Raw genomic sequence first — 96,459 nt, forward strand, 5'->3', positions numbered from 1 at the left:
GGTAAATTCAGTCTGAATGTTAAACCTGGAGCAACATTAATCATCAGTTTTGTAGGATACAAACAGCAAGAAGTAAAGGCTGGTAATGCTCCATTGAACATTGTACTTGAAGAAGACAGCAAGATGCTGAGTGAAGTGGTCGTAACAGCTTTAGGTATTAAGCGCGAGCGTAAGGCTCTGGGATATGGTGTGGCTGAAGTGCAGGGTGAAGCGTTGACCAAGGCCAAAGAAACGAATGTCATCAATTCAATGGCGGGCCGTGTTCCAGGTTTGGTAGTGACCCAGACTGCAGGTGGAGCTTCCGGTTCTTCCCGTGTGATATTACGTGGTAGTACAGAGATGACTGGTAATAATCAGCCTTTGTATGTGATAGACGGTGTACCTTTGGATAATACCAATTTTGGTAGTGCCGGTACTTACGGCGGTTTTGACCTTGGTGACGGTATTTCCAGTGTCAATCCTGATGACATTGAAAGCATGTCGGTACTGAAGGGACCTGCTGCTTCGGCTCTTTATGGTAGTCGTGCCAGCCACGGTGTGATTCTTATCACGACCAAAAAGGCCAATAAGGATAAGGTTAGCGTAGAATATAACGGAACGCTGACTTTTGATACTCAGTTGGCTAAATGGGATGATATTCAGCAGGTCTACGGTATGGGTGCCAACGGTACTTATCCCATTAACGCGGTGTCTAATACGAACATGAGCTGGGGTGCCAAAGCTGACGGTACCAATATGCTTAAGTATTTTGATGGTGTGGAACGTCCTTACCTGATAGTTCCTGACAATACTTCCCAGTTCTTCCGCACAGGCTTTACTGCAACTAACAGTGCTATCATCGGGGTGAATAATGGCAAGACCGGTATTCGTTTCACCTATACTGATATGCGCAATAAGGATATTGTGCCAAAGACTCACATGAGCAGGGACATCTTCAATTTGCGCGCCAATACCAGTGCCGGGAAGTTTGACTTGGATTTCAGTGTTAACTATACCCGTGAAGATGTGAAAAACCGTCCTGCATTGGGAGACAGCAAATCGAATATTGGTAAGAATCTAATGACTTTGGCCACCACTTATGACCAGGCATGGCTCAAGTCTTATCAGGATGCCAATGGTGAATATGCCAACTGGAATGGTATGGACCTTATAATGTGAATCCTTATTGGGATGTTTACAAGAACTCAAACAGCTCCAAGAAAGACCAATTCCGTTTCAATGGTAAGGTTGTCTGGAACATCACTCAACACCTGAAGGTACAAGGAACAGCAGGAGCCGAGCTTAATTGGTTTACTTTTGAAGACTACAAGGCTCCTACCACACCGGGATATGAATCCGGTTACTTGCAGAATAATAATTTCCGTAATCGCATGTATAACTTCGAGCTTCTGGCCCTCTATAATAACTCTTGGGGAGATTTCGACTTTAATGCGACATTGGGAGGTAACTTGTACAAAGTGAATAACCAGACTATAGTCACTACTGCCAAAGACATGAAGATTCGCGATGTGGTGGCTTTGATGAGCTTCAATGAAGTAAGTGTAGAGCCTTACAGTTATCGTAAGCAGATTAACTCTATTTATGGTGCCGTTAACTTGGGTTGGAAGCACATGCTTTACTTTGATGCAACCCTTCGTGGCGACCAGTCTTCCACATTGCCCATCAGTAATAACATGTACATCTATCCTTCTTTCTCCGGTAGCTTTGTATTCTCCGAGTTGCTGAAGTTGGGTGACAAGCTTCCTTATGGTAAAGTGCGTATGTCATGGGCGCAAGTTGGTAGTGATACCGATCCATATCAGCTCGGATTGGTGTATACCAAGTCTAAGTTTGCTTATCCCGGTTATACTATTGGTTATATCAGTAACGGTACTATCCCCAATAAGGATTTGAAACCTACCAAGACCAATTCATTCGAAATGGGTCTGGAACTGAAATTCCTGAAGAACCGTATCGGCTTGGACTTCACTTATTACAGCCAGCTTAGTAAGAATCAGATTATGGGTATGGCCAGCTCCTCGACTTCCGGTTACGGCTATCGTTTGATTAATGCAGGTGAAATTGAGAATAGAGGTGTGGAAATAGCTTTGAACACTCGCCCGATTCAAACGAAAGACTTCTCTTGGGATTTGAATTTCAACTTCTCGAAGAATAGTAACAAGGTGAAGAAACTGGTGGACGACATGGATATGTTTGAACTGGAAAAGGTACATGGCTTGACGTACAAGTGGCTGCCAAGGTCGGTGAGAATTTCGGCTCTATCGTAGGTCCCGACTTCCAGCGTAACGAAAATGGTGATATCCTTATCGACCCCTCAACCGGATTGCCTATGTACGACAAGAGCAACCATGTGCTGGGAAATGCATCTTGGGACTGGACCGGCGGTGTCTATACCAACTTCTCCTACAAGAATATTTCACTTTCTGCCGTGTTTGATGTGAAGGTAGGTGCTGACCTTTATTCTATGTCAGCTCGGGCCGCGCATGAAACAGGCAAGAGCATGGCCACTTTGGAAGGCCGCGAAGCATGGTATAAGTCCGAAGAGGCCCGTCAGGCAGCAGGCTATGCCAAGGATTCTCCTGACTGGATACCTACCGGTGGTTTCATTGCTCCGGGTGTGATTGACAATGGTGACGGCACCTATCGTGAAAACGACATTATAATTAATCCAGAAAAGTACTGGATGAATGTTTGCCGCAATGCGCCTTCTATGTTCATCTATGATAACTCTTATGTAAAGTGCCGCGAAATCACGCTGAGCTACACCTTACCTAAAACCTGGTTGAAGAATGTAGTAGACGGACTGACAGTATCGTTTGTAGCCCGTAATCCGTTCATTGTCTGGAAAAATATTCCGAACATTGACCCGGACTCCAACTACAACAATACCACCGGTATGGGTATGGAGTATGGTTCATTGCCTTCACGCAAGAGTTACGGCTTCAATATTAATGTAAAATTCTAAGAGACCCCATACAATTTATCCAATACATTATTAAAAAAGATATATACAATGAGACACTATAAATCATATATCACAATGGCGTTGGCTGCATGTACTTTGTCTTTTGCTTCTTGCAGCGATGAGTACATGGAGAACATGAATACCGATCCCTCAAAGGCTGCAACCATTGACCCCAACGCACAGCTCACGACTGCCCAACTCCATACGTATGGTGACCTGGAGGTGAGTGAAACTTACCGTAGCTACATTTATGCCTTTAATCAGCAACTGATGGGCTGCTGGAATACCACGAACTATGGTGGCCGTCATACACTTGACCTTAACGAGATGGGGCATATCTGGCAGAACTACTATTTGAAAAATATCAAGGACCTTACCGATGCGCAGGCACGCACTACGGATGATGACGAGAAGGTGAACATCAATGCGGCTGTCCGCATCTATCGTGTCTATCTCATGTCTCATCTTACTGATATTTATGGTGATGTACCTTACTTTGAAGCGGGAAAAGGCTTTATTGATGGTAAGTTCACGCCTAGATATGACACACAAGAAGAGATATACAATGACTTTTTTGCGGAGCTCGACGCTGCCGTAACAGCTTTTGATGGCACCAAGGACCGCATCACCGGAGATGTCATTTATAACGGTGATATAAACAAATGGAAGAAGTTTGCCAATTCACTTCGCCTGCGTTATGCTATGCGTATCTCGGATGCCAACCCACAGAAGGCCCAGGAAGAATTTGAAAAAGCTTTGGTGGCAGATGGTGGTATCATTGCCTCTGGTGCTGATGACGCACTGATTCCTTATTTGGATATTGCTTTTGACTTTGGTGGCGAAAGCTATTCCGACTATCGTCGCAACGCTTTGTCACAGCGTCTGTATGGTAACGACCCTCGTAATAACCCCAGTTTTATCTGTTCTACTTTTTATAATCAGCTGTTCAATACTGGTGACCCTCGTTTCCTTGCTATCATACGGTTCTACTTTGACCAGATAATGAGCACAACCAGTACCGAAGGCCGCATTGACATCACTGAAGAGGTATTGGCGAAAAATATGGCGCATCCACGCGATCCGGGTGCATTCTTCTATGAACCTTGGCCCGAAGCTTATGAGAGCGACCTTATAAAAGAACTGCAGGAAAGCAATCCTACCATTGAAAAGATTTCCATGGATACGGAAACAGAACCCAAGTTGGCAAGTAACTTTCTTGAGGGTGAAAATCCGGGTGTGGTTATAACCTCGGCCGAAGTGGACTTTCTGTTGGCAGAGGCTGCACTGAAAGGATGGAATGTGACAGGTTCCGTAGAAGAACATTATAGAAAAGGTGTACGTGCGGCTATGGACTTCCTGACGGACAATTACGGATGTGATAAAATAACTGATGAAGAGTTCGATAACTATATGGCCAATAACATCATTGGTTACACGACCGAGCAGAAAAAGGCATCTATCAATACGCAGGCATGGATTCTGCATTTCACCAATCCGTTGGAGTGTTGGGCTAATTTGCGCCGTTCCAACTACCCACAGCTAAAGTCTCCTGCAGAGTATGGTTTCAGCCAGGTTCTTACTGGGGGAGCAGCTATCCCGGTTCGTCTGTGCTATCCAGTGCTGGAATCTTCATACAACAAGAAAAACTATGAGGAAGCGCTGGAGCGTATGGGAGGTAATAATAGCTGGAATACTCCTGTGTGGTGGGATAAAAATAATGTTCAATAATTTCTGTTCAATATCAAATTAACTATCAATATGAAAAAGATATATGTTATGCTGTTTGCCATATTGGCATTCAACGCCTTCTTGACAAGCTGCAGCGACGAAGAGCCGTTCTCTACGGCTACGCTCAATGATGAGCCTCGTATACTCGACCTACCTTTCCGGATCGGGTTAATGGAAATCTGGCCACATTTGCCAATTTCAGTCGTGACGGCAAATTGTCGATGAAACTCACGGTGACTCCCGCAGACTATACTACCGTAACTTGGTTTGTGGATGGAGAAGAAGTGGCTACCGGTACTGAAATAGAAAAGGAATTTATGGCAGGAACTTATCACCTTAAAATAACAGCTACCACCACTGTTGGGAAATCCACTTACCGTGAGGGGCTTATCCAGGTAAATCCTTTCGCAGATGACCCCAGTGCTACTGAAGTGGCCTTCGAACGTATTGTGGCTCCCGGTAATAAAGCTTGTCTTTACGGCGATAACCTGGATAAAGTGGAAAGCATTCTTATTGGTGGGATGGCTGCCACGGATATTACTTATGTGGAGTCGGAAGATGGCAATTATGTGGAATATACTGTACCTGCCGGCTTGTCGGAGGGAGACTACCGGGCTATTTTTATCGATGCCGAAGGAAATGAATATGGCGCCAATAAAGTGAAAGTGACTAAAGGGGCTATGATTACAATGGGAGCCAACCGTGCTACCGTTGGTACGGCATGGATAATGACCGGTATTAATCTTGATGCTGTTGCCTCGGTTGCGGTAGCTGATGTGGAGGTAGTGGAATTTGCAGAGCAAACTGCCACTTCTCTCACGCTGATTTGCCCGGAACTGGCAGAAGGGGAATATACAGTGACCGGTAAGACCAAAACCGGTGAGAGTATACAGTTCTATACCAATGGCGAAGTTACTACAGAACAGAAAGTTACTATTTCTTCTGAAAAAGCCCTGTGGGAAGGACATCATTATGTGTCTTGGGACAAAGCGGACGGTGATCCTAACAAATCGTTCAACCTGATTCCTCAAGAAGTAATGACTGCCCTTAAGCCGGGAACTATTTTGCGGGTTTATTATTCGATAGAACCTACAGCAGAATATCATCAGATGCAACTTGCTACCGGTTGGTGGACAGGGCTGATGGATAAAATAGAATTCAATGAAGATGGTGTTTACGAACTGATTATCACCCAAGAGGTTATTGACAAGATAAATGCTGAGGCCGGATTCCTTTGTGTGGGACACGGTTACTATGTCGACTTGGTAACAGTTCAATAATTTCTAATAAAGAGCGAAAAAATGCATACTTACATTTTACGGTTTTTTCTGCTGTTTGCTGCATCTGCCACAAATCTTAGTGCACAGATACCCATATATCAAAATCCTGATATGCCTATCGAGGTGCGCGTTGAGGATGCGTTAAGCCGTATGACACTTGAAGAAAAGGTGGCACTTTGCCATGCGCAGAGCAAGTTTTCATCGGCAGGTGTGCCCCGTTTGGGTATTCCTGAGTTGTGGATGAGTGATGGACCTCATGGAGTTCGCCATGAGTTTGAATGGAATACTTGGAATTATGCGGGTTGGACCAACGACTCTATTACGGCTTTTCCTGCTCTTACGGCTCTTGCCGCCACTTGGAATCCGGATATGGCTGCACGCTATGGCAAGGCTATTGGCGAGGAGGCACGTTATCGTAAGAAAGACGTATTGTTAGGTCCCGGTGTCAATATCTATCGTACCCCCCTTAATGGGCGTAACTTTGAGTATATGGGTGAAGACCCTTATCTTGCCGGTGTGATGGCGGTTCCTTATGTCAAGGAACTGCAAAAGAACGGTGTTGCTGCTTGTGTGAAGCATTTTGCATTGAACAACCAGGAGCAGTGGCGTGGTACTGTTGATGTTGAAGTGAGTGACCGTGCTCTTTACGAAATCTATTTGCCTGCTTTTAAGCAGGCAATAGTGGAAGGGGGAGCATGGAGTGTCATGGGAGCTTATAACAAGTATCGTGGCCAGCATTGTTGCCATAATTCCCGTCTGCTCAATGATATTCTACGTGATGAATGGGGGTTTGACGGTTGTGTCATTACAGATTGGGGAGGAGCTCACGACACCAAAGAGGCTGCTCTTAATGGTCTTGACATTGAAATGGGGTCTTATACCAACGGTTTGACTTCGGATAATAGCTTGGGGTATAATCTCTATTATTTGGCAGATCCCTATCTGGAGATGTTGAAGAAGGGGGAATTGCCGATGGCGTCAGTGGATGCGAAAGCGAGGAATATACTGCGTCTGATTTTCCGGACTTCATTGAATCAGAATAAGCCGTATGGCTCACTCTGTACCAAAGAACATTATGATGTGGCTAAAGTAATAGGTGACGAGTCCATCGTACTGTTGCGGAACAATGGCATTCTTCCATTACAAGCTGATAAGTATAACCGGATATTGGTGGTTGGTGACAATGCTGTCCGTAGACTTACGGATGGTGGCGGTTCGTCGGAATTGAAACCAAAAGATATGATTTCTCCACTTGATGCACTGCGTGCCCTATATGGTGATAAGATAGAATACACCCAGGGTTATGCATGCGGCCGTCCCTTTTTTGGACATGAGGAGGAAATGCAACAGACGTTGATAGACTCTTTGCGTGCTGAGGCTGTGGCAAAGGCACGGCAGGCAGATGTTGTTATCTATGTGGGAGGTTTGAATAAAAATGCTTTTCAGGATTGTGAATCTACTGACCGTAAGTCGTATAACTTACCTTTTTCTCAAAATGAATTGATAGAAGAGCTTGTTGCTGTCAATCCAAATCTTGTGATAGCCAATATCAGTGGCAATGCTTATGCTATGCCATGGTTGAAGAAAGTGCCTGCAATTCTGCATATTTCTTATTTGGGGACTATGGGAGGAGCGTCGATTGCAGATGTTATCAGTGGTAAAGTGAATCCATCGGGTAAACTGCCTTATTCTTTTCCGGTGAAGTTAAGCGATTGTTCGGCGCACTCTTTTGGTGAAGGGGCTTATCCGGGTATCGATACCGGCAAGGAAGATGTGTCTTTGACGGATTATCAGCGCAATGTCGGTGTCAACCCTAAAGAAGAGTATAAAGATGATATTTTAGTAGGTTATCGTTGGCACGATACAAAGAAGATTCCGGCTCTTTTTAGTTTTGGCCATGGATTGAGTTATACTTCTTTCAAATACGGCAAGTCTCGGCTGTCATCGAAGACGATGGATGAAAAAGGAAGTATCAAGGTGACAGTGCCTTTGACTAATACGGGTACGAGGATTGGTAAAGAAGTGGTACAACTTTATCTTGGAGATCCGGTGTGTAGCGTTATCCGTCCATTGAAAGAGTTGAAGCACTTTACAAAAGTAGAGGTCGAACCTGATGAAACTGTTCAAGTGGAATTTGTTATCACTCCTGATGATTTGAAGTTTTTTGATGAGGCAAGCCATCAATGGGTAGCTGAGCCGGGAGTATTCAATGTGTATGTCGGGACTTCATCTGCAGATATTCGTTGCATGCACTCTTTTAAATATATATGTGATTGACGTAATAATTCGATGGCAATTAAACTATGATATGTGAAGAAAGCGTACTGCCTTTTAGGCAGTACGCTGCATAATGAATCATTCTTTTGAAGTTTGAAATTTAATCAATATCCATTATCTTTGTATATTTGGATAGATAATTGCCTAATATAAAACCATGATGAAACAGAAACTTCTTTACCTTTTGCCACTCTTCCTATTGTCGGGATGCGGGCAGGTTACTTACAAGAATGCATCTCTGCCGGCAGAAGAGCGTGCCGGACTTTTGCTGAAGGAACTGACGCTCGAAGAGAAGGTGTCCTTGATGATGGACAGCTCCAAACCAGTGGAACGCCTGGGCATCAAGCCCTATAACTGGTGGAATGAAGCGTTGCATGGAGTGGCGCGTGCCGGGCTGGCCACAGTGTTCCCTCAACCGATTGGTATGGCGGCATCTTTCTCGCCGGAGACGGTATACGAGGTATTTACTGCCGTATCTGATGAGGCCCGCGCCAAGAATGCCTACTATGCATCCCAGGAAAGCCATGAACGCTATCAAGGGTTGACAATGTGGACGCCTACAGTGAACATCTATCGCGACCCCCGCTGGGGAAGGGGTATAGAGACCTATGGGGAAGACCCTTATCTGACCAGCCGTATGGGGGTGATGGTTGTAAAGGGTTTGCAGGGTACGAACGATGGAAAATATGACAAGTTGCATGCTTGTGCCAAGCATTTTGCCGTACACTCCGGTCCGGAATGGAACCGCCATGAGTTTAATGCGGAAAATATCAAGCCCCGTGATTTGTATGAAACTTATCTTCCTCCTTTCGAAGCTTTGGTGAAAGAAGGAAAAGTGAAGGAGGTGATGTGTGCCTACAACCGTTTTGAGGGCGATCCTTGTTGCGGTAGCGACCGCCTGCTGATGCAGATTTTGCGCGATGAGTGGGGATTTGACGGTATTGTCCTTTCGGACTGTGGAGCTATTGCCGATTTTTACAGAGATTATGGTCATAAGACGCATCCTGATGCAGAGTCCGCTTCAGCGGCTGCGGTGCTGAGTGGGACTGACTTGGAATGCGGTTCGAGTTACGAGGCCCTGGTAGAAGCGGTGAAGCAGGGAAAGATTGATGAAAAAGCAGTGGATGTAGCAGTCAAGCGCCTTTTGACGGCCCGCTTTGCCTTGGGTGAAATGGACGAGCCGGAGAAGGTGTCCTGGACCGGCATTCCTTTTTCTGTGGTGGCTTCTGCCGGACACGATTCTCTGGCGCTCGACATGGCGCGCAAGTCAATGACACTGCTTATGAACAAGGATAATACCTTGCCGTTGAAGCGTGGAGGCTGACTGTAGCCGTGATGGGGCCGAACGCCAATGATTCTGTGATGCAGTGGGGAAATTATAACGGTATGCCTCCGCACACAGTCACCATTCTGGACGGAATTAGAAAAGCTTTGGGGACTGATGACCGGCTTATTTATGAACAAGGCTGCGGATGGGTGGAGAGAACTCAGATACAGAGCGTCTTCAACCGTTGCAAGACTGCTGACGGGAAGCCCGGATTTACTGCACGCTACTGGAATAACGTGACTCGTGACGGTGAGCCGGTCACTACTGACCAAGTGACCACTCCTTTCCATTTCAGTACATCCGGTGCCACGGTTTTTGCTCCGGGTGTAAACCTTACCGACTTCTCGGCAACCTACAACAGCGTATTCACTTCCGACCGGTCGGGAGAGGTGGTCTTTGACATCTATGCCTATGGCTCAGGGAGATTGCGGATAAATGGGGAGGAGGTGAGAGGATTTTCCAATCAGCACGGTGGCAGAAGAGTGCTTATACTTTGCAGGTACAAGCAGGAAAAACGTATGATGTTGAATTGGATTTTGAATATTTCCGTAGCGATGCACAGTTGGACTTCGACCTTGGATTTAAGAATGAAGTGGATGTGAGGAAATCTGTGGAGCGTGTGAAGGATGCTGATGTCGTGGTCTTTGTGGGAGGAGTCTCTCCGAACCTCGAAGGCGAGGAGATGGGCGTTGAACTTCCCGGATTTAGAGGAGGCGACCGTACGGATATCGAGTTGCCTGCTGTCCAACGGGAACTGATTGCCGCCTTGCACCGTGCCGGTAAAAAGGTGGTGTTGGTGAACTGTTCGGGTTCTCCCATCGGTCTGGAGCCGGAAACCGGGAGGTGTGGAGCCATCCTGCAGGCATGGTATCCCGGTCAGGCAGGCGGTACGGCTGTAGCCGAAGTCTTGTTCGGCGATTACAATCCGGCAGGACGCTTGCCGGTGACCTTTTACCGTAATGTGTCACAGCTTCCAGATTTTGAGGATTATAATATGACGGGCCGGACTTACCGTTACATGACCCAGGAACCGCTTTTCCCCTTCGGTCATGGATTGAGCTATACCTCTTTCAGCTATGGCGCTGTGGTGCTTGGCTCGGATAATATAAAGTCCGGTGAGAAATTGAGATTGAGTGTCCCCGTAACCAATACCGGCAAATGTGACGGTGAAGAGGTTGTGCAGGTCTATTTGAAGAAAAACGATGATGTAGAAGGACCGAGCAAGGCATTGCGTGCTTTCAAGCGGGTACATATCCCGGCAGGAAAGACGGTCGATGTAGAGTTTGATTTGGGTGATAAAGAGTTGGTGTGGTGGAATCCGCAAAGCAATACCATGTGCGTTTCCGAAGGCAGTTATGAACTGATGGTGGGCGGTAGCTCGCAAACTGCTGATTTGCTGCGCCGGTCTTTTGCTATTCAGCCTTGATACATTGCTGACAGAGTCGAAAAAAAAAGTTTTCCGCTTGAGGGTGAGTTATGACCTTCAAGCGGAATTTTTGTATACTGGGGATATATGTTCTTAATAATCCTTAATACTGCATCTTAAATCCCTTGTTTCTATGTACTTATTTAATTTTAATTGATATATTTGTGATATCATTATGATATTATTTAAATCTATAGAATATGGAAACAAAAGAGTGTAGTTTCAGTGGTTTCAAGATGAATGGCTTTCTGGCCTTGTTCCTTCATTTGGTAGTGCTTACGGCAGTGATAATCTTTGGGTTTCTCATTTCTGTGCCTACTTTGATCCTTTCGGTGTGTCTGTGTCTGGTATGGTTCATTATGTTTGCCGGCTATATGGAGCTGGAACCGAACGAAGCGCGTGCCATGGTGTTCTTTGGCAAGTACAAGGGAACGTTCAAAGAGACCGGCTTTTTCTGGGTAAACCCCTTCCTTAATAAGAAGAAGCTTTCGCTTCGTGCACGCAACCTGGATGTGGAGCCGATAAAGGTGAACGATAAGATTGGTAATCCTATTCTCATAGGACTGGTATTGGTGTGGAAGTTGAAAGATACTTATAAGGCCATGTTTGAGATTGACTCGCAGACGATGGCTGCATCCACTTCCACAGCAGGCAATGCCAATCAGGTGAGTCTTGGTAATGCGGTGGCCAACCGTATGAATGCGTTCGAGAACTTCGTGAAGATACAGAGTGATGCCGCTCTTCGCCAGGTTGCCGGTCAGTATGCCTATGATGATAATGAGGCTGATACGGAAGAGTTGACACTTCGTTCGGGCGGTGAGGAAATCAATGAACAGCTGGAGCAGAAACTGAATGAACGCCTGGCCATGGCAGGTATGGAAGTGGTGGAAGCCCGCATCAACTATCTGGCGTATGCGCCCGAAATTGCCGCTGTGATGCTGCGTCGCCAGCAAGCATCTGCCATCATTACGGCACGCGAGAAGATTGTGGAAGGGGCAGTCTCTATGGTAAAAATGGCGCTTCATAAACTTTCTGAAGAAGAAATTGTTGAACTGGACGAAGACAAGAAAGCGGCAATGGTCAGCAATCTGTTGGTAGTGCTTTGTGCGGATGAGGCTGCCCAACCGGTAGTCAATACGGGAACGTTGAACCATTGATAAAGGATACGGATGAAAGAGATGGGGATTATAGGACGATGGGCTCTTATACTGCTCTTGCTGGGCAATGTATATGGGGGCTTTGCACAAGATGCGAATACTGCGCGCGCGCAGCACATTTATGAATTGTTTGTGGCAGGGCAAGGTGACAGTATCCATGCGGCATTGAACCGGGAGCTGCAGGAGAAACTGGCTCCGGCACTCTTCAATGATTCTTTCCGGCAAGCAGAGAAAATGTTTGGTAAACCCATATCAAAAGGAGAATGGAAGACCGATTCTGCCCAAGGAATTACTATCTATTATTCCGATGTGGAATTTGAACGTTATAATCTCCGTTTTCTGGTGGCTTTTGATGCTGACGGGGCACTGAATACAATCCGGCTGGTCCCTGCACCTGCTGTTGGCACTGCCCAACCGATAACCTATGATAAGACAAAAATGGATGAAAGGGATATTACGCTGGGAGCCGACGGCTACAAGCTTCCCGGAACGTTGACTTTGCCCAAGCGGGCAGTCGGTCCGGATGCATGCAGGGTTCCTTGTGTTATTCTGGTACATGGTTCCGGTCCTCACGACCGTGACGAGACGATAGGTCCAACAAGCCTTTCCGTGACTTGGCTTGGGGATTGGCGGAACGTGGTATTGCTGTCGTCCGCTATGAAAAACGGACAAAGGTATATGGTGCGGCTTGTGTTCCTGCCGGTCGCGAACTCGATTATGATACTGAGGCCGTGGACGATGCCGTTGCCATAGTGGAGCAGGTAAGGGCTTTGCCCGAGCTGGCTCCTGACAGTGTGTATGTGTTGGGGCACAGCCTGGGAGGTACATTGGCTCCCCGTATTGCCGGGCGTTCGAAAGGTTTGGCAGGTATCATTATCCTTGCCGGGCTGGCAAGACCGCTTGAAGATGCTCTTGAGGAACAGTTTTATTATACCTCTTCTTTGACGGATTCTTCAGTCAATGTAAAGGCTCAACTTGATGAACTGAAACAACAGTTGGCTAATGTCAAAAAGCTTGGTACGGAAGAGTTTGATGAAACGATTTCCTTGCCATTGGGGCAGCCCCGTTCGTATTGGCTGTTTGCCAATGCTTACAAACCGGTGGAAGTTGCCGCTAAACTAAAGCTGCCTATATTTGTTCTTCAAGGGGAGAGAGATTATCAAGTGACTATGGAAGACTTCGGTTTATGGCGTTCCGGTTTGTTACGCTGTAAGAATGCATTTTTCCAATCTTATCCGAAATTGAATCACTTGTTGCAGGAAGGTAGCGGCAAGGCGACTCCGTTCGAGTATAGCCATGCTTCACCCGTTCCGGCATATGTTGTGGATGATATTGCTTCCTTCGTGCGGGGCAAGCAGAATACTCTTTGATTGGTACTTGGTTATATCAAAGTAACTTCAATCGTAAATCGTAAATTGTTAAATAGTAAATAAATAGTGGCTAAAAAAGAAACTTCAACCAAAAGCTTTGTCCTCCGTGTGGATGCTGCGACGATGGATGCTATTGAAAAATGGGCAGCCGATGAGTTTCGCAGTACCAATGGACAGCTTCAGTGGATTATCGCTGAGGCGTTGCGGAAGAGTGGGCGGATGAAGAAATCCAAGACTCCTCCTCCGACTGAAAAAAAGGTGGAGGAGGATTAGTAATAACAACTCTAAATCGCAGATAGTATGATTAATCTTGGTCCCTATTCCGGCAAGAATTGCCTAATGTCCGTTTTCAGCCAACTGTACTTGACCGTATTCTGGAAGGTATGGCCCTACTTGTTGTGCTTGTTACGTGGGGTGGTATTTACTGGCTATATACACAAAAAGGAGGCTCCTTGCCGTCAGATGTTTGGATGATGGGCGGTTTTTCTGTTTTCTGCTTCTTGCTCATGGGGATAGCCGGATATCTTCCCGTCCGCTTCATTAATTTTCCCGTTCGGGTCACTGGGCGCAATGTGGCTGTCCAATATCTGCTTGCCATACGCTTTACTCGGGTGATGAATGTTATTCTGACCCTGATGTTTTTAGCTGCTGCCTTTAGGGAGTACTGTGTTTTAGGTAGAATTCTTTTCTTTGCTCCGCTTGTTCTGCTGGGATTGTCATTTGTGGGATACTATATACTGGCGTTTAAATATAAGTAGCTTTACTGTCTATTTTATAGTTTTGCTTTCAGCTGATGCCTGATTTGTGGGGCTCTACCTATTTATAATGACTAGCTTGTTTTATTATACCTAATTTGAGCGATTGCGTACTATCTGGCGATGCCTTATCTTTGCAACATCAGATTTGAATGAATTAGTTAGTCATAATTACGTAACCACTTTTATGAAGATAAAAGGATCCCCGCTTCCCGATGTGATATCGTGAAGCGGGGATTTGCGCTTTAGGGTGGAAGTCTTACGGCTGAATGCTCATAACTCCATGACTGAACTTCCTTCATCCTATGAGTTAATACCCAAAACACCCGGATGTATTACCCTAAAACATCCCCATCTTTACCCCAAAACATCCGGATGTTTTAGGGTAATACATCCGGATGTTTTGGAATAAAAGATGAGGATGTTCTGCCCTTTCAGTATAGGACTTGACGGCATTGGGTCTTAGTGGGAAATGCCTTAGGAGTATATACCTTTCGGGGTTACAAAGAGTCTTTGATATCGCTCAATTCTACCAGCTTGTTGACAATAGCGTAGATGGTGAGCCCTGCCGGAGAATGTATCTGCAGTTTGCGTGCAATGTTACGGCGATGGGTAATGACGGTATGGATGGAGAGGTAGAGTTTGTCGGCGATGGCTTTGTTGGTCATGCCCTTCACAACGCAGGTGATGATTTCCTTTTCGCGCTGGCTCAGGGTTTCTTGTTCGCTGTCTTTTTCCTCTTCCTCCTCGGTGTGCAGCAAGTGGTTGATTTTGGAGGCGATGACATCTACGTCATCGCACATGGCGAAGTTCTCGTCATATTCCTTCAATATGTTGTTGTCGATGACGGAGCATACCATGCAATGTACTTGATGCCGGATTTCCCGTGTTCTGCCTTGAAGGCGGGCAGGTCGAACCAGCCACCGAAAGTGGGGTTGATGACGATAATGTCTGCCGGATGCATGTGAATGTAGTTCTGCAGCGATTCCGGCGAAGAAACTTCAATGGGGTGTGCATTCAAATTGGGAATACGCTTCAATACAGCCGTCAGGCCACTCCGGATGATGACCGAAGTTTCTGCAATGACAATCTTCAAAGAAGTATTATTGTTCATTTTCCAGTTTCCTTTCTATTTGCGCTACGGCGGGAACAAACATATAGTCTTCTACCTGGCAGTGGGTGGCAAGGTCTTGTTCGCAGTTGAATATATCGAACAAGACCGCATTCAGGAGATTGTTGTTCTCCTTTTCCGGATAGTATTTGATGATGATGTTCTTCAGCTCTTTCAGTTTGGTGTCTATCTGATTATGTTTGCTGGCAAAAGTGGCGATGTTGTATTCGTCCGATAGCCTGCCCCGGAGCAATTGCTCTACATAGGTGAATACGGCCTGGTTTTCATATTCCATGTGGCGGCGTACCTCCTTGGCATATTCATCGAAGAACTTCAGGATGAGGTAGGCTACATCGTTTGTACCGGAGCAATCGATGGCTTCGATGAGTTTGCGGCGGATGGCCGGCAGGTTGAAGTCGAGGAAATACGTGTGGGCACGCTTCAGATAATCCATAAGGGCGGGAATGGAAAAATCGCTTTCATTGCCGCTGTAAGAGTATTGTTCTTCGCTGATAAAGTTGGCTACGGCGAGGAATGTAGGGCAATCGACGCCTTGTGCTTCGCAGACGTCCTTCACGCTCTTGTCTCCGAATCCTAATGACAGTCCGAAGCGGCTCATCACCATTAATAAGGAGTAATTGTCACAGATGAGGTCGCTCATCTTGTCCGTGGAGCGGTACTTATGTTGCTCATTCATTGTATATTATTGTTTTTAATTCTCTAATTCGTGCGCAAAGTAACGGCTTTTATCCGAGAACTGCAATCACTATTAGTAGGTATTTTGCTTGTCGGGAGATGGTTGAAGAGTGGTGTTTGCCGGATAAACTAAAAGCTTTAGTTTTATTTAACGAGGAAAATTAGTTTTTGAACTAAATAATTTAGTTATTTGCGGAAAACAAAGAATGTTATGAAAGGATTGACTGCAAAAGAAGAAGAAATCATGGGCTTTTTCTGGGAAAAAGGACCCTTGTTTGTGAAGGAAATGCTGGCATTCTATGAAGAGCCGAAACCACATTTCAATACTTTGTCCACCATTGTGAGAGGATTGGAGGATAAGGGGTTCCTGAGCCATCATACGTACGGCAATACATATCAGTATTATGCGGTGGTCAGCGAGGAGGATTTCCGCAAGCGGACACTGAAGAACGTTATCAGTAAATATTTCAATAATTCCTATCTCAGTGCAGTGTCCTCTTTGGTGAAGGAAGAGGATATATCCCTGGAAGAACTGAAGCAGTTGATACAGGACGTGGAAAAGGGAAGGGACTGAGATTGTTGAAACTCTAATAACTCTAGCTTATGAAAAACATCGGATTGGTTTATTTGCTGCTGGTCAGTATTTGCTGCGGATTGCAGGCAAAGAAAATCGTAAAGGTACCCTATTTCATGGCATGCAATACGCGTAGCATTGAAGTGGAGCAAGTGACGCTTGGAAAAGATACGACCTGGCTGGCGGTGAGGCTTTATGGCATGCAGGGCGATAAGGTCAGGATTGATTCGACAGCTGTGCTGCGGGCATCCGGAAAAGATTACGGATATTTGGGAAATACCGGTTTTGCTAGGGATGAGTGGACGCATATTCCCGCTTCCGGTGAAATGACTGCTGTTTTGAAGTTTAGTCCGCTTCCGATGGATACTGAGAGCTTTGATTTCGTAGAGACACCGAGCAGTGATGAAGGATGGGTAATTTATGGTATACAGCTCAACGGAGAGAAACCTCGGGTGGATGTTCCCGAACGTTTGCGGAATAAGAAACCGGATGAGGTTTTGCCATTGCCCGGACCGGAACTGAATGTGGGAAAGACTGTCATAAAGGGGCGGATATTGGGGTATAAACCGGAGTATGGAGTGACGTTACGCTACTATGATTCGCCTTGGTTCTTCATGTATTTCACCGGTAAGGATTTGACGATAGCGGAGGATGGCACGTTCCGTTATGAGACGGAGGTGCTGTTGCCGAGTGGTGCTACGCTGTGGATATCCCGTTCGAAAATAGAATTGTTTCTCGTTCCGGGTGGAGAACTGGATGTCACAATCAATCTGCCTGAAATATTCTATTCGCAAAGCCGTCTTTTAAGCCGGAAAAGGGATGGTGTAACGGATAGCCGTGTTTGGTTTGAAGGAGACTATGCCGGTCTGAATACCGAGTTGCTGCGGTTCGGTGAAATGAAAAGCTTATCGGGAGCTGATGATTTTTATGCAGATATTTGTGGGATGACTCCGCAGGCATATAAAAAGTATCTGTTCAGGCATTATGAAGATATGCAAAAGAAACTTGTAAAAAACAAGGATATGAGTCAGGCTTGCCGTACTTATATCCGGGCAAATCTGGATATGAATCTGTTCAGCCTTATCTATAATTACAAGAGTAACCTTAGTTATGCCCCGATGCTTTCGGGCAGGAAGGGGGTGAAAAGGGCGGACATGACGGTGGATAGTACCTCATACTTCAAGGAAATACTGCAACTGGATATTCTGCATACCCCCGAACAGAAATATTACAATTATTATACGGACTTTGTGAAGACCGCTACCGGAAATCTCCGGGATAAGTTTGTGCAAGACCCTCTTTGGCCGGACATGCTTCTTGCCGGGCGTGCTTCCCGTAATCTGAGCAAGTACATGCCTTTGACTGAGGAAGAGCGTCGGACGGTGGACAGCATCGCTTCTCCCGACCTCAAGCAATTGTTCCTGATGAGAAACGGGAGGATTGAAGCCGAACTGAAATCAGAGTTGGAAGCTACTAAGGGAAAGACTGGATATAAGATTGTTGAGGTGGGAAAGGAGGTAGCGGCAGACAGTTTGTTGCAGGTCATTACTCGTCCTTATCGTGGCAAGATGGTACTGGTGGATATGTGGAACACCTGGTGTGGTCCTTGTATGCGGGCCATGAAAAGCTTGAAACCGTTGAAAGAGGAGATGAAAGAGGTGGTTTATCTATATATTGCCGACGAAACATCTCCTGAAGGAAAATGGAAAGTAACGATACCGGATATACCCGGTATTCACTGTCGCATTAGCAATGAGCAAAGTACGGCATTGGCAAAGCTGTACGAATATCCGGGTATCCCGACCTATTTCGTCGTGAACCGTGAAGGAGATATCTCCTACAAAGCAACCGGATTTCCCGGAGTGGAGATACTACGGAATGAACTGATCAAGTAACTGTAAATAGTAAATCGTAAATCCTTAAATAGTAAATAACTCCATGGGTCTGTTTTTTGTTTATATACTCAAATCATCCGTTTGTCTGGCGATATTCTATCTGTTTTATCGCTTGTTGCTGGCACGCGAGACGTTTCATCGTTTCAACCGTTTTTCATTGTTGGGCATTTTGCTGTTGTCCTGCCTATTGCCTTTGGTAGAGGTAAATGTGAAGCAGGAGACGGAAGTGCACCAGACCATGCTGACATTGGAGCAGTTGCTGATGATGGCAGATGCAGTGAATGCCACTGAGGCCGGAGCAAGGGCTGAAACGGCAACAGTCACCTGGATACAAGTGGCGCTACTTGTCTATCTGGCAGGAATCGTTTTCTTTGCCTTCCGCAACGTATGTTCGTTGGTACGGTTACTGATGTTGCTGAAATCGGGTAAAAAAGAGGATATCGGCAGCTACTTACCGGGCAGAAAGGAACGTGTCACTCTGATTGTGCACAATCGTGACATAGCTCCGTTCAGTTGGATGGGATATATTGTCATTTCACGGAAAGACTTGGAGGAGAACGGACGGGAAATCCTTATCCATGAGCTTGCCCATATCCATAACCGCCATTCCTGGGACTTGCTGGTGACCGATGTCTGCATTTTCTTTCAGTGGTTCAATCCGGCATCGTGGCTGCTGAAGCAGGAATTGCAGAATATCCATGAGTTTGAAGCCGATGAAACGGTGATAAAGGAAGGTGTGGACGCAAAACAGTATCAACTATTATTGATTAAAAAAGCTGTCGGCACAAGGCTCTACTCTATGGCCAACAGCTTTAATCACAGTAAACTTAAAAAACGTATCACTATGATGTTAAAAGAAAAATCAAGTCCGTGGGCACGTTTGAAGTATCTTTATGTACTTCCGGTAGCTGCTATTGCAGTAACAGCTTTTGCCCGTCCCGAAGTCTCCGATAAAGTGGAAGAGATTTCAAGCGTCAAAGTTAACGATTTGGCTGCAATTGTAGAAACAAAAGTGACGGAAAGTGTAGGAGACACAACGAAACCTGCTGATGTGAAGTATGTACCGACGGAAGTCCGCAAGCAGTTGAAGGGGACTCCGGTCTTTGAAGTGGTAGAGGAGATGCCGGAATTTCCCGGTGGTGGAATGAGTGCTTTCATGGACTATATCAAGACGAATATGCGTTATCCGGCATCTGCCAAAGAGAAAGGTACGCAGGGACGTGTGACAGTCCGGTTTGTGGTGGATAAGGATGGAAGTATCAAGGAACCGGAGCTTCTCCGTTCTGTAGATAAGGATATGGATGCCGAGGCGCTGCGTTTGATAAGCAGTATGCCGAAGTGGAAACCGGGGAAACAGAAGGGGCAGCCGGTGGCGGTGAAATATACGGCTCCGGTGATGTTCAGGCTGGATGACGATAAACTTGAAAAGACTTCTTCTGCCAATGCCATTACAGTTGAAGGATATGCAGGTAATGGGAAAGAACCATTGTGTATTGTGGATGGAAAGGAGATGACGCCCTCTATCATGAGTGCATTGAATCCTGATAAGATAGAACGTATAACGGTTCTGAAAGACAAATCTGCCACGGACTTATATGGAGAAAAGGGAAAGAATGGCGTTATGCTGATAAATTTAAAGAAAGGAGGCACTCCTTTTGTGGTAGGTGTGCCGACGGAAAAAGTGGAACTCCCGGAAATAGAAGGGGGGCATTTGAATGGTGAGAAGGCCGATTTGTCTGATGTGGATATTTATGTAGATCGTGTGAAGATTGATTTGGCAGGGAAAGGGCTGGAAGATGTTATATCGGCCGACCAGATAGCGAACATAAATGTGGATAAGATTCCAGGTAAAAAGGGGGTTATCTCTATTACTACCAAGAAGAATGCCGGAAAAACTTCCGCTAAGGGCAGTATGAAAGTGGAAGGTAAAGTGGTGGATGAGCAGGGTGAGCCGATTGTCGGTGCAGCTGTTTTGATAGAAGGTACTACTTCGGGAGCTATTACGGATGTGGATGGCAACTTTGTTCTCTCCGTACCCTCCAAGGATGCTATACTGTCTGTTTCGTACATAGGTGTAGCTACCAGCAAAGTGAAGGCTCAGCCTAAGCTTACAGTAACCTTAAAAAGTGAATAGTCTCTGATAACTATGACAAGTAAAATTCTTTCTTTGTTTCTAATTCTGATAGCTGTGGGGGCAGGGCTTTGCTCTGCCCAGACAGCCGGTAAGAAATATTATTTGATGGACGGGCTTTTCTTTGAAGGAATGCCGCCCTGCGTGAGTTCGGACAATGTCGTGGCTTTCATCGTCCACAAAGATAGTGAAGGGCACGAGGTTATGGAACTTCGTCTGCGCAAGAGTTTTGTACTGCCGGAGGATGTAAGCAGATACGCTACTCCTGCCGAAGACGTACCTGGCTCGGAAGCGTTCTTGATGAGCTATCGGGGCGGTATGGGACAGAAGCTCCCGATAGGCGGTGCCGTACGGACTCTGAAGACGGAGGAGTGGATGGGCAAAGCCTTTCCGGACTTCAAAGTAAAAGATACCGCAGGGAGGGAGTGGACTAATGCCGATGTAGTGGGGCGTCCTATGGTCTTGAACTTCTGGTATACCGGTTGCGGGCCCTGCATCCGCGAAATGCCGGAATTGAACAAATGGATGGAACTTTATCCCGATGTAGCCTATTTTGCCACGACGTTTGACAGTGCTGCCCAGATAAGGAAGATTGTAGAGAATCGTCCTTTCCTCTTTACCCAGATAGCCGATGAGTTGTTTTTCTTTACGACCTTTAATGTGAGCGGTATGCCCGTGACGATACTGGTGGATAAGAAAGGCGTTATCCGCCATATAGAACAAGGTACCGGGACTGCGAAACTCCGGTATATGCAGGACAAGTTGCAGGAACTTGTCAGCGAATAGTTCTTTCTTGATGAAGAGGGGATAAGGATTTCAGGGGATTTCTTTTGTCCTTTCACAGATTATCATACCTTTGTGAATATAAATCTAAGGAAGGCAAGGTTATGATAAAACATTTTTTTTTAATATTAGGACTGCTTGCGGCATTCACTGCCGGGCCGGTTCTGGCTTGTACATCTGCCGTCGTTTCCGGAAAGGTTACTCCTGACGGTCGTCCGTTGCTATGGAAAAACCGTGATACGGACTATCTGCGAAATCATGTTGCTTATATAAAAGGGGAGAAGTATAACTTCATTGCCGATGTGAATAGTGCTAACTTTCCTGCCTTGAAGGAGGCATGGATGGGCACAAACTCTGCCGGTTTTGCCTTGATGAATACCCAATCCTACAATCTGGTGGAAGTGAAAGACGGGGAAGAACGGGGAGCAGCCAATGGGAGGATTATCTACCGCGCTTTGGAAGTTTGTGCCACGGTGGAGGATTTCTGCCATTTCCTTGATACCATTTCCAAGCCCAGCCTGATAGAGGCCAATTTTGGCGTAATCGATGCTCAAGCGGTGCCGCCGTATTTGAGGTGGATTATTATAAATATACGATGTATGATGCCAATAATCCCAAAGATGCTCCTTACGGCTACATTGCCCGTACCAACTTCTCTTTTGCCGGTGAAGTGAATCGGGGGGCGGGTTATGTGCGCTATATGGAGGCAGACCGGGTACTGATGAGAGCTTCTGCAACGGGAGGAATCACGCCGCAGGGCATCTTCAATAATCTTTCACGTTCGTTTCGCAACGGCATGCTCGATATTGATTTGAAGAGCGGGAAGTTTAATCGCCCGCAAGGTTCCGGTTGGTTTGTCGACCAGGATTTTATTCCCCGTAACAGCACTTCCTGTTCCATTGTGGTGCAGGGCGTAAAACCGGGTGAGAAGGCGGAACTTACTACGATGTGGACAATGCTGGGATATCCTCCTACGGGCATTGCCGTGCCACTTTGGGCGAAGGATGCGGATAGACTTCTGCCTCCGATGGTGTGTTGGGACAAGGCGTGTGCCGCCGCTCCGCTCAGTGATTGGTCACTCCGGCTTTCCAACAATGTCTTCTGTTACAATCAGGGGATGGGAACCAATCGTTATCTGAATTGGGAAAAACTGTACAATATGGAGAATAACGGCTATATGCAACAGCTTGTTCCGGTGGAGGCGGAGGTGTTTCGCCGTACATGCCCATTGTTGGACAGTTGGAGACGGCAAGGAAGCATTGATTCTCAAGAAATGCAGAAGCTCTATCAAGATGTGGAAGCACTTGTCCGAAAGGCTTATACGCCTTTGATGGAACGATGACAGTATTCCAGTATTTCCCTTTCCTGCTCCGGGTGGAACCAGCGGATTTCCTCGTCCCGTTTGAACCAGGTCATTTGCTTACGGGAATAGATGCGTGAGTTTTGCTTTATCTTCTCAATGGCAAAGGGTAATGTCCATTCGCCGTCCAGGTACTTGAATATTTCTTTGTAGCCTACTGTGTTCAGGGAATTCAGACTTTTATGCGGATAGACCATGCGCGCTTCTTCCACCAAACCCTCTTCCACCATTTGGTCCACCCGGCAGTTGATGCGTTCATAAAGCTCTTCCCGGTCACGCGTTAGTCCTATTTTGATAATACGGAAGGGGCGTTCTTTCTTTTGTCGGGTGCGGAAGGAAGTGTAGGTCTTTCCCGTCATGTAGCAGATTTCCAAAGCATGGACTACGCGTTTGGGATTTTTCAAATCTACTGTTTTGTAGTATTCCGGATCCAGCAGCTTAAGTTCCGCACAAAGTCTTTCCAGACCTTCTGTTTCATATTTGTGCAGCATGAGCTGGCGTGTATCGGCATCTACGGTCGGAATGTCGTCAATCCCTTTACAGACTGCATCTACATACATCATTGAGCCTCCGGTCAGCAGTACGGTGTCATGCTCTGTAAACAAGCCTTCCAGCAGCTTCATCACTTCCGCTTCGTATTGGGCGGCACTGTAATAGTCTGTCAGCTTCAGGGTGCCGACGAAGTGATGCTGTACCCGTTGCAGTTGCTCCGGTGTAGGGGCAGCCGTGCCTATCTTTAAATCTGCATAGAGTTGTCTCGAATCGGCCGAGACGATACAAGTATGGAAATGTTCTGCCAATCGGAGGCTTAGCTCTGTTTTGCCTACTCCGGTAGGACCGATAAGTACGATTAGGGTGTGCATGCGGATAAAAAATTAGGCACGGATTACGCGGATTACACGGAATATTCAATAACAGCCGTGTGTTTCCGTGTAATCCGTGCCTAAAAGAAAATCTGTATGGTATGTCTGTTTAATATCTTTCTTCTTCAAATGAGTTTCCGGCTTCGTCCAAACCGCCGAAACCCTCTTTGTCGAAATCTTCCATATCGAAGTCCTGGTCGCCGTAAAAGTTTTCGTCCAAATCAAGGGAACCGCCGGCAGCTGCCATCTCTTCAAAATCAATGGTCTGCTTGGGAGCTTCACCCGCTTTCTTGGTGCATTTGGCGCCTTTCATATCCTTTCCGGTAATGATTTCAGAAAGCTCGATGAAGAAGCAGCGCTCAGTCATATAATCGAATACATAGAGAAGTTTCTGCTTCTCGTCTTCAACCAGTTCGCTCAGCTGGGTCTCTTTCATCACCCAACTGTCCATTTCCGGATTGTCGTCCATTTCTTCCAGCGTAATTTCTTTCTCTTTCTCCCAGTCATCATCGCAAATGAAGAAAGAAGTCATCTGGTCGTTAGTGTAGCCTGCCGACTTTAGAATCGCTTCATGGAAGTCATAAAAGGTAGCTTCCGGGTCTATCTGTATTTCTCTGACAAAATCGTCTACCTCATCAGAGATGATTGTAAATCTGTAGATCATGTGATTTATGATTTATGATTTATAATTTATAATTTATGGCGTCTGATTTGAGATTTATGGTTTCAAATGCGTATTGCGCTCATAAATCATAAATCTCAAATCATAAATCCTTTCATTTCCCTGCGGGGATAATGCCGCGGGCTGATTCACGTATAAAGTTTACGATATAGCTTATTTCCGGTGTCATTTCCATCTCATCCTCGATTTTCTTCAAGGCATCCGTATTGTTCAGGCCGCCTTGATAGATGATGCGATAGGCATCATGGATTTTCTCGATGGTCTCGTTGGAGAAGCCACGGCGGCGTAACCCTACAATGTTGATTCCCGCATAGCAGATAGGCTCGCGTCCGGCAATGATGTACGGCGGGATGTCCTTGCTGAAACGGCAGCCGCCTTGTATCATGCCGTATCCTCCTACGCGGCAAAATTGGTGCATCAGTACATTGGCGCTGATGATGGAATTGTCGTCAATGACAATTTCGCCTGCCATCTTTGTAGAGTTGCCAATGATACAGCCGTTGCCAATCAGAGCATCGTGGGCCACATGTACGCTTTCCATCAGGAGGTTATTGCTGCCTACAACGGTTTTGCCTTTGGCAGCCGTGCCGCGGTTGACTGTTACGTTTTCACGTATGATGTTGTTGTCTCCGATTTCAGCAGTGCTTTCCTCTCCTCTGAACTTTAAATCCTGGGGAATGGCACCGATAACGGCTCCCGGGAAAATAGTATTTCCATTGCCGATGCGTGCACCGTACAGAATGTTGGCGTTTGCCATAATCTTGTTGTTATCACCGATTACCACATTCTTGTCAATGAAAACAAAAGGAGCAATCTCTACGTTTTCCCCGATTTTGGCTTCGGGATGAATATACGCTAAGGGACTTATCATATTATTTACGATTTAGCTATTTACGATTTACGATTGAGGATACTTGCGATTTACAGTATATACGATTTTACCTGAAGGTGATAATTCTTATGGGTAATATGAATCGTAAATCGTAAATCGTCCAATCGTAAATCTTGTTATTTGTTCTTAACTATTTGCGCCATAAACTCTGCTTCGCAGACAACCTTTTCGCCTACAAACACATAGCCTTTCATGGTAGAGATGCCGCGGCGTATGGGGGCCATCAGCTCTACACGGAAGATGAGGGTATCTCCAGGTACCACTTTCTGGCGGAATTTCACACCGTCAATCTTCATGAAGTAGGTGGAGTAGCGTTCCGGTTCATCCACCGAATTCAGTACAAGCAAACCTCCCGTCTGTGCCATTGCCTCTATCTGCAACACACCGGGCATTACGGGTTCCTGCGGGAAGTGTCCCTGGAAGAAAGGTTCGTTGGAAGTTACGTTCTTGACACCTACAATGTAGTTGGCACCTATTTCTATGACTTTGTCCACCAATTGCATCGGGTAACGGTGAGGCAGAAGTTCGCGGATGCGGTTTACGTCCATAATCGGTTCGCGGTTGCAGTCGTAGGTAGGAGCTTGTATTTCGTGCAAGCGGATTTCCTTGCGCATCTGGCGGGCGAACTTATTGTTGATAGTGTGTCCCGGGCGGGTAGCGATGATACGGCCCTTGATGGGCTTGCCTATCAATGCCAGGTCACCGATGACGTCGAGCAACTTGTGGCGGGCGCATTCATTGGGCCACACCAAAGGTTTGTGGTTGATATATCCCAATTGTTTGGCGTCCATGTGGGGAACCCCCATTACGTCGGCCAGCTTGTCATAGTTCTCCTGTGACATTTCGCGTTCGTAAATAACAATCGCATTGTCAAGGTCGCCTCCCTTGATAAGACCGGCCTGCAGCAACGGCTCAATTTCGCGTACAAACACGAAAGTACGGCTTGCGGCGATTTCATCCTTGAACTTCGTCATGTCCTCCAGCGTTGCAAACTGGTTGGGGAGGATGTCGGAGTCGTATGATACCAATACATTCAAGCTGAAGTTCTCGTCCGGCAGCACGATGATGGAAGAGCCGGTTGTTTCGTCACGGAATTCAATTTTGGACTTGATGATATAGAAATCTTTTACGGCATTTTGTTCTACAGTGCCTACGCGCTCTATTTCGTTGACATAATATTGGGCGCTTCCGTCCAGAATGGGAAATTCCGGTCCGTTTACTTGTATCAGGCAGTTATCGATTCCCAATGCATAGAGGGCTGCCATGCCATGCTCCACTGTGCTCACCTTTACTCCGTTTTTGGAGATTACAGTTCCACGGGTAGTTTCGGATACGTTGTCTGCAACGGCATCGAAGGTAGGCTGTCCTTCCAAGTCGATACGTTGGATTTTGTATCCATGGTTATCCGGAGCAGGATTGAAAGTAACGGTTAGGTCAAGTCCCGTATGAAGACCTTTTCCACTAAGCGAAAAGCTGTCTTTTAGAGTCTTTTGTTTTAACATTGGTTACTTATTTAATTGTTGTTTAAGTTCATTCAATTCTTTGCGGAGTTGGCGCAGTTCCACTTGCATTTCCGGCAAACTTCTTTGTGCGATGGATGCCTTGAAATATTGTTTCAGCTCCATAGGAGGAGTACCGATAAGCTGGCTACCGTCCTTTATGCTACTGGGAACACCGGACTGTGCGCCAAGGTTCACTTTGTTGCCAATATGAATATGGCCTGCAATGCCTACCTGCCCGCCGAACATGCACCATTCTCCTATCTTGGTAGAACCTGCTATACCTACTTGCGCCGCCATTACGGTGTGGGAGCCTATTTCATCATTGTGTGCCACCTGAATCAAATTATCCAGTTTCACGCCGCTATGTACGATGGTGGCTCCCATTGTGGCACGGTCCACACACGTGTTGGCACCGATTTCCACATGGTCTTCCAGGATGGTGATACCTATTTGCGGAATCTTTTCATATCCTTCGGGCGTAGGGGCAAAGCCGAAACCGTCTGCACCGATGACACAGCCGGAGTGCAGGATGCAGTGGTTGCCTACCCGACAATCGTGATAGATGGTTGCATTGGCGTAAATAATACAGTCATTGCCTACTTTGGCACCGCTGCCAATCGTGACGTGCGGATGGATGACCGTATTGTCTCCCACCTCTGCGTGTTCGCCAATGCAGGCAAAAGGTGCAATGTAAACATCTTTGCCTATTTTGGCAGTCTCGGCAACAAAGGCCAGAGAGTCAATTCCCACCCGTTTTGGCTTGCTTTGCTCATAAAGATTAAGCAATTTAGCAAGACTTTCATACGCATTGTCCACTTTAATCAAGGTTGCTTTTACTTCTTGTTCCGGAACAAAATCCTTGTTTACCAGAACAATGCTTGATAGCGTTTCGTATATGTAAGGGGTGTATTTGGGATTGGATAGGAAGGAGATGGCTCCCGGTATTCCCTCTTCGATTTTCGCAAAGGTGTGAACGGTAGCATTCTCGTCTCCAACAATTTCTCCTTGGATAAATGTTGCAATTTGTTTAGCAGAGAACTCCATGTCTTATTCTTGTTAGATGGTTTCGAAACGCAAATAACGGACTTTTTTTTTATATTTCCTTGTCCTAGGGTGAATATTTTATACTTATCTATGCAAACGTTGGTAGCATAAGTAGTACTTTTTTACTTTCTTGGACAGAAGAGAGATATTGAGCATATCCGATGCTTCGGCAATGTTCTTGATGCTGCCGTCGTTGTAGAGGATGTCAATACTGTCATCTGCCTCGTCGTACATGTTCTTCTCGATGCTGGGGGTAGAGATGAAATATCTCGCTTCGGAGAGAGGGATGTCCAATTGTTCGCTGATTTGCAAAGTTAGTTCTTTTTTCCGTTCCTCGCTAATAGGTTCGGCAGAAATCTCGACTTTGAAGATATTTCGGTTAATCATGCCGGCACTCAGTGTGGACAAAACCTTGTCCGGGTGGCGGCTCCATACCTTGAGGGCAGTCCAGATGTCATTATCGTCCAACTGGATGAAATTTTCCAGACTGTCGGGATTGTTATAGAATGCTTCCCGGTTGATGTCGTTGTAGAGGAAGAATTTCAAGGCGGGTGAGGCAAAGAGGTCTATGCCGCAGCTTGCCAGTTCCTTAGCGCGGAGCAGGGCGCTAATCAGCATTTTCTCGTAGGCAACGGAGGTTTTGTGCAGATAGACCTGCCAGTACATCAGGCGGCGGGCGGTGAGGAAATTCTCGATGGAATAGATGCCTTTGGACTCTACTACCAGGTGGTCGTCCTTTACATCGAGCATCTTGATGATGCGGGCGGAGCCGATGTTACCCTCGGTTACTCCGGTGTAGAAGCTGTCGCGGCGCAGGTAGTCCAGGCGGTCCATGTCCAGCTGTCCGCTCACTAGTTGGTGCAGGAAGCGCTTGGGGTATTCGTCCTTGAAGATTTGGATGGCGAGGGTCAGCTGTCCGTTCATTTCCTTGTTGATACGTTCCATCAGCATCAAGGAGATGTCTTCGTGGGAGACGCCCTGCACGATGGTATTTTCCAGTACGTGGGAGAAGGGGCCGTGGCCGATGTCGTGCATCAGGATGGCTGCTTCCACAGCTTCGGCTTCGCTGTCGAAGATAAAGTTTCCTTTGGTGGCAAGTTGCTGGAGGGCTTCGCTCATCAGGTAGAAGGCACCCAGGGAGTGCTGGAACCGTGTGTGTTGTGCACCGGGATAGACAACGGAGGACAGACCCAGTTGCTTGATACGGTTCAGCCGTTGCAAGAGGGGATGCCGTACGACATCGTACAACAACCCCTTTGGTATGTTTATGAACCCGAAGACAGGGTCGTTGATGATTTTACGTTCGTGGGACATGGGTAAATTGTTGTTTTGTTATGGATAATAATCTTGCTTGGTCCATGAGGTAGATAATTAGTGCTCAGTAAGATTTTAGGCAAGCATACTGACGTGCAAATATCCGAATCAAATCCCGAACTTCAAAATTTAATGCGGATATTCGTTGTTGCAGTGTCTTGTTTGGTATTGATGAGGCTGCGTATTCAAGAAATGTATTTTGCGTAACTATCCTCCTTGATTCTTGTTTGTTATCCGATATTAATTGTAGTTTTGCAAATGAGAAGATAATTGATAACCACTAAAAAATAAAAAGATGATATTGACAGACGATATGCTTGCGGTGGCATTTCAATACCGCGATACGGAGTTATGGAAAATCTTGGCGGACAGTGATGTGTTTGCATTCCGCCTTTCCGATGGAGAGACCGGTTATTGTTGCGTGATGGGGAACGGGGGCGAGCATCTGGCCCTGGGGTTCTATCGGGGACGGAAAGGATTCTCTTCCTATCTGAAGAGTCTCATGATGGATGATATGCACCTTTCTAGCTTAGAGAGGTTTGAAATGGTGGCCACTTTAGACTGCATTAATTGCGACTTTATGCAAGCGGCTGACATGGATGCCGCTGCGAAGAAGTTGATTCGCAGCTATGCCGAAGCTCATGGGATGAAGATACCTCGTTTTAAAGGATGGCCTGACTTTACCCGGCATCAGCCTTTAAAAATGCCGGCCGGCCTCACCTGTGAGCAGGATGCGCGCGACATAGTAGAGGCACTTCGTGCAGCTGTTGCTGTGGCGGGAGAGCTGAAGCACCGGACACTGGTCAGTCTGGGCTTTGGGAAAGAGCCGGATTATCCTACCATGAAAGGTGGAAAGGAGGTTCCTTACCTTGTTCCCAATGCTGAAGGCGCATACGACTGGGCTACTGCCAAGCTTCCTGCTTTTCAGCCCGATGAGTATCCCGCACCGGAATTTAAGAACGATATACTTGCAAGGGCGCTGAAAAAACAGCCTGCATTCGGGGAATGTCAGGTGAAATTTGTTCACTTGCCGGTACCCTTGGATGGAGGAAAGGACGGGATGCCTTTTCTGCCTGGCATGTTGCTTTGCATGGAAGTCGAGAGAGGGGGGCTGTTTCCTATTTTCTCTATGGAGAGTGAAGGGGAGGAATCCGACCGGATACTTGTAGCACTTGCCAAGAACTTGTGTGACAGTGGCAGCAAGCCCGAGACGATTGAGGTGGGAGACGAGAGAACCGAATTCTTCTTGAAGGACTTCTGTGCCCGGGGGGGCATTCGTCTGCTGCGCAAGAAGGAGCTACCGGAACTGGAGAATGCTTGCGACTTTATGATGAGCAACTTTATGTAGCAAAACTGCGGTTGCTTCCCTTTGCTTCTTATAAAGTCTCGTTCTCTTGATATTAAAGCGGTACTTTGTCGCCAATAAAGCGTTGCTTTATCGCCGATAAAGTACCGCTTTACTGCCGATAAAGTATTGCTTTACTGCCGATAAAGTGACGCTTTATTGGTAGTAAAGAAAAATAAAGTTGTAATCTGCTGATTGATAGTGTAGCTACGCTCTTATCCTTCCCACGCCAGACAGTACTGAAATTCATCGAACTTAGGTTCGCCGGCTATACCTGCCGAGCGGAATACGTTGCGGATGGCTTCTTGTTCTTGGGGAGAGATGAGACGCTCTCCTTTGCGGCTTTGGTAGAAGTAGCTCTCGCATGAAAAGCATTGCATTACCCGTAGGCGGACTATGCGGGATTGCTTTAAGGGGAGGTCTTCGAAGAGTTGGGTCATGCCCTTGGCATAGCGCAGGGGTTTATTGTCGCGGTAATACCGGCAACTGTCGGTGGGCGAAAGGCGTTGCACGTAAACGGGGTTTACGCAGTATAGTATATTCTTCCCTTCTTCCTCGCTTTCCGCGAGGGTCTGCGCCGCGATGGCTCGCAGGCAGGTGGCTGCTTTGGGGCAAAGGTCTTTGCCCGCAAAGCAGTGTACATAATGTTGAGGTATGTCTTGCAGGAGCATAATGGAGCTGTTTACAGAATTGCTTTCAACTGTTCCGCCATCTGTGCCTGCACCTCTTGGGCGGCTTTTCGGCTGGCGGCGGCGAAGTTCTCCGTCTTGTCCACGTAGATGATACCACGGCTGGAGTTGACAATCAGGCCGCAAGTCTTGTTCATGCCATACTTGCACACCTCTTCCAGCGAACCGCCTTGTGCGCCTACGCCGGGAACCAACAGGAAGTGTTCGGGAACAATCTTGCGGATGTCTTCGAAGGCACGGCCTTGCGTGGCACCTACTACATACATCATCTGTTCGTCGTTTGCCCACTCCTGCGATTTGCGCAGAACTTTTTCGAAAAGGCGTTCGCCTTCTTTGTCTTCCGTCAGCTGGAAGTCGTGCGAGCCTTTGTTGCTGGTCAGTGCAAGCAGGATTACCCATTTGCCTTCGTACGTAAGGAACGGGGTCACACTGTCCTCACCCATATACGGGGCTACGGTTACGGAATCAATGTCCAGCTCTTCGAAGAAGGTGCGGGCATACATGGCAGAGGTGTTCCCGATGTCACCGCGTTTGGCGTCGGCAATGATGAATTGGTCGGGATAGTTCTGCTTGATGTAGTTTACGGTTTTCTCGAAAGCTATCCAGCCTTTCACGCCCATGCTCTCATAAAAAGCCAGGTTGGGCTTGTAGGCGATGCAGAGGTCGGCAGTGGCGTCGATGATGGCTTTGTTGAAAGCGAATATAGGGTCTTCCTCTTTCAGAAGATGTTCGGGTATTTTCTTGATGTCGGTGTCAAGACCTACGCAAAGAAATGACTTCTTGCGCTTGATGTTCTCGAATAATTGCTGTTTGTCCATATTGCTCTATAATTACGGGCTGCAAGCTACGGGCTACGGGGAGGTAGCGTGCAGGCTTGCAGCTTTTGGGTTATTTTTTAGTTATGAGTATTAAATACTTGTCACTTGTTTCTTGTCACTGCTTTACAACTCGCTCTCTTTCAGTCTTTCTGCATTTTCCGCCACAATCAGGTGGTCGATGCAGTCCTGGATGTCTCCGTCCATAAAGGCGGCGAGATTATAAATGGTGTAGTTGATGCGGTGGTCGGTGATGCGTCCCTGCGGATAGTTGTAGGTACGTATCTTGGCGGAGCGGTCGCCGGTGGAGACCATCGTCTTGCGCTTGGAGGCGATGTCGTCAATGTACTTCTGGTGTTCCTTGTCGTAGATGAAGGTACGCAGGCGCGCAAGGGCGCGTTCCTTGTTTTTGGGCTGGTCGCGCGTCTCGGTACATTCGATGAGGATTTCTTCGACTACGCCCGTGTTGGGGTTCTTCCAGTTGTAGCGCAGGCGCACGCCTGATTCCACCTTGTTCACGTTCTGACCGCCGGCGCCACCGCTTCGGAAGGTGTCCCACTTGATTTCGCCTTCGTTGATGACCACGTCGAACTCTTCGGCTTCGGGAAGCACGGCTACGCTGGCGGCCGAGGTGTGTACGCGTCCTTGCGTCTCGGTGGCCGGTACGCGTTGCACGCGGTGCACGCCCGATTCATACTTCAGTGTGCCATATACATTGTCGCCCGTCACGGAGCAGACGATTTCCTTGAAACCGCCGGCTGCACCTTCGTTGGCGCTGGATATCTCCATTCTCCATCCCTTGGATTCGCAGTACTTGGTGTACATGCGGAAGAGGTCTCCGGCAAAGATGGCCGCTTCGTCGCCACCCGTACCGCCACGTATCTCGAGGATGGCATTGCGACCGTCCTGCGGGTCGGCGGGGACGAGCAGCAGCTTTATCTGCTCTTCCAGTTCCGGTTGGCGGGTTTGGCAGGCATCCAGCTCTTCGCGTGCCATTTCGCGCATCTCCTGGTCTGTTTCGTTGGCAATGATTTCTTTGGCCTCTTCGATGCCGCTCAGTACCTGCATGTACTCCTTGCGGGCATTCATCAGGTCGCCCAGTTCTTTATATTCTTTGGTGAGCTTGACGTAACGCTTCTGGTCGGCAATCACTGCCGGGTCTGTAATCAAGGTCGATACTTCTTCGAAGCGGGCGACAAGCCCTTCCAGCTTCTCAAGTATGGTGTTATTTTCTGCCATTTGATTCTAAAAATACGGTAAGTAGAGCCGTCATTATTAATATTAGAATGAAGAAAACCACCCATTGCCATGCAGGTGTTTTCTTCTTTTTGATGTTGATGTAGTTACTTCCCACAAAAGAACCGACAAAACCTCCCATCATGATGCCAAGGTTTTTGATATACGGGCAATCAAGCCATGTCCCTATGCCAATGCCTAAAGCACACAACGAGATACCCGCTAATAAAAACAAGCATCCTTTGTCTGGGTTTTGCTTTGTTGCATTCATGTCTAATACTTGAACTCTCCGAATTCACTCTTGATAATCAGCTCTTTCTTGTCACTTTCTTCCACGCGGCCTACAATCTGTGCATCGATGTTGAAACTCTTTGAAATAGCAATCACCTCTTCTGCATGTTCGGGAGAAAGGTACACTTCCAGGCGATGTCCCATATTGAACACCTTGTACATTTCGCTCCAGTCCGTATCGCTCTGCTCCTTGATGGTCTTGAACAACGGTGGAACGGGGAAGAGATTGTCTTTGATGACACGGCAGTTGTCTCCCACAAAGTGCAGTACCTTGGTTTGTGCGCCGCCCGAGCAGTGTACCATACCGTGGATTTGGGGACGGAGCGCATCAAGCAGTTTCTTTACTACCGGTGCGTAGGTGCGGGTGGGGGAAAGTACCAGCTTTCCTGCATCCAGCGGACTGTCTTCGACGCTGTCTGTCAGTTTCAGCTTGCCACTGTATACCAGCTCTTCGGGTACAGCCTTGTCATAGCTTTCGGGATATTTCTCTGCCAGGTATTTGGAGAATACATCGTGGCGCGCCGAGGTCAGACCGTTGCTGCCCATACCGCCGTTGTATTCTTTCTCATAAGTTGCCTGGCCGTAGGATGCCAGACCTACAATCACATCGCTCGGACGGATATTGGCATTGTCTATAACATCTGAGCGCTTCATGCGGCAGGTCACTGTCGAGTCTACGATAATGGTACGTACAAGGTCGCCCACGTCGGCTGTTTCGCCGCCGGTGGCATAGACGCCTACTCCCATTTCGCGGAGTTCGGCAAGCAGTTCGTCCGTGCCGTTGATGATGGCCGAGATTACTTCGCCGGGGATGAGCAGTTTGTTACGTCCGATGGTGGAGGATACCAGAATGTTGTCTACCGCACCCACGCAAAGCAGGTCGTCGATGTTCATAATCAGTGCATCTTGTGCAATGCCTTTCCACACGCCCAGGTCGCCGGTCTCCTTCCAGTACATATAGGCAAGACTGGACTTGGTGCCTGCTCCATCGGCATGCATAATGTTGCAATACTCAGGGTCTCCGCCCAAAATGTCGGGAATAATTTTGCAGAATGCCTGCGGGAAAATACCTTTGTCGATATTCTTGATGGCGTTGTGCACATCTTCCTTTGATGCGCTGACGCCCCGCATCATGTATCGTTGATTACTCATGAGATAATAGGTTTGTTCAATTGAATGCGCAAAGATACATCTAATCTTCTACAACACAAAGCGAGGCACAAAGTTTCTCGCCTTTGTGCCTCGCTTGTATATATAGCCATCTTGTCATGGTAATGATTTCATTCGAATTCTTTATAAATCTTTTCTATGGCTGGTTTCAGTTCCGGTATGTCATATTCAATGGTGTCCCAAAGCTGCTTGGGCTTTATTTTGTAATAGCCGTGTACAAGAACATGGCGCATTCCTTCTATTACCTCCCAATCGACTTCCGGATGTGAAGCACGGAATTCTTTAGTTAGCATATAGACTGCTTCCCCAATGATTTCTACATGTTTCACAAAACCATAAAAAATGATGGAATCATTGTTTATCATTTCAAAAGTGTAGCGGTTCTTGTTTTCGAGCAAGATATCAATAGATGATAAGATATGTTCTATTCTTCCTTTGTCTTTAATTGTTTCTCTCATAGATAAGGATTTTATCTTGTTGTACGCTGTCTATGGCAAAAGGTAACAGTCCGTCTTCATCAACTAAATCGACACTCCGTTTCAGTATCTTTTTCAAGGAATTGATGATGCGGGAGATGGTGAATAAAGTGACCCGTTCGTTATCAGCATATTGTACCAATATGTCTATATCGCTTTCCGAAGTTTCCTCTCCTCTTGAGCATGAACCGAATAGCCACGCCTTGTTTATCGGTTGCCCGGCGAAGTATTGCTGTATCTTGGGAATAAGAAGCTGAATTTCTTTATTCATCATGGCTCTATCTGGTTATGGTTATTTAGTACTTCAATGTATTATACAAAATTACTTTATTCTTTTTATATATCAAAGCGAGGCACAAAGTTTCTTGACTTTGTGCCTCGCTTGTTGAGTTGTACATTTATCAGAATTGTACCTGGGGAGCTTGTTCCGCTCCTTCTGCCGCTTCGAAATAAGCTCGTTTCTCAAAACCGAAAAGACCGGCAAGGATATTCTTGGGGAAACGGCGAATGGCTGTATTGAAGTTCTTGGCTGCATTGTTGAAGTTGGTACGTGCTACGTTGATACGGTTTTCCGTACCTTCCAGCTGTGCTTGCAGTTCTAGGAAATTCTGGTTTGCCTTCAAATCCGGATAGTTTTCTGTGATGGCAAGCAATTTGCCGAGGGCGGAAGTCACCGCACCTTGTGCTTTCTGATATTCAGCCAGCTTTTCCGGAGTAAGGTCTGCAGCATCCACTTTGATTTGAGTGGCTTTGCTGCGGGCTTCTACTACACCTTCCAGTGTTTCCTTCTCGTGCGTGGCATATCCTTTCACGGTATTCACCAAGTTCGGAATCAGGTCGGCACGGCGTTGGTATTGGGTTTCTACGTTCGACCATTGTCCGCTGACATTTTCGTCCATGGTTACGAGTCCGTTATAGCCGGTTACACCCCAAATGGCGAGAAGAGCTATAACAACGATAATGATAATGGTTGATTTCTTCATACTTTTCATTTTTAAGCCTTACCTCCGATTCCTCTCCGATAGAGAGAGGGGAGGAGGGGAAGGCAGTTATTAATCATTTAATTATATTCTTAATGTAAACGTCTTATTTCTTTTCAGTATCCTCTGAGGTTGTGTCAAAATTCACCACAGATTACACGGATTAACACAGAATGAACTTAATTTACTGATAATCAAAGATGCTTATCTGTGCAAATCTGTGTAATCTGTGGTGGATACCAGTTTTGACACACCCTCTTGGGGGTGAGGCTTTAGAACCGGGAACCGGCTCCTCCACCACCTCCCATACCGCCTCCGAAGCTGCCGCCGCTGAAGCCTCCTCCGCCACCTCCGCCGAAGAGTCCTCCACCACCGAAGATGACCGGACCACCTCCGCCTCCTCCCCGGTAGTTTTCATCGTATGACTGCTGGCGGCGCACTACTTTATGTCCGCAATTGCGGCAGGTGTAGGTCACATCTTCTGTTTTTATGCCGTTGTGGCGTGCGATGAGTTGGCTGGTGCTACGTTGCAGTTTATGCTGTCCGCAGTTGGGGCATTTGTTGGCGGCTCGTAGCGCTATGATGCTAATAGCAATCCCTACCCCGATGATACCGAGGAACATCAGGATGACAATTCCCACGTCATCGCCTTCGTCATCGGGCGTATCATTCACCATAGTGCCGTCAAGACGTGAACAGACAGCCTTTATACCCGCTACCATTCCGGCATCCCAATTACCGTCTTTCAGATAGGGAATCATGTATTTGGTCTGTATGCGTTTGCAGATGGCATCAGGAAGGTCTCCTTCCAAACCGTATCCCGTATAAAACTGGATGCAGCGTTGGTCGGTTACCAGCAGAATGACCAAACCGTTGTTTTTCTCTTTTTTCCCTACTCCCCATTCATTGAGCAGCTGGTGTGAGAAATCAAAACAGTCTTCTTGTCCGATGGAGGGAACAACGGCAACTACCGTTTCAATGCCGGTCTGCTGCTCCAATGCATAGAGCATACGGTCTATATTGTCACATGCCTCCGTTGATAGAATTCCGGCTGGGTTGCACACATAGCGTGTCTTGTCCTGAAGGTGTACTTTAGGAATATTCTTAGTGGTGTAGACTTCTTGTGCCTGCAAGGATAAGAGCAGGCATAAGAAGAATGCTATGGAAATAAATCGTCTCATACTACCAGTATTTGTTGTAGCGAAGATAGGTAAAATCACATCAATGTATGTATTTTCCTACGAATTTCTTTACATGTTCGGTGTATTCCTGCGGATAATCCTTGTAAGACATGGCATGCGTGGCACCGGGCACAATCCATAATTCTTTGGGTTCGGGCTTGGCTTCGTAGAGGGGATAAACCATCCAAGTTGGCACAAAGGTGTCGGCGTCACCGTGGATGAAGAGCATCGGCAAAGTGCATTTTTTAACTTGCTCCAAAGCAGAGGCTTCCAGGAAGTCCCATCCGTACTCTTGCCGGCAGAGCCAGTTTGCTGTATGCAGAAGAGGGAAGGCGGGCAGGTTGAACTGTGCTTTCAGCTCTCCGCGAAACTCGTCCCATACGCTTGTGTAGCCGCAGTCTTCTACGAAACACTTGATGAAAGGCTGTTGGTATTGACCATGCTCCACTTCGCCGGATACCATCATGGTGGTGGCGGCTCCCATGGAGATGCCGTGTACTACCATCTCTGTGCTGCGGGATGCTATGCTGTCTGTATGGCTGCGCCCGAAGAGTTCGTCGGCGGTTTCGGTCCATTGCAGTACGTCAAGCCGGTCTTTCCAACCCATCTGTGCATGGTTTCCCTCGCTCATCCCGTGTCCGTAGAGGTCGGGCAGCAAGATGTTGAAGTCCATCTCCTTGCTGTACAGATAGCCTATCATCAGCATGCGCACGGCATTATCAGTATATCCGTGTACGATGACTGCTGTTTTTGGGGTGGGGCGGGCGGCGGCAACGTAGAGTGCGTGTAGCGTCTCTCCATGGTCGTTCTCAATGTAGAAGTCTTTCAATGCCCCTACGGTCACCAGACTGTCTACCCACGGTTGCAGTTCGGGATATTGCTCGAACATGAAGTTGTAGGATTCGGCAATGTTGCGACTGCGTGTGATAAGGTCTTCGGGTTTCAGAGCATGCCCCAGCATATAGTACCCTCCGCACAGTAGTACGGTGCAGAGGGCAGCCAGACCGAGAATCGAATATTTTATGGTTTTCTTCATTATTTATTCCAAATTTCCCATGCAGCAAAGGCTTGCAGCAGTAACATTTCCAGACCGTTCTTAGTGACGGCTCCTTGTGCCTGGCCTTTCTTCATGAAAAGGGTTTCGTTTGGATTATATAACAAATCATAGAGCAAATGGTTGGGAGTCAGTAGTTCGTAAGGGATATTGGGACAGAAATCCACTTTGGGATACATGCCTACTGGGGTACAGTTGACAATCACTGTGTACTCTTGCATGATTTCCGGTGTCAACTCCTCATAAGTGAGGAATTTATCCTCTTTCTTGCTACGTGATACGAAGGTGCTTTTTATACCCAGGTTCTCCAGCCCGCGATATACGGCTTTCGATGCACCGCCGGTACCCAAAATCAGGGCTTTCTTGTGTTGTGGTTGCAAAAGTGGTTCTATGGATTGTGTAAATCCTATGATGTCGGAGTTGTAGCCGACCAGTTTCACTTTGCCTTTGGGGAGGCGGATAATCTTAATGACATTGACGGCGCCTATCTTGGCCGTATCTTTGTCCAGTTCGTCCAGGTAGGGGATGACTTGCTCCTTGTAAGGGATAGTTACATTCAGTCCACAGAGGTTGGGATTTTCCTCGATAACTTCCATGAAATCCTCGATACGTGGAATTTCGAAGTTTACATATTCTGCATCAATATTTTCTGCTGTGAATTTCTCATTGAAATATCCTATTGAGAAGGAATGCTTCAACGGATAACCTATTAAACCGTATTTCTGCATAATGGGGGGTGTGTTAAAGGGAAATTAATGATTATTTTCTGGCTGTGTACAACGTGCATACTCCGAAAGTCAGCCGCTTGAAGTGCACTTCGCTGAAGCCTGCCTTGCGGATTACCTCCTGCATCACTTCTCCTTGCGGGAAGGCGCGAATACTTTCCGGTAGATAGGTGTAGGCGCTGTTGTCTTTCGAAATACATTTACCGAGCAGGGGGATGACAACTTTGGAGTAGATGGTGAACAACTGTTTCATCGGGAAGCGGTCCGGTGTAGAGAGTTCCAGTATGACGAGATGTCCGCCGGTCTTTAGTACGCGGCACATCTCGGACAGTCCCTTGTCCAGCCCTTCGAAGTTGCGGATACCGAACGCTACGGTCACGGCGTCGAAGCTTTCGTCGGCAAACGAGAGGGAGGTGCAGTCCTCCCGGGCAAATGAAATCTTGTCCGAGAGGTGCGTCTGCTTTACTTTTTCACGTCCCACGTTCATCATGCCTTCCGAGATGTCGGTGCCAATCAGGCTGTCGGGTTGCAGTTCGCGGCATGCAAGGATGGCGAAATCGCCGGTGCCGGTAGCTACGTCCATAATACGCCGGGGGCGGAAAGGACGGAGGTACTTGATTGCTTTCCTACGCCAGCTGCGGTCGATACCCATGGATAGGGTGTGATTCAGCTTGTCGTAGGCAGGAGCGATGTTGTCGAACATTTCTTCCACTTGTTCGCTCTTCTTGCCGTCATTGCCGTAGGGCTTGATGTGTTCTTGGGGATAGTCCATGTGATAAGGGATTAAGGATTAGGGATGAGGGATTAATGATTAAGGGGCTGCGCTAATCCTTAATCCTTAATCCCTCATCCTTATTTTAAGTATTCGGTTACATTCTTTTCAATGCGTTCGGCAATGTTGCTGGTATCTTCCTTTACAAACTTCTCACCGGTGATGTGTTCGTACAGTTCGATGTAACGTTCGCTGATTGAAGTAACGATTTCGTCGGTCATTTCCGGTACTTGCTGTCCTTCCTTGCCTTGGAAGCCGTTGTCCATCAGCCATTCGCGTACAAACTCCTTGGAGAGTTGCTTTTGCGGTTCGCCATTGGCAAAACGTTCTTCGTAGCCTTCGGAGTAGAAGTAGCGGCTGGAATCGGGCGTATGGATTTCGTCCATCAGATAGATTTTGCCGTCGTGCTTGCCAAATTCGTATTTGGTATCTACCAGAATCAATCCGCGTTCAGCAGCAATCTCGGTGCCGCGTTTGAAGAGGGCCATGGTGTATTGCTCCAATACGGCATATTCTTCGGGTGTGGCAAGACCTTGTGCCAGGATTTCTTCTTTGGAGATGTCGGCATCGTGTTCGCCAATCTCGGCCTTTGTGGTCGGGGTGATGATGGGTTCGGGGAATTTCTGGTTTTCCTTCATTCCTTCGGGCAGTTTCACGCCGCAGATTTCACGTACGCCGCTCTTGTAGGCACGCCATGCACTGCCACAGAGGTAACCGCGTACAATCATTTCTACGGGGAATCCTTCACACATCACACCTACCGTCACCATCGGGTCGGGTGTAGCCATTTTCCAGTTGGGGCAGATGTCGGTTGTGGCATCCAGGAATTTTGCTGCAATCTGGTTCAGCATTTGTCCTTTGAAGGGAATACCTTTCGGCAATACTACGTCGAAGGCTGAGATGCGGTCGGTAGCTACCATGACCAACTTTTCACCATTGATGTTGTACACATCACGAACTTTTCCGTGATAGACACTCTTCTGTCCGGGGAAATTGAATTCTGTTGCTGTTAATGCTTTCATATTCATTGTCATATTAAAGTTTAATCATATCGTTGTCATCGAAAGTCCAATAAGGATTATAGGCTACCTCCCAATAATAATTATCGGGGTCGGCAAAATAGGCATGAAAGCCACCCCAAAAAACTTTTTGTGGCTCCTTGACGATATTGGCGCCGGCATTCCGTGCCGTCTCTATTGTTTTTATAACTTCAGCTTCGCTCTTTACGTTGTAGGCTAAAGTAATACCACAGAAGCCGTTACCGATTTTGGGAGGATTGCTTTCACTGATGTCTTGTGCCAGGAGTTCTAAAGGATACAACTCAAATTTCGTTCCTGTTGTATTGAAGAATATCACCTTCGGGCAGTCTTCTTTTTCTTCTGTCTGAAAGCCCAGTTCATCTCTGTAGAACTTGACAGACCGTTGCATGTCTCTGACTCCGAGAGCTATTACATTAATTCTGTTCATTGTGGTGATTCTTTTGATTATTAAGTTTCTCCCGTTCTGCTTTCGCTTCCTTGTCGAACTTCTCGTAGGCTTCCACAATCTGGGTTACCAATTTGTGCCGTACGATGTCTTTCTTGTTCAGCTCCACGAAGCTGATGCCTTTTACGCCTTTCAGGATTTTCAGTGCCTGCACCAGACCGGAAGTCTGGGAAGAAGGCAAGTCAATCTGCGTCATGTCTCCCGTGACAATCATCTTGGTGTTCATGCCCATGCGGGTGAGGAACATCTTGATTTGCTGGGTGGTCGTGTTCTGCGCTTCATCCAGAATGACAACGGCATCGTTCAGTGTGCGTCCGCGCATAAAGGCGAGGGGGGCAATCTGGATGATGTTCAGCTCCATGTACTCTTTCAGCTTGGCGGCAGGTATCATGTCCTGCAGGGCGTCATAGAGTGGTTGCAGATACGGGTCTATCTTGTCCTTCATGTCGCCGGGCAGGAAACCGAGCTTTTCTCCGGCTTCTACGGCGGGGCGGCTGAGGATGATTTTCTTTATCTCCTTATTCTTTAGTGCCCGCACGGCAAGTGCGATGGCTGTATAGGTCTTTCCTGAACCGGCGGGACCGATGGCAAACAGCATGTCATTCTTGGCAAATGCCTCTACCAGCTTCAGCTGGTTCTCGCTGCGCGGGATAATCGGCTTTCCGGTTACGCTGAATACAATGACATTGCCCGATTTTTCCGCTTGCGGGGCATTGCCTTTGATGATGTCTATAATGACCTCTTCTTTCAAAGAGTTGTATTCGGCACAGTATTTCTCCAGCTTGGTGATGTTCTCCTCGAATGCACACATTTCCTCCTCATCACCCAATACTTTGATGACATTGCCGCGGGCAACGATGCGAAGCTTGGGATACAAGGCCTTTATCAGCTGCATGTTGGCGTTGTTTACGCCATAAAATATTACCGGGTCAATATCTTCAAGAACAATCAGTTTTTCTATCATTGATATGTTTTAAAGTTCAATTCGTTCTTTTAGTGAAACGTTCTGCAAATGTAGTGAAACGTTTGGATACTTAAACAGTTCCATTGGGTATTTTTTTTGCAGTGGCTTCGGGTAGATTGTCGGTAATTGTTGCACGACGATGCCGTTTCCTTTTTTTGAGCATCCGATACGTTGTCGGTTCAGCGTCTGTTCCTTCATGTTGAAGATAATATTGGGGTCGAAGTGCTGCCCGTTGACGCGTGTCTCGAAGTGCAGATGCTCAGTAGAGGCGCGTCCGGTGCGTCCGGTCAGTGCGATGGGCTGTCCGGCTTTGACTGTGTCGCCACAATGTACAAGGTTTTTGAAGTTGTGGCTGTATATCGTTTCCAGTCCGAAGTCATGGCGTACGACGACGACATTGCCGTAGGCGCTATAAGGCTTGGACATCCGTACTACGCCGTTGAAGGCACTCCGTATGGTGTCTTTGGCGTAGGTCTTGATGTCTATGCCACTGTGGCGTCCCCGCCCCCGTCCGTAAGGAGATGACTTTTCCTCCAGGCAGGGGAAAGGAGTATTCCGTGTCCGGAATGTCCTCCAAAGGTAGCTCTATCAGTTCTCTTTGCGAAAACAGTCCCGGAGTGGCAACGCGGATATGGTTGGTTTCCATGGTGGAAAAGACCGTTTTCTTCCCTTGTGCCGTGGCACCAAGGGCTATGAGCAGGAGAGGGACAAGAATACGGATTCTCATTTATTCAAAATATTGTATAGTCCCACTGGTAGAGGAAGCATATTTCTCCAACAGTTCCAATATCATTTCGGCTGCTTCTTTCAGACCTTCCTGCCCGTTGTAGCCGTTGACAATGGCAAGGATATGGCGGGTTTCAAGTTTCATCTTGGTGCGTTCGTGGTCGCTGGTCGGGGTACCGATACCGCCTATACGGTCGCGGTAGACGGGCAGCCCTTCTATGTTCAGCATGCCGCGGCCTATACCCTCGAACAATTCCTCGGCACGTCCTATGCCCAGCTCAAGGTCGCTTCCTTGTATCTCGTCGGCATCAAATCCGCCGATAGAGTGGCCCGTACGTAGGGAGACAAGGTTGATAAGGTCTACCAACGTATCTATCTGATAGAGTTCCAATCCGCGCAGCAGTCGTCGTCTCAGTGCTTCGGCCGAGGGACGGTAGCGGCTGGGGTCTTTGCCGCAACGTTTGTAGGCTTCGCGGGTGGCGGCAATGACGGGTTGGTACTTGATGCTGTCCGTGGTTTCACGGGCTCTTAGCTCTTGGGTGAAAGTTGCTATTTCCTGCCACAACCCTTCGCAATATGGGGTATTTGTCACTTCGGCAAATACGGCTGCACCGCGGAATTCGGGGCAATTCTGCTTGATTTCTTTAGAAAGTGTGATATGATACATTAATGCAATCCGTTTGAATGGGTTAACATGATTCCCGACAATATCCTTCCGGATTTGATACCCATCCGGCGTGCCGAGAAAAACTCTTCATATTGGGTAAAAGTACATATATTGGCTGTCTCCACTTGTGCGGAAGGTACTCCGAAGTCCAGCAGTTGCAGTCGGTTGGCAGCCCATAGGTCGATATGGTATTTGTGGGTGGCGGGTTTCCATTCGGAGATGTAATCCATCTGGAAACCGTTCTTGCGGAATGCTTCATAGACTTCGTCGCCTACCTCGAAGGCGGAAAGGGAGATGCCGGGGCCGATGCAGGCTATCACTTCTTTGCCCTCTGTGCCATAGTGGGCACGCATCTTGTCGAGTGTGTGGCCGAGGATGTAATTCACTGTGCCGCGCCATCCGGCATGAACGGCGGCTATCACGGCATTCTTCCGGTCGTAGAGCAGGATGGGAATGCAGTCTGCCGTAGAGATGCAGATGCAGCAGCCCGGTTCACGGGTTATCAGTGCATCAATGCCCTGCAACATGGAGTGGCGTTCTTCTGCTGTTGCTTGCAGATAAGTTCCGTCAATGACAAGTGCCTTTGTCCCGTGGGTCTGAAACGGGATGACCAGTTCTTGGGGACGTTGGGGCAGGGAAGAACATACTATTTCCTGGTTACGGCGCACAGCTTCGGCTTCGTCTCCCGTGTAGGGTGTGCAGTTGAGGGAGGCATAGTTGCCTTGGCTGCATCCACCGTGGCGGGTGGTTACAAAACAAGAAATGCCGGGATATGAGGCAAGCAGCTCATATCCCAACATTTTCCTATCTTCTGTAAGAGGAATCATTTTTTATCTTCCTCCCAATCTTCTTCGTATTCAAAGTCCTCAAGGTCCTCTATGTCCTCGTCGTCGTTGACGTATTCATAGCTGAGGTCCTCGTCCTCACCCTCTTCTTTCAATTCTTCCTGCAGGTGGCTGAGGTCTTTGGCGCGGTGGGCAATGCTGTTCACTTTACCTTCTATCTTATTGCTTTCCTTGTTCAGCTCTTCCCAAAGGATGTCTTTCAGCGTGGAGATGCCCATGCCTGCCACGGCAGAGATAAAGATATGAGGAATGCCTTCGGGCAGTGTCGGCTCTATCTCGTCCATCAGCTCTTGGTCCAGCATGTCGCATTTGGTGATGGCAAGCACGCGTTGCTTGTCCAGCATTTCGGGGTTGAAGGTACGGAGCTCGTTCAAGAGTATGTCGTACTCCTTGCGGATGTCGTCGCTGTCGGCAGGCACCATGAACAGCAACAGGGAGTTGCGCTCGATGTGTCGCAGGAAGCGCAATCCCAATCCTTTGCCCGCACTGGCTCCTTCGATGATGCCGGGAATGTCCGCCATCACAAACGATTTGCTGTCGCGATAGGACACGATGCCCAGATTGGGTTCCAGCGTTGTAAACGGATAATTGGCGATTTTGGGTTTCGCCGCAGAAACGGATGCCAGTAAAGTGGATTTTCCTGCATTGGGGAAACCTACCAGACCGACGTCTGCCAGCAGCTTCAGTTCCATGATTACCGTCAACTCCTGCATCGGTTCGCCCGGTTGTGCAAAGCGGGGAGCCTGGCGTGTGGCGGTTTTGAAGTGCCAGTTGCCCAGACCTCCGCGTCCGCCTTTCAGCAGGATGACTTCTTGTTCGTGCTCGGTGACGTCGCAGATGTATTCACCCGTTTCGGCGTTGTACACCACCGTGCCGCAGGGCACTTCAATCACCTTGTCCGCTCCGTCTTTTCCGAAGCTCCGGTTCTTGGAGCCGGATTCTCCGTGTCCTGCCAGGATGTGGCGGTCGTACTTCAGATGGAGTAGCGTCCAGTAGTTACGGTTACCCCGCAGGATGACATGGCCTCCTCGTCCTCCGTCACCTCCGTCGGGGCCTCCGTTGGGTATGTATTTCTCACGCCGCATATGCGTAGAACCTCGTCCGCCCTTTCCGGAGCGGCAATATATTTTTACGTAGTCAACAAAATTCGATTCAGCCATATTCTGTTTTATTGTTATTTCACTGCGTCAATAGCCTTGCAAACATCGGCAAAGATTTCTTCCAATACGCCGAAGCCCTGGATGTGTTGGTATTTGCCGTCCTGCTTGTACCAGTCAATCAGCGGAGCTGTCTGTGAGTGGTAAACCACCAGACGCTTCTTGATTGTCTCTTCATTGTCGTCTGCACGTCCTGATTCTTGTCCGCGCTTGATGAGGCGCTTCATCAGTTCTTCTTCGGGCACGTCGAGGTCGAGCATCACGCTGACTTCCTGTCCGCGTTCGGCGAGCATCTTCTTTAATGCTTCAGCCTGGGCGATTGTTCTGGGGAAGCCGTCGAAAATCACGCCTTTGCTATCCTTGAAGCTGTCGAATACGCTTGCCAGAATATCAATCATCAACTCATCGGGAATCAACTGGCCCTGGTCGATATAACCTTTAGCAGTCTTGCCCAGTTCTGTACCGTTTTTCATTTCAGCACGGAGCACGTCTCCGGTAGAGATATGGTTGATGCCATACTTTTCTACAATCTTTTCACTTTGTGTTCCCTTACCTGAACCGGGAGCACCAAAAATTACAATGTTCAACATTTGCTTAGTTATTATTTAATGATTTACTATATTATGTCTGTATCAGTCTACTACAGTATAAATGTCGGGATAGTTGCGCCCGAAGCCGTCATAATCCAACCCGTAGCCCACGATGAAGTCGTTCGGAATATTCATGGCCACATATTCTATGTTTAAATAAACTTTCAGCTTATCAGGTTTCACCAGTAGGGAGGCAATATGAATCTCCCTGGGACCGCGAGTGCCGAGGGTGTCCAGTAAGCGTTGCATGGTGAGTCCCGTATCTACTATGTCCTCTACAATGACTACAGTACGGTCTGTGAGGTCTTCATTGATGCCTATTACTTCCTTAATTACCCCGGTAGAGGATACTCCTTGATAAGATGCCAATTTGACAAACGAAATTTCGCAGGGAATCGTGATTCGTTTCAGCAAATCGGCGGTAAACATGAACGAACCGTTCAGTACGCTGAGGAATAGAGGATTCTTTCCTGCCAGGTCGCGGTTGATTTCGTTCGCTACACGGGTTACTTCTTTCAGTATGTCCTGCTCCTTGATGGAGACTGTGAACATCTTGTCTTTTATTTGTATGGTATCCATAGATGGGATGTTTTTAGAAAGTTGCCGCAAAAATACGATTTTTATTCCACTCCATGCATCATCTTCTGTAATTTCTTTGAGAGCAGGAAGAGGATAAGCGATGCCGTGGCAGACATGACGACGAACACCATGAAGAAATCATACATCGTCTCGATGCGATAGCCCAGTAGCGTCTTTACCTTTCCGGCTTCGGGGTAGAGCCCGCTTAGCGTACCTGCAAACTTATTGGCAGTGGCGGTGGAGAGGTACCATATCCCCATCATCAGCGAGGCGAAGCGGATGGGCGTGAGCTTGTTCACCATGGAGAGCCCGATGGGCGAGAGGCAGATTTCGCCCATGGTATGGATGAAGTAGAGCCCCGTCAGCCAGATGAGACTCACCTTGATGCCCGGCTGAACATCTTTCACCCCAAAGCAGATGACGAGATAGCCCAGTGAAAGCAGTAGCAGACCGATGGCTTGCTTGGTGGGCGAGGCGGGCTCCATGCCCCGTTTGCCCAGGGCGCCCCATACGCCCGGCATGATGGCGGCAAGTATCACCACAAAGAAGGGGTTGAAGGACTGAATCCAGGAGGCGGGCATTTCCCACCCCAGGATGACGCGGTCGGTCTGCTCGGAGGCGAAAAGCGTGAGCGAGGCGCCTGCCTGCTCGTAGGCCGCCCAGAAGAAAATGACGAAGAAGGCGATGATGTAGATGACGAAGATGCGGTCGCGCTCCGTCTTGGTGAGCGAGCCTTCCAGCAGGATGCTGACAGGAAACACGATGCAGGCGGTGAAGATGCCGATGCTTATCCAGTCGCCCCCGAAGCACCAGTAGAAGAAACCGGCAAGCGCGATGGCGAGCAGGGCGAGCAGCAGGTAGTTGCGCGTGGTCTGTCCGTTGGCGTGGGCACTCTTCCGGGCGGTGTTGTCTGCCTGGGGCTGCTCTTTGCGGGCGTCGGGGATGATGCCGAGGGGCTTGCCGTCGGGGCCGATGAGGTACTTGTTTTTCTGGGTTTCGAAGAGGACGACCGTCAGCACGGTGACGATGGCGGCAATGAGGAAGCCCCATCGGAAGTCGTGAGGGTTGCCCGTCTCGCCAAAGTAGCCGCAGACCAGCGGGGCGAGGAAGGAACCCACGTTGACACCCATATAGAAGATGGTGTAGGCGGAATCCAGTCGTTTGTCGCCCGGCTCGTAGAGCTGCCCCACCAGGGAGGAGACGGTGGGCTTGAAGCAGCCGTTGCCCAATATCAGGAAAGTCAGTCCGCCGTACATCAGCCAATGCGAAAGCTCACGCGCCTCCAGCATCGAGGCGCTGGCAAACATCAGGAACTGGCCGACTGCCATCATCATGGCCCCCCAGAAGACGGAACGGCGGATGCCCCAGTATTTGTCGGCGATGTAGCCGCCGATGAGGGGTGTCAGGTACACCAGTCCGGTGTAGCTGCCGTAGATGGAGGCGGCGTGCTCCTTGTCGAAAAGAAGCGCCTGGGTGAGGAACAGAATGAAGATGGCACGCATGCCGTAGTAGCTGAAACGCTCTGCCGTGCTGGTGGCGAAGATAAGGTAAAGACCTTTCGGGTGTCGGGATGTACTCATTGGATATACTTTTATTGTTTTGGCTTTTATTATATGTTGAGGGTACAAAATTAGTCATTATTTTGCGTAAGTTAATGGGTATAATTAGAAACTTGCCGACAAGCCTGTACAAACTTATCCGTAAGCCTACGCAAACTTAAAACAGAACTTGTGTTTCTGTAAATAAAGCTTTTATTTATAGAAATAGAGCTTTTGTTTCTAAGAATAAAGGCTTTGTTCTAAGAATCCTTTGCATTGAAGACGACTTTTCCTTACGGGGCAGATATTTTTTCCCCAGGGACAAAGCAATTTGATAAAAAACGTCTTCTCTTTGTACAGTTGAAATCAAAGCCCTATCTTTGCTCTACGATTTTAAGATAATCCTATTATGAAGATATTTCCTACTGCAAGCATCAAGCAACTGGATGCAGATACCATAGAGAATGAACCGATTGCTTCCATCGACCTGATGGAACGTGCCTCACGCGCATTGGCCCGTGCCATTGCCGAGCGTTGGGAGCCGGACACGCCGCTCACCGTTTTTGCCGGACCGGGGAACAACGGTGGCGATGCGCTTGCCCTGGCGCGACTGCTGGCCGGGAAGGGCTACCGGCTCGAGGTGTATCTCTTCAATACGAAAGGGACGCTTTCGCCGGACTGCGAGACGAACAAGGAGCGGCTGGCCGACGTGCCGGGCGTGGACTTCCACGAAGTGACCACCCAGTTTGTGCCTCCCGTGCTGACGGCGGACCATGTGGTGATAGACGGCCTCTTCGGCAGCGGTCTGAACAAGGCTCTGAGCGGCGGTTTTGCAGCCGTAGTGAAGTACATCAACGCCTCGCCCGCCACGGTGGTGTCCATCGACATCCCGTCGGGACTGATGGGTGAGGACAACACCTACAACGTACATACGAATATCGTCCGTGCCCATCTGACACTGAGCCTGCAACTGCCGAAACTGGCATTTCTCTTTGCCGAGAACGAGCCGTATGTGGGCGAATGGCAGTTGCTGGACATCGGGCTCAGTGAGGATGCCATCCATAACATGGAACGGACTTCCGCCTGTTGGAGCATGAAGATGTGTCTGCCCTGCTGAAGCCGCGCAGCCGGTTTGCCCATAAGGGGAACTTCGGCCGTGCACTGCTGATAGCCGGTTCGCAGGGGATGGCGGGAGCTTCGGTGCTGGCTGCACGCGCTTGTCTGCGTTCGGGGGTGGGACTGCTGACGGTGCATGTGCCGTTCTGCAACAACTTCATTGTGCAGACCTCCGTGCCCGAGGCCATGACGGAGCTGGACATCAGCGACACCTGCTTTGCCACCGCTACCGATACGGACGATTACCAGGCCGTGGCGATAGGCCCGGGACTGGGAAAGGCGGCTGAGACCGGGACGGCTCTGCTGGAGCAGATAGAGACATGCCAGACTCCGATGGTGGTGGATGCCGATGCCTTGAGTTTGCTGGGCGAAAAGCGCAACTATATAGGCGTCTGCCCAAAGGGAGTATTTTGACTCCGCATCCCAAGGAGCTGGAGCGTCTTGTGGGTAAATGCCAGAATTCGTACGAGCGCCTGATGAAGGCTCGCGAGCTGGCGAAGAGCGCCGGAGTGCACATTATCTTGAAAGGCGCTTATTCTGCTATTGTCACTCCTGCCGGGAAATGCTTTTTCAACCCTACCGGCAATCCGGGTATGGCGACGGGAGGCAGCGGTGATGTGCTGACGGGAGTGGTGCTTGCCTTGCTTGCCCAAGGCTATGAGCCGGAGAAGGCTGCCTGCTTGGCCACGTATGTGCACGGACTGGCGGGAGACATCGCCTGCAAGAAGCAGGGGGCAGTGGGGATGACGGCGGGGGATATAGCTACCTGCCTGCCGCTGGCGTGGAAGATGCTGGACGTGACGAGTGACAAGTAACTCGTCACTTGTAGCTCGTCACTTATCACTCACTTTTTTCTGGTCGTAATGTGGAAGCATCCTTGCTTCAACTCGTACTTGATGTAGCATTTGTCAGCTTTCCGCAGGTCGCGCAGCACTTCCGAAAGAACCAGTTTCAAAGTGTCTGCGCTGACATCCTGCAAAGGACGTCCATCCTCGTCTTCTATTTTCTGAAAGCGTTTCCAACTGACATCGAATGTCGTTCCGTAAAAATGTGCCGAGTTTGGAGAAGCATTGCCGTTGCGGCGGCGCAGGCGTTTTACATCGTCCTGGGTGCGAAGTACGGAAGTCACAATTATCTTGTTTGGATTCAGTCCTTTGGCGGTCAGTGAATCAAGGAAGTTGTGTCCGATGGTGTCCAGTAGGCTGGCAGCGCCCGGAATGAGATAGGGGATGGAATGCGTCAGTGAATCTACGGCATAGAGCTCGTTCGTCGTGATAGGTTGCAGTTGCTCCTTCATTTTTTCTGCTTCCTCGCGGGAGGAAAGCACACGTATGCCAATGGCTTGGGCTACATTGAGATGTTTCTCATTCAAGTCTCCGAACGAGCGTTTGTAGCTGACAACGCCCCGAATGTTGCGCGGTTCGTTCAACTTGAGCGACATGTCCTTCTTCTTGCAGCCGGCAAAGGTGAATGTAGCGGCGGCTGCGACAATTATCAGTATAGGTAGGATTCTGGAAGAATATCTCATCTTATAAATGTACTATGTCTGTTTATAAATATACTATGTCTGTGAAAAATCTGCGTTAATCTGTGTAATCTGTGGTGAAAACCTTGCAAAGATAATTCAAACGTTTTTAAATTAGCACTATCTTTGCTGAAAAAGCGAATATAGGCTGCACCTCAACATAACTTTTTCATGCAAGCATGAAAGTTCTGTATTCGGTTTGCACTATATTTGCACACAAAAAAGACCGTGCAACGATATTTTATATACCTGGCTTATGATGGCACCGCTTATCATGCTGGCAAATCCAGCCGAATGGAGCGAGTGTGCAGGAGTGTTTGATGAAGGCGCTGAGTACCTTGCTGCGTCGCGAGGTGGAAGTCGTGGGAGCGGGGCGTACCGATGCCGGGGTGCATGCCTCACTGATGGTAGCTCACTTTGACAGTGATTCTCCTCTGGACACTGTTTTTATGACGGATAAGCTGAATCGTCTGCTTCCTCCCGATATTTCTGTATACCGTCTGCGCGCCGTGAAGTCCGATGCACATGCCCGTTTTGATGCTACGGCGCGGATGTATAAGTATTATGTCACTACCGCCAAGTCTCCTTTCAACCGCCAATATCGCTGCCGTCTGTTCCAAACACCGGACTTTGAACGGATGAATGAGGCTGCCCAAACCTTGTTTGACTATACGGACTTTACCAGCTTCAGCAAACTCCATACCGATGTTAAAACCAATAATTGCAAGATTATGCATGCCGCCTGGACTCGGGTAGACGATGTGACCTGGGTTTTCACCATCCAGGCCGACCGGTTCCTGCGCAACATGGTACGTGCCATTGTCGGCACTCTGCTCGAAGTGGGTCGCGGAAAACTTTCTGTTGAAGGTTTCCGACGCGTCATCGAACAGAAGGACCGTTGCCAGGCAGGAACTTCCGTTCCCGGAAATGCATTGTTTCTGGTGGATGTAGCCTATCCGGAAACTACTTTTTTAGAATAAACAGAGGGATGCACTACAAAAACGTACCCCCCCCTCCCTTTAATTTTTAATTCTTAATTTTTAATTAACTCTATGTGGTTATTGCTTGCTTTCCTCTCTGCTGCTTTACTGGGATTTTACGATGTCTTCAAGAAGAAGTCGCTTCGTGATAATGCCGTACTGCCGGTACTTTTCCTGAACACGCTGTTCTCGAGCCTGATATTTCTTCCTTTCATTCTGGTATCTGCCTTTGCGCCGTCGGTGTTGGGAGGTACGATGTTTGATGTTCCCGTGGTGGGGTGGAGGTGCATAAGTTTATTGTTGTCAAGTCGTTTATCGTGCTCTCTTCCTGGATATTCGGTTATTTCGGGATGAAGCATCTGCCGCTGACCATCGTGGGACCGATTAATGCGACGCGCCCCGTAATGGTGCTTGTAGGTGCCATGCTTGTGTTTGGCGAACGCTTGAACCTTTATCAATGGATTGGCGTGCTGCTTGCCATAGTGTCCTTCTTCATGCTGAGTCGTTCGGGCAAGAAAGAGGGAATCGACTTCAAGCATAACAAATGGATTCTTTTCATCGTGCTGGCTGCCGTTGCCGGAGCTGTCAGTGGGCTGTATGACAAATATCTGATGAAGCAGCTCAACCCGATGTTAGTGCAGTCGTGGTATAATGTCTACCAAGTCTTTATCATGTGTCCCATTATCCTGCTGTTGTGGTACCCCAAGCGAAAAGAAAGTACCCCGTTTCGTTGGGACTGGACCATTATCTGTATCTCCATTTTCCTTTGTGCGGCAGACTTTGTCTATTTTTATGCCCTGAGCTATGAGGACTCCATGATTTCCATCGTTTCGATGGTGCGTCGTGGCAGCGTTGTAGTTTCCTTCCTTTTCGGTGCGCTTTTCTTCCGTGAAAAGAATTTAAAAAGCAAGGCTGTCGACCTCATTTTGGTGTTGATTGGAATGTTCTTCTTGTACTTAGGAAGTCGCTGAGATGTACATTGATTATTTGCAGTTCTATTCGGCTGAGAAAGCAGAGAGAATAATTGGAGTGTGTAATAATGCAATGAATTAGTTGTATAATTGTGCAACATATCGTATCTTTGTAACATGAGACGTAAGATAAGAACGTACGGTGGATATTTTGAAGCATTTATGGCTACCTTAACAGAGAAGGAGCAGGAAAAAGTGCAATACGGTTTACTCCTTCTGAAAACCCAGGATAGGTTACCTAAAAAGTTTGTAAAATTAATCAGAGATGGGCTGTACGAGTTGAGGACTGAATACAATAGCAATATTTACCGGGTATTCTTTATCTTTGACGATGGAGCAATAGTTGTTTTATTCAATGGGTTTCAAAAGAAAACCCAAAAGACACCATCGGCTGAAATAGAAAAGGCATTAAAAATAAAGGAGGCATATTATGGAGACAAATAATCATCAGATTGTAGATTACGATATGGTATTGGATGCTAAATTCGGAAAAGAAGGAACACCCGAGCGTACGAAAGCGGAAGATGATGCTTATGCTTTTTATGCAAGTCAGATACTTCTTGATGCAAGGAAAGAAGCAAAGGTGACTCAGGCCGAACTGGCCAGTCGTATTGGCGTGAATAAATCGTATATTTCAAGAATTGAGAAAGGTATTACTGTCCCGAGCGTAGCTACGTTTTATAGAATTGTAAATGCTTTGGGGCTGACGGTGAATCTGACCCGTGCTGTGTGATGAGTGAGGCAATGTTGCTGATTTCTTTTATATTTAGATAAACAAGTGATATATGGCAGAAGACCTATATATAAATGCTGGTAGCAAGACAGAGAAATATCGCGCTTTGCTTCCTCAACTGAAAAATCTGCTGGCAGGTGAAGATGACTTGATAGCCAATCTGGCGAATGCTTCGGCGGCGCTGAAAGAGACTTTCCATTTCTTCTGGGTAGGCTTCTACTTGGTGAAAGGTGAAGAATTGGTGTTAGGACCTTTCCAGGGACCGATAGCTTGTACGCGCATCAGGAAAGGCCGCGGTGTTTGCGGCACGGCATGGGATAGAGCCGAGACGTTGGTTGTGCCCGATGTGGATGCATTTCCCGGACATATAGCCTGCAGCTCGCTGTCGCGTTCGGAGATCGTGGTTCCGCTGAAGCGTGAGGATGGTGAAGTGTGGGGAGTATTGGATATTGACAGTGACGATTTGGGTAGTTTTGATGAAACAGATGCCCGTTTCCTTGAAGAAATGATTAAAATGTTATGATAAGAAAATTGAGTGCTTTTTTGATTTTGGCTTTCATCGGATGGGGGTATTTGCAGGCCCAGGAAGCCAAGGCGTGTTTTAAGAATATGCCGGATTCTATATGTCCGTTGCTTAGCGCCGTGAACCGTGCGGATTTTATAGACTTTCTGGAAAGTAAGATGAAAGCTGAGGTGACCAACAGCTTTGGTGGTAAATCGGAAATGACGGAACTTTCTCCAGACTATATACATGTGAAGATGACGCCCCAGAGTTCATGGCAGATGAAGCTCTTGCCTACTAACGACAGTACGAAGGTGATTTGTGTGGTTGCTACGGTTTGTGCTCCGGCTTGCGACAGCCATGTCAAGTTCTATACGACAGACTGGAAGGAGCTGGTTGCTTCGTCCTACCTGCCGGCATTGCCCGTCCTGGACGATTTTATCGCTGAGGCTGCGGATACGGTGGATGTCTATGAGTATCAGGATGCCCGTCGTCAGGCCGACATGCTGCTGATGAAAGCGGACCTGTCTGCGAAGGACACCACGTTGGCATTCACTTTTACCACGACCGATTATATGGGTAAAGAAGCGGCGGAAAAACTAAAACCGTTTGTCCGCCGTCCTATTGTTTATACTTGGATTCAAGGGAAGTTCGAGAAATCCTCTACTTCACTTTGATTTTGTCGAATCCCTCTCCATAGACTCCGATGACTGCACTTTGTGATACAAAGGCATTGGGGTCTATGTCTTTTATGAGCCGGAAAATGATGGTGGACTCCCGCTTCTTGGCCAGCACGAACAGCATTTTTATCTCTTTTCCCGTATAGAAGCCCGAGGCGTTGATGACCGTTGCACCTCTGTGGGGATATACCTGGATGTGCTTGGCTATCTCCTCATATTTATCGCTGATAATAAAGAATTGTACGGACTGGCGGGCACTGTTCACCACTTGGTCGAGCACGAAGCTGCATATGTATAGAGTAACGTAGCCATACACCACCTTTTCCCAATCTTTCAGAACAAAGTAACTGGACGAGATGATGATAAGGTCACATATCAACATGACTCTGCCCAGCGTGATGTCACGGTATTTGTTGATTACGGCGGCAATGATGTCCGTGCCGCCAGTACTGCCGTTGTTGGAAAAGGCGATGCCGATGCCGCTACCGCAGAAGGAGGCACCGATGACACAAGCCATGAAGGGCTGGTCGTGCAGGAGGACAACACCCTCGGTCAGTTTCTGGATAATGGAAAGGAAAAAGGTCAGGGTGAATACGGCAAAGATTGTCTTTACGCTGAACTTCCATCCCAATATGCGCAGTGCAAGCAGTAGAAGCATGAAGTTGATGGCGAAGTACGTATATTGGACGGGAAATCCAGTGGCAAAATATACGATGGATGCAATGCCCGGTACGCCACCGGTAGTAATATCGTTGGGAAGCAGGAAGACTGTCCAGCCGATACCATATAAGACCATACCCAGGGCAATCATCAGATAATCCCGCAGTTCGCGCATGGTGTTCTGTCGGGAGGGAACATTTACTATTGTTTTCATTATAATTTTATGTGGTTGTGAAAATGCGGGGACAAAGATACTGCTTATTTGGGATATAATGTTGAAAAAAAAATGCAGATTTTTGCAACCAAACTTCATCTTTCTGCGTCTAATAAATAAAAAGAGGAGATTATGAATATGAAAATGAATTTTTCCATGGACGAGATTCGTCTTAAAGTAGAAGAGTATATAAAGAAAGGTGGTCGGGCAGCCGGTCGTCCTGTACTGACGGCTTATTATGTGATGACTGCAGATTCTACTCCGGAGAGTGAAAAGACAAATATCATGATTGCTTTGGTGGCAATTGTATTCCCTACCAGTATAGAAGACCTTTTGGGACAAGTCTTTATGGTAGGGAAGGGGTTTGCTGCGGTTTATGCTTATAAGAAAGTGAGGAAATATATCACTCCACAGATAAAGGACAAGGTTGAAGCTAAATTGGATGAGTGGTTCCATGAGAATGTGACGGAGGTGGTGGAGCCACTTTATCTGGAATGATAATGCACCACTGACTACACAGATTTGCACAGATAAAAATCCTTGAGATAAATTAATCTGTGCAAATCTGTGTAATCAGTGGTGGCCCCTTTACCGTTTCTTGCTCAAGAAGCGTTTGGCCAGATATTTCCGTACCGGTTCATCATAGAATTTCAGGCATAGATAAGCCAATAATATGTTCCATGCGTAAACACACAAGGCAACCTGCCAAGTCTGCTCCAACGTGAAGAGCTGGTTTTTGATGAGCCATGCATAGAACAAGTACATGAATGGATAATGTATCACATAGATTGGATAGGATATATCTCCCAGGAATTTGCATATCCGGGTCGATTTCTTATCTGTTGTGGTACCGGAAGCTCCTAACCAGACGAGAACCGGAAAAGCGATGATTACACAGAACGCTTCATAAATGCCATTTGTACAGACCGGTGCTGCACCTTCCAGGTAGGGCACTGAAAACAAGGCAACCAATGCAATGGTACATATCCAGAAAGCACCTTTCACCTTGATAGGCTTGAAGTTGCGCGACAAAAGCATGCCCATGGAGAAAGGAAAAAGCATCCTCAGCAATCCACCGCCAAAGTTTATTCCGTCCAGTGTCCAGCCTACTCCCATATTTCCGTATCCGGAGATGTCGAAAATGGCGAATGATGCCAATGCCACTCCCAGCAATATTGTCAGTACGGCGAGGGCTTTGTTTGATAAGCGGCGGATAAACAAGGCATAAAGGATGTTGCCTATATATTCAAAGAACAAGGACCAGCATGGACCATTCAAAGGAAACATTTCGCCATTACCACGGACTTCATAACCTGCACCTGGCATTGCGGGAATAAAGAATATAGTGCAAAGAAGGGACAGCATAATCATGGAGAGGGCAATATGTGTTCCGTCCCATTGTACGCATCCTTGAAGACAGAAGGTAATGGCACCCAGGACGGCTCCCATAATGACCATCGGATGGAGACGTATCAAGCGCCGTTTAAAGAAGTTTTTCATTGTGAGGCTCCTGCCCCAACGGTCGTCATAAGCATACCCGATAACGAATCCCGATAGTATAAAGAAGAAATCTACAGCTAAATAGCCGTGGTTGAAGGTTTCGATAATGCCACCACCGGCAAAAGCATAGCCTTCGAATATATGATACCATATAACCATCAAGGCTGCTACGCCACGGAGCCCGTCGAGAAGGTCATAATGTGCTTTGGTGTCTGAAAAGGCAGAAGATGAAATGTGCGACATCTGTTTTTTTTCTGTTGTTTGGTTAATGTTTTCGGATGTCAAAGATACGCCATGCGAAGCGAAGTTCTTTTGCTTAAAAGCAAAAAAGAACGGCAATCTTCTATTTTTTTGCGCGTACCCGGCTGAGAGTATAGATGGAAATACCCAGGAAGGCTGCCACATATTTTAGCTTCACCCGATTTATCAGTCCGGGGTAACGGCGGTTGAATTGTTCATACCGCTCTTTGGGAGGCAGTTGGAGTCTTTCCACAAACATATGACTGAGCTCCTTGTTTACGTTCTGATGCAGTATTCTCCCCCAGTTGGCTATATCAATATATGTTTCGTAGAGAGCATTTAACTCGTCTATGTGGATGACGTAGATTTTGCAGTCCGAAAGAGTTTCAATGCTTTCTACTGACGGCTGCTGATAGTACAGTGAATCCATTCCGAAGGTTACGTCACCTTCCTGGCTGAACCAAGTGGTGGTGTCTTGTCCGTCGTGATGAAATACGGAACGGGTGACCCCTTCCTCAATGAAATAAACCAAACGGTCTGTTACTCCCGCTTGTACTATATAAGTTCCTTTAGGGTAGTGTCTTACCTGCATATTCATCAGCAATGCCTGAAGTGCTTCTTCGGAAACCGGATAAATCTGCCTGATTTTATGAATGATGTTGTTCATTGGAGGAGAACTTTTTATTCGTTTACAAACTTACATAATTTTATTAACTAAAACTGAACTTTGATATACAAATGTGTGCGTTGCCTTATAAGCGTTTATGGGTATAATGGAATTTTTCTTGTAAAAGAGATGTTTGTTCTTTGAATTCCGTATCTTTGTAGAAAACAGTAGCGTATGAATAAAATATTGGTAACATTATTGGCTCTAATCGGAGGCAGCTGCATTTCATTCGCACAGATGGGGACTGGAAGAGTCTCCGATACAGCTGAGGATACATTGAGAATAGAAAATGAAATTGTCGCTGTTGATACCGGATTTTACCAGTCAATAGTCCGCTATGATACGGTGCGCTATAATTTGAAAATGCAGAGTGTTTACAAAAAGGCTTTTCAACTAAAGAATGATGTTTTTGTGGAAAAGATGAAAGAACCGTGGTTAGATGATATTCTCAGAAATATCTTGTTTAAATAACCATGAATTCGTGCTTTGCGCCATTCGGTTGACTTCCTGGTTTACTCGGTTAAACTGTTCGCTTCAAAAGCCCCAAACAGACAGTAAAAACGTAAAATAAGGTTTTAATTCATGGCGTAAATATAGGTTATGATAAAAAGGACACCTGACTGAATAGATGTCCTTTTCTAAAGTTTAAATCACTTCATTACCATGTTGCGACTGAAGGATTAGTAGCCATATAGCTGCAAGATTGTCGATATGCCATAAGTTACCTCTTAAAAAAGCTTTTAGGCATATTGTCAATCACGGTCAAGTCGCTGTCTGCAAATCCGATGGTTATATGGGTTATTTTCCAAAGTTTTAATGTCGGGTGGTCTTGCACCAATTCCTCAATACACCGTTTTATTTCGGCAAGCACTTCATTCCACGCTTTATTTTCCGGAATATCCAACATGGGGCAGATACGATGAACTGGTATCCAGTCTTCATTGCAAGCCCAATCATCGTTCTGGGCATCATAGCTCTTGGAACCGATTAAATCCATTGTACTATAAGGTTCATATAGCCCGAAGTTCAGAGCTATAATGTTTTCGGGAAGATTGTTTTCATTTTCAATAGTCAGCAACCATTGTTCAATGATGTCTTTATTCGTTTTCTTCTTGCGAAAAATTGAAAATAAGTTTTTCATATCGTTAGTCTGAGCTGATAGATACTGGATTCTGACGGTGCAAACTCCGGTTCTATCTGGATTCCCCCATAAAATTATAGACAAGTTGCGAAAATTCAGGAGACTTCTCGTTGCCTATCCACAATGCAGTTGGTGAAATATTGAACAGCATGGATTGGGATTGTTCATAAACGTCTACGTCGCCTCCATAAATCTGAGAAAACTCTATTCGGACAGACTGTGGGGCACCGTACCCTCCCCAAATGATTGCTTCCTTAGGATGTAAAACAAAGTGTATGTGACCTTGGTCCATCTGATAAAATTCATACCCAGCCTTTACTTCAACCTGATTGATTTCCCTTAAGTGCCGTGAAAGATTTTCATCTGTAATCATTTCCGCGACAGGCAATAAGGACATTTGGAATATTAAAGAATCTTTTGACTTGACTACTTCATCGGGAAAGGTGGCTAAGTTCTTGCCTTGATAATATGAAACCTCCACCGTGCCATTGTACGTGCCTTTCATATCGAAAAGTGCTTGTTGGATTTCGGCGGATGAGAATTTGTCATCATCGTTGTTGCATCCGATGAATCCTGCCACACAAAAGAATAGTGCTACTATTCTGCATAGTCCTTTTGTTGTCATATCAGATAAATTAGTGGTTTTTGTGGGGTAAATGTATGTGTTTCATTACGTATTTGCAAGCCTGTGGTTATTTTTCTGCATAAAAAAGAGGGTGTATCAAAATTCACCACAGATTAACACAGAATGAACTTAACCTACAGATAATCAAAGATGATTATCTGTGGATGCACCTTATCGGCTGTGTTCCTCTCTTTTTGCGTTTGATGAAGTTTTAGTATTTGTTTGAAGCCTCATCGATAACTAACCTAAACTAACCCGAACTAACCAAAACGGAACAAAACAACCTACTTTAATTTACCCCTATTCCACACCTCCAAGTACGGAGAGATAACGCCGTAGGGATGCAATTTTAGCCCACACAACAACCTTTTGAAACTCTGTGGGCATTCTCCGTGTGCGAGGCTTTCAGTGTCTTAAGTCAAAGCACCGCAACCGCCTTGCGTATGTTATCCAATATCACGGATAATTTGCTGTCACGCCGGGCGGTCTGCATATTGTAGGCGGTTTGCATATTTGCCCAAATGTAGGCAGCAATGCCAGTTGCCGCCTCTATCTTCAATGCGTATTCGGTAGTAATGGGGCGTTTCCCGTTTATCACTTCATTAAGTACGGAATAAGAAACGCCGATAACCGCCGCAAATTTTCTTTGCGACATATTGCGTGCCTCTAACTCGTCTTTCAATATTTCGCCCGGATGTATGGGCGTGGACGGCTGTAGCTCGTGAGGTGCATAAGTCTTTTTTGTTTCCATATCCTAATTTATTTGTAATGGTTACTAATATCCAGCAAACGGCATACGGTAACTATTTGTTCGTTCATAACATTCCTAACGGTAAATTCAAGGCGGTATTGCTTGTTTATGCGTACCGATGAAATGTCCTTTTTGTCCCCTTTCAGAACCTCGTAATTAAGTGCATTGTTCTGAAATAAGTCCGTAACGGCATTTGCGGACGAAAGCACGAAAACCGCCTTTTGGTAGCCTCTAATCACTTCGGGTTGGTAACGGTGTTTCTTGTCGCTCGTCTTGCCCTCCGTGTAAAGCTCGTGCAAATAGTCCTTGTCAAATTCAATAATCATACCTTTCCGTTTCTTTGTGCAAAGTTACTTTTTTCCCTTGTATTCGCAAATAGTCGAACGCTTTGTTTGCATTCGGGATGCAACTTTATTTCCTTTCCACAGTGGGGGCAGATTATTATATCCTCTTTCGGGGTGTCGAACAATTCAGATACCGGGACAAAACAAACATTTATATAAAAGTAATCCAGGCATTGCTGACCGCCATTCTGATATTTAATGGTCGCCTATGCCTATATCATTATTGAGTAGGTGGTATATTGTTTCGTGCAGAATCAGCATTCTCTAAAAACAAAAATCAGATAGAAATCTTGCGATAACTATCTGATTTTCTTAAGAGCGGAAGACGGGGCTCAAACCCGCGACCCTCAGCTTGGAAGGCTAATGCTCTATCAACTGAGCTACTTCCGCAATTTTAGTGGGCAAAGATGGATTCGAACCACCGAAGGCGTAAGCCAGCAGATTTACAGTCTGCCCCATTTGGCCACTCTGGTATTTGCCCTTTTGCACTTAAGATTCTATCTCAATTCTCTCATTGAGTAGGTTTGTTTCTCAATTGCGGTGCAAAGATACGACTATTTTTGTAAACTCCAAGCAAAATCTATCATTTTTATTGCAGTAATTGCACATTCGTCTCCTTTATTGCCCAGTTTGCCACCGGCGCGGTCCTCTGCTTGCTCCATGGTATTGGTAGTAATTAATCCGTAAATTACTGGTACATCGCCACTTGCGTTTAATTGGGCGATTCCTTGGGTGGCACCCATGCAAACATAGTCAAAATGTGGAGTATCTCCTCTGACTACACAACCAATTGCAATAACTGCATCGACTTCGCTGTATTCGATAAGTTGGTTGGCGCCGAAAGTCAGTTCAAAACTGCCGGGTACTGTTTTTACCAGAATATTTTCATCTTTGGCTCCATGTTTCTTTAAAGTGTCTACGGCACCTTTCAGGAGAGCACCGGTAATATTATAATTCCACTCGGATACAACGATGCCGAATTTCATTTTTTCCGCGCTGGGTACAGAACTGAAATCGTAGTCTGAAAGATTGTGATAAGCTGTTGCCATAAATAAGGAATTAAGAATTGAATTAAAAATTAATAATTGAAAATTAGGGGGAGGGAGAAAAAGAGGCACGGACTACACGGATTCACGGTTATTGTGTCTTTCCGTGTTTTCCGTGTAATCCGTGCCTGAGATGTCTTTATAATAAGGTATATTACTTCTTCAACAGTTTGGCTTGTTCGATATACTTGTCGATATCCATTGCCTGGTATGAACGGAAGTATTTATCCTTGATAGTGGTATACGCCTGGATTGCATCGTCATACTTGCCTTGCTTTACCAGGATTTCTCCGGCTTGCAGCAGGTAGATGGGGCTGAGGGAGTTGTTGTCGGCTTCGTTGGCGGCTTTCAGCAGCATGGAAGCGGCTTTGTCCAGTTGGCCGAGCTGCGCATAGCAGTTGCCCATGGCGCCTTTCATGGCAGGAGCCACCATTTGGTCGTCTCCGTCAAAGCTGTCCAATGCTTTCACTGCTTCGTCATATTTCCCGAGGTGTGCATAGCAGAGACCCATATAGGCTTTTGCAAGATTGGCTGCTTTGGTGCCGCTGTATTCGTCTGCAACTTTTGCAAATCCGGCAAAACCGATGCTGTCGCCGTTCAGTGCTTGTGCATAAGCGTCTGCTTCGAAGTATTCTTGTCCTTTGAACAGGGCAGCTTGTGCTTTTTCTTCACGGGGATCTGCATAAAGGTTCTTGTACATCACTACACCGGCAACGATGATGATTACTGCTGCTACAGCACCGATGATTGTTTTTTTGTTCTTAATGAAAAAGGCCTCCGATTGTGTCAGTGCGTCCTCCACGTTTAAGGCTTCATTCGTCTTTTTTTTGTTCTGCCATTTTTATATAATCTTTTTGTTATTATTCTTATTTATCTAATTCGACCCGCAAAAGTAAGTTTTTTATAGCTATCAACGAAATTTAGCGGCATCTTTTTTTGTTTTTTCGTTCAGCTTCTTTCATTTCTTTGCAGCAGGTTCTTGTTGGCAGGTATCTCCTGGCCGGGCTGCAACTTCACTGCATCCGTATTTCAATTCCGTTGCAACGCCTTTGCTATGGTATTGCGACACCTCTGCAATGCTACTGCAATCCCTCTGCAATGCTACTGCAATCCCTTTGCAGCGCCACTGCAACGCCTTTGCAGCGCTACTGCAACACCTTTGCAGTGCCACTGCAAAGCAGATGCGGAGTCTTGCAGTAATAATCTGCTGAATGACAGGATGCTGCATTTATAGTCGAACAAAATTGGTTTGCGAAAAGAAAAGCGAATAAAGCGAGTATCTTAATTCCCCTCCTCCGGGGAGGAGGGGTGCCCAACGGGCGGGGTGGTAGGAAGCATAAAGCAATGAAAAACAGCACAGTGTGTATCGCTACCACCTCCCCCTACGGGTACTCCTCCTCCCGGAGGAGGAGAAGTAAGTTACCCCGTATTTTTTCGCAAATCATTTCTGTTCTACTATAAACGCGGGCACTTCATCCTTTCAATCGGGATTTTGCTTATCTTTGCCCCACGAACTCACGTGACGATTATGATACTGAAACGTATATCTATACTCAATTATAAGAACTTGGAGCAGGTGGAGCTTTCATTCTCGCCCAAGTTGAACTGCCTTTTCGGGCAGAACGGCATGGGGAAAACGAACCTGCTGGATGCGGTGTATTTCCTATCTTTCTGTAAGAGTGCCGGCAATCCCATTGATTCCCAGAATATCCGCCATGAGGCCGACTTCTTTGTCATCCAAGGGTTTTATGAGGCTGCGACGGGACTCCGGAGGAAATCTACTGTGGTATGAAGAGGCGGCAGAAGAAACAGTTCAAGCGAAACAAGAAGGAGTATACGCGTTTGTCGGACCATATCGGCTTCCTGCCTTTGGTCATGGTCTCGCCTGCCGACTCGGAGTTGATAGCAGGAGGCAGTGATGAGCGCCGGCGTTTTATGGATGTGGTCATTTCGCAGTATGACAAAGAGTATCTGGAAGCTTTGATACGATACAATAAGGCTTTGGTGCAGCGGAACACCTTGCTGAAGAGTGAACAGCCGGTGGAGGAAGAGCTCTTTCTGGTTTGGGAGGAGATGATGGCGCAAGCCGGCGAAGTGGTGTTCCGCAAACGTGAGGCCTTTATCCGTGAGTTTATTCCTATTTTCCAGTCTTTCTATTCATTCATTTCGCAAGATAGGGAGAAGGTGGGGCTGAGCTATGACTCCCATGCCCGCGATGCCTCTTTGCTGGAAGTGCTGAAGGAGAGCCGCGTGCGCGACCGGATTATGGGCTACTCCTTGCGCGGTGTGCACAAGGACGAGCTGAATATGCTTTTGGGAGATTTCCCCATCAAGCGTGAAGGGTCGCAGGGGCAGAACAAGACTTATCTGGTGGCGTTGAAGCTGGCACAGTTTGATTTCCTGAAACGTACCGGGACCACTGTTCCCTTGTTGTTGCTGGACGATATCTTTGACAAGCTGGATGCCTCGCGTGTGGAACAAATCATCAAGTTGGTGGCAGGCGACAGCTTTGGGCAGATTTTCATAACCGATACCAACCGCGAACACCTGGACCGTATTCTGCATAAAGTGGGCAGTGATTATAAGATGTTCCGTGTGGAGCAGGGAACGGTTGCCGAAATGAAGGAGGAAGAGGCATGAAGCGCAATAATGCCGAACAGATAGGTGAACTTATCCGTCATTACCTCAGGCAGGAAAGTCTGGAGTCTCCGCTGAACGAGCGGCGGCTTATCAGTGCGTGGCCCGAAGTGCTGGGGCCTGCCATTGCCTCCTATACCCGTGAACTTTATATAAAGAACCAGGTGCTTTATGTGCACCTCACTTCCGCGGCCCTGCGCCAGGAGCTGATGATGGGGCGTGAGTTGCTGGTGCGCAACCTGAACCGCCATGTGGGGGCGCAGGTCATAACGAATATCATATTCAGATGAGCATCTTCAGTTCATCTGTTCTTTCAATCTTCAGTTCCTTCAATTCCTGGACTGCCCGGTCGTAATACACCGTAGCCTCCAAGTCTCTGTTGTCGTGCGCGTCCAGTCCGATGATAGCTTTACAGCCTTCATTGGCAGCGATTCGCCAGAACTCCGGGCATGGGTAGGTGGACAAGCCGTGCGCTTCATTGTAGCTACATAGCCTATATTGTATTCCAGCGGGACATGCAGGCGTGCGGCGGCACGGCAGATGTGCCGGCTGATGGTAGTACAATGGTGGTCGAACTTCGGATAGGAGCGCATGAACAGGTCCGGATGGGCAAGGCAAGAGAACAGTCCGCTTTCCATACCTTCGATGGCGCTCTCTTCGTAAAGGTCGAGCATGTCGCGGCTGTCCGTATGATGGCCGAAGTAGGGGAACTTTTCATCAGTGTGGTAGTGGTGGTTTCCGAAGATGATATAGTCCAGTTGGTACTTCTTGATTTGTTCTTTCAGCCAATGGATATATTGGGGGAAGTATTCACATTCAAGTCCTATCCTGATGTCTATCCGGTCGTGGTATTTCTCACGGAGCGTCTTGAGGCTCTCCACGTAGCCGGGGAGCTCTTCGGGGAGCATCCGCATGTCGGCTACGTAGTCGGTACGGTATTTCCAGGGAGTATGGTCCGAAAATCCGAGTATCCGGTAACCGCCTTTGATGGCGCTGAGCACATACTCTTCGTCATCTCCGGTGGCATGCATGCAGCGTGTGGTGTGTGTATGATAGTTGGTTCTCATTGTGTTATGATTTTATCCATTCGTATATCAAACGGTTCAGCCGGAACTTCTTCTACGAGTTGAAACGGGAAACAGATGCCGGCTTTGTAGGCCGACGGGATGCGGGACAGAAGTCGGTCATAATAACCTTTACCGCGCCCCAGCCGGTTGCCGTTACGGTCGAATGCCACGCCGGGGACTACTATGAAGTCTATGGCCTCATAGTCGGTAAATAGTTCGCCGGTCGGTTCTTCGATGCCGTATGCGCCGGGTTTCAAGTCTTCGGGTCCGGTGTACAGCCGCAGTTCCAGGTCGTCACCTACAACTACCGGAAGCAGTATCCGCTTTTCGCGGCTCCACTTCCGGATAAATTCGTGTGTGTCCACTTCGTCTTTGAGAGAGTGGTAAAGCAGTACGGTCTTTGCCGCCCTGAAAGCAGGGTGTGCCTCAAGGGCGGCAAGTATTTCAGCAGACTGACGCGTAGTGGAAGAGCTGTGTCGGGTCTTCAACAAAGCTACCTGCCTGCGCAGTTCTTTTTTCCTTTCCATCATCTTTTGTATCCTCTATGATTGGTGTCGCTTCCGGGGCTTTGGGGAATGCCTCGCCACGTTCCAGAATATCCAATGCCTTCTTGACGGTGGCATCGCTTTGGTTGATGTAGCGGATGTATTGCTCCCTTCCCAGTATGTTATAGATAATGTTGCCGTAAAGACTTCTTTCCAGTAGTTTGTAAGACTTGTGGATAAGCAGGTTGCGCCGCTTTACTCCCTTGGAGTCTGCAAAACGTACAAACTGCTCCACGATACCTTGGTGACGAAGGTACTTCAACAAATCTTCTTCATTGTCGTATTCACTCAATTTCGCACGGTTGCGGTCGGTATACTGGAAGCTGAATTGCAGAATCAGTCCCTTGTTGCTTACTTCTATCAGGTAAGAAGATACTCCGGTTGTGTCTTGCGGAACGAATACGTCCGGCATAATGCCACCGCCGCCGTATACGGGTCTGCCCAAACCGGTAGAGTAACGCAGGCTTTCGTCCAGTTTGATGCTGTCTTTGGAGAAGAACTCGCCGTGTTCGTAACGGGTAATCCAGTCCATTTCGTATTTGCTGTCCTTGCCGTTCTCGTAGGGGCGCTGGATGCAACGGCCCGATGGGGTGTAATAGCGGGCAATGGTCAGGCGGATGGCGGAACCGTCACTGAAGTCGATGGGTTGCTGCACGAGTCCCTTGCCGAAGGAACGGCGTCCTACGATGGTTCCGCGGTCATTGTCCTGAATGGCGCCTGCAAAGATTTCGCTGGCCGAAGCGGAACTCTCGTTTACCAATACCACCAGCGGCAGCTTCTGGCAACTGCCGGTACCGTTGGCATATTCCTCCATGCGGGGATATTTGCGGCCGTGAGTATATACTATCAGCTTTCCTTCCGGCAGGAATTCGTTCACCATGCGTGTGGCGGCTTCCATGTATCCTCCGGTATTGTCGCGCAGGTCGATAATCAAGCCTTTGCACTTCTCGTGGCTCAGTTGGGCAATCGCATTCAGCAGCTCCACGTGTGTGGTGCGTCCGAATTTGCTGATTTGTATATAGCCATAGTCATCATCGAGCATATAGGCTGCATCAATGGTGTTTTGCGGGATGTCGCCGCGTGTGATGTTGAATTCGAGCAGTTCCTTTTCCGTGGCACGCTTGACGCCTAACTTCACTTGGCTGCCTTTCGGACCTTTCAGGTTGCGCATGGCCTTTTCGTTTGTCAGGCCTTTGCCTACGAACAGGCTGTCGTTGACCATCACAATACGGTCGCCTGCCATCAGGCCCACTTTTTCGGACGGTCCGCCGGGAATCACGCTGTTTACGTGTATCGTGTCTTCCTGAATGGTGAACTGGATGCCTATACCGCTGAAGCTGCCTTCAAGTTCGGAATTAACCTCCTCCAGTTTCTGTGCGGGGATATAGGTGGAGTGGGGGTCGAGTTCCGCCAATATCTGCGGCATGGCCTTCTCTACCAAATCGGTCATGTTGACGGTATCCACATACTGGTCGTCAATAACACGCAGCAAGGCATTCAGCTTGTTGGACGAGCTATTGATGATTCCCAGTTTATTACCGGCAAAATGCCTGGCGTAAAATGTTCCGATAAGGATTCCCGCGACTACGCTGATTGCGATGATAAGCGGCATAAAGCGGGAAGTATTTTTTGTACCCATGATGTTTATTTACTATTAGACTATTTACAATTTACTATTTGGCTGCGCATGCAACTTTCCATTTTCAACTTTCAGCTTTCCATTATTCATTATCCATTGAAACAAACACCACCTCGATGCCTGCCCGTTTCAAAAGTTCGATACCATCTTCCAGACGGTATTTCTCGGAGTAGACCACCCGTTTGATGCCTGCCTGAATAATCAGTTTGGAGCATTCTATGCAGGGGGAGGCAGTGACGTACATGGTGGCACCGTTACTGCTGTTGTTCGAGCGGGCTATTTTGGTAATGGCGTTTGCTTCGGCATGGAGCACGTATGGTTTGGTGACGTTATTCTCATCTTCGCACACATTCTCAAAACCGGAAGGGGTACCGTTGTAGCCGTCGGAGATAATCATCTTGTCTTTTACAATCAGTGCACCGACCTGGCGGCGTTGGCAATACGAATTTTCGGCCCAAATGCTTGCCATACGTATATAACGCCTGTCCAATGCTTCTTGTTTGTCTTTTGTAGAATCGTCCATCATATTTATGTTTTATCGTTGCGGGGTGAATCCCATGACTCTGGTTGTCGGTCCGTCTTTAAAATAGAGGGTCAGTGAATTGGCATCCCCTTCATACTTGTACACGTTTTGCAATCCGGAGATGAACGCCTTGGCCAGTGCATCGCTCTCTGCAGCCCCCGTAACCTTCACGCTGATGCTGAGCGAACCTGAAGCTCCGTCGGCTTTCCAAGTGCCGTTGACACTTGAGTTGATGCCTTGTCCGTTGACGGTGGTGCCCATCAGCTCCCCATCCAGTTCGGTACCTTCAAAATTGAGCGTAAAGGTGTTTTTCTGATTATATAGCTTGTCCAGACTCTTCTTCATCTCTTCCTCATTGTTGTTCCAAAGGTTTGGATAGAATTGGGCATTGCTGCCTTTATTGGTGAGCCGGCTGAGCTTCCATGTCTTCCCGGTGAATATTTCGATAACATCGTCCTCGTTGTCGCAACCGCTTAGCAGGGGGAGCAGCGAAAACACGAGCAGCATACAACAGATGTTCCTTATAAGTCTCTTCATTTCTTTATTCCATTTCTGATTAATAATGCGTCGATGGTAGGCTCTTGTCCGCGGAAGCGTTTATAGAGTGTCATCGGATGTTCCGTTCCGCCTTTGGAAAGGATATTCTCTCGGAAGGAGGCGGCAGTCTCCGGGTTGAAGATGCCCGTCTGCTTGAATAGCGAGAAAGCATCTGCATCCAGCACCTCTGCCCATTTATAACTATAATATCCGGCAGAATATCCTCCGGCAAAGATATGTCCGAAGTGGGTGCTCATGGCACATTCATCCACCTGCGGCAGCACTTGTGCGGCTTCCCAGGCATGATGCTCGTAGGCTTTCACATCTCCTTCAAAGGGAGTCTCCAGTGTGTGCCATGCCATGTCGAGCAGGCCGAAGCTTACTTGGCGCATGCAGGCGTAGGCGGCATTGAAGTTGGAGGAGTCCACGATGCGTTGCACCAGCTCGTCGGGAATCAGTTCGCCGGTCTGGTAGTGGCGGGCAAAGGTGTGCAGGAACTCTTTCTCGATGGCGAAGTTCTCCATGATTTGTGAGGGAAGTTCCACAAAGTCGCGGTAAACGTTGGTGCCGCTCAGGCTTTGGTAGTGCGAGTTGGCAAACATGCCGTGCAGGGCGTGTCCGAATTCATGCAAGAAGGTTTCCACTTCATCAAAAGTCAGCAGGGCGGGTTTGTCTTGCGTGGGTTTGGTAAAGTTCATCACGATGGAGACGTGCGGACGGCTGTTTTCGCCTGTGGCGTCGTCTATCCATTGGCCTTTGAATTCCGTCATCCAGGCACCCGATTGCTTGCTGGCACGTGGGTGGAAGTCGGTATAGAGTACGGCAAGGAACGCTCCGTCCTTGTCGAATACCTCGAATGCTTCCACATCTTTGTGGTAAACGGGTATGTCGGTGTTCTTCTTGAACGTGATGCCGTAGAGCTTGGTGGCAAGTCCGAAGACACCTTTCTTCACGTTCTCCAGTTCAAAGTAGGGGCGCAGCAGTTCGTCGTCGATGCTGTATTTTTGGTCTTTCAGCTTGTGCGAGTAGTAACTCCAGTCCCATGGCATCAACTTGAAGTCATTCCCTTCCTTCTGGCGTGCCAGTGCCTGCACTTCTTCCAGCTCCTGACGTGCGGCGGGCATGTAGGCGTCAATCAGTTGTTGCAGCAGGTGATAGACGGCTTCGCTGTTTTCTGCCATACGTTCCTCCAGCTGATAGGCGGCGTGGTTTTTGTAACCCAGGAGCTGTGCCACTTCGATGCGAGTGTTGGCTATCTGTTTCACAATGTCGCGGTTGTCTGTGGCGTTCTCCTTGCTGCAAAGGGTGTTGTATGCCATATACAGTTCTTTGCGCAAGTCGCGGTTGTCGGCGTAGGTCATGAAGGGGCTGTAGCTGGGGGCGTGCAGTGTGAAGAGCCATCCTTTTTCCCCTTTTTCGCGTGCGGCTTCGGCGGCGGCATCCACGGCACTTTCGGGCAGACCTGCCAGTTGGGCGGTGTCGGTGATGTGCAACTCGTAGCCGTTCATCTCCTTCAGGTTGTTTTCATCAAATTGCAGGGAGAGTACGCTCAGTTTCTGGCTCAGCTGGCGGTATTTCTCTTTTTCTTCGCCTTGCAGGTTTACGCCGTTGCGGGCAAAGGAGCGGTAGGTGTCGGTCAGCAGTTGCATCTGTTCGCTGTCCAAACCTTCGTTATCGCGGTTGTCATATACGGTCTTGATGCGGGCAAAGAGCTTTTCGTTCAGACGGATGTTGTTGGAGTGTTTGTCCAGTAGGGGCATCAGCACTTTGGCAAGCTCCTGCATCTCGTCACTGGTGTTGGCACTCATCATGTTGCCGAATACGGTTGTCGCTTGCTGCAACAGGGCTCCCGAGTTTTCCAGTGCCACAATGGTGTTGGAGAAAGTGGGTGCTTGAGTGTTGCTTACGATGGCATCTACCTCTTTGTTGTGTAGGCGCATTCCTTCGCGGATGGCGGGTTCGTAGTGTTCCACCCTGATGCGGTCGAAGGGGATGGTGTTGTGTGGGGTATTGTAGGCTTCAAGGAATGGGTTTTCGGATGTTTGGCAACTCATAAGGCAAAACAGTGTTAGGGTTAATAGAATTTTCGTCATATTGCAGTCGTTTTTACTAATCTGTCAATCACCCGCAAAATTGCAAAAAAAACAGGCGACTTCAAAAGGAAGCCGCCTATTTTATTATTTTCTTAACTGTATATTAGCAGTTAACTGATGCCATGTGAGCAATCAGGTCAAGAACCTTGTTAGAATAACCGATTTCGTTATCATACCAAGATACAACCTTAACGAAAGTATCAGTCAAAGCGATACCAGCCTTAGCGTCGAAGATAGAAGTGCGAGTGTCACCCAAGAAGTCAGAAGAAACAACTGCATCTTCAGTGTAACCCAGAACACCCTTCAATTCGCCTTCAGAAGCTTCCTTCATGGCTGCGCAGATTTCAGCGTAAGTAGCGGGCTTAGCCAAGTTAACTGTCAAGTCAACTACAGACACGTCCAAAGTCGGAACACGCATGGACATACCGGTCAGTTTGCCGTTCAATGCTGGGATAACTTTGCCTACAGCCTTGGCTGCACCGGTAGAAGACGGGATGATGTTGCCGGAAGCGGCACGACCACCACGCCAGTCTTTCATAGAAGGACCGTCAACTGTCTTCTGAGTAGCAGTTGTAGAGTGAACTGTAGTCATCAAACCGTCAGTGATACCCCATTTGTCGTTCAATACCTTAGCGATAGGAGCCAAGCAGTTTGTAGTACAAGAAGCGTTAGATACGAATTGAGTACCCTTAACGTAAGTCTTTTCGTTAACACCGCAAACGAACATCGGAGTAGCGTCCTTAGAAGGAGCTGACATCACAACGTATTTAGCGCCGGCTTCGATGTGAGCCTGAGCCTTTTCCTGAGTCAGGAACAAACCTGTAGATTCTACTACATATTCAGCTTCAACTTCGTTCCATTTCAAGTCAGCCGGATTGCGTTCAGCTGTTACGCGGATTACGTTGCCGTTTACAATCAGCTTGCTGTTTTCTACGTCAGCTTCGATAGTACCATCGAATTGTCCGTGCATAGTGTCATACTTCAGCATGTATGCCAAGTAATCTACCGGGCAAAGGTCGTTGATACCTACGATTTGAATATCGTTTCTCTTCATTGCAGCGCGGAAAACGAAACGTCCGATACGTCCGAATCCATTAATACCTACTTTAATCATTTTGTTTAAACTTTTAAGGGTTTTATAATGTTTAAAAATAAACTTTTGCTTACTAATTGCATTTCTTTCTGATTTGCGGTGCAAAAGTAAGAAAATGTTTTTATATTCGTAGCCAAAATCATCATTAAATAATTGAAAAGATGGGAAAAAGTTCATTTTTACAGGAATTTAAGGCTTTTGCCATGAAGGGCAATGTGATAGACATGGCTGTCGGTGTGGTTATTGGCGGCGCGTTCGGAAAAATCGTTTCTTCCATCGTGGCAGATGTGATTATGCCTCCTATCGGGCTGCTGGTGGGCGGTGTCAACTTTACGGATTTGAAGTGGGTGCTGAAACCTGCTGTTTTGGAAGATGGAAAAGAAGTAGCTGCTGCTGTTACGCTGAATTATGGTAACTTCCTTCAGGTTACTTTCGATTTTCTGATTATTGCCTTCTCTATTTTCATGTTCATCAAGCTGCTTACCAAGCTGACTGAAAAGAAGAAAGAAGAGGCTCCTGCCACTCCTCCGGCTCCTCCTGCACCGAGCAAGGAAGAGGTGTTGCTGACTGAAATCCGTGATTTGCTGAAAGAAAAGTAATATCGAAGCGGAACTTCATAATGTGGTTAATATGCCAACCGGCACATTAACCACATTAATACACAAAGTGAGGACTTTACGAACCTGTTGGCAGGATTAAATCATGCGCAAAACCTGAAAAATGAGACATCTTACCACTCGCGCCATACCTGCTCCGTATATGGTCCGTATATGCTCCGTGCCAGGTCCGTACATATAGATACGGAGAAAGCCTGGAGCAGACAAGGAGCAGATAGGGAGCAGATAGGAAGCAGGCAGGCGGAAAACCGACAAACAGAACAGAATCTTCAAAAAAACTCTAGAAACAATGCTGAGCAAAATTTAAACAGGCTCTGTACTAAACAGTAATCTTACCATAGCTGTGGTAAGAAAACAACACGGTTGTGGCAAGAATAGCTTTTAGTATCCTTGTGGATAGTTCTTGCCTGAATTTAAAGCTGTTTTTAGTAAAAAAAACGTTTTTCTGTCACATTATCCCTGATAATTCCTTTACTTTTTCTACTTTTGCAAATCATTTATTAAAGTCTATACGGATTTATATGCAAGAGAAGATTATTATTCTTGATTTCGGTTCGCAAACCACGCAGCTCATCGGTCGCCGGCTGCGCGAACTGAATGTCTATTGCGAGATTGTACCTTACAATAAATTTCCATACGGAGATGAGAGTGTAAAAGGAGTTATCCTTTCGGGTAGCCCCTTTTCTGTTTATGATAAGAGTGCATTCAAGGTGGATTTGAGCGGGATTCGCGGAAAATACCCCATTCTGGGTATCTGCTACGGTGCGCAGTTTATCTCTTACAGCAACGGTGGACGGGTGGAGCCGGCAGGAACCCGCGAGTACGGACGTGCCCATCTCGGTTCTTTCGATTCGGAGAATGTTCTTTTCAAAGGGGTAAGGAAGAATACCCAAGTATGGATGAGCCACGGAGACACGATTACAGCCATTCCCGACAACTTCAAGATTATAGCTTCTACGGACAAGGTAGCGATTGCCGCTTACCAGGTGGCCGGCGAGGAGATGTGGGGAGTGCAGTTCCATCCGGAAGTGTTTCATAGCGAAGACGGTACGCAGATGCTGCGCAACTTCGTGGTGGACGTATGCGGTTGCAGCCAGAGCTGGAGCGCCGCATCGTTTGTAGATACTACTGTGGCCGAACTGAAGGAGCAGCTTGGCAACGACCGCGTTATCCTGGGACTGAGTGGCGGTGTGGATTCTTCGGTAGCCGCCGTGTTACTGCATCGTGCCATCGGCAAGAACCTGACCTGCATCTTTGTGGACCACGGACTGCTTCGCAAGAATGAGTTCAAGAATGTGATGCACGACTACGAATGCCTGGGACTGAACGTGATTGGCGTAGATGCCAGCGAGAAGTTCTTCAAGGATTTGGAGGGAGTGACCGAGCCTGAGCAGAAACGTAAAATCATCGGCCGCGATTTCATCGAAGTCTTCGATGCCGAGGCGCACAAAATTACAGACGCCCGCTGGTTGGCACAAGGCACCATTTATCCCGACCGCATCGAGAGCCTGAACATTACGGGCAAGACCATCAAGAGCCATCACAACGTGGGCGGTCTGCCCGAGGAGATGAACCTTCGTCTGTGCGAGCCGCTGCAGTGGCTGTTCAAGGATGAGGTCCGCCGTGTGGGACGCGAGTTGGGCATGCCCGAACATCTGATTACCCGTCATCCTTTCCCCGGTCCGGGACTGGCTGTCCGCATTCTGGGGGATATAACACGGGAGAAGGTGCACACTTTGCAGGAGGCCGACGATATTTTTATCCAGGGTTTGCGTGATTGGAAAGTGAAGGATGCCGCCGGCAATGAGACATCGCTCTACCATCAGGTCTGGCAGGCGGGTGTCATTCTTTTGCCCGTGCAGAGTGTGGGCGTGATGGGTGACGAACGTACCTATGAACGTGCGGTGGCCTTGCGTGCCGTTACTTCCACCGATGCCATGACGGCCGACTGGGCGCATCTGCCCTACGAGTTTCTGGGAAAGGTGTCCAACGATATAATTAATAAGGTGAAAGGTGTGAACCGCGTAACCTATGACATATCTTCAAAGCCGCCCAGCACAATAGAATGGGAATAAGACCGACTAAAATTATTAACTTAAAAAACAATATAGAAGAATGAAGCAGGATATGATTGTGATTCTGGATTTGGGAAGTCACGAAAACACGGTGCTTGCCAGAGCGATTCGTGCATTGGGAGTATATAGCGAAATCTACCCGCACGACATTACCGCTGCCGAACTGAAGCTTTGCCGAATGTGAAAGGTATCATCATCAACGGTGGCCCCAACAATGTGGTTGACGGGGTGTCCATCGACGTGTTGCCCGAGATTTATGAAGCAGGATTCCCCGTAATGGCTGCCGGGCATGACAAGGCGCTGTGCGAAGTGAAGCTGCCACAGTTTGCGGATGATGTGGAAGCCATCAAGGAGGCTGTGAAATCTTTCGTATTCGATACTTGCAAGGCTGAGGCCAATTGGAACATGACAAATTTCGTCAATGACCAAGTGGAGTTGATACGCCGTCAGGTGGGCGACCGTAAGGTGCTGCTGGCGCTGTCCGGCGGTGTGGATAGCTCTGTGGTGGCCGCTTTGCTGCTGAAAGCCATCGGCGACAAGCTGGTTTGTGTGCATGTGAACCACGGACTGATGCGCAAGGGTGAATCGGAAGCCGTTATCGAAATCTTCGAGAAGAAGCTGAAGGCGAATCTTATATATGTGGATGCCACAGACCGTTTCCTCTCCAAGCTGGAAAACGTGGCCGACCCGGAAGAAAAGCGCAAGATTATCGGCGGAGAGTTTATCCGCGTCTTTGAGGAAGAAGCCCGTAAGCTGGACGGTATCGACTTCCTGGGACAAGGTACCATCTATCCCGATATTGTAGAGAGTGGCACAAAGACAGCCAAGATGGTGAAGTCTCATCACAACGTAGGCGGTCTGCCCGAGGATTTGCAGTTTGAATTGGTGGAGCCGTTGCGCCAGCTGTTCAAGGACGAAGTACGTGCATGCGGTGTAGAGCTTGGATTGCCGTATGAGATGGTTTACCGTCAGCCGTTCCCCGGTCCCGGATTGGGAGTGCGTTGTCTGGGAGCCATTACCCGCGACCGCTTGGAGGCTGTGCGCGAGTCGGATGCCATTCTGCGTGAGGAGTTCCAACTGGCAGGCCTGGATAAGAAGGTATGGCAGTATTTCACTGTGGTGCCCGATTTCAAATCGGTAGGTGTACGCGACAATGCGCGCTCTTTCGACTGGCCCGTCATTATCCGTGCCGTCAATACGGTGGATGCCATGACCGCCACCATCGAGCCGGTGGACTGGCCCATCCTGATGAAGATTACAGACCGTATCCTCAAGGAGGTGAAGACCGTCAACCGTGTTTGCTACGATATGTCTCCGAAACCCAATGCGACAATCGAGTGGGAGTGAGATTGACCAATGATAGTGATAGCCTCACCTTTTTTCAAGGTGAGGCTGTTTTTTTATGAATAAAACAATAATGAATAGAACGATGAAACTTTTATGTATGATTGCTGTCTTTTTGTGCATCCCCTGGGTGGCCTCTGACGCACAGAAGCAGGATTGGGGAAATTTGAAACGCTATGCAGAGGCAAACAAGGAGCTGCTCTGGAAGGGAAAGCAAAAGGACCGGGTGGTTTTTATGGGCAATTCCATCACCGAAGGTTGGGTGGCAAATGATGCCGCTTTCTTTGAAGACAACGGTTATGTGGGTCGTGGTATAGGCGGGCAGACTTCTTTCCATTTCCTGCTTCGTTTCCGGGAAGATGTCATCAAGCTTGCTCCGGCATTGGTGGTGATAAATGCTGGTACCAATGACATTGCGGAAAATGCAGGCGCTTATAATGAAGAATACACTTTTGGAAATATAGTGTCTATGGTAGAGCTGGCACGGGCCAATAAGATAAAGGTGATTTTGACGTCTGTGTTGCCTGCCGCTGCCTTTGGCTGGAATCCTTCGGTGAAGGATGCTCCACAAAAGATAATGCAGCTGAATGCCAGAATCCGGAAGTATGCCCGGGAAAACAAGATTCCTTATGTCGACTATTACAGTGAGATGGTGGAAGGCGACAATAAGGCTTTGAACTCCTCGTATACCCGGGATGGGGTACATCCTACTTTGGAAGGGTATAAGGTAATGGAAGTCTTGATAAAGAAAGCGATTGACAAGGTGTTGTAGGAAATCCCGGTTCAGGTGGCCTATAAGAGCTTTTCCGCATCGGGAATTATTATTTCACCTCTGTGTAGCTCGAGCAGACCTTTCTCCTGCATGCTGTTCAGCGCTCTCGATACTCCCACGCGGGTATCATTGACCACCTGGGCCAGTTTTTCCATTTTTATTTTCAGCGTTTTCCTGCCTGCCGGACGTTCGGTGTGTGTCAGGATAAAGTTGCCGATACGTCTTTCAAGGTTGTCGGTGCTTTCTGTCCAAAGGCGGTTGTTCAGGCTTTGGGCGCGGTTGCTGATGATATTCATGTAATTCAGGCGGAATATATCATATTTGAACAATTCGCTCATGACGAAAGCCTTGCTGATGCTCACTGTGTGGGTCTCAGTTTGGGCGGTATAGACCGAGACGTAGGAGGTGCTCATCCCGAACAGGGATTGTGGCTCGATGACGTAAGGTGCCTGAAAATATTCCGTGAAGCTGTATGATGTATTCGCAGATGAAGTACATGAGGAGATTTCACCTTTCAATACGAATATCAGTTGACTGCATGTGTCACCGGCTTTCACAATAACTTCGCCGGCTTTATGCTTTGTAAAGCTCAGCTTGACTTTCCCCAGGATATTGGTAAAGTCTTCTTGTGCGAGTCCTTGAAAGAGTGGCAGTTGCAGTAATGTATCAAACATTGTATTCATATGTCTTTCCTTCTGTTTTGAAACAAAAGTAGACATTATCAAGGTGTGCCGTAAACTCTTTGCCCCTCTTTTTGTTTTTTTTATTATTTCTTAAACGTGCTGTTGTCCTCTTCTGCCTTTTCTTTCGAATCCTTTTCTTCCGAATCCTCTTCTTCCGTGTCTTCCTCTTCCTCCTCTCCGGCAAACGGGTCGGGTCGTTGGGGGCCGCATCCCATAAAGCCTATGGCGCATAGCGTGCCTGCTATGGCTCCGCTAAGGTGTCCTTCCCAGGAAGTGGTGGCCTTGGCAAATTGTGGGAACATATTCCATACCAGGCCGCCATATAGGAACGTTATCAACAGTGAAATGGCGACAAGCGGTACATGTTTGCGCAGAATGCCGCTGAAGAACAGAAAGAAAGCCAGTCCGTATATGATGCCGCTGGCTCCGATATGCCATCCCGGTTTTCCTATAAGAAAGGTAAGCGTACCGCATCCTATCCAAATGGCAAAGAAGATGTAGGGGGCTATGTGCCGGTAGAAATAGAACAGACACCACATCAGGAAAAAGAGTGGAATCGTGTTGGCAAACAGATGCTTGAAACTGCTGTGTATCAGTGGATGTGCGAAAATTCCGAACACGCCCCGCTGCTCCATCGGATATACTCCCAGTCGTGTGAAGTTCCAATCCATGCCTATCTCCAAAAACTTTAAAATATATAAAATGAATAGCAGGAATAGGGGTATAACCGCCGCCAATGCCATTCTGCGTATATCATGCTTCATATTTCGTACAATGATTGCTATTTTTGTACAATACTACGGAATATTTGACGAAAACCGAAAAAAACTGACTTTTTATTTTGCCTGTAAGCTTTAATTCGTATTTTTGGGCATCGCTACATGGCTTGTAGCGCATATACCGAAATAATTAACCTTTAAATAATGCACAACTATGAGTTATTTACGATTTGACAAGACCCTGATGATTAATCTGCAAGAATCTTTGCCAAGGGAGATATTGCGGACGAATAGGTCGGGAGCCTATCATTGTACAACAATTGTAGATTGTAACACACGCAAATATCACGGTCTGTTGGTGATACCGGTCCCCAACCTCGATGATGAAAACCATGTGCTGCTGTCTTCTTTGGATGAAACTGTAATTCAGCACGGTGCGGAGTTCAACCTGGGGTTGCATAAGTATCAAGGAAATCACTTCAGTCCTAACGGGCACAAGTACATCCGAGAGTTCGACTGTGAAAATATCCCCACAACTACCTATCGTGTAGGAGGCGTCATCCTTCGTAAGGAAAAGATTTTCGTACACCATGAAAATCGGATTCTGATTCGTTATACCTTGGTCGATGCCCATTCGGCAACCACACTTCGTTTCCGCCCTTTCCTGGCATTCCGCAGTGTGCGCGAGTACACGCACGAAAATGCACAGGCAAGCCGTGACTACCAGTTGGTGGAGAATGGTATTAAAACCTGCATGTATCCCGGTTATCCGGAGTTGTTCATGCAGCTCAACAAAAAGAATGAGTTCCACTTCCAGCCTGACTGGTATCGTGGTATCGAGTATCCCAAAGAACAGGAACGCGGATATGACTTCAACGAGGACCTTTATGTGCCGGGATATTTTGAAGTGGATATAAAGAAAGGGGAAAGCGTTGTCTTCTCCGCCGGTATCTCCGAGATTTCTCCCCGCAAGCTGAAGCAGACTTTTGAGTCCGAGGTGGCCGACCGCACTCCGCGTGACAGTTTCTACCACTGTCTGAAAAACTCGGCACACCAGTTCCACAACAAGCAGGGCGAGGAGCATTATGTGCTTGCAGGCTATCCCTGGTTCAAGTGTCGTGCCCGTGACTTGTTCATTTCCCTGCCGGGTCTTACTTTGGCCTTAGGCGAGCAAGATGAATTTGAAGACGTGATGAAAACAGCCGAAAAGGCTATCCGTGAGTTTATCAATGGAGAGCTTTCCTCCTATAAGATATACGAGATGGAGCATCCGGATGTGCTGCTGTGGGCTGTCTGGGCTTTACAGCAGTATGCCAAGGAGACTTCGCGTGAAAATTGCCGGCAGATGTACGGTAATCTTCTCGAGGAGATTGTTGACTATATCCGTGAACGCAGGCATGACAATCTCTTCCTGCACGAAAACGGACTGTTGTATACCAATGGCACCGAGAAAGCGGTTACCTGGATGAACTCTACCGCCAATGGTCGCCCGGTTATTCCGCGTACGGGCTACATTGTAGAAGTGAATGCACTGTGGTACAATGCCCTGCGTTTTGTAGCCGATATGGTTCGGGAGGGAGGCAATGAAAATCTTGCCGATACACTGGACGCTCAGGCAGAAATCACCGGAAAGTCTTTCGTAGATGTCTTCCGCAATGAGTATGGCTACCTGTTCGACTATGTGGATGGGTATATGATGGACTGGAGCGTACGTCCCAACATGATATTTACCGTTGCCTTTGACTATTCTCCGTTGGATAGGGCCCAAAAAAAACAGGTACTCGATATTGTGACGAAAGAACTGCTGACTCCGAAGGGCTTGCGTACACTGAGCCCCAAGAGTGGCGGATACAATCCGAATTATGTCGGCCCTCAGATACAGAGAGACTATGCCTACCATCAGGGAACAGCGTGGCCATGGCTGCTGGGCTTCTACATGGAAGCATATCTGCGTATCTATAAAGTGAGTGGCGTGTCGTTTGTAGAGAGATACCTCATCGGTATGGAAGATGAAATGACTTCCCACTGTATTGGCGCATTGCCCGAACTCTTCGATGGTAATCCTCCGTTTGTTGGAAGAGGGGCGGTGTCATTTGCCATGAATACGGCGGAAATCCTGCGTATCTTGAAGTTATTGTCTAAGTATAATTTATAAAAGGAGGAACGAAGATGAAAGTTTTAATGTTTGGATGGGAATTTCCTCCCAAAATATATGGTGGTCTTGCGGTTGCTTCTTATGGAATAACTAAGGGATTAAGTTTGCAGGGTGATGTGGAAACTACTTTCTGCATGCCAAAGCCGACGGGTGAAGAAGAGGACTTCTTGAAGATAGTGGGCATGAACCAGGTGCCTATCGTGTGGCGTGATGTCGATTACAATTATTTGAAGTCGAGGCTGACGCGCAACATGACACCGGAAGATTATTATTCTTTCCGCGACCATATCTATTCGGATTTCTCCTATATGCACGTCAATGACATAGGCTGCATGGACTTTGCCGGTGGTTATCCCGGCAACCTGCACGAAGAGATAAACAACTTCTCGGTGATTGCCGGAGTAGTGGCCCGCCAGCAGGAATTTGATATTATCCATGCCCACGACTGGCTGACGTATCCTGCCGGAGTGCATGCCAAGATGGTGAGCGGGAAGCCGCTCTGCATCCATGTCCATGCTACGGACTTTGACCGTTCACGTGGAAAAGTCAATCCTACCGTCTATTCTATGGAGAAGAACGGTATGGACTATGCCGACTGCATCATGTGCGTGTCCGAACTGACCCGCCGCACGGTTATTGAGCAGTATCATCAGAACCCCAGGAAGGTGTTTGCCATGCACAATGCCGTCTATCCTCTCTCACAGGAATATCAAGATATTCCGCGCCCAGCACACGACAAAGAGAAGGTTGTGACCTTCCTCGGTCGCATCACTATGCAGAAAGGCCCGGAATACTTCGTGGAAGCAGCTGCCATGGTACTGAGGCGTACGCGTAACATTCGCTTCGTGATGGCCGGTTCGGGCGATATGCTGAATGCCATGATTAATCTGGCTGCCGAGCGGGGCATCGCCGACCGGTTCCACTTCCCGGGCTTCATGAAGGGCAAACAGGTATATGAGGTTTACAAGAACAGTGATGTATTCGTTATGCCTTCCGTTTCCGAGCCTTTCGGTATCGCTCCGCTGGAGGCCATGCAGTGTGGAACTCCTTCCATCATTTCCAAGCAGTCAGGATGCGGTGAAATTCTCGATAAGGTCATCAAGACCGATTATTGGGACATTCATGCAATGGCAGATGCCATCTACTCCATCTGTACGAACCCTGCCCTTTTCCAATACTTGCAGGAAGAAGGCAAGAAGGAAGTGGATGGAATTACCTGGGAAAAAGTGGGACTGAGAATCCGCGCCCTTTACGAGGATGTGTTAAGAAACTATGGTAAATAACAAAAACAATAATAGAAATGAGAACTATCTGTCTTTATTTTGAAATACATCAAATCATCCATCTGAAACGTTACCGTTTCTTTGATATAGGCAACGACCATTATTACTATGATGATTATGCCAACGAAATCAGTATTAACGACGTGGCCGAGCGTTCGTATATCCCGGCATTGAACACCCTGATTGAAATGGTGAAGAATTCGGGAGGGGCGTTTAAAGTGGCTTTCTCCATTTCGGGGGTTGCGCTGGAGCAGTTGGAAATACATGCACCGGCTGTCATCGACCTGTTGCACCAGCTGAATGATACCGGTTGCTGTGAGTTCCTTGCCGAGCCTTATTCTCATGGCCTTTCTTCTCTGGCCAACGAGGATTGCTTCAAGGAAGAGGTGATGCGGCAGAGCGCTAAGATGAAGCAAATGTTCGGTAAGGCGCCGAAGGTGTTCCGTAATTCCAGCCTGATTTATAATGACGAGATTGGTGCGATGGTGGCAGCTCTGGGATTCAAGGGTATGCTGACGGAAGGAGCCAAGCATGTTCTGGGTTGGAAGAGTCCGCACTATGTATACCATTGCTCTATGAATCCTAACTTGAAGTTGCTGTTGCGTGACTTTAAGCTGTCTGACGACATCAGCCTGCGCTTTTCCAACTCCGAGTGGAACGAGTATCCTCTGTTTGCCGACAAATACATCAACTGGATTGACGCTCTGCCACAGGAAGAGCAGGTCATCAATATCTTCATGGAGCTCTCTGCTCTGGGTATGGCACAGCCGTTGTCTTCCAATATTCTGGAATTCCTGAAGGCTCTTCCATACTGTGCCAAGGAAAAGGGGATTACTTTCTCCACACCGACGGAAATCGTTACCAAACTGAAATCTGTTTCCCAGTTGGACGTTCCATACCCGATGTCTTGGGTGGACGAAGAAAGAGATACCAGCTGCTGGCTGGGTAACGTGATGCAGCGTGAAGCATTCAACAAGCTGTACAGTGTTGCCGAACGTGTCCATCTCTGTGATGACCGCCGTATCAAGCAAGACTGGGATTATCTGCAGGCAAGTAACAACTTCCGTTTCATGACTACCAAGCAAAGCGGTGTCGGTTTGAACCGCGGCATTTATGAATCTCCTTTTGATGCTTTTACCAATTATATGAATATTCTTGGTGACTTTATCAAACGTGTCGATTCTCTCTATCCGGTGGATATAGATAACGAAGAGCTGAATGCACTGCTGACCACTATCCAGAACCAAGGTGCCGAGATAGAGGAACTGCATAAGGAATTGGAGAAAGCACAGGCCAAGTTGGAGAAAATAAAGGCTGCAGAGAAGAAAGAGAGCAAGGCTACAGCTAAATCTGCCGCAGAAGAACCGGCAAAGGCCAAGGCTCCTGCCAAAAAGCCTGCTGCAAAGAAAACAACTAAAAAGGTTGCTGAATAATATCGGCAGCTTGCCCCGTCAATCATAAAAAAGCCTTCCGCTCATTGTAGAGCGGAAGGCTTTTTTTATGGAATATCTGTCAGTTACTTGTTGAAACTGGTGTATGTAACTTCTATCTGCAGCGGAGATTCCACTTCGCCTTTTGCATTCTCTTTCGGACCGCCTTTTAGTTTGGCATATCCCGGCTTGAGGTCATTCTGGATACCGGTCATGGTTTTGTTGCCGCTACTGCTTGTACTGTTGTCATAGGTAATGGAAACCGGAATCAACAATACCTTATCCCAGTCTTCATTTTCTTTGTTCCAAGTTTTCTCCCACTCTGTCTCATTCCAAGAACTGCCGGCTTTGTCTTTGGCGGCTTTCTTGGCAGCTTGTTTTTCGTTGATGCAAGTGGTAACCAAACGGGCTATGTTGCTGAATACATATTGATTGGTAGCAAATGCATTGTGGGTTGTTGTAAATGAGGTAATATTATCCCTGACTTTGTTCTCTTCAAAGAAGCTCTTCAAGTCCTGCTTACGTATCAACAGCACGTCATTAGGAGCACTCATGCTATATTCGTAGTTACTGTTTATATTGTAATTCGTGAAAGTCAGCTTCACGGCATTCAGGGTGTCATTGGTCAGTTTGTTGTATATCTCGTCGTATGGCATGATAGCTTCGGTGAAGATACCGGCAGGAGATTTGATATAAGTATGTTGGGGTTCGGCAGCCTTTTCCTTTATCAAATCAGAATTCATGAACTGGTTTGCCTGGATAACCTCTTTGGTAGAGGCAAATATCGTATTTATTACATATCTCAAGGAATCACTTCCGTCTTTCTTTTTTAGTGCTACGCCAGTTGTGTCATTTGTGTAGTGTGTACAAAGTTCCATTTCTAAAGCTACGTAGTCTACATAGAGGATGGTTCCATCTCCGTAATCGCTCTTTACATATACTCCTTTGAAAACCTTGTCTATGAAAGTTGCGGCGTCTTTAAAGTATTCGGGATGCTCGCGATAAACCTTCAATATTCTGTCTTCGCCGAAAGTTTTCTTGTCCAATGGGAACGTTACATTGGGATAGAAAGTATAATAACCATTATTGTCTTTTTCAAATCTCACAGAGTCCGGAACAGATGTATCGAAAGCTGAATAAGCCTTGCGGCCGAGCAGGGACTTGGGGTCGTACTTGTTGTAGTACTCTTCCGGATTGATATTGGTATAGCGATTTTTGTCCAGCTTCTTGTCCAGTTCATAGATACTCATCCGGCATGCATTCAGGGAGTCGCCGAACCAACTGGAATAATAGACTGCCAGTTGCACAGAGACTACCGAGTCGCCTGCCATTATACCGGTAGCTTTTGTCGGATTTCCTTCGCTGTCCCGTTCGGTCACTTTATACACTTCCGGAAGGGAGAAGTTCTCCGTACAGTTCAACTCCGTAAGGAAACTTGTTTCGTAATAACCGAATTCCGGGTCGGAAAACTTGCCTATATAGCCAGTACTCGTTTTGGCAAATACGGAATCAACGGCAAATGAACGCGTTGTTACATCAAAAGTAGTAGTATGCGCTGACATGTCGTCAGAATCGGGCAACATACCCAGGCCTAATGTACCGGTGTTGTCATCGCATCCAAAGAAAGTCAGGACTGCCAAAAGCAATGTTCCCAGATATCTTACTTTCATAGTTTTAACTGTCTAAATCGATTTTATTTTTGTTCTGTTTCCCATACCTTGTCGTAGAAGTCATTGCAGGCTTCAGCAAAGTTTTCGGGAGATTGATATTCCAATACCGGCTTTCCGGATTCGCGGGCATAGTTCAGTACGTCCTCATTGACGTGTTCGCTTTGCTGGATAATGCCGTCGGAGAAGTCCGCGGCCAATTTGCAAAGTGCTGTGTAGTCAATGGGTTCCTTCAATCCTGCCACATCTTTTTTGGTGATGCCTTTCAACAGCAGCTTGTTAGAGAAGTCTGTGTGGAAAGGTTGTTTGAAGTCATCTTCATAAAGGGAAAATATGACCTTGGCATCTCTGAAGGAAGGTTCGTCTTTATAGGCTTTCTTGATGTACAGAGGCGCTAAAGCGGTCATCCAGCCGTGACAGTGGATGATGTCGGGGCACCAACGCAGTTTCTTCACTGTTTCCAGTACGCCGCGGGCATAGAAGATGGCACGGGCGTCATTGTCTTCATACTCTTCACCATTTTCGTCTGTTACTTGCAAGCGGTTCTGGAAGTAGTCATCGTTGTCGATGAAGTATACTTGCATACGTGCAGATTGGATAGAGGCAACCTTGATGATGAGCGGGTGATCGGTATCGTCAATGATAAGGTTCATGCCGGAGAGTCGTATCACCTCATGCAGCTGGTTTCTGCGTTCGTTGATATTTCCCCATTTGGCATAAACGTTCTGATTTCTCTGCCTTTTTCTTGAATAGCCTGAGGTAGGTTTCTGCCTACAAGGGACATTTCGGATTCTGAAACGTAAGGGGTAATTTCTTGGGTTATAAATAAAACCTTGTTCGCCTTTGTCATAATAACAATGTTCTCAATTATTCTGCAAAGATATAAAAAAAATCGGGCAATAAAGCAAACGGAGCCCGTCTATAATTCCTTATGAATTGTTAACTGCTTGTTATTCAGTGATACAGCTGCTTCTGGAATTGTCGAAAAGTGTACTGAGTTTTGCATTAATTTGCGATATTTCTTCTTTATATGCTAAATAATGGTTTATTTTGCACCGCTTTTGCGAACAACCAAGTTATTATATAACCGATTAAAATGGAAATAGTACATACTATCAAGGACTTGCAGGCCGGACTTTCGGCTTTGAGAGCCCAGGGAAAGAAGGTGGGTCTGGTACCTACGATGGGTGCCTTGCATGCCGGTCATGCCTCATTGGTGAAACGTTGTGTGGCAGAAAATGACGCTGCCGTAGTAAGCGTTTTTGTAAATCCGACCCAGTTTAATGACAAGAATGATTTAGTGAAATATCCCCGTACGCCGGAGGCTGATTGCCGTCTGCTGGAGGAGTGTGGAGCGGCATTTGTCTTTGCACCTTCAGTGGAGGAGATGTATCCGGAACCGGATACCCGCCATTTCAGCTATGCGCCGCTGGACACAGTGATGGAAGGGGCATTCCGTCCGGGGCATTTTAATGGCGTCTGCCAGATTGTGAGCAAACTGTTTGATGCTGTGCAGCCGGATCGTGCCTACTTCGGTGAGAAAGATTTCCAGCAGCTGGCAATTATCCGCGAGATGGTCCGCCAGATGAAGTATCCTTTGGAGATTGTAGGCTGTCCGATTGTGCGTGAGGAAGACGGGTTGGCTTTGAGCAGCCGCAATGCCCGTTTGTCTGCCGAAGAACGTAAAAATGCACTGAAAATTTCGCAGACTTTATTTGAAAGTCGTACCTTTGCAGCCTCACATACGGTAGCTGAGACGCAGAAGTTTGTGGAAGACACCATCGCAGCCGTCCCCGGATTGCGCTTGGAATACTTTGAGCTGGTGGACGGCAATACCTTGCAGAAGATTGCCGATTGGGAGGAAACCTCATACGCTGTGGGTTGTATCACGGTGTTCTGTGGGGAAGTCCGTCTGATCGACAACATCAAGTACCAATGACTTTGATTGCCCCAAACAGTTAGGCTGGCAAGAGATTTGTAAATTGTAAATCATAAAATTGTAAATGTATGATGATTGAAGTGCTGAAGTCGAAAATCCATTGTGCCCGTGTCACGGAAGCGAACCTGAACTATATGGGAAGTATAACGATTGATGAAGATTTGATGGATGCCGCCAACATGATTGCCGGCGAGAAGGTGTATATAGCCGACAATAATAATGGTGAACGTTTTGAAACCTACATTATCAAGGGCGAGCGTGGCTCCGGCAAGATTTGCCTGAACGGTGCGGCAGCCCGCAAGGTACAACCTGATGACATCGTTATCATCATGTCCTACGCGCTAATGGACTTTGAAGAAGCCAAGTCGTTCAAGCCGACGGTGATTTTCCCCGATCCGGCAACGAACAAGGTGGTGAAGTAGTCTCATTATTGAAATATGAAAACAGAGTCCCGTTTGCGATTTGTTATCAGTAGACGGGGCTTTGTTTTATCCGGAGTTCAACGGAAGGGGCGAAGCCCTAACTCCCGACAACTCCCGTGGGCAATATAGGATAAGTCAGGGAAAAACAAAATATTTCACCTGTATAGACTGGATTATTACATTTTTCTGTAATTTTGCATTCGGATTGAGTAAATTCCGTCCAATACATATTAGAAATATCGAGGCGTTATGTTCTCATCTTGTGTATACGAAGCCTGAAAAACGTTCAAACAAAGGGAACAATAAAGGTCGTAATGGCCTTCACGTATAGTGTGGGGATGTTATTTCTACATCTGTTTCTAAAGGTCTTCTCAGGGCTTATATATAGAAGTGGAGCGTACGGTTCCACGCTTTGTGGTTTAATTAGATGCTCATAGGAATCGAGGGCAGAGAAATAAATTATGGGACTTTTTGATAAAATTTTCCAAGTTGCACCAGAAGAAACCAAGTTGACCCAACAAGAGGCTTTTGCCGGAATTGCCATTGCAATGCAGGTGCGGACGGCAGTATCGCAGAATCGGAATGGGCAGGTATTGTAAGCTACATTCGTCGTCTTAGATTATACGACAATTTTTCCGGTCCGGCTTTTGACAAGCTATTCGACAAATTATTCAAGATTTTAAAGAAAGACGGTGCAGGTGCTTTGGTGAAAGCTTCAACCGAAAACCTTTCTGACGACTTGAAACTCACAGCTTTTGCTTGTGCCGTGGATATAGCTCTTGCAGACGGTGTTCTTGAAGAGGAAGAAAAAGAGATTATCAATCAATTGGCAGAAGCCCTGTCTATTCCTGAAAAAACAGCTATTTCCATCATAGAGGTTATGATTATCAAGAACAAGGCATAATTTGCTTGCTTGGAATTGAAGTTAGCTGAAACAATTCTTGCTTCATTGGCTTCTTTCCTTTTTTAAGAAAAGGTGGCTTGGTATGAAATCAAAGCTTATTTTATGTGTACTGTTTCTTATAGGCAGTGTCTCGTTTGTGGCAGGGTCGTACAATCTTTATGGCTTGTATGATAAATCAAATAAAATGGAACATGCCATAGGGGTCGTAACGCATTTGAAAACGGAAAGGACATATCGTCACCGAAGAGCATACTACAAGCGTACAGCGCGCATTCAATATGCCACAGAACTTTACAAGACCCATGTAAGGATGCAATTGCACAATCCTTTTATACTGCAGGGGAGTGAAATCTCGTTGTGGTATTGCCCTGACCGTACTGAGGAGGTGGTGATACCTTCGGAAGAAGGCTTTATATGGGGGAGTGCGTGGGCGTTTGGTGTGTTTTGTCTCTTTTTAGTAATAGTAATTATAAAAAACGAAAACATGAAAATTAAGATTGGGATATTCAGAGCAGCCCTTATGCTGCTATGCTTGGCAGGAGTAACGCCCGTAATGGCTCAGTTTAACGTAAAGAAAGCATTGAGCGGAGGCATAAAGGCCGTAAAGGCAGTAACCTTGACTGATAAGCAGATGGCTGAGTATGTGAAAGAGTACATAGATTGGATGGATAAACACAACCAGGTTTGTGCGGATGACGATCCATATACAATCCGTTTGAAAAAACTGACAGAGGGATTGACCGATGCAGATGGAATACCTTTGAACTTCAAAGTGTATTATGTGATTGATGTCAATGCTTTTGCTTGCGCAGACGGCAGTGTACGTGTCTTTTCTTCGTTAATGGATATTATGACCGATGAAGAGTTGCTGGGAGTGATTGGCCATGAAATAGGTCATGTGGCGCACAGGGACTCAAAAGACGGTTTCCGTACTGCCTTGCTGACATCTGCGTTAAAAGATGGCGTTTCGTCGCAGGGAGGAAAAGCGGCGGCTTTAACCGAATCTCAGTTGGGGGATTTGGGAGAGGCGTTGGTTAATGCCACTTACTCACAAAAACAAGAACGTGAAGCCGATGATTACGGTTATGAGTTCCTGAAAAAGGCGGGCAAGAATCCTTGGGCTATGGCGTTGTCATTTCAAAGGTTGAAAAAGATGCAGGAAGAAGCCGGGGCGCAGAAAAGCAGTAAGTTGAATCAATTATTCTCCACCCACCCTGATCTGGATGTCCGTATCAAGCGTATGGAAGAACGTGCCACAAGTGAGGGCATTGAAAAACCTGCAAATACGATGCCCGAAACAGCCAAGTGACCGGGTCGTATATAGCTACGTGTAACTTTGTCTCCCCAATGGACTAATCTCATTGTCGTTTATGGGTGGTGACACATGGAAAATGCTTGCGAAAAAGAGATGGAAGACATCTTCCATTCTCTTTTCGCAAGCATTTTCGGGACATTCAGTAAATGTCTTTAAACAGTAAGATGGCATATGAAGATGACTTGCTAATATCATCTCATATGCCATTTTTATTATCTATTTTTTCTCTCTGACCTAAAATCTTCTCCTTTTGGTCACGATGTTCCGGAAGAGGCCTGAGACTTCTTCTAATAGATTCTTTATACTTAATGAATATCCCTCTTTATTGAAATATGGAAATAAAGCCCCGTTTGCAATTTATCTGTAAACGGGGCTTTGTTTTTACTTCTGATTCTTCTCCGCAGGGTTCGTATGAGAATGAGGAGCCGATTTAATCTTGTCAAGTAAATACAGAATCTCAGTTTGGACATCGAAATTATATCTTTGGTAATCCTGATAGGTAGGCATCAAGTCCGGATAAAGTGTGTGGGCACGCCGGTCTTTGCCCGGAAAGCATATTTGTATGGAGTTGGAGATAGAGCCTTGCATGCCGGTATAGGGTAGCCGGAATAAGGTTTGTTCCATATAGGTATTGGGGGCTTGCCCGCTGGGTATTCCTACAAGGGTAGCACCCATTTTCCACAGATAGAAAGTATAGTGGAAAGCTGCACTGAAGGTACGTTCGTTGGTAATGACGTAAATGTGTTCCGGAGTATAGAGCGCCTTTCCTTGTTGCTTTCTCAGTTCTTCCGGCACACTGGACATACAGTTCTCGATGAAGTCGGTCCGTCGTTGTTCTATGTTTGTGGTGTCTGCTTCGTCCGTACCAAAAGTGTAGTCGCCGTAGACATAGTCTGTTCCGTATGCTTGGTTGAAATCCTGCAAGTTTGTCTGTAGCTTTTGCATGTAGAGGGGAGAGATGATACGATAGAATTCTATATCCATATCCGTTTGCAGGAAGCGGTCGCCGAACAGTTGGTAGAGTGTGGGTAGGACAATCGGAGTCCAGCCGCCGCTATTGTTGCGCAAATCTATGATGAGGGTGGAGGAGGCCTCCTTCTTCATCTCTTTCAGCATATGGGCGAAAACTTCGGAAAGGGACGGGAGTTGCCGAATGGCCTGCAGGGTATCGGCGGGCATATCTTGTTTCAGGATATCCTGATAATAGAATTCTATTTGCCGGTATAAATCTTTCAGCCCTTGTTTTTGCATATACTCAAAATTATCCCGTGCCATGATACTGTTGATATTGATGAGCATTATTTGCTTGTCGTTGTCTATGAATTGATAGGCCAGTTGTTTGTCTGTATGAGCTTTCCAACTGTTATTGTGTTGCATGGGTGTGTTTTGCACTTCCTGCCTTGACAATAAGGGAAGGGTTAATCCTCTTGATTTGCCGTCGGGAGTAAGAAGTGAGAGGTGAAGGTTGTCTTTCATTTCAGGGAAAAGCTGTCTCAAGAAATGTTCCGTAGGCATGGACCTGCATAGATTGGCATAACGGTCATATAGGTTTTCACTGGCTTGGATAGCGGCAGTGCGGGCCAGTACCTCTTCTAAAGAATCTCCGTTGATGGTTGTGATACGGCTACCTAACAAGTCTTTGTACGTTTCAGGGATTTTTTGAAGTATAATGCCGTCGGGAATGGTGCGTACTTCCAGTGCCAGGTAACGCTGATTTGCTTGTTGATTGGCTGTGGGAGGTAAAAGGTAGGTGTGTCCGTCTTGCAGATTGGATAGGAAAATGCTTACCTTGTCAAAAAAGGTCTGTTTCGTACCGGGAGTCCGGCGTAACTCGTTCTCCAGATGGAAAGCTTGTTCGTAGAAGAATACTTTTCCTCCGAAGCCGCTGTAAGGGTCGGGATGGGTTGCTGCCAGTTCTTTTACCAGATACCGAAAGTCTGAAGCAAGGGAATCCCCGTTTAGGGGCTCTTGGGCGCTTGCCAATAGGGAAGCCAGACAGAGAAGGAGGGATAGATAAATACGTTTCATATTCTTGAAATATTAAGTTGTATGTTAGACGGGGAAAGTAGAGGGAGAGGTTGCAGTAGAATAAAAAAGGTGGAGTTCGTATGTCTCCACCTTTCATGACAGATTCTTATTTTTTTAGTTGTTCGTTCATTGCCGCTGCCGCCTTTCGCCCGTCTCCCATGGCAAGGATTACGGTAGCGCCTCCGCGGACAATGTCGCCTCCGGCAAAGATGGTCGGGATGGACGACTGCATGTTGTCGTTGACGGCAATCGTTCCCTTCCGGCCCAATTCCAGTCCCTTGATGGAGCTTGGGACAATCGGGTTGGGAGATACGCCTACGCTGACGATGGCAAGGTCGATGTCGATGGTTTCCGTGGCTCCGGGGATGGGTACGGGACTGCGGCGTCCGCTAGCGTCGGGTTCACCCAGTTCCATCTTCTGAAGCACCACTTGTTTCACTTTTCCTTGTTCGTCGGCAATGTACTCGATTGGGTTGTGGAGGGTCAGGAACTCCACACCTTCTTCCTTGGCATGTTTTACCTCCTCGATACGTGCCGGCATTTCCTCTTCCGAACGACGGTAGATAATCATGGCACGCTCTGCACCGAGACGGCGTGCGGTACGCACGGAGTCCATGGCTGTATTTCCACCACCTATCACGGCTACGCATTTGCCGAAAGGAACCGGAGTGTCGGAGTCCTCGCTGGCGGCATCCATCAGATTGACACGGGTCAGGTATTCATTGGACGAGAGGATATTGATGGAGTTCTCGCCGGGGATATTCATAAAGTTGGGCAGTCCGGCGCCGGAAGCTACGAATATACCCTTGAAGCCTTCCTCTTCCAGCTGTTCCACGCTGAGCGTCTTGCCGATGATGCAGTCCTTGACGAATTCCACTCCCATTTTGGCAAGGTTGTCAATCTCCACATCCACCACTTTGTTGGGCAGGCGGAACTCCGGAATGCCGTATTTCAATACACCGCCAATCTCATGCAGTGCTTCGAAAACGGTAACGTCATAGCCATACTTCGCCATGTCTCCGGCAAATGACAGACCAGCGGGACCCGAACCGATGACGGCAACTTTGATGCCGTTCTTTTCCTTGATTTCCGGTACGGAGATTTGCCCGCTCTCCCGTTCGTAATCGGCGGCAAAGCGTTCCAGATAACCGATGGCTACCGGTTTCTCGTTCATCTTCAGGTGTATACATTTGGATTCACACTGCTTTTCCTGCGGACAGACGCGACCGCAGACCGCAGGCAGTGCGCTGGTTTCTTTCAGTGTCTTGGCAGCTTCGAGGAATTCTCCGCGCTCAATGTTCTTGATGAAGCGGGGGATGTCGATACCTACGGGACAGCCTTCCGTGCAACCCGGATTAGCACAGTCCAGGCAACGCTTGGCTTCGGTCAACGCCTGCTCTTTCGTCAAGCCTTGGTTTACCTCTTCCTTGCGGCTGTGTGAGCGGCATTCCGCATCCAGTTCGTTCATTACCACGCGGGGTATGGCGGTACGTTCTTTCGGTTTCATCGACTTGCGCAGCTCCTGGCGCCAGGTAGCGTTGCGGCTCTTCTCGTCAGCTTCTTGCGCATCTTCGCCTGTAGCTTGGCAAGTGTGGTGTTCTTCCAGTTTGTGCATCTCCTCGCGTTCGATGCTCTTGAAGGCCCCCATGCGTTTCAGCATCTCGTCGAAGTCCACTTGGTGCCCATCAAACTCAGGACCGTCCACGCATACGAATTTGGTCTTTCCTCCGATGGTGATTCGGCAAGCACCGCACATGCCGGTACCATCTACCATAATCGTATTCAGGGATACATCCGTGGGGATTTCGTATTTCTTTGTCAGCAAACAAACAAATTTCATCATGATGGCAGGGCCGATGCAGAAGCATTTGTCCACCTTCTCGCGCTTGACGACCTCTTCCACGCCTTCCGTCACCAGGCCTTTGCGTCCGTAAGAGCCGTCGTCGGTCATGATGATGACTTCGTCGGAACTTTCGCGCATCTCTTTTTCAAGGATAATGAGTTCCTTGGTGCGTCCGGCCAGCACGGTGATGACGCGGTTACCGGCAGCTTTCAGCGCTTGCACGATAGGGAGCATGGGAGCTACGCCTACGCCACCTCCGGCGCAGACCACGGTTCCGAAGTTCTCGATGTGAGTGGCTTGTCCCAACGGGCCGACAACATCCGTAATGTAATCGCCTTCGTTCAGTTCGCAAAGACGGGTAGAGGAGAGTCCGACTTCCTGAACCACCAGCGTGATAGTTCCCTTTACCGGGTCGGCTTCTGCAATGGTAAGCGGCATACGTTCGCCTTTTTCGCCTACACGCACAATGACAAAGTGTCCTGCCTTGCGTGATTTGGCTATTAGTGGTGCTTCAATGACTAACTTGAAGACCTTTTCTGAAAAATGTTCTTTGCTAATGATTTTATTCATTATCTAATAATTTTGTTGGTATAATAACGTAATTACTGTCAGAATGTTATGTTTTGCAAATATACGGGTTATTTGTTAATAACAAAGAAAGGGGATGGAAAAAATGATGAAGGTGGGGGAGTTGAGGGGGGGATGGCACACAGATAACACAGATAAGACAGATGACCACAGATTAATTATTCATAGCAACAATTATCTGTGGTCATCTGTCTTATTCTTTTTTTATAGCATAAAAGATGTAGCTTTTAGTCAATTATCTCGAATCCGGTATACGGTACCAGCGCTTTCGGGATGCGGATACCTTCTGGTGTCTGGTTGTTTTCCAGCAATGCAGCAACGATGCGTGGCAGTGCCAATGCAGAGCCGTTCAGCGTATGGCAGAGTTCTGTCTTCTTTTCTGCTGTACGGTAGCGGCATTTCAGGCGGTTGGCCTGGTAAGTGTCGAAGTTGGAGACGGAGCTTACTTCCAGCCAACGCTTCTGTGCTTCGGAATATACCTCGAAGTCAAAGCAGAGGGCGGCCGTGAAACTCATGTCACCACCGCAAAGGCGCAGGATGCGGTACGGCAGTTCCAGTTTCTGAAGCAGTCCTTCCACGTGGTCCAACATTTCCTGGTGGGATTGCTTGCTGTGTTCCGGCTTGTCGATGCGTACTAGTTCCACTTTGGAGAATTCGTGCAGGCGGTTCAGGCCACGTACGTCTTTTCCGTATGAACCGGCTTCACGGCGGAAACATTGCGTGTATGCACAGTTCTTGATGGGCAACTGCTTTTCGTCCAGAATCACATCGCGGTAGATGTTGGTTACGGGGACTTCGGCGGTAGGAATCAGGTAGAGGTCGTCCACCTCGCAATGATACATTTGCCCTTCCTTATCGGGCAGCTGTCCCGTGCCGTAGCCGGAAGCGGCGTTCACCACTGTGGGCGGCATTATTTCCGTATAGCCGGACTTGCGTGCTTCGTCCAGGAAGAAGTTGATGAGTGCGCGTTGCAGTTGTGCGCCTTTGCCTTTGTATACGGGGAAGCCGGCACCGGTAATCTTTACACCCAGGTCAAAGTCTATCAAGTCATATTTCTTGGCCAGTTCCCAGTGGGGCAGGGCGTCTTTGGGCAGTTCGGTTTCCATACCGCTCATTTTCTCTACCACATTGTCGTCGGCACCTACGCCTTCGGGCACGCTGTCGTAGGGAACGTTGGGGATGGTATAAAGTAAAGTCTGCAAATCGTTGGCAGCCTGGTCCATATTGGCTTGTAAGTCCTTGTTGACTTCTTTCAGCTCGGCCACGCGGCTTTTGGCGGCTTCTGCTTCTTCTTTCTTGCCCTCCTTCATCAGTTGCCCGATGGATTTGGAGAGTGAGTTGGCTTCTGCCAGGTTTTTATCTAAGATGGTTTGATTGGCTTTTCTTTTGTCATTGAAGTCCAGCACTTGTTCGATGGTTTCTTTCGCATTCTTGAAGTGCTTCTTTTCCAGTCCGCGGAGAACCGCGTCGGTGTTTTCTGTAATTTGTTTGATGGTAAGCATATCTTATACTTGTTTTTATGTTATTCGGTTTTGTGAGTGCAAAGATATGGAAAAAACAAATAAAGTGTTGCTTTTGACATAAAAGAAAGGGATGCAACCCATTCGGATTGCATCCCTTTTCCTTATTTCTTGTTCGGAAACTTATGCTTCTGCATTTTCTGCAGGGATAACAGAAACTGAACGTCTGTCTTCCTTGCCCACTTTGAACTGTACAGTTCCGTCTACTAAAGCGAAAAGAGTGTGGTCTTTTCCCATACCGATGTTGTTACCCGGGTGGAATTCAGTACCTCTTTGACGAACGATGATGTTGCCTGCTTTGCAAGCTTCGCCACCAAATATCTTAACGCCTAATCTCTTACTCTGTGATTCGCGGCCGTTCTTAGAACTACCGACACCTTTTTTATGTGCCATTTCTTCTTACTGTTTTAATTGATTAAGCTACTACTTCTGTAATTGTTAACTCTGTGAATTGTTGACGGTGACCGTTCAACTTGCGATAACCTTTTCTTCTTTTCTTGTGGAAAACGAGAACTTTATCGCCTTTTACCATGTTTGATACGACCTGGCAAACAACCTTTGCACCCTCTACTGTGGGAGCACCTACGGTGATGTTGCCGTCTTTGTCTACCAAAAGAACCTTGTCAAACTCTACTGTTGCACCGTTTTCTGCATTCTGGATGTGGTGTACAAACAGCTTTTTGCCAGCTTCTGCTTTAAATTGCTGACCGTTGATTTCTACAATTGCGTACATTTCTTATATATAATGTATAAGTTAGCTCCGTCGGGTGGTCTCTAATCACTTAGAAAGCACTTGGTCGAACCCGGTGCGGAATAATCGGGCACAAAAGTACTCTTTTTATTCTAAATGGGCAAATGTTCTTTCGTTTTTTTTATCCGTCTTTTTCCCGCCTGAGCCGTATGAAGAGT

The 96,459-nt window shown here is 47.4% G+C and carries 82 protein-coding genes, 2 tRNA genes and 13 pseudogenes (1 of these 97 cut by a window edge); 38 read left to right on the top strand and 59 right to left on the bottom strand.

The genetic code is table 11. The features are described from left to right. The 9 genes and pseudogenes from JCM16496_RS04750 to JCM16496_RS04790 all read left to right on the top strand — a co-directional run. Window positions 1–2,965 (top strand): annotated as a pseudogene (locus JCM16496_RS04750) (SusC/RagA family TonB-linked outer membrane protein); it begins 219 nt to the left of the window's first position. 48 nt (window positions 2,966–3,013) lie between these two features. Next, on the top strand, window positions 3,014–4,693 hold the full coding sequence (locus tag JCM16496_RS04755) for a SusD/RagB family nutrient-binding outer membrane lipoprotein (RefSeq protein WP_025832659.1): 1,680 nt from the start codon (window positions 3,014–3,016) through the stop codon (window positions 4,691–4,693). Between the two features lie 221 nt (window positions 4,694–4,914). Next, window positions 4,915–5,973, top strand: coding sequence for a hypothetical protein (locus JCM16496_RS04760; protein WP_244440248.1), 1,059 nt, complete (start codon window positions 4,915–4,917; stop codon window positions 5,971–5,973). A gap of 21 nt (window positions 5,974–5,994) precedes the next feature. Continuing rightward, window positions 5,995–8,250 carry a glycoside hydrolase family 3 C-terminal domain-containing protein gene (locus tag JCM16496_RS04765; protein ID WP_025832661.1) on the top strand — a complete coding sequence of 752 codons (2,256 nt, stop codon included), beginning with the start codon at window positions 5,995–5,997 and terminating at the stop codon, window positions 8,248–8,250. Between the two features lie 160 nt (window positions 8,251–8,410). Next, a pseudogene (gene xyl3A, locus JCM16496_RS04770) lies at window positions 8,411–11,003 on the top strand (xylan 1,4-beta-xylosidase). Between the two features lie 200 nt (window positions 11,004–11,203). Next, entirely contained in the window at window positions 11,204–12,160 is a 957-nt protein-coding gene (locus JCM16496_RS04775; protein WP_025832663.1) for an SPFH domain-containing protein, read from the top strand. A gap of 12 nt (window positions 12,161–12,172) precedes the next feature. Then, a pseudogene (locus tag JCM16496_RS24875) lies at window positions 12,173–13,530 on the top strand (alpha/beta hydrolase). A gap of 66 nt (window positions 13,531–13,596) precedes the next feature. Beyond that, window positions 13,597–13,803, top strand: coding sequence for a type II toxin-antitoxin system antitoxin (locus JCM16496_RS04785; protein WP_025832666.1), 207 nt, complete (start codon window positions 13,597–13,599; stop codon window positions 13,801–13,803). A 110-nt stretch (window positions 13,804–13,913) separates the two neighbouring features. Beyond that, window positions 13,914–14,288: a hypothetical protein gene (locus JCM16496_RS04790; RefSeq protein WP_244440250.1), complete on the top strand. Its 375-nt coding sequence runs from the start codon at window positions 13,914–13,916 to the stop codon at window positions 14,286–14,288. Between the two features lie 497 nt (window positions 14,289–14,785). Here the strand turns inward: JCM16496_RS04790 and JCM16496_RS04795 are convergent. Both JCM16496_RS04795 and JCM16496_RS04800 read right to left on the bottom strand, forming a co-directional pair. Then, window positions 14,786–15,399 (bottom strand): annotated as a pseudogene (locus JCM16496_RS04795) (response regulator transcription factor). Next, on the bottom strand, window positions 15,389–16,093 hold the full coding sequence (locus JCM16496_RS04800; protein WP_025832669.1) for a hemerythrin domain-containing protein: 705 nt from the start codon (window positions 16,091–16,093) through the stop codon (window positions 15,389–15,391). Before JCM16496_RS04800 ends, JCM16496_RS04795 begins: the two are co-directional and overlap by 11 nt. Before the next feature lie 210 nt (window positions 16,094–16,303). On the opposite strand from JCM16496_RS04800, the gene JCM16496_RS04805 reads away from it, so the two are divergent. From JCM16496_RS04805 to JCM16496_RS04825, 5 genes and pseudogenes are all read left to right on the top strand, one after another. Further along, window positions 16,304–16,666 (top strand): BlaI/MecI/CopY family transcriptional regulator, encoded by a 363-nt coding sequence (locus JCM16496_RS04805; RefSeq protein ID WP_005823785.1) that lies wholly within the window; start codon window positions 16,304–16,306, stop codon window positions 16,664–16,666. Window positions 16,667–16,695: 29 nt separating this feature from the next. After that, on the top strand, window positions 16,696–18,561 hold the full coding sequence (locus JCM16496_RS04810) for a TlpA family protein disulfide reductase (protein WP_025832673.1): 1,866 nt from the start codon (window positions 16,696–16,698) through the stop codon (window positions 18,559–18,561). A gap of 43 nt (window positions 18,562–18,604) precedes the next feature. Then, entirely contained in the window at window positions 18,605–20,695 is a 2,091-nt protein-coding gene (locus tag JCM16496_RS04815; RefSeq protein ID WP_025832675.1) for a M56 family metallopeptidase, read from the top strand. Between the two features lie 12 nt (window positions 20,696–20,707). Continuing rightward, window positions 20,708–21,478, top strand: a complete 771-nt coding sequence (locus JCM16496_RS04820; RefSeq protein WP_025832678.1) for a TlpA family protein disulfide reductase — start codon at window positions 20,708–20,710, stop codon at window positions 21,476–21,478. Window positions 21,479–21,579: 101 nt separating this feature from the next. Beyond that, a pseudogene (locus JCM16496_RS04825) lies at window positions 21,580–22,817 on the top strand (carcinine hydrolase/isopenicillin-N N-acyltransferase family protein). Here JCM16496_RS04825 and miaA read toward each other — a convergent pair. From miaA to JCM16496_RS04855, 6 genes are all read right to left on the bottom strand, one after another. After that, window positions 22,793–23,698 carry a tRNA (adenosine(37)-N6)-dimethylallyltransferase MiaA gene (miaA, locus tag JCM16496_RS04830; RefSeq protein WP_025832681.1) on the bottom strand — a complete coding sequence of 302 codons (906 nt, stop codon included), beginning with the start codon at window positions 23,696–23,698 and terminating at the stop codon, window positions 22,793–22,795. The pseudogene JCM16496_RS04825 and the gene miaA overlap by 25 nt on opposite strands. Window positions 23,699–23,807: 109 nt before the next feature. Continuing rightward, window positions 23,808–24,362, bottom strand: coding sequence for an IS1096 element passenger TnpR family protein (locus JCM16496_RS04835; RefSeq protein ID WP_025832683.1), 555 nt, complete (start codon window positions 24,360–24,362; stop codon window positions 23,808–23,810). Window positions 24,363–24,474: 112 nt separating this feature from the next. Further along, on the bottom strand, window positions 24,475–25,251 hold the full coding sequence (gene lpxA, locus JCM16496_RS04840) for an acyl-ACP--UDP-N-acetylglucosamine O-acyltransferase (RefSeq protein WP_025832684.1): 777 nt from the start codon (window positions 25,249–25,251) through the stop codon (window positions 24,475–24,477). A 137-nt stretch (window positions 25,252–25,388) separates the two neighbouring features. Further along, a complete protein-coding gene (locus JCM16496_RS04845; protein ID WP_025832685.1) occupies window positions 25,389–26,774 on the bottom strand; it encodes a bifunctional UDP-3-O-[3-hydroxymyristoyl] N-acetylglucosamine deacetylase/3-hydroxyacyl-ACP dehydratase in 1,386 nt (461 codons plus the stop codon). A gap of 3 nt (window positions 26,775–26,777) precedes the next feature. After that, window positions 26,778–27,818, bottom strand: a complete 1,041-nt coding sequence (lpxD, locus tag JCM16496_RS04850) for a UDP-3-O-(3-hydroxymyristoyl)glucosamine N-acyltransferase (RefSeq protein ID WP_025832686.1) — start codon at window positions 27,816–27,818, stop codon at window positions 26,778–26,780. 84 nt (window positions 27,819–27,902) lie between these two features. Further along, window positions 27,903–29,132, bottom strand: a complete 1,230-nt coding sequence (locus tag JCM16496_RS04855) for an HD domain-containing protein (protein WP_025832688.1) — start codon at window positions 29,130–29,132, stop codon at window positions 27,903–27,905. A gap of 295 nt (window positions 29,133–29,427) precedes the next feature. On the opposite strand from JCM16496_RS04855, the gene JCM16496_RS04860 reads away from it, so the two are divergent. Next, entirely contained in the window at window positions 29,428–30,480 is a 1,053-nt protein-coding gene (locus JCM16496_RS04860; RefSeq protein WP_025832690.1) for a DUF7309 domain-containing protein, read from the top strand. Between the two features lie 212 nt (window positions 30,481–30,692). On the opposite strand, the gene JCM16496_RS04865 is transcribed toward JCM16496_RS04860, so the two are convergent. From JCM16496_RS04865 to JCM16496_RS04970, 22 genes and pseudogenes are all read right to left on the bottom strand, one after another. Continuing rightward, complete coding sequence (locus JCM16496_RS04865) at window positions 30,693–31,148, bottom strand: DUF6078 family protein (RefSeq protein WP_244440251.1); 456 nt, start codon at window positions 31,146–31,148, stop codon at window positions 30,693–30,695. 11 nt (window positions 31,149–31,159) lie between these two features. After that, a complete protein-coding gene (gene pyrF / locus JCM16496_RS04870; protein ID WP_025832694.1) occupies window positions 31,160–31,984 on the bottom strand; it encodes an orotidine-5'-phosphate decarboxylase in 825 nt (274 codons plus the stop codon). Between the two features lie 123 nt (window positions 31,985–32,107). Continuing rightward, window positions 32,108–33,220 carry a peptide chain release factor 1 gene (prfA, locus tag JCM16496_RS04875; protein WP_025832696.1) on the bottom strand — a complete coding sequence of 371 codons (1,113 nt, stop codon included), beginning with the start codon at window positions 33,218–33,220 and terminating at the stop codon, window positions 32,108–32,110. Beyond that, a complete protein-coding gene (locus JCM16496_RS04880) occupies window positions 33,207–33,488 on the bottom strand; it encodes a hypothetical protein (RefSeq protein WP_025832698.1) in 282 nt (93 codons plus the stop codon). Before JCM16496_RS04880 ends, prfA begins: the two co-directional genes overlap by 14 nt. Before the next feature lie 2 nt (window positions 33,489–33,490). Then, a complete protein-coding gene (locus tag JCM16496_RS04885; protein ID WP_025832701.1) occupies window positions 33,491–34,660 on the bottom strand; it encodes an AIR synthase-related protein in 1,170 nt (389 codons plus the stop codon). Window positions 34,661–34,788: 128 nt separating this feature from the next. After that, window positions 34,789–35,136, bottom strand: a complete 348-nt coding sequence (locus JCM16496_RS04890; RefSeq protein WP_025832702.1) for a HepT-like ribonuclease domain-containing protein — start codon at window positions 35,134–35,136, stop codon at window positions 34,789–34,791. After that, entirely contained in the window at window positions 35,120–35,428 is a 309-nt protein-coding gene (locus JCM16496_RS04895; protein WP_025832705.1) for a nucleotidyltransferase family protein, read from the bottom strand. The genes JCM16496_RS04890 and JCM16496_RS04895 overlap by 17 nt, the downstream gene beginning before the upstream one ends. 127 nt (window positions 35,429–35,555) lie before the next feature. After that, window positions 35,556–36,137, bottom strand: coding sequence for a LemA family protein (locus tag JCM16496_RS04900; RefSeq protein WP_005835359.1), 582 nt, complete (start codon window positions 36,135–36,137; stop codon window positions 35,556–35,558). A 269-nt stretch (window positions 36,138–36,406) separates the two neighbouring features. Further along, window positions 36,407–37,315 (bottom strand): TPM domain-containing protein, encoded by a 909-nt coding sequence (locus JCM16496_RS04905; RefSeq protein ID WP_025832711.1) that lies wholly within the window; start codon window positions 37,313–37,315, stop codon window positions 36,407–36,409. Between the two features lie 40 nt (window positions 37,316–37,355). Further along, on the bottom strand, window positions 37,356–38,351 hold the full coding sequence (locus tag JCM16496_RS04910; protein WP_025832713.1) for an alpha/beta hydrolase: 996 nt from the start codon (window positions 38,349–38,351) through the stop codon (window positions 37,356–37,358). Continuing rightward, the gene (locus tag JCM16496_RS04915) at window positions 38,351–39,097 is read right to left on the bottom strand and encodes a shikimate dehydrogenase family protein (RefSeq protein WP_025832715.1); all 747 of its coding nucleotides are present in this window, start codon (window positions 39,095–39,097) and stop codon (window positions 38,351–38,353) included. The genes JCM16496_RS04910 and JCM16496_RS04915 overlap by 1 nt, the downstream gene beginning before the upstream one ends. Window positions 39,098–39,128: 31 nt before the next feature. After that, window positions 39,129–39,866, bottom strand: a complete 738-nt coding sequence (gene ubiE, locus JCM16496_RS04920) for a bifunctional demethylmenaquinone methyltransferase/2-methoxy-6-polyprenyl-1,4-benzoquinol methylase UbiE (RefSeq protein WP_025832718.1) — start codon at window positions 39,864–39,866, stop codon at window positions 39,129–39,131. Window positions 39,867–39,946: 80 nt separating this feature from the next. After that, a complete protein-coding gene (locus tag JCM16496_RS04925; RefSeq protein ID WP_005823683.1) occupies window positions 39,947–40,888 on the bottom strand; it encodes a phosphoribosylaminoimidazolesuccinocarboxamide synthase in 942 nt (313 codons plus the stop codon). Between the two features lie 13 nt (window positions 40,889–40,901). Next, window positions 40,902–41,333, bottom strand: a complete 432-nt coding sequence (locus JCM16496_RS04930; protein ID WP_025832721.1) for a VOC family protein — start codon at window positions 41,331–41,333, stop codon at window positions 40,902–40,904. Next, window positions 41,320–42,315 (bottom strand): PhoH family protein, encoded by a 996-nt coding sequence (locus tag JCM16496_RS04935; RefSeq protein ID WP_025832723.1) that lies wholly within the window; start codon window positions 42,313–42,315, stop codon window positions 41,320–41,322. The genes JCM16496_RS04930 and JCM16496_RS04935 overlap by 14 nt, the downstream gene beginning before the upstream one ends. A gap of 9 nt (window positions 42,316–42,324) precedes the next feature. After that, window positions 42,325–43,042, bottom strand: a pseudogene (locus JCM16496_RS04940) (M23 family metallopeptidase). Beyond that, window positions 43,043–43,708, bottom strand: a complete 666-nt coding sequence (locus tag JCM16496_RS04945; protein ID WP_025832725.1) for a B3/B4 domain-containing protein — start codon at window positions 43,706–43,708, stop codon at window positions 43,043–43,045. Next, window positions 43,708–44,535 (bottom strand): peptidoglycan editing factor PgeF, encoded by an 828-nt coding sequence (gene pgeF / locus JCM16496_RS04950; protein WP_025832726.1) that lies wholly within the window; start codon window positions 44,533–44,535, stop codon window positions 43,708–43,710. Before pgeF ends, JCM16496_RS04945 begins: the two co-directional genes overlap by 1 nt. After that, window positions 44,532–45,713 (bottom strand): GTPase ObgE, encoded by a 1,182-nt coding sequence (obgE, locus tag JCM16496_RS04955; RefSeq protein ID WP_025832728.1) that lies wholly within the window; start codon window positions 45,711–45,713, stop codon window positions 44,532–44,534. Before obgE ends, pgeF begins: the two co-directional genes overlap by 4 nt. A 14-nt stretch (window positions 45,714–45,727) precedes the next feature. Beyond that, on the bottom strand, window positions 45,728–46,300 hold the full coding sequence (locus tag JCM16496_RS04960) for an adenylate kinase (protein WP_005823672.1): 573 nt from the start codon (window positions 46,298–46,300) through the stop codon (window positions 45,728–45,730). Between the two features lie 42 nt (window positions 46,301–46,342). Then, complete coding sequence (gene hpt, locus JCM16496_RS04965; RefSeq protein ID WP_025832731.1) at window positions 46,343–46,879, bottom strand: hypoxanthine phosphoribosyltransferase; 537 nt, start codon at window positions 46,877–46,879, stop codon at window positions 46,343–46,345. A 41-nt stretch (window positions 46,880–46,920) separates the two neighbouring features. Continuing rightward, window positions 46,921–48,459 carry a peptide MFS transporter gene (locus tag JCM16496_RS04970; protein WP_025832734.1) on the bottom strand — a complete coding sequence of 513 codons (1,539 nt, stop codon included), beginning with the start codon at window positions 48,457–48,459 and terminating at the stop codon, window positions 46,921–46,923. A 367-nt stretch (window positions 48,460–48,826) separates the two neighbouring features. Here JCM16496_RS04970 and JCM16496_RS04975 point away from each other — a divergent pair. After that, a pseudogene (locus JCM16496_RS04975) lies at window positions 48,827–50,348 on the top strand (NAD(P)H-hydrate dehydratase). Window positions 50,349–50,377: 29 nt separating this feature from the next. Here JCM16496_RS04975 and JCM16496_RS04980 read toward each other — a convergent pair. Then, a complete protein-coding gene (locus tag JCM16496_RS04980; RefSeq protein ID WP_025832736.1) occupies window positions 50,378–51,061 on the bottom strand; it encodes a DUF5715 family protein in 684 nt (227 codons plus the stop codon). Window positions 51,062–51,286: 225 nt separating this feature from the next. On the opposite strand from JCM16496_RS04980, the pseudogene truA reads away from it, so the two are divergent. The 6 genes and pseudogenes from truA (at window position 51,287) to JCM16496_RS05010 (ending at window position 54,921) form a co-directional block, all read left to right on the top strand. Continuing rightward, window positions 51,287–52,038, top strand: a pseudogene (gene truA, locus JCM16496_RS04985) (tRNA pseudouridine(38-40) synthase TruA). A 72-nt stretch (window positions 52,039–52,110) separates the two neighbouring features. Beyond that, window positions 52,111–53,009, top strand: a pseudogene (locus JCM16496_RS04990) (EamA family transporter). A gap of 117 nt (window positions 53,010–53,126) precedes the next feature. After that, the gene (locus JCM16496_RS04995; protein ID WP_025832738.1) at window positions 53,127–53,453 is read left to right on the top strand and encodes a type II toxin-antitoxin system RelE/ParE family toxin; all 327 of its coding nucleotides are present in this window, start codon (window positions 53,127–53,129) and stop codon (window positions 53,451–53,453) included. Then, window positions 53,440–53,742, top strand: a complete 303-nt coding sequence (locus JCM16496_RS05000; RefSeq protein ID WP_025832740.1) for a helix-turn-helix domain-containing protein — start codon at window positions 53,440–53,442, stop codon at window positions 53,740–53,742. Before JCM16496_RS04995 ends, JCM16496_RS05000 begins: the two co-directional genes overlap by 14 nt. Before the next feature lie 52 nt (window positions 53,743–53,794). After that, entirely contained in the window at window positions 53,795–54,265 is a 471-nt protein-coding gene (locus JCM16496_RS05005) for a free L-methionine (R)-S-oxide reductase MsrC (protein WP_025832741.1), read from the top strand. Further along, the gene (locus tag JCM16496_RS05010) at window positions 54,262–54,921 is read left to right on the top strand and encodes a DUF3256 family protein (RefSeq protein ID WP_025832742.1); all 660 of its coding nucleotides are present in this window, start codon (window positions 54,262–54,264) and stop codon (window positions 54,919–54,921) included. The genes JCM16496_RS05005 and JCM16496_RS05010 overlap by 4 nt, the downstream gene beginning before the upstream one ends. Here JCM16496_RS05010 and JCM16496_RS05015 read toward each other — a convergent pair. Then, window positions 54,908–55,798 carry a YitT family protein gene (locus JCM16496_RS05015; protein ID WP_025832744.1) on the bottom strand — a complete coding sequence of 297 codons (891 nt, stop codon included), beginning with the start codon at window positions 55,796–55,798 and terminating at the stop codon, window positions 54,908–54,910. The genes JCM16496_RS05010 and JCM16496_RS05015 overlap by 14 nt on opposite strands. 132 nt (window positions 55,799–55,930) lie before the next feature. Here JCM16496_RS05015 and JCM16496_RS05020 point away from each other — a divergent pair, with 132 nt between their 5' ends. Next, on the top strand, window positions 55,931–56,296 hold the full coding sequence (locus JCM16496_RS05020; protein WP_025832746.1) for a hypothetical protein: 366 nt from the start codon (window positions 55,931–55,933) through the stop codon (window positions 56,294–56,296). 90 nt (window positions 56,297–56,386) lie between these two features. Here JCM16496_RS05020 and JCM16496_RS05025 read toward each other — a convergent pair whose 3' ends face one another. Together JCM16496_RS05025 and JCM16496_RS05030 are read right to left on the bottom strand one after the other, a co-directional pair. After that, entirely contained in the window at window positions 56,387–57,541 is a 1,155-nt protein-coding gene (locus JCM16496_RS05025) for an acyltransferase family protein (protein ID WP_025832748.1), read from the bottom strand. Between the two features lie 100 nt (window positions 57,542–57,641). After that, a complete protein-coding gene (locus JCM16496_RS05030; RefSeq protein ID WP_025832751.1) occupies window positions 57,642–58,205 on the bottom strand; it encodes a Crp/Fnr family transcriptional regulator in 564 nt (187 codons plus the stop codon). Between the two features lie 174 nt (window positions 58,206–58,379). Between JCM16496_RS05030 and JCM16496_RS05035 the strand changes: the two genes are divergently transcribed. After that, the gene (locus JCM16496_RS05035; RefSeq protein WP_025832752.1) at window positions 58,380–58,676 is read left to right on the top strand and encodes a hypothetical protein; all 297 of its coding nucleotides are present in this window, start codon (window positions 58,380–58,382) and stop codon (window positions 58,674–58,676) included. A 250-nt stretch (window positions 58,677–58,926) separates the two neighbouring features. Here the strand turns inward: JCM16496_RS05035 and JCM16496_RS05040 are convergent, their stop codons facing one another. From JCM16496_RS05040 to JCM16496_RS05080, 9 genes are all read right to left on the bottom strand, one after another. After that, entirely contained in the window at window positions 58,927–59,346 is a 420-nt protein-coding gene (locus tag JCM16496_RS05040; protein WP_025832755.1) for a hypothetical protein, read from the bottom strand. A 52-nt stretch (window positions 59,347–59,398) separates the two neighbouring features. After that, window positions 59,399–59,971, bottom strand: a complete 573-nt coding sequence (locus JCM16496_RS05045; protein WP_025832757.1) for a DUF4840 domain-containing protein — start codon at window positions 59,969–59,971, stop codon at window positions 59,399–59,401. 418 nt (window positions 59,972–60,389) lie between these two features. Then, the gene (locus JCM16496_RS05050; RefSeq protein WP_025832758.1) at window positions 60,390–60,722 is read right to left on the bottom strand and encodes a HigA family addiction module antitoxin; all 333 of its coding nucleotides are present in this window, start codon (window positions 60,720–60,722) and stop codon (window positions 60,390–60,392) included. 8 nt (window positions 60,723–60,730) lie between these two features. Beyond that, window positions 60,731–61,048 (bottom strand): type II toxin-antitoxin system RelE/ParE family toxin, encoded by a 318-nt coding sequence (locus tag JCM16496_RS05055; protein WP_025832761.1) that lies wholly within the window; start codon window positions 61,046–61,048, stop codon window positions 60,731–60,733. 335 nt (window positions 61,049–61,383) lie between these two features. Continuing rightward, window positions 61,384–61,456: transfer RNA gene (locus JCM16496_RS05060), tRNA-Gly, on the bottom strand. 8 nt (window positions 61,457–61,464) lie between these two features. Next, a tRNA-Tyr gene (locus JCM16496_RS05065) sits at window positions 61,465–61,547 on the bottom strand. A gap of 73 nt (window positions 61,548–61,620) precedes the next feature. Beyond that, complete coding sequence (ribH, locus tag JCM16496_RS05070; RefSeq protein WP_025832763.1) at window positions 61,621–62,115, bottom strand: 6,7-dimethyl-8-ribityllumazine synthase; 495 nt, start codon at window positions 62,113–62,115, stop codon at window positions 61,621–61,623. A 151-nt stretch (window positions 62,116–62,266) separates the two neighbouring features. Further along, complete coding sequence (locus tag JCM16496_RS05075; RefSeq protein ID WP_025832765.1) at window positions 62,267–62,914, bottom strand: tetratricopeptide repeat protein; 648 nt, start codon at window positions 62,912–62,914, stop codon at window positions 62,267–62,269. A 156-nt stretch (window positions 62,915–63,070) separates the two neighbouring features. Beyond that, window positions 63,071–63,340, bottom strand: a complete 270-nt coding sequence (locus tag JCM16496_RS05080; RefSeq protein WP_025832767.1) for a hypothetical protein — start codon at window positions 63,338–63,340, stop codon at window positions 63,071–63,073. Window positions 63,341–63,640: 300 nt separating this feature from the next. Here JCM16496_RS05080 and recF point away from each other — a divergent pair. Further along, a pseudogene (recF, locus tag JCM16496_RS05085) lies at window positions 63,641–64,752 on the top strand (DNA replication/repair protein RecF). After that, a complete protein-coding gene (locus tag JCM16496_RS05090) occupies window positions 64,749–65,039 on the top strand; it encodes a DciA family protein (protein ID WP_025832769.1) in 291 nt (96 codons plus the stop codon). Before recF ends, JCM16496_RS05090 begins: the two are co-directional and overlap by 4 nt. Here JCM16496_RS05090 and JCM16496_RS05095 read toward each other — a convergent pair. The 7 genes and pseudogenes from JCM16496_RS05095 to gap all read right to left on the bottom strand — a co-directional run bounded on the left by JCM16496_RS05095 (window position 65,032) and on the right by gap (window position 72,267). Further along, a pseudogene (locus tag JCM16496_RS05095) lies at window positions 65,032–65,816 on the bottom strand (histidinol-phosphatase). The gene JCM16496_RS05090 and the pseudogene JCM16496_RS05095 sit on opposite strands and share 8 nt — an antisense overlap. Then, window positions 65,813–66,343, bottom strand: a complete 531-nt coding sequence (locus tag JCM16496_RS05100; RefSeq protein WP_128809459.1) for a 5-formyltetrahydrofolate cyclo-ligase — start codon at window positions 66,341–66,343, stop codon at window positions 65,813–65,815. The pseudogene JCM16496_RS05095 and the gene JCM16496_RS05100 overlap by 4 nt, the downstream one beginning before the upstream one ends. Beyond that, entirely contained in the window at window positions 66,261–68,000 is a 1,740-nt protein-coding gene (locus JCM16496_RS05105; protein WP_025832774.1) for a S41 family peptidase, read from the bottom strand. The genes JCM16496_RS05100 and JCM16496_RS05105 overlap by 83 nt, the downstream gene beginning before the upstream one ends. Before the next feature lie 82 nt (window positions 68,001–68,082). Further along, the gene (locus JCM16496_RS05110; protein WP_025832776.1) at window positions 68,083–68,523 is read right to left on the bottom strand and encodes a deoxycytidylate deaminase; all 441 of its coding nucleotides are present in this window, start codon (window positions 68,521–68,523) and stop codon (window positions 68,083–68,085) included. Window positions 68,524–68,535: 12 nt separating this feature from the next. Then, entirely contained in the window at window positions 68,536–69,060 is a 525-nt protein-coding gene (locus JCM16496_RS05115; RefSeq protein ID WP_025832778.1) for a DUF4847 family protein, read from the bottom strand. Next, window positions 69,057–71,153 carry a M3 family metallopeptidase gene (locus JCM16496_RS05120; RefSeq protein ID WP_439644516.1) on the bottom strand — a complete coding sequence of 699 codons (2,097 nt, stop codon included), beginning with the start codon at window positions 71,151–71,153 and terminating at the stop codon, window positions 69,057–69,059. The genes JCM16496_RS05115 and JCM16496_RS05120 overlap by 4 nt, the downstream gene beginning before the upstream one ends. A 103-nt stretch (window positions 71,154–71,256) precedes the next feature. Further along, the gene (gap, locus tag JCM16496_RS05125) at window positions 71,257–72,267 is read right to left on the bottom strand and encodes a type I glyceraldehyde-3-phosphate dehydrogenase (RefSeq protein ID WP_025832782.1); all 1,011 of its coding nucleotides are present in this window, start codon (window positions 72,265–72,267) and stop codon (window positions 71,257–71,259) included. A gap of 140 nt (window positions 72,268–72,407) precedes the next feature. Between gap and mscL the strand changes: the two genes are divergently transcribed. The 4 genes and pseudogenes from mscL to JCM16496_RS05145 all read left to right on the top strand — a co-directional run bounded on the left by mscL (window position 72,408) and on the right by JCM16496_RS05145 (window position 77,054). After that, window positions 72,408–72,845, top strand: a complete 438-nt coding sequence (mscL, locus tag JCM16496_RS05130; RefSeq protein WP_025832785.1) for a large-conductance mechanosensitive channel protein MscL — start codon at window positions 72,408–72,410, stop codon at window positions 72,843–72,845. 539 nt (window positions 72,846–73,384) lie between these two features. Beyond that, window positions 73,385–74,938 carry a glutamine-hydrolyzing GMP synthase gene (gene guaA / locus JCM16496_RS05135; protein ID WP_025832786.1) on the top strand — a complete coding sequence of 518 codons (1,554 nt, stop codon included), beginning with the start codon at window positions 73,385–73,387 and terminating at the stop codon, window positions 74,936–74,938. A 40-nt stretch (window positions 74,939–74,978) separates the two neighbouring features. Beyond that, window positions 74,979–76,285 (top strand): annotated as a pseudogene (guaA, locus tag JCM16496_RS05140) (glutamine-hydrolyzing GMP synthase). Between the two features lie 82 nt (window positions 76,286–76,367). Then, a complete protein-coding gene (locus JCM16496_RS05145) occupies window positions 76,368–77,054 on the top strand; it encodes an SGNH/GDSL hydrolase family protein (protein ID WP_025832788.1) in 687 nt (228 codons plus the stop codon). Between the two features lie 20 nt (window positions 77,055–77,074). Here JCM16496_RS05145 and JCM16496_RS05150 read toward each other — a convergent pair whose 3' ends face one another. Together JCM16496_RS05150 and JCM16496_RS05155 are read right to left on the bottom strand one after the other, a co-directional pair. Further along, complete coding sequence (locus JCM16496_RS05150) at window positions 77,075–77,737, bottom strand: Crp/Fnr family transcriptional regulator (protein WP_025832791.1); 663 nt, start codon at window positions 77,735–77,737, stop codon at window positions 77,075–77,077. Window positions 77,738–77,820: 83 nt separating this feature from the next. After that, window positions 77,821–78,501, bottom strand: a complete 681-nt coding sequence (locus JCM16496_RS05155; protein ID WP_025832792.1) for a rhomboid family intramembrane serine protease — start codon at window positions 78,499–78,501, stop codon at window positions 77,821–77,823. A 169-nt stretch (window positions 78,502–78,670) separates the two neighbouring features. On the opposite strand from JCM16496_RS05155, the gene JCM16496_RS05160 reads away from it, so the two are divergent. From JCM16496_RS05160 to JCM16496_RS05170, 3 genes are read left to right on the top strand one after another with little or no spacing between them, the layout of a single operon-like run. Next, the gene (locus tag JCM16496_RS05160) at window positions 78,671–80,611 is read left to right on the top strand and encodes a glycogen debranching enzyme N-terminal domain-containing protein (protein WP_025832793.1); all 1,941 of its coding nucleotides are present in this window, start codon (window positions 78,671–78,673) and stop codon (window positions 80,609–80,611) included. A gap of 14 nt (window positions 80,612–80,625) precedes the next feature. Then, window positions 80,626–81,894, top strand: a complete 1,269-nt coding sequence (locus JCM16496_RS05165) for a glycosyltransferase family 4 protein (RefSeq protein ID WP_025832794.1) — start codon at window positions 80,626–80,628, stop codon at window positions 81,892–81,894. A 17-nt stretch (window positions 81,895–81,911) separates the two neighbouring features. Beyond that, the gene (locus tag JCM16496_RS05170) at window positions 81,912–83,327 is read left to right on the top strand and encodes a glycoside hydrolase family 57 protein (RefSeq protein WP_025832796.1); all 1,416 of its coding nucleotides are present in this window, start codon (window positions 81,912–81,914) and stop codon (window positions 83,325–83,327) included. Between the two features lie 83 nt (window positions 83,328–83,410). Here the strand turns inward: JCM16496_RS05170 and bamH are convergent, their stop codons facing one another. Beyond that, complete coding sequence (gene bamH / locus JCM16496_RS05175) at window positions 83,411–84,994, bottom strand: BamH family beta-barrel-assembly machinery protein (RefSeq protein ID WP_025832798.1); 1,584 nt, start codon at window positions 84,992–84,994, stop codon at window positions 83,411–83,413. 23 nt (window positions 84,995–85,017) lie between these two features. After that, window positions 85,018–85,841: pseudogene (locus JCM16496_RS05180) on the bottom strand (glycogen/starch synthase). A 246-nt stretch (window positions 85,842–86,087) separates the two neighbouring features. Between JCM16496_RS05180 and panC the strand changes: the two are divergent. The 5 genes from panC to JCM16496_RS05200 all read left to right on the top strand — a co-directional run bounded on the left by panC (window position 86,088) and on the right by JCM16496_RS05200 (window position 89,565). Next, complete coding sequence (panC, locus tag JCM16496_RS05185; RefSeq protein ID WP_128809457.1) at window positions 86,088–86,930, top strand: pantoate--beta-alanine ligase; 843 nt, start codon at window positions 86,088–86,090, stop codon at window positions 86,928–86,930. A gap of 68 nt (window positions 86,931–86,998) precedes the next feature. Next, a complete protein-coding gene (gene panD / locus JCM16496_RS05190; RefSeq protein WP_005823568.1) occupies window positions 86,999–87,352 on the top strand; it encodes an aspartate 1-decarboxylase in 354 nt (117 codons plus the stop codon). Window positions 87,353–87,813: 461 nt separating this feature from the next. Then, on the top strand, window positions 87,814–87,951 hold the full coding sequence (locus JCM16496_RS23045; RefSeq protein ID WP_209441605.1) for a hypothetical protein: 138 nt from the start codon (window positions 87,814–87,816) through the stop codon (window positions 87,949–87,951). Window positions 87,952–87,956: 5 nt separating this feature from the next. Next, window positions 87,957–88,256 (top strand): tellurite resistance TerB family protein, encoded by a 300-nt coding sequence (locus JCM16496_RS05195; RefSeq protein ID WP_244440254.1) that lies wholly within the window; start codon window positions 87,957–87,959, stop codon window positions 88,254–88,256. Between the two features lie 484 nt (window positions 88,257–88,740). Beyond that, on the top strand, window positions 88,741–89,565 hold the full coding sequence (locus tag JCM16496_RS05200; protein ID WP_128809458.1) for a M48 family metallopeptidase: 825 nt from the start codon (window positions 88,741–88,743) through the stop codon (window positions 89,563–89,565). 387 nt (window positions 89,566–89,952) lie between these two features. On the opposite strand, the gene JCM16496_RS05205 is transcribed toward JCM16496_RS05200, so the two are convergent. From JCM16496_RS05205 to rplU, 5 genes are all read right to left on the bottom strand, one after another. Continuing rightward, window positions 89,953–91,599 carry a S41 family peptidase gene (locus JCM16496_RS05205; RefSeq protein WP_025832802.1) on the bottom strand — a complete coding sequence of 549 codons (1,647 nt, stop codon included), beginning with the start codon at window positions 91,597–91,599 and terminating at the stop codon, window positions 89,953–89,955. 106 nt (window positions 91,600–91,705) lie between these two features. Beyond that, entirely contained in the window at window positions 91,706–94,012 is a 2,307-nt protein-coding gene (locus JCM16496_RS05210) for a bifunctional dihydroorotate dehydrogenase B NAD binding subunit/NADPH-dependent glutamate synthase (RefSeq protein WP_025832804.1), read from the bottom strand. A gap of 245 nt (window positions 94,013–94,257) precedes the next feature. Further along, window positions 94,258–95,532 (bottom strand): serine--tRNA ligase, encoded by a 1,275-nt coding sequence (gene serS, locus JCM16496_RS05215; protein ID WP_025832806.1) that lies wholly within the window; start codon window positions 95,530–95,532, stop codon window positions 94,258–94,260. Between the two features lie 141 nt (window positions 95,533–95,673). Next, window positions 95,674–95,943, bottom strand: a complete 270-nt coding sequence (rpmA, locus tag JCM16496_RS05220; RefSeq protein WP_005828893.1) for a 50S ribosomal protein L27 — start codon at window positions 95,941–95,943, stop codon at window positions 95,674–95,676. A gap of 22 nt (window positions 95,944–95,965) precedes the next feature. Continuing rightward, entirely contained in the window at window positions 95,966–96,283 is a 318-nt protein-coding gene (gene rplU, locus JCM16496_RS05225; protein ID WP_005828892.1) for a 50S ribosomal protein L21, read from the bottom strand. Between the last annotated feature and the right edge of the window lie 176 nt (window positions 96,284–96,459).

Origin of the sequence: Bacteroides rodentium JCM 16496, assembly GCF_000614125.1 — a bacterium.
In the GTDB taxonomy this organism is placed as follows: Bacteria; Bacteroidota; Bacteroidia; order Bacteroidales; family Bacteroidaceae; genus Bacteroides; species Bacteroides rodentium.

Excerpts from the sequence above, each read along its gene's own strand:
- JCM16496_RS04995 (WP_025832738.1), top strand. The coding sequence starts at position 53,127 with ATGAGACGTAAGATAAGAACGTACGGTGGATATTTTGAAGCATTTATG.
- JCM16496_RS05115 (WP_025832778.1), bottom strand. The coding sequence starts at position 69,060 with ATGAAGAGACTTATAAGGAACATCTGTTGTATGCTGCTCGTGTTTTCG.
- JCM16496_RS05150 (WP_025832791.1), bottom strand. The coding sequence starts at position 77,737 with ATGAATACAATGTTTGATACATTACTGCAACTGCCACTCTTTCAAGGA.
- JCM16496_RS05090 (WP_025832769.1), top strand. The coding sequence starts at position 64,749 with ATGAAGCGCAATAATGCCGAACAGATAGGTGAACTTATCCGTCATTAC.
- serS (WP_025832806.1), bottom strand. The coding sequence starts at position 95,532 with ATGCTTACCATCAAACAAATTACAGAAAACACCGACGCGGTTCTCCGC.
- JCM16496_RS05005 (WP_025832741.1), top strand. The coding sequence starts at position 53,795 with ATGGCAGAAGACCTATATATAAATGCTGGTAGCAAGACAGAGAAATAT.
- ubiE (WP_025832718.1), bottom strand. The coding sequence starts at position 39,866 with ATGGACTATCCCCAAGAACACATCAAGCCCTACGGCAATGACGGCAAG.
- miaA (WP_025832681.1), bottom strand. The coding sequence starts at position 23,698 with ATGCACACCCTAATCGTACTTATCGGTCCTACCGGAGTAGGCAAAACA.
- rpmA (WP_005828893.1), bottom strand. The coding sequence starts at position 95,943 with ATGGCACATAAAAAAGGTGTCGGTAGTTCTAAGAACGGCCGCGAATCA.
- prfA (WP_025832696.1), bottom strand. The coding sequence starts at position 33,220 with ATGGCAGAAAATAACACCATACTTGAGAAGCTGGAAGGGCTTGTCGCC.
- bamH (WP_025832798.1), bottom strand. The coding sequence starts at position 84,994 with ATGAAAGTAAGATATCTGGGAACATTGCTTTTGGCAGTCCTGACTTTC.
- mscL (WP_025832785.1), top strand. The coding sequence starts at position 72,408 with ATGGGAAAAAGTTCATTTTTACAGGAATTTAAGGCTTTTGCCATGAAG.
- JCM16496_RS05050 (WP_025832758.1), bottom strand. The coding sequence starts at position 60,722 with ATGGAAACAAAAAAGACTTATGCACCTCACGAGCTACAGCCGTCCACG.
- JCM16496_RS04800 (WP_025832669.1), bottom strand. The coding sequence starts at position 16,093 with ATGAATGAGCAACATAAGTACCGCTCCACGGACAAGATGAGCGACCTC.
- JCM16496_RS04925 (WP_005823683.1), bottom strand. The coding sequence starts at position 40,888 with ATGAAAGCATTAACAGCAACAGAATTCAATTTCCCCGGACAGAAGAGT.
- JCM16496_RS04760 (WP_244440248.1), top strand. The coding sequence starts at position 4,915 with ATGAAACTCACGGTGACTCCCGCAGACTATACTACCGTAACTTGGTTT.
- lpxA (WP_025832684.1), bottom strand. The coding sequence starts at position 25,251 with ATGATAAGTCCCTTAGCGTATATTCATCCCGAAGCCAAAATCGGGGAA.
- JCM16496_RS04960 (WP_005823672.1), bottom strand. The coding sequence starts at position 46,300 with ATGTTGAACATTGTAATTTTTGGTGCTCCCGGTTCAGGTAAGGGAACA.
- JCM16496_RS05105 (WP_025832774.1), bottom strand. The coding sequence starts at position 68,000 with ATGGGTACAAAAAATACTTCCCGCTTTATGCCGCTTATCATCGCAATC.
- JCM16496_RS05025 (WP_025832748.1), bottom strand. The coding sequence starts at position 57,541 with ATGTCGCACATTTCATCTTCTGCCTTTTCAGACACCAAAGCACATTAT.
- JCM16496_RS04885 (WP_025832701.1), bottom strand. The coding sequence starts at position 34,660 with ATGAGTAATCAACGATACATGATGCGGGGCGTCAGCGCATCAAAGGAA.
- JCM16496_RS04790 (WP_244440250.1), top strand. The coding sequence starts at position 13,914 with ATGGCCCTACTTGTTGTGCTTGTTACGTGGGGTGGTATTTACTGGCTA.
- JCM16496_RS04865 (WP_244440251.1), bottom strand. The coding sequence starts at position 31,148 with ATGCTCCTGCAAGACATACCTCAACATTATGTACACTGCTTTGCGGGC.
- JCM16496_RS04945 (WP_025832725.1), bottom strand. The coding sequence starts at position 43,708 with ATGTATCATATCACACTTTCTAAAGAAATCAAGCAGAATTGCCCCGAA.
- JCM16496_RS04935 (WP_025832723.1), bottom strand. The coding sequence starts at position 42,315 with ATGATAGAAAAACTGATTGTTCTTGAAGATATTGACCCGGTAATATTT.
- JCM16496_RS05205 (WP_025832802.1), bottom strand. The coding sequence starts at position 91,599 with ATGAAACGTATTTATCTATCCCTCCTTCTCTGTCTGGCTTCCCTATTG.
- JCM16496_RS05010 (WP_025832742.1), top strand. The coding sequence starts at position 54,262 with ATGATAAGAAAATTGAGTGCTTTTTTGATTTTGGCTTTCATCGGATGG.
- JCM16496_RS05145 (WP_025832788.1), top strand. The coding sequence starts at position 76,368 with ATGAAACTTTTATGTATGATTGCTGTCTTTTTGTGCATCCCCTGGGTG.
- JCM16496_RS04930 (WP_025832721.1), bottom strand. The coding sequence starts at position 41,333 with ATGAACAGAATTAATGTAATAGCTCTCGGAGTCAGAGACATGCAACGG.
- gap (WP_025832782.1), bottom strand. The coding sequence starts at position 72,267 with ATGATTAAAGTAGGTATTAATGGATTCGGACGTATCGGACGTTTCGTT.
- JCM16496_RS04980 (WP_025832736.1), bottom strand. The coding sequence starts at position 51,061 with ATGAGATATTCTTCCAGAATCCTACCTATACTGATAATTGTCGCAGCC.
- JCM16496_RS05210 (WP_025832804.1), bottom strand. The coding sequence starts at position 94,012 with ATGAATAAAATCATTAGCAAAGAACATTTTTCAGAAAAGGTCTTCAAG.
- JCM16496_RS05080 (WP_025832767.1), bottom strand. The coding sequence starts at position 63,340 with ATGCAGCATCCTGTCATTCAGCAGATTATTACTGCAAGACTCCGCATC.
- pgeF (WP_025832726.1), bottom strand. The coding sequence starts at position 44,535 with ATGATTCCTCTTACAGAAGATAGGAAAATGTTGGGATATGAGCTGCTT.
- JCM16496_RS04880 (WP_025832698.1), bottom strand. The coding sequence starts at position 33,488 with ATGAATGCAACAAAGCAAAACCCAGACAAAGGATGCTTGTTTTTATTA.
- JCM16496_RS05045 (WP_025832757.1), bottom strand. The coding sequence starts at position 59,971 with ATGACAACAAAAGGACTATGCAGAATAGTAGCACTATTCTTTTGTGTG.
- rplU (WP_005828892.1), bottom strand. The coding sequence starts at position 96,283 with ATGTACGCAATTGTAGAAATCAACGGTCAGCAATTTAAAGCAGAAGCT.
- JCM16496_RS04915 (WP_025832715.1), bottom strand. The coding sequence starts at position 39,097 with ATGCAGAAATACGGTTTAATAGGTTATCCGTTGAAGCATTCCTTCTCA.
- JCM16496_RS04895 (WP_025832705.1), bottom strand. The coding sequence starts at position 35,428 with ATGATGAATAAAGAAATTCAGCTTCTTATTCCCAAGATACAGCAATAC.
- JCM16496_RS04835 (WP_025832683.1), bottom strand. The coding sequence starts at position 24,362 with ATGATCTACAGATTTACAATCATCTCTGATGAGGTAGACGATTTTGTC.
- lpxD (WP_025832686.1), bottom strand. The coding sequence starts at position 27,818 with ATGGAGTTCTCTGCTAAACAAATTGCAACATTTATCCAAGGAGAAATT.
- guaA (WP_025832786.1), top strand. The coding sequence starts at position 73,385 with ATGCAAGAGAAGATTATTATTCTTGATTTCGGTTCGCAAACCACGCAG.
- JCM16496_RS04845 (WP_025832685.1), bottom strand. The coding sequence starts at position 26,774 with ATGTTAAAACAAAAGACTCTAAAAGACAGCTTTTCGCTTAGTGGAAAA.
- JCM16496_RS05015 (WP_025832744.1), bottom strand. The coding sequence starts at position 55,798 with ATGAAAACAATAGTAAATGTTCCCTCCCGACAGAACACCATGCGCGAA.
- JCM16496_RS04815 (WP_025832675.1), top strand. The coding sequence starts at position 18,605 with ATGGGTCTGTTTTTTGTTTATATACTCAAATCATCCGTTTGTCTGGCG.
- JCM16496_RS05055 (WP_025832761.1), bottom strand. The coding sequence starts at position 61,048 with ATGATTATTGAATTTGACAAGGACTATTTGCACGAGCTTTACACGGAG.
- JCM16496_RS04765 (WP_025832661.1), top strand. The coding sequence starts at position 5,995 with ATGCATACTTACATTTTACGGTTTTTTCTGCTGTTTGCTGCATCTGCC.
- JCM16496_RS04900 (WP_005835359.1), bottom strand. The coding sequence starts at position 36,137 with ATGAAGAAATCAACCATTATCATTATCGTTGTTATAGCTCTTCTCGCC.
- JCM16496_RS04890 (WP_025832702.1), bottom strand. The coding sequence starts at position 35,136 with ATGAGAGAAACAATTAAAGACAAAGGAAGAATAGAACATATCTTATCA.
- JCM16496_RS05100 (WP_128809459.1), bottom strand. The coding sequence starts at position 66,343 with ATGGAAAGGAAAAAAGAACTGCGCAGGCAGGTAGCTTTGTTGAAGACC.
- pyrF (WP_025832694.1), bottom strand. The coding sequence starts at position 31,984 with ATGGACAAACAGCAATTATTCGAGAACATCAAGCGCAAGAAGTCATTT.
- JCM16496_RS05035 (WP_025832752.1), top strand. The coding sequence starts at position 58,380 with ATGAATAAAATATTGGTAACATTATTGGCTCTAATCGGAGGCAGCTGC.
- JCM16496_RS05020 (WP_025832746.1), top strand. The coding sequence starts at position 55,931 with ATGAATATGAAAATGAATTTTTCCATGGACGAGATTCGTCTTAAAGTA.
- panD (WP_005823568.1), top strand. The coding sequence starts at position 86,999 with ATGATGATTGAAGTGCTGAAGTCGAAAATCCATTGTGCCCGTGTCACG.
- JCM16496_RS05110 (WP_025832776.1), bottom strand. The coding sequence starts at position 68,523 with ATGGACGATTCTACAAAAGACAAACAAGAAGCATTGGACAGGCGTTAT.
- JCM16496_RS04905 (WP_025832711.1), bottom strand. The coding sequence starts at position 37,315 with ATGAGACGATTTATTTCCATAGCATTCTTCTTATGCCTGCTCTTATCC.
- JCM16496_RS05160 (WP_025832793.1), top strand. The coding sequence starts at position 78,671 with ATGAGTTATTTACGATTTGACAAGACCCTGATGATTAATCTGCAAGAA.
- JCM16496_RS05200 (WP_128809458.1), top strand. The coding sequence starts at position 88,741 with ATGAAAATTAAGATTGGGATATTCAGAGCAGCCCTTATGCTGCTATGC.
- JCM16496_RS04805 (WP_005823785.1), top strand. The coding sequence starts at position 16,304 with ATGAAAGGATTGACTGCAAAAGAAGAAGAAATCATGGGCTTTTTCTGG.
- obgE (WP_025832728.1), bottom strand. The coding sequence starts at position 45,713 with ATGGCTGAATCGAATTTTGTTGACTACGTAAAAATATATTGCCGCTCC.
- JCM16496_RS23045 (WP_209441605.1), top strand. The coding sequence starts at position 87,814 with ATGGGACTTTTTGATAAAATTTTCCAAGTTGCACCAGAAGAAACCAAG.
- JCM16496_RS04910 (WP_025832713.1), bottom strand. The coding sequence starts at position 38,351 with ATGAAGAAAACCATAAAATATTCGATTCTCGGTCTGGCTGCCCTCTGC.
- JCM16496_RS05165 (WP_025832794.1), top strand. The coding sequence starts at position 80,626 with ATGAAAGTTTTAATGTTTGGATGGGAATTTCCTCCCAAAATATATGGT.
- JCM16496_RS04855 (WP_025832688.1), bottom strand. The coding sequence starts at position 29,132 with ATGTCCCACGAACGTAAAATCATCAACGACCCTGTCTTCGGGTTCATA.
- hpt (WP_025832731.1), bottom strand. The coding sequence starts at position 46,879 with ATGGATACCATACAAATAAAAGACAAGATGTTCACAGTCTCCATCAAG.
- JCM16496_RS05040 (WP_025832755.1), bottom strand. The coding sequence starts at position 59,346 with ATGAAAAACTTATTTTCAATTTTTCGCAAGAAGAAAACGAATAAAGAC.
- JCM16496_RS04810 (WP_025832673.1), top strand. The coding sequence starts at position 16,696 with ATGAAAAACATCGGATTGGTTTATTTGCTGCTGGTCAGTATTTGCTGC.
- JCM16496_RS04775 (WP_025832663.1), top strand. The coding sequence starts at position 11,204 with ATGGAAACAAAAGAGTGTAGTTTCAGTGGTTTCAAGATGAATGGCTTT.
- JCM16496_RS04970 (WP_025832734.1), bottom strand. The coding sequence starts at position 48,459 with ATGAGTACATCCCGACACCCGAAAGGTCTTTACCTTATCTTCGCCACC.
- panC (WP_128809457.1), top strand. The coding sequence starts at position 86,088 with ATGGAAATAGTACATACTATCAAGGACTTGCAGGCCGGACTTTCGGCT.
- JCM16496_RS04860 (WP_025832690.1), top strand. The coding sequence starts at position 29,428 with ATGATATTGACAGACGATATGCTTGCGGTGGCATTTCAATACCGCGAT.
- JCM16496_RS05170 (WP_025832796.1), top strand. The coding sequence starts at position 81,912 with ATGAGAACTATCTGTCTTTATTTTGAAATACATCAAATCATCCATCTG.
- JCM16496_RS05120 (WP_439644516.1), bottom strand. The coding sequence starts at position 71,153 with ATGACGAAAATTCTATTAACCCTAACACTGTTTTGCCTTATGAGTTGC.
- ribH (WP_025832763.1), bottom strand. The coding sequence starts at position 62,115 with ATGGCAACAGCTTATCACAATCTTTCAGACTACGATTTCAGTTCTGTA.
- JCM16496_RS05155 (WP_025832792.1), bottom strand. The coding sequence starts at position 78,501 with ATGAAGCATGATATACGCAGAATGGCATTGGCGGCGGTTATACCCCTA.
- JCM16496_RS04820 (WP_025832678.1), top strand. The coding sequence starts at position 20,708 with ATGACAAGTAAAATTCTTTCTTTGTTTCTAATTCTGATAGCTGTGGGG.
- JCM16496_RS04755 (WP_025832659.1), top strand. The coding sequence starts at position 3,014 with ATGAGACACTATAAATCATATATCACAATGGCGTTGGCTGCATGTACT.
- JCM16496_RS05030 (WP_025832751.1), bottom strand. The coding sequence starts at position 58,205 with ATGAACAACATCATTCATAAAATCAGGCAGATTTATCCGGTTTCCGAA.
- JCM16496_RS05000 (WP_025832740.1), top strand. The coding sequence starts at position 53,440 with ATGGAGACAAATAATCATCAGATTGTAGATTACGATATGGTATTGGAT.